This is a genomic window from Variovorax cryoconiti (assembly GCF_051216395.1).
GTDB lineage: Bacteria > Pseudomonadota > Gammaproteobacteria > Burkholderiales > Burkholderiaceae_C > Variovorax.
On the sequence record NZ_JBPJZI010000007.1, the window covers coordinates 170199 to 266713 of the forward strand.

At 68.2% G+C, this 96515-nt stretch carries 91 protein-coding genes and 1 pseudogene (1 of these 92 only partly in view); 34 read left to right on the forward strand and 58 right to left on the reverse strand.

Going from position 1 to position 96515, the window contains the following annotated elements; translation table 11 throughout:
- The 5 genes from mnmE to rpmH all read right to left on the reverse strand — a co-directional run.
- On the reverse strand, positions 1-986 hold the 5' portion of the coding sequence (mnmE, locus tag ACSFA2_RS17980) for a tRNA uridine-5-carboxymethylaminomethyl(34) synthesis GTPase MnmE (protein WP_435456682.1). Its footprint begins 421 nt before the window's first position; the window shows 986 of its 1407 coding nt (coding positions 1-986); its start codon is at positions 984-986; its stop codon lies beyond the left edge, outside the window.
- 80 nt (positions 987-1066) lie between these two features.
- A complete protein-coding gene (gene yidC / locus ACSFA2_RS17985) occupies positions 1067-2824 on the reverse strand; it encodes a membrane protein insertase YidC (protein WP_435456683.1) in 1758 nt (585 codons plus the stop codon).
- Positions 2821-3105 (reverse strand): membrane protein insertion efficiency factor YidD, encoded by a 285-nt coding sequence (gene yidD / locus ACSFA2_RS17990; RefSeq protein WP_262075690.1) that lies wholly within the window; start codon positions 3103-3105, stop codon positions 2821-2823. Before yidD ends, yidC begins: the two co-directional genes overlap by 4 nt.
- Positions 3102-3491 (reverse strand): ribonuclease P protein component, encoded by a 390-nt coding sequence (locus tag ACSFA2_RS17995; RefSeq protein WP_286647399.1) that lies wholly within the window; start codon positions 3489-3491, stop codon positions 3102-3104. The genes yidD and ACSFA2_RS17995 overlap by 4 nt, the downstream gene beginning before the upstream one ends.
- A gap of 76 nt (positions 3492-3567) precedes the next feature.
- Positions 3568-3702: a 50S ribosomal protein L34 gene (gene rpmH / locus ACSFA2_RS18000; RefSeq protein WP_007834827.1), complete on the reverse strand. Its 135-nt coding sequence runs from the start codon at positions 3700-3702 to the stop codon at positions 3568-3570.
- 281 nt (positions 3703-3983) lie between these two features.
- On the opposite strand from rpmH, the gene dnaA reads away from it, so the two are divergent.
- From dnaA to ACSFA2_RS18025, 5 genes are all read left to right on the forward strand, one after another.
- Positions 3984-5363, forward strand: coding sequence for a chromosomal replication initiator protein DnaA (dnaA, locus tag ACSFA2_RS18005; RefSeq protein ID WP_435456684.1), 1380 nt, complete (start codon positions 3984-3986; stop codon positions 5361-5363).
- Between the two features lie 69 nt (positions 5364-5432).
- Positions 5433-6539: a DNA polymerase III subunit beta gene (gene dnaN / locus ACSFA2_RS18010; protein ID WP_286647397.1), complete on the forward strand. Its 1107-nt coding sequence runs from the start codon at positions 5433-5435 to the stop codon at positions 6537-6539.
- Positions 6540-6642: 103 nt separating this feature from the next.
- On the forward strand, positions 6643-9261 hold the full coding sequence (gene gyrB / locus ACSFA2_RS18015) for a DNA topoisomerase (ATP-hydrolyzing) subunit B (RefSeq protein WP_435456685.1): 2619 nt from the start codon (positions 6643-6645) through the stop codon (positions 9259-9261).
- A gap of 25 nt (positions 9262-9286) precedes the next feature.
- Positions 9287-10177, forward strand: coding sequence for a YihY/virulence factor BrkB family protein (locus ACSFA2_RS18020; protein ID WP_435456687.1), 891 nt, complete (start codon positions 9287-9289; stop codon positions 10175-10177).
- Positions 10164-11210 carry an RNA methyltransferase gene (locus ACSFA2_RS18025; protein ID WP_435456688.1) on the forward strand — a complete coding sequence of 349 codons (1047 nt, stop codon included), beginning with the start codon at positions 10164-10166 and terminating at the stop codon, positions 11208-11210. Before ACSFA2_RS18020 ends, ACSFA2_RS18025 begins: the two co-directional genes overlap by 14 nt.
- Here the strand turns inward: ACSFA2_RS18025 and ACSFA2_RS18030 are convergent.
- From ACSFA2_RS18030 to ACSFA2_RS18045, 4 genes are read right to left on the reverse strand one after another with little or no spacing between them, the layout of a single operon-like run.
- Positions 11135-13843, reverse strand: coding sequence for an excinuclease ABC subunit UvrA (locus ACSFA2_RS18030; RefSeq protein ID WP_435456689.1), 2709 nt, complete (start codon positions 13841-13843; stop codon positions 11135-11137). The two genes, ACSFA2_RS18025 and ACSFA2_RS18030, sit on opposite strands and share 76 nt — an antisense overlap.
- Positions 13840-16122 carry a xanthine dehydrogenase family protein molybdopterin-binding subunit gene (locus ACSFA2_RS18035; protein ID WP_435456690.1) on the reverse strand — a complete coding sequence of 761 codons (2283 nt, stop codon included), beginning with the start codon at positions 16120-16122 and terminating at the stop codon, positions 13840-13842. The genes ACSFA2_RS18030 and ACSFA2_RS18035 overlap by 4 nt, the downstream gene beginning before the upstream one ends.
- Entirely contained in the window at positions 16119-17159 is a 1041-nt protein-coding gene (locus tag ACSFA2_RS18040; protein WP_435456691.1) for an FAD binding domain-containing protein, read from the reverse strand. Before ACSFA2_RS18040 ends, ACSFA2_RS18035 begins: the two co-directional genes overlap by 4 nt.
- On the reverse strand, positions 17156-17716 hold the full coding sequence (locus ACSFA2_RS18045) for a (2Fe-2S)-binding protein (protein ID WP_435456692.1): 561 nt from the start codon (positions 17714-17716) through the stop codon (positions 17156-17158). The genes ACSFA2_RS18040 and ACSFA2_RS18045 overlap by 4 nt, the downstream gene beginning before the upstream one ends.
- A 164-nt stretch (positions 17717-17880) precedes the next feature.
- Here ACSFA2_RS18045 and ACSFA2_RS18050 point away from each other — a divergent pair, with 164 nt between their 5' ends.
- The 3 genes from ACSFA2_RS18050 to ACSFA2_RS18060 all read left to right on the forward strand — a co-directional run bounded on the left by ACSFA2_RS18050 (position 17881) and on the right by ACSFA2_RS18060 (position 21178).
- Positions 17881-19215, forward strand: coding sequence for a phospholipase D-like domain-containing protein (locus ACSFA2_RS18050; protein WP_435456693.1), 1335 nt, complete (start codon positions 17881-17883; stop codon positions 19213-19215).
- Positions 19216-19341: 126 nt separating this feature from the next.
- Positions 19342-19848: a hypothetical protein gene (locus tag ACSFA2_RS18055; protein WP_435456694.1), complete on the forward strand. Its 507-nt coding sequence runs from the start codon at positions 19342-19344 to the stop codon at positions 19846-19848.
- Between the two features lie 148 nt (positions 19849-19996).
- Positions 19997-21178, forward strand: coding sequence for a metallophosphoesterase (locus ACSFA2_RS18060; RefSeq protein ID WP_435456695.1), 1182 nt, complete (start codon positions 19997-19999; stop codon positions 21176-21178).
- Here the strand turns inward: ACSFA2_RS18060 and ACSFA2_RS18065 are convergent, their stop codons facing one another.
- On the reverse strand, positions 21179-21637 hold the full coding sequence (locus ACSFA2_RS18065; protein ID WP_435456696.1) for a polyhydroxyalkanoate granule-associated phasin: 459 nt from the start codon (positions 21635-21637) through the stop codon (positions 21179-21181).
- 213 nt (positions 21638-21850) lie between these two features.
- Here ACSFA2_RS18065 and ACSFA2_RS18070 point away from each other — a divergent pair, with 213 nt between their 5' ends.
- Complete coding sequence (locus tag ACSFA2_RS18070; RefSeq protein WP_435456697.1) at positions 21851-22420, forward strand: acyloxyacyl hydrolase; 570 nt, start codon at positions 21851-21853, stop codon at positions 22418-22420.
- Positions 22421-22445: 25 nt separating this feature from the next.
- On the opposite strand, the gene ACSFA2_RS18075 is transcribed toward ACSFA2_RS18070, so the two are convergent.
- Genes ACSFA2_RS18075 through ACSFA2_RS18095 form a run of 5 tightly spaced genes read right to left on the reverse strand, consistent with a single transcriptional unit; the run spans position 22446 to position 28340 of the window.
- Positions 22446-23993 (reverse strand): UdgX family uracil-DNA binding protein, encoded by a 1548-nt coding sequence (locus tag ACSFA2_RS18075; protein WP_435456698.1) that lies wholly within the window; start codon positions 23991-23993, stop codon positions 22446-22448.
- 42 nt (positions 23994-24035) lie between these two features.
- Entirely contained in the window at positions 24036-25322 is a 1287-nt protein-coding gene (locus ACSFA2_RS18080) for a putative DNA modification/repair radical SAM protein (protein ID WP_435456699.1), read from the reverse strand.
- 59 nt (positions 25323-25381) lie between these two features.
- A complete protein-coding gene (locus ACSFA2_RS18085) occupies positions 25382-26377 on the reverse strand; it encodes a lysylphosphatidylglycerol synthase domain-containing protein (protein WP_435456700.1) in 996 nt (331 codons plus the stop codon).
- The gene (gene clsB / locus ACSFA2_RS18090; protein ID WP_435456701.1) at positions 26377-27615 is read right to left on the reverse strand and encodes a cardiolipin synthase ClsB; all 1239 of its coding nucleotides are present in this window, start codon (positions 27613-27615) and stop codon (positions 26377-26379) included. Before clsB ends, ACSFA2_RS18085 begins: the two co-directional genes overlap by 1 nt.
- Positions 27612-28340 carry an endonuclease/exonuclease/phosphatase family protein gene (locus tag ACSFA2_RS18095; RefSeq protein WP_435456768.1) on the reverse strand — a complete coding sequence of 243 codons (729 nt, stop codon included), beginning with the start codon at positions 28338-28340 and terminating at the stop codon, positions 27612-27614. Before ACSFA2_RS18095 ends, clsB begins: the two co-directional genes overlap by 4 nt.
- A gap of 273 nt (positions 28341-28613) precedes the next feature.
- Here ACSFA2_RS18095 and ACSFA2_RS18100 point away from each other — a divergent pair, with 273 nt between their 5' ends.
- A complete protein-coding gene (locus ACSFA2_RS18100) occupies positions 28614-29033 on the forward strand; it encodes a serine/threonine protein kinase (RefSeq protein ID WP_435456702.1) in 420 nt (139 codons plus the stop codon).
- Positions 29034-29119: 86 nt separating this feature from the next.
- Here the strand turns inward: ACSFA2_RS18100 and ACSFA2_RS18105 are convergent, their stop codons facing one another.
- From ACSFA2_RS18105 to ACSFA2_RS18135, 7 genes are all read right to left on the reverse strand, one after another.
- A complete protein-coding gene (locus ACSFA2_RS18105) occupies positions 29120-29686 on the reverse strand; it encodes a Spy/CpxP family protein refolding chaperone (RefSeq protein ID WP_435456703.1) in 567 nt (188 codons plus the stop codon).
- 205 nt (positions 29687-29891) lie between these two features.
- A complete protein-coding gene (locus ACSFA2_RS18110; RefSeq protein WP_435456704.1) occupies positions 29892-30218 on the reverse strand; it encodes a thioredoxin family protein in 327 nt (108 codons plus the stop codon).
- An 82-nt stretch (positions 30219-30300) separates the two neighbouring features.
- Complete coding sequence (locus ACSFA2_RS18115; RefSeq protein WP_435456705.1) at positions 30301-31035, reverse strand: aspartate/glutamate racemase family protein; 735 nt, start codon at positions 31033-31035, stop codon at positions 30301-30303.
- 9 nt (positions 31036-31044) lie between these two features.
- Positions 31045-31935, reverse strand: a complete 891-nt coding sequence (locus tag ACSFA2_RS18120) for an ABC transporter permease (RefSeq protein WP_435456706.1) — start codon at positions 31933-31935, stop codon at positions 31045-31047.
- Between the two features lies 1 nt (position 31936).
- Positions 31937-32854 carry an ABC transporter permease gene (locus ACSFA2_RS18125; protein WP_435456707.1) on the reverse strand — a complete coding sequence of 306 codons (918 nt, stop codon included), beginning with the start codon at positions 32852-32854 and terminating at the stop codon, positions 31937-31939.
- 15 nt (positions 32855-32869) lie between these two features.
- The gene (locus ACSFA2_RS18130; protein WP_435456708.1) at positions 32870-34150 is read right to left on the reverse strand and encodes an ABC transporter substrate-binding protein; all 1281 of its coding nucleotides are present in this window, start codon (positions 34148-34150) and stop codon (positions 32870-32872) included.
- Positions 34151-34198: 48 nt separating this feature from the next.
- On the reverse strand, positions 34199-35314 hold the full coding sequence (locus ACSFA2_RS18135) for an ABC transporter ATP-binding protein (protein ID WP_435456709.1): 1116 nt from the start codon (positions 35312-35314) through the stop codon (positions 34199-34201).
- A gap of 144 nt (positions 35315-35458) precedes the next feature.
- Between ACSFA2_RS18135 and ACSFA2_RS18140 the strand changes: the two genes are divergently transcribed.
- Positions 35459-35611 carry a hypothetical protein gene (locus ACSFA2_RS18140; protein WP_435456710.1) on the forward strand — a complete coding sequence of 51 codons (153 nt, stop codon included), beginning with the start codon at positions 35459-35461 and terminating at the stop codon, positions 35609-35611.
- Between the two features lie 23 nt (positions 35612-35634).
- Here the strand turns inward: ACSFA2_RS18140 and ACSFA2_RS18145 are convergent, their stop codons facing one another.
- From ACSFA2_RS18145 to ACSFA2_RS18155, 3 genes are read right to left on the reverse strand one after another with little or no spacing between them, the layout of a single operon-like run.
- Positions 35635-36891, reverse strand: coding sequence for a biosynthetic peptidoglycan transglycosylase (locus tag ACSFA2_RS18145; protein ID WP_435456711.1), 1257 nt, complete (start codon positions 36889-36891; stop codon positions 35635-35637).
- A gap of 10 nt (positions 36892-36901) precedes the next feature.
- A complete protein-coding gene (gene xrtQ / locus ACSFA2_RS18150) occupies positions 36902-38338 on the reverse strand; it encodes an exosortase Q (protein ID WP_435456712.1) in 1437 nt (478 codons plus the stop codon).
- A gap of 21 nt (positions 38339-38359) precedes the next feature.
- On the reverse strand, positions 38360-40447 hold the full coding sequence (locus ACSFA2_RS18155; protein WP_435456713.1) for a VIT and vWA domain-containing protein: 2088 nt from the start codon (positions 40445-40447) through the stop codon (positions 38360-38362).
- 219 nt (positions 40448-40666) lie between these two features.
- On the opposite strand from ACSFA2_RS18155, the gene creD reads away from it, so the two are divergent.
- Positions 40667-42169 (forward strand): cell envelope integrity protein CreD, encoded by a 1503-nt coding sequence (gene creD, locus ACSFA2_RS18160; RefSeq protein ID WP_435456714.1) that lies wholly within the window; start codon positions 40667-40669, stop codon positions 42167-42169.
- A gap of 6 nt (positions 42170-42175) precedes the next feature.
- Complete coding sequence (locus ACSFA2_RS18165; protein WP_435456715.1) at positions 42176-44545, forward strand: penicillin-binding protein 1A; 2370 nt, start codon at positions 42176-42178, stop codon at positions 44543-44545.
- Between the two features lie 4 nt (positions 44546-44549).
- Here ACSFA2_RS18165 and creC read toward each other — a convergent pair whose 3' ends face one another.
- Both creC and creB read right to left on the reverse strand, forming a co-directional pair.
- Positions 44550-45986: a two-component system sensor histidine kinase CreC gene (creC, locus tag ACSFA2_RS18170; RefSeq protein WP_435456716.1), complete on the reverse strand. Its 1437-nt coding sequence runs from the start codon at positions 45984-45986 to the stop codon at positions 44550-44552.
- A 1-nt stretch (position 45987) separates the two neighbouring features.
- Positions 45988-46740: a two-component system response regulator CreB gene (gene creB / locus ACSFA2_RS18175; RefSeq protein ID WP_435456717.1), complete on the reverse strand. Its 753-nt coding sequence runs from the start codon at positions 46738-46740 to the stop codon at positions 45988-45990.
- Positions 46741-47328: 588 nt separating this feature from the next.
- Here creB and ACSFA2_RS18180 point away from each other — a divergent pair.
- Entirely contained in the window at positions 47329-48291 is a 963-nt protein-coding gene (locus ACSFA2_RS18180) for a YcjF family protein (RefSeq protein ID WP_435456718.1), read from the forward strand.
- Between the two features lie 6 nt (positions 48292-48297).
- Here ACSFA2_RS18180 and cueR read toward each other — a convergent pair whose 3' ends face one another.
- Positions 48298-48726 carry a Cu(I)-responsive transcriptional regulator gene (gene cueR, locus ACSFA2_RS18185; RefSeq protein WP_435456719.1) on the reverse strand — a complete coding sequence of 143 codons (429 nt, stop codon included), beginning with the start codon at positions 48724-48726 and terminating at the stop codon, positions 48298-48300.
- A 1-nt stretch (position 48727) separates the two neighbouring features.
- Positions 48728-48922 carry a heavy-metal-associated domain-containing protein gene (locus tag ACSFA2_RS18190; RefSeq protein ID WP_435456720.1) on the reverse strand — a complete coding sequence of 65 codons (195 nt, stop codon included), beginning with the start codon at positions 48920-48922 and terminating at the stop codon, positions 48728-48730.
- A gap of 121 nt (positions 48923-49043) precedes the next feature.
- Here ACSFA2_RS18190 and ACSFA2_RS18195 point away from each other — a divergent pair, with 121 nt between their 5' ends.
- The 3 genes from ACSFA2_RS18195 to ACSFA2_RS18205 are packed head-to-tail and all read left to right on the forward strand — an operon-like array spanning position 49044 to position 53382.
- Positions 49044-51269 (forward strand): heavy metal translocating P-type ATPase, encoded by a 2226-nt coding sequence (locus ACSFA2_RS18195; protein ID WP_435456721.1) that lies wholly within the window; start codon positions 49044-49046, stop codon positions 51267-51269.
- Positions 51270-51310: 41 nt separating this feature from the next.
- The gene (locus ACSFA2_RS18200; RefSeq protein WP_435456722.1) at positions 51311-52000 is read left to right on the forward strand and encodes a response regulator transcription factor; all 690 of its coding nucleotides are present in this window, start codon (positions 51311-51313) and stop codon (positions 51998-52000) included.
- Positions 51997-53382 carry a sensor histidine kinase gene (locus ACSFA2_RS18205; RefSeq protein WP_435456723.1) on the forward strand — a complete coding sequence of 462 codons (1386 nt, stop codon included), beginning with the start codon at positions 51997-51999 and terminating at the stop codon, positions 53380-53382. The genes ACSFA2_RS18200 and ACSFA2_RS18205 overlap by 4 nt, the downstream gene beginning before the upstream one ends.
- Here the strand turns inward: ACSFA2_RS18205 and ACSFA2_RS18210 are convergent.
- A complete protein-coding gene (locus tag ACSFA2_RS18210; RefSeq protein WP_435456724.1) occupies positions 53364-54467 on the reverse strand; it encodes an alkene reductase in 1104 nt (367 codons plus the stop codon). The genes ACSFA2_RS18205 and ACSFA2_RS18210 overlap by 19 nt on opposite strands.
- Positions 54468-54600: 133 nt before the next feature.
- Between ACSFA2_RS18210 and ACSFA2_RS18215 the strand changes: the two genes are divergently transcribed.
- Positions 54601-56142, forward strand: a complete 1542-nt coding sequence (locus ACSFA2_RS18215; protein ID WP_435456725.1) for a cryptochrome/photolyase family protein — start codon at positions 54601-54603, stop codon at positions 56140-56142.
- 17 nt (positions 56143-56159) lie between these two features.
- Here ACSFA2_RS18215 and gstA read toward each other — a convergent pair whose 3' ends face one another.
- Complete coding sequence (gstA, locus tag ACSFA2_RS18220) at positions 56160-56768, reverse strand: glutathione transferase GstA (protein ID WP_435456726.1); 609 nt, start codon at positions 56766-56768, stop codon at positions 56160-56162.
- Positions 56769-56951: 183 nt separating this feature from the next.
- On the opposite strand from gstA, the gene ACSFA2_RS18225 reads away from it, so the two are divergent.
- The 8 genes from ACSFA2_RS18225 (at position 56952) to ACSFA2_RS18260 (ending at position 63915) form a co-directional block, all read left to right on the forward strand.
- Positions 56952-57137 (forward strand): DUF1328 family protein, encoded by a 186-nt coding sequence (locus ACSFA2_RS18225; RefSeq protein WP_435456727.1) that lies wholly within the window; start codon positions 56952-56954, stop codon positions 57135-57137.
- 2 nt (positions 57138-57139) lie between these two features.
- Positions 57140-58063: a transglutaminase-like domain-containing protein gene (locus tag ACSFA2_RS18230; RefSeq protein ID WP_435456728.1), complete on the forward strand. Its 924-nt coding sequence runs from the start codon at positions 57140-57142 to the stop codon at positions 58061-58063.
- Positions 58064-58229: 166 nt separating this feature from the next.
- Positions 58230-60182 (forward strand): tRNA uridine-5-carboxymethylaminomethyl(34) synthesis enzyme MnmG, encoded by a 1953-nt coding sequence (gene mnmG, locus ACSFA2_RS18235; protein WP_435456729.1) that lies wholly within the window; start codon positions 58230-58232, stop codon positions 60180-60182.
- Positions 60179-60817, forward strand: a complete 639-nt coding sequence (gene rsmG, locus ACSFA2_RS18240; protein WP_435456730.1) for a 16S rRNA (guanine(527)-N(7))-methyltransferase RsmG — start codon at positions 60179-60181, stop codon at positions 60815-60817. The genes mnmG and rsmG overlap by 4 nt, the downstream gene beginning before the upstream one ends.
- An 81-nt stretch (positions 60818-60898) precedes the next feature.
- Entirely contained in the window at positions 60899-61513 is a 615-nt protein-coding gene (locus ACSFA2_RS18245) for a LysE family transporter (RefSeq protein ID WP_435456731.1), read from the forward strand.
- Positions 61514-61526: 13 nt separating this feature from the next.
- A complete protein-coding gene (locus ACSFA2_RS18250) occupies positions 61527-62384 on the forward strand; it encodes a ParA family protein (RefSeq protein WP_435456732.1) in 858 nt (285 codons plus the stop codon).
- A complete protein-coding gene (locus ACSFA2_RS18255; protein ID WP_435456733.1) occupies positions 62381-62944 on the forward strand; it encodes an RBBP9/YdeN family alpha/beta hydrolase in 564 nt (187 codons plus the stop codon). The genes ACSFA2_RS18250 and ACSFA2_RS18255 overlap by 4 nt, the downstream gene beginning before the upstream one ends.
- A 5-nt stretch (positions 62945-62949) precedes the next feature.
- Positions 62950-63915 carry a ParB/RepB/Spo0J family partition protein gene (locus tag ACSFA2_RS18260; protein ID WP_435456734.1) on the forward strand — a complete coding sequence of 322 codons (966 nt, stop codon included), beginning with the start codon at positions 62950-62952 and terminating at the stop codon, positions 63913-63915.
- A gap of 12 nt (positions 63916-63927) precedes the next feature.
- On the opposite strand, the gene ACSFA2_RS18265 is transcribed toward ACSFA2_RS18260, so the two are convergent.
- Positions 63928-65352 carry an FAD-binding oxidoreductase gene (locus ACSFA2_RS18265; RefSeq protein WP_435456735.1) on the reverse strand — a complete coding sequence of 475 codons (1425 nt, stop codon included), beginning with the start codon at positions 65350-65352 and terminating at the stop codon, positions 63928-63930.
- Positions 65353-65410: 58 nt separating this feature from the next.
- On the opposite strand from ACSFA2_RS18265, the gene ACSFA2_RS18270 reads away from it, so the two are divergent.
- From ACSFA2_RS18270 to ACSFA2_RS18280, 3 genes are all read left to right on the forward strand, one after another.
- A complete protein-coding gene (locus ACSFA2_RS18270) occupies positions 65411-66019 on the forward strand; it encodes a cob(I)yrinic acid a,c-diamide adenosyltransferase (RefSeq protein WP_435456736.1) in 609 nt (202 codons plus the stop codon).
- Positions 66020-66035: 16 nt separating this feature from the next.
- Complete coding sequence (locus ACSFA2_RS18275) at positions 66036-66368, forward strand: hypothetical protein (RefSeq protein WP_435456737.1); 333 nt, start codon at positions 66036-66038, stop codon at positions 66366-66368.
- A gap of 130 nt (positions 66369-66498) precedes the next feature.
- Positions 66499-66924 (forward strand): RcnB family protein, encoded by a 426-nt coding sequence (locus ACSFA2_RS18280; RefSeq protein ID WP_435456738.1) that lies wholly within the window; start codon positions 66499-66501, stop codon positions 66922-66924.
- 57 nt (positions 66925-66981) lie between these two features.
- Here the strand turns inward: ACSFA2_RS18280 and ACSFA2_RS18285 are convergent, their stop codons facing one another.
- The 13 genes from ACSFA2_RS18285 to ACSFA2_RS18345 form a co-directional block, all read right to left on the reverse strand.
- Positions 66982-67230 (reverse strand): hypothetical protein, encoded by a 249-nt coding sequence (locus ACSFA2_RS18285; RefSeq protein ID WP_262077655.1) that lies wholly within the window; start codon positions 67228-67230, stop codon positions 66982-66984.
- 81 nt (positions 67231-67311) lie between these two features.
- Positions 67312-68124, reverse strand: a complete 813-nt coding sequence (locus ACSFA2_RS18290; protein ID WP_435456739.1) for an ABC transporter permease — start codon at positions 68122-68124, stop codon at positions 67312-67314.
- Positions 68121-69026, reverse strand: a complete 906-nt coding sequence (locus tag ACSFA2_RS18295) for an ABC transporter permease (protein ID WP_435456740.1) — start codon at positions 69024-69026, stop codon at positions 68121-68123. Before ACSFA2_RS18295 ends, ACSFA2_RS18290 begins: the two co-directional genes overlap by 4 nt.
- A complete protein-coding gene (locus ACSFA2_RS18300; RefSeq protein ID WP_435456741.1) occupies positions 69023-70135 on the reverse strand; it encodes an ABC transporter ATP-binding protein in 1113 nt (370 codons plus the stop codon). Before ACSFA2_RS18300 ends, ACSFA2_RS18295 begins: the two co-directional genes overlap by 4 nt.
- Positions 70132-71178 carry an ABC transporter substrate-binding protein gene (locus tag ACSFA2_RS18305; RefSeq protein WP_435456742.1) on the reverse strand — a complete coding sequence of 349 codons (1047 nt, stop codon included), beginning with the start codon at positions 71176-71178 and terminating at the stop codon, positions 70132-70134. Before ACSFA2_RS18305 ends, ACSFA2_RS18300 begins: the two co-directional genes overlap by 4 nt.
- A 59-nt stretch (positions 71179-71237) precedes the next feature.
- On the reverse strand, positions 71238-72269 hold the full coding sequence (locus ACSFA2_RS18310; RefSeq protein WP_435456743.1) for an isopenicillin N synthase family dioxygenase: 1032 nt from the start codon (positions 72267-72269) through the stop codon (positions 71238-71240).
- A complete protein-coding gene (locus ACSFA2_RS18315; protein ID WP_435456744.1) occupies positions 72230-72931 on the reverse strand; it encodes a cysteine hydrolase family protein in 702 nt (233 codons plus the stop codon). The genes ACSFA2_RS18310 and ACSFA2_RS18315 overlap by 40 nt, the downstream gene beginning before the upstream one ends.
- On the reverse strand, positions 72931-73875 hold the full coding sequence (locus ACSFA2_RS18320) for an ABC transporter permease (protein WP_435456745.1): 945 nt from the start codon (positions 73873-73875) through the stop codon (positions 72931-72933). The genes ACSFA2_RS18315 and ACSFA2_RS18320 overlap by 1 nt, the downstream gene beginning before the upstream one ends.
- Positions 73876-73879: 4 nt before the next feature.
- Positions 73880-74989 carry an ABC transporter permease gene (locus ACSFA2_RS18325; protein WP_435456746.1) on the reverse strand — a complete coding sequence of 370 codons (1110 nt, stop codon included), beginning with the start codon at positions 74987-74989 and terminating at the stop codon, positions 73880-73882.
- Between the two features lie 7 nt (positions 74990-74996).
- Positions 74997-76517: an ABC transporter ATP-binding protein gene (locus ACSFA2_RS18330; protein WP_435456747.1), complete on the reverse strand. Its 1521-nt coding sequence runs from the start codon at positions 76515-76517 to the stop codon at positions 74997-74999.
- 16 nt (positions 76518-76533) lie between these two features.
- Positions 76534-77625: a BMP family ABC transporter substrate-binding protein gene (locus ACSFA2_RS18335; protein ID WP_435456748.1), complete on the reverse strand. Its 1092-nt coding sequence runs from the start codon at positions 77623-77625 to the stop codon at positions 76534-76536.
- A gap of 46 nt (positions 77626-77671) precedes the next feature.
- Positions 77672-78058 (reverse strand): VOC family protein, encoded by a 387-nt coding sequence (locus ACSFA2_RS18340; RefSeq protein WP_435456749.1) that lies wholly within the window; start codon positions 78056-78058, stop codon positions 77672-77674.
- A gap of 334 nt (positions 78059-78392) precedes the next feature.
- Positions 78393-79394 (reverse strand): isopenicillin N synthase family dioxygenase, encoded by a 1002-nt coding sequence (locus tag ACSFA2_RS18345; RefSeq protein ID WP_435456750.1) that lies wholly within the window; start codon positions 79392-79394, stop codon positions 78393-78395.
- Between the two features lie 177 nt (positions 79395-79571).
- On the opposite strand from ACSFA2_RS18345, the gene rutR reads away from it, so the two are divergent.
- On the forward strand, positions 79572-80297 hold the full coding sequence (rutR, locus tag ACSFA2_RS18350; RefSeq protein WP_435456751.1) for an HTH-type transcriptional regulator RutR: 726 nt from the start codon (positions 79572-79574) through the stop codon (positions 80295-80297).
- Between the two features lie 26 nt (positions 80298-80323).
- On the opposite strand, the gene rutF is transcribed toward rutR, so the two are convergent.
- The 6 genes from rutF to rutA are packed head-to-tail and all read right to left on the reverse strand — an operon-like array spanning position 80324 to position 84580.
- Complete coding sequence (rutF, locus tag ACSFA2_RS18355) at positions 80324-80809, reverse strand: NADH-dependent FMN reductase RutF (protein WP_435456752.1); 486 nt, start codon at positions 80807-80809, stop codon at positions 80324-80326.
- 26 nt (positions 80810-80835) lie between these two features.
- On the reverse strand, positions 80836-81426 hold the full coding sequence (locus ACSFA2_RS18360) for a malonic semialdehyde reductase (RefSeq protein WP_435456753.1): 591 nt from the start codon (positions 81424-81426) through the stop codon (positions 80836-80838).
- A 6-nt stretch (positions 81427-81432) separates the two neighbouring features.
- Entirely contained in the window at positions 81433-82227 is a 795-nt protein-coding gene (rutD, locus tag ACSFA2_RS18365; protein WP_435456754.1) for a pyrimidine utilization protein D, read from the reverse strand.
- Positions 82227-82616: a pyrimidine utilization protein C gene (rutC, locus tag ACSFA2_RS18370; RefSeq protein WP_262077673.1), complete on the reverse strand. Its 390-nt coding sequence runs from the start codon at positions 82614-82616 to the stop codon at positions 82227-82229. The genes rutD and rutC overlap by 1 nt, the downstream gene beginning before the upstream one ends.
- 39 nt (positions 82617-82655) lie before the next feature.
- On the reverse strand, positions 82656-83447 hold the full coding sequence (gene rutB, locus ACSFA2_RS18375; protein ID WP_435456755.1) for a pyrimidine utilization protein B: 792 nt from the start codon (positions 83445-83447) through the stop codon (positions 82656-82658).
- Between the two features lie 20 nt (positions 83448-83467).
- Positions 83468-84580, reverse strand: a complete 1113-nt coding sequence (gene rutA / locus ACSFA2_RS18380) for a pyrimidine utilization protein A (protein WP_435456756.1) — start codon at positions 84578-84580, stop codon at positions 83468-83470.
- A 333-nt stretch (positions 84581-84913) separates the two neighbouring features.
- Here rutA and ACSFA2_RS18385 point away from each other — a divergent pair, with 333 nt between their 5' ends.
- Positions 84914-85288 carry a hypothetical protein gene (locus tag ACSFA2_RS18385; RefSeq protein WP_435456757.1) on the forward strand — a complete coding sequence of 125 codons (375 nt, stop codon included), beginning with the start codon at positions 84914-84916 and terminating at the stop codon, positions 85286-85288.
- Between the two features lie 46 nt (positions 85289-85334).
- Here the strand turns inward: ACSFA2_RS18385 and ACSFA2_RS18390 are convergent, their stop codons facing one another.
- The 4 genes from ACSFA2_RS18390 to minC all read right to left on the reverse strand — a co-directional run bounded on the left by ACSFA2_RS18390 (position 85335) and on the right by minC (position 89867).
- Entirely contained in the window at positions 85335-87221 is a 1887-nt protein-coding gene (locus ACSFA2_RS18390; protein WP_435456769.1) for a GspE/PulE family protein, read from the reverse strand.
- A gap of 745 nt (positions 87222-87966) precedes the next feature.
- On the reverse strand, positions 87967-88245 hold the full coding sequence (gene minE, locus ACSFA2_RS18395; RefSeq protein WP_435456758.1) for a cell division topological specificity factor MinE: 279 nt from the start codon (positions 88243-88245) through the stop codon (positions 87967-87969).
- A gap of 3 nt (positions 88246-88248) precedes the next feature.
- Positions 88249-89064 carry a septum site-determining protein MinD gene (gene minD / locus ACSFA2_RS18400; RefSeq protein ID WP_435456759.1) on the reverse strand — a complete coding sequence of 272 codons (816 nt, stop codon included), beginning with the start codon at positions 89062-89064 and terminating at the stop codon, positions 88249-88251.
- Positions 89065-89111: 47 nt separating this feature from the next.
- Complete coding sequence (gene minC / locus ACSFA2_RS18405; RefSeq protein ID WP_435456760.1) at positions 89112-89867, reverse strand: septum site-determining protein MinC; 756 nt, start codon at positions 89865-89867, stop codon at positions 89112-89114.
- A gap of 186 nt (positions 89868-90053) precedes the next feature.
- Here minC and ACSFA2_RS18410 point away from each other — a divergent pair, with 186 nt between their 5' ends.
- On the forward strand, positions 90054-91121 hold the full coding sequence (locus ACSFA2_RS18410) for an acyltransferase family protein (protein ID WP_435456761.1): 1068 nt from the start codon (positions 90054-90056) through the stop codon (positions 91119-91121).
- A 9-nt stretch (positions 91122-91130) separates the two neighbouring features.
- On the opposite strand, the gene ACSFA2_RS18415 is transcribed toward ACSFA2_RS18410, so the two are convergent.
- On the reverse strand, positions 91131-92417 hold the full coding sequence (locus tag ACSFA2_RS18415; protein ID WP_435456762.1) for a solute carrier family 23 protein: 1287 nt from the start codon (positions 92415-92417) through the stop codon (positions 91131-91133).
- 20 nt (positions 92418-92437) lie between these two features.
- Positions 92438-92890 carry a hotdog fold thioesterase gene (locus ACSFA2_RS18420; protein ID WP_435456763.1) on the reverse strand — a complete coding sequence of 151 codons (453 nt, stop codon included), beginning with the start codon at positions 92888-92890 and terminating at the stop codon, positions 92438-92440.
- A gap of 97 nt (positions 92891-92987) precedes the next feature.
- Here ACSFA2_RS18420 and ACSFA2_RS18425 point away from each other — a divergent pair, with 97 nt between their 5' ends.
- Together ACSFA2_RS18425 and ACSFA2_RS18430 are read left to right on the forward strand one after the other, a co-directional pair.
- Positions 92988-94283, forward strand: a complete 1296-nt coding sequence (locus ACSFA2_RS18425; protein WP_435456764.1) for a hypothetical protein — start codon at positions 92988-92990, stop codon at positions 94281-94283.
- An 89-nt stretch (positions 94284-94372) separates the two neighbouring features.
- Positions 94373-96382 (forward strand): acetoacetate--CoA ligase, encoded by a 2010-nt coding sequence (locus tag ACSFA2_RS18430; protein WP_435456765.1) that lies wholly within the window; start codon positions 94373-94375, stop codon positions 96380-96382.
- Positions 96383-96397: 15 nt separating this feature from the next.
- Here the strand turns inward: ACSFA2_RS18430 and ACSFA2_RS18435 are convergent.
- Positions 96398-96515 (reverse strand): annotated as a pseudogene (locus ACSFA2_RS18435) (outer membrane protein assembly factor BamD); the annotation flags it as partial.

The following is a 96515-nucleotide window of genomic DNA, read 5'->3' on the forward strand; positions in this document are numbered from 1 at the left end:
GCGTAGGCCGGCGCCTCGGCGCGGGTCAGGTCGTGCAGGAACAGCACCGCGTCGGCGCTGTCGATCTGGCCCCAGGCGCGGGCCACGCCGATCTGCTCGACCTCGTCGCTGCTGTCGCGCAACCCGGCGGTGTCGGCCACATGCAGCGGCACGCCCTGGATCTGGATGGTCTGCGACACCACATCGCGCGTGGTGCCGGCCACGGCGCTCACGATGGCCAGTTCGGCGCCGGCGAGCGCGTTGAGCAACGAGCTCTTGCCCGCGTTGGGCTGGCCGGCGATCACGACCTTGATGCCTTCGCGCAGCAGCGCGCCCTGGCGCGCGCGCAGGCCGACTGCGGCGAGCTGTGCCTGCAGCGCCGCGAGCTGCCCCGCGGCGTCGGCCTTCTGGAGGAAGTCGATGTCCTCCTCGGGGAAGTCCAGCGTCGCCTCGACCAGCATGCGCAGGTGCACCAGCGCGTCGCGCAGCCCATGCACCTCGCGCGAGAAGGCGCCCGACAGCGAACGGCCGGCGCTGCGGGCCGCGGCCTCGGTGCTGGCGTCGATCAGGTCGGCGATCGCCTCGGCCTGGGCGAGGTCGATCTTGCCGTTGAGGAAGGCGCGCTGGCTGAACTCGCCCGGCTCGGCCACGCGCAGGCCGCGCAGCCGCGGCTTGCCGCTGGGCACGTCGACATAGGCGGCTGCCTCGAGGCAGCGCGCGAGCAACAGCTGCAGCACGACCGCACCGCCGTGCGCCTGCAGTTCGAGCACGTCTTCGCCGGTGAAGGAATGCGGCGCCGGGAAATGCAGTGCCAGCCCGCGGTCGATGGCCTCGCCATCGGCATCGAGAAAAGGCAGGTAGGTGGCCTCGCGCGGCTTGAGCGAGCGCCCGCACATGGCGTCGATCAGCGGACCGAGCGCGCGGCCCGAAACGCGCACGATGCCGACCGCACCGCGGCCGGGCGCGGTGGCGATGGCGACGATCGGGTCGGTGGAACGGGCCAGCATGGAAGACCTATTGTTTCGCAGTTGGCATGGAAAAGGGCCGCTTGCGCGGCCCTCGGAGCGGATGGGTGTCGGGCCCGAGCCTACTTGCCCAGGACGCCCAGCCGTTTGTTGATGAACCACTGCTGCGCGATCGACAGCGTGTTGTTCGTGATCCAGTACAGCACCAGGCCGGCCGGGAAGAAGATGAACATCACGCTGAAGGCCAGCGGCATGATCCACATCAGCTTGGCCTGCATCGGGTCCGGCGGCGTCGGGTTGAGCCAGGTCTGGAACAGCGAGGTGGCGGTCATGATGACCGGCAGGATGAACCACGGATCGGGTGCCGAGAGGTCATGGATCCAGCCGATCCACGGCGCGTGGCGCATCTCGACCGACGACAGCAGCACCCAGTACAGCGCGATGAACACCGGAATCTGGATCACGATGGGGAAGCAGCCGCCCATCGGGTTGACCTTTTCGGACTTGTAGATGCGCATCATCTCCTGCTGCATCTCCTGCGGCTTGTCCTTGAGCCGCTCGCGCATTTCCGTGATCTTCGGATTGATGGCCTTCATCTTGGCCATGCTGGCGTACGCCTTCGCGTTGAGCCAGTAGAAGGCGCCCTTGAGCAGCACCACCAGCGCGACGATCGACCAGCCCCAGTTGCCCAGGATGTTGTGCAACTCATTGAGCAGCCAGTACAGCGGCTTCGAGATGATCGCGAAGATGCCGTAGTCCTTGACCAGGTCGAGACCGGGCGCGAGGGCTTCGAGCTTCTTTTCTTCCTGCGGTCCTGCGAACAGGCTGCTGTCGATGGTCTGCGACGCGCCGGGCGCGAGCTTTGGCAGCGGCAACACCATGGCGATCGAGAACTGGTTGTTGCCCAGGTCGGCCACGCGGAACTCGCGCTTGTAGGCGTCGCTGCCCGGGGTGTTGAGCAGCCAGGCCGACGCAAAATAATGCTGGACCATCGCAATCCAGCCATTGTTGGCAGGCGGCGGAAGTTCGACCTTCTTCTTGGCGATGTCGGTGAAGGCCAGCTTGTGGAACTTCTTTTCTTCCGTATACGCAGCCGGACCGGCGAAGGTGTTGGTGCCGAACATCGTGGTCGACGCCACCGTGCCGTGGCGCACCAGTTGCAGGTAGAGCTGCGCGTCGCGCGGCTGGTCGCTCACGTTGACGATCTGGTGCTTGACGTGGATCGAGTAGTCGCCGCGCAGGAAGCGGTAGGTCTTGATGTACTTCAGACCGCCCACGGGCTGCGATTCAAAGGCGACTTCCAATGCGTTCTGGCCGTCAGCCAGTTCACGCGGCCCGGCCGTCGGCGTCATCAGGCTCAGGTGGTTGGGGAAACGCTCGCCCGCGTCCACCGTGTTGACCAGGCCGGTCTGCGCCACGGAAATGGTGGCTGGCGAACCATCTTCCATCAGTGTCACCGGAACGACGAGGTTCGGCGGCGTCGGGCGGCCGATGAGCTTGTTGAACCATTCGACCAGGCCGTGGTGGTTGGTCTGGTCGTCGAACTGGCGCAGTTGCAGGCCCGACAGTGTGCCGCCCTGGCCGTCGATGGTCGCCTTGAACACGTCGGTGGTGATGGTCACCTTTTCGCCAACGGCCGTGGTGGCCGGCTGCGTGGGCACCGCAGTGGATGCACCCGCCACGCCGGCAGCGGCAGGCACGCCACCGGCCGCGCCGCTGGCCGCACCCGCCGGCGCGCCGGCGCCGGGCGCACTTGCTGCCGTCTTCGACGAAGGCAGGAAGGTCGGCTTGTTGCCGTTGTGGACCTGCCACTGGTCCCACAGCATCACCAGCGAGAAACCAAAGATCACCAGCAGGATGGTGCGGCGAATATCGTTCATGAAGAAGACTTCTTGTCGGAGGAGAGAAAGGCGAACAGCGATCGCGAAGCGTCGCGCTCGGCCTTCGTGGGAGGCACCGGATCGTGGCCGCCCTGGCACCAGGGCTGGCAGCGCGCAATGCGGTGCAGGGTGAGATAGCTGCCCTTGGCAGCGCCATGGCGCTCGAGCGCCTCGATGGCATAGACGGAACAGGTCGGCTCGAACCGGCACGACTGCCCGAGCCAGGGACTCAGGAGCAACCGGTAGGCCTTGACCAGGCCGATCAGCGCGCGCCGGATCATGGACGCGCCGCTTGGGCCCGCTGCAGCAGTTGCTGGAGTTCCGCGCGCACGGCCGCCTTGAGCTTGTCCGAGGTGGCGCTCACGAATTGCTTGCGGTCGAAACCGGCGCGCAGACGCACCACGTGCGCAGCAGGCGGCAGCGAAGCTTCGGCCAAGGCGCTCACGGTATAGATCTGTCGCTTGATGGCATTGCGCGTGACCGCGCGGCGAGCCCAGCGTTTGGGCACCATGGCACCCACCCACACGTCGCGCGCGCTGCCGAACAGCGACTCAGCCCCGGCTGGCGCGTCGAGCGTACAGCGGTGCAATGCGAAATGGGCGGTGCGCGCCACGGTGGCACCAGCGAGGACGGCCTGGAACTGCGCGCGGGTCTGGAGCCGCTGCATGGAACCCGCCCGCAGTGCGCCACGCGGGGCTGCGGACGGAAGCGGCGAATCCTGCAAGGGTGCCGTCGGTCGGGCCTTAGACGGCCAGACGCTTGCGGCCCTTGGCGCGGCGAGCGTTGATGACGGCACGGCCGCCGCGGGTCTTCATGCGGACCAGGAAGCCGTGGGTACGGGCGCGGCGGACTTTGGAGGCTTGGTAAGTGCGTTTCATGATGCTTTTTCCTAGGAACCCGCCGATGATCGATTGCGCCGGCGAGGATTGACGCCCCGAAACACACAAGAGGTTTTCAGGGAAACCCGCGATTATCACAAACATTTGCCGAACCAACAAATCCGGCCCTCGACGAGGGTATGGATGCGTTGCCGAATCGACCGCCGATCAGGGTGTGGATAAGGTTTTGACAAGTTAGAATGCCCGACGCCCTGACGAGGCAACTATCCACAACACGACAACCAGAAAAATGACCGAGGGACGCCCCTTTCTCACTGCCCATGCCGAACGACGGCGCGGGTGACAGCCTCTGGCAGGCCTGCGTCGACCAGCTCGCGCAGGAGCTGTCCGAGCAACAGTTCAACACCTGGATCAAGCCGCTGACCGCACAGGTCACGGACGACCTGTCGCGCATGACCGTGTTCGTCGCGAACCGCTTCAAGCTCGACTGGATCCGGGCCCAGTACGCCAGCAAGATCGCGGCCATGGCCGAGAAGATCTACGGCCAGTCGGTGCATGTCGAGTTAGCGCTTGCTCCGCGGGAAGCGCCCGTGCGCAGTGCACCCATGGCCGTCATGGCCGAAACGGATGTACCGCGTGACGTGGCCGGCCTGGGCGAGGATGCGGCCTCGGCTGCCTTCAAGAATCGCCTGAATTCCGGCCTCACCTTCGACACCCTGGTCGAGGGCACCGCCAACCGCATGGCGCGCGCGGCGGCCATGCACGTGTCGGGCATGCCGGGCCATCTGTACAACCCGTTGTTCATCTACGGCGGCGTCGGCCTGGGCAAGACCCACCTGATGCACGCGGTGGGCAACCGGCTGCTGGCTGACCGGCCCGATTCCAAAGTTCTCTACATCCACGCCGAACAGTTTGTGTCGGATGTGGTCAAGGCCTACCAGCGCAAGACTTTCGACGAGTTCAAGGAGCGCTACCACTCGCTCGACCTGCTGCTGATCGACGACGTGCAGTTCTTCGCCAACAAGGACCGCACGCAGGAAGAGTTCTTCAACGCGTTCGAGGCGCTGCTGGCCAAGAAGTCGCACATCGTGATGACCAGCGACACCTACCCCAAGGGTCTCGCCGACATCCACGAGCGGCTGGTGTCGCGCTTCGATTCGGGGCTCACGGTGGCCATCGAGCCGCCCGAGCTCGAGATGCGCGTGGCCATCCTGATCAACAAGGCGCGCGCCGAGTCGGCCGAGATGCCCGAAGAGGTCGCCTTCTTCGTCGCGAAGAACGTGCGCTCGAACGTGCGCGAGCTCGAAGGCGCGTTGCGCAAGATCCTCGCGTATTCGCGCTTCAACCAGAAAGAGATCTCGATCGCCCTGGCGCGCGAGGCGCTGCGCGACCTGCTGTCGATCCAGAACCGGCAGATCTCGGTGGAAAACATCCAGAAGACGGTGGCCGACTACTACAAGATCAAGGTCGCCGACATGTACAGCAAGAAGCGCCCGGCCAGCATCGCGCGGCCGCGGCAGATCGCGATGTACCTGGCCAAGGAGCTGACCCAGAAGAGCCTGCCGGAAATCGGCGAGCTCTTCGGTGGCCGCGACCACACGACGGTGTTGCACGCGGTGCGCAAGATCTCGGGCGAGCGCCAGCAGCTCACCGAGCTCAACCAGCAGCTCCACGTGCTCGAACAGACCCTCAAGGGCTAGTCACCGGCACCCGCTAATCTCGGCACTGCACGAATCAACGAATCGAACGAAACGAGGAAGAGGTAAGAGATGATCGTCCTGAAGGCAACACAAGACAAAGTTCTCGCCGCGCTGCAGTCGGTGGCGGGCATCGTGGAGCGGCGGCACACGCTGCCGATCCTGGCCAACGTGCTGATCCGCAAGACCGGCGGCCAGCTGCAGCTCACGACCAGCGACCTGGAAATTCAGATCCGCACGACGGCCGAGCTGGGTGGGGACGAAGGCAACTTCACCACGACCATCGGCGCACGCAAGCTGATCGACATCCTGCGCACCATGCCGACCGACCAGACCGTGAGCCTCGAATCGAGCGCGAGCAAGCTGGTGCTCAAGGGCGGCAAGAGCCGCTTCACGCTGCAATCGCTGCCGGCGGAAGACTTCCCGCTGGTGCAGGAAGCCGCCAATTTCGGCCCGGTGTTCAGCGTGCCGCAGAAGACGCTGAAGGATTTGCTGCAGCAGGTGTCGTTCGCGATGGCCGTGCACGACATCCGCTACTACCTCAACGGCATCCTGTTCGTGGCCGAAGGCAAGCAGCTGAGCCTGGTGGCCACCGACGGCCACCGCCTGGCCTTCGCCTCGGCGACGCTCGAGGTCGAGGTACCGCGCCAGGAAGTGATCCTGCCGCGCAAGACCGTGATCGAGATGCAGCGCCTGCTGTCCGACGCCGAAGGCGCCATCGAAATGCAGTTCGCCAACAACCAGGCGAAGTTCAGCTTCGGCGGCATGGAGTTCGTTACCAAGCTGGTCGAGGGCAAGTTCCCCGACTACAACCGCGTGATCCCGAAGGCGCACAAGAACAGCGTCACGCTGGGCCGCGCCACGCTGCTGGCCAGCCTGCAGCGCACCGCCATCCTGACCAGCGACAAGTTCAAGGGCGTGCGCCTGAACCTGGAGCCGGGCACGTTGCGCATCGCCTCGAACAACGCCGAACAGGAAGAGGCCCAGGACGAACTCGACATCGATTACGGCGGCGACGCCATCGAGATCGGCTTCAACGTGACCTACCTGATCGACGCGCTGTCGAACATGAGCCAGGACATGGTCAAGCTCGACCTGGCCGACTCCAACAGCTCCGCGCTGCTGACGATTCCCGAGAACGCGAACTTCAAGTACGTCGTGATGCCGATGCGCATTTGACGCGTTCCCGTCGACAGCCCTTGCACCCACAACCCGCGGCCGCCGCGGGTTGGGTCTTTCAAGAGACCCCAGAACCTGTTTCCCCAGAGAGGATGTGTCCCCAATGAGCGAAGAAAACAAGCCGGAAACACCGCACACCGAACCGGTCTACACGCCTGAGATCGAGAGCGCGATCCCGATCGAGATCACGCCGCCCGACACCTCGTACGGCGAAGGCTCGATCACCATCCTCGAAGGCCTGGAAGCCGTGCGGAAGCGCCCCGGCATGTACATCGGCGACACCTCCGACGGCACCGGCCTGCACCACCTGGTGTTCGAGGTCGTCGACAACTCGATCGACGAGGCGCTGGCCGGCTACTGCGACGACATCGTCGTCACCATCCACACCGACAACTCGATCTCCGTCACCGACAACGGCCGCGGCATCCCGACCGGCGTGAAGATGGACGACAAGCACGAGCCCAAGCGCTCGGCCGCGGAGATCGCGCTGACCGAACTGCACGCCGGCGGCAAGTTCAACCAGAACAGCTACAAGGTCTCGGGCGGCCTGCACGGCGTGGGCGTGTCCTGCGTGAACGCGCTGAGCGTGATGCTTCGCCTGGTGGTGCGCCGCGAAGGCAAGATCCACGAGCTGGAATTCAGCCGCGGCTTCGTGCAGAACCGGATCATCGAGAAGGTGAACGGCGTCGAAGTCTCGCCGATGAAGATCGTCGGCGACACCGACAAGCGCGGCACCGAAGTGCACTTTTTGCCCGACACCACGATCTTCATCGAGAACTCGGACTTCCACTACGAGATCCTTTCCAAGCGCCTGCGCGAACTGAGCTTCCTGAACAACGGCGTGCGCATCCGCCTGAAGGACGAACGCAGCGGCAAGGAAGACGACTTCTCCGGCGCCGGCGGCGTCAAGGGCTTCGTCGAGTTCATCAACAAGGGCAAGACCGTCCTGCACCCCAACGTGTTCTACGCGGAGGGCCGGCGCCCGGCCGAAACCTATGGCGGCATCCCGGGGACGGAGATCGGCGTCGAAGTCGCGATGCAGTGGAACAGCGGCTACAACGAGCAGGTGCTGTGCTTCACCAACAACATCCCGCAGCGTGACGGCGGCACCCACCTGACCGGCCTGCGCGCCGCGATGACGCGCGTCATCAACAAGTACATCGAAGAGAACGAGTTCGCCAAGAAGGCGAAGGTCGAGGTCACCGGCGACGACATGCGCGAAGGCCTGTGCTGCGTGCTGAGCGTGAAGGTGCCCGAGCCGAAGTTCTCGAGCCAGACCAAGGACAAGCTGGTGTCCAGCGAGGTGCGCGCGCCGGTGGAAGACATCGTCGGCAAGCTCCTGACCGACTACCTGCAGGAACGCCCGGCCGACGCCAAGATCATCTGCGGCAAGATCGTCGAAGCCGCCCGTGCCCGCGAGGCCGCCCGCAAGGCCCGCGAAATGACGCGCCGCAAGGGCGTGCTCGACGGCATGGGTCTGCCCGGCAAGCTGGCCGACTGCCAGGAGAAGGACCCGGCGCTGTGCGAGGTCTACCTGGTGGAGGGCGACTCCGCCGGCGGCTCCGCCAAGCAGGGCCGCGACCGGAAGTTCCAGGCCATCCTCCCGCTGCGCGGCAAGATCCTGAACGTCGAGAAGGCACGCTACGAGAAGCTGCTGACCAGCAACGAAATCCTGGTGATGATCACCGCGCTGGGCACCGGCATCGGCCGTGCCGGCGCCACGACGAACGGCGGCGGCGCCGACGACTTCAACGTCGCCAAGCTGCGCTACCACCGCATCATCATCATGACCGACGCCGACGTCGACGGCGCCCACATCCGCACGCTGCTGCTGACCTTCTTCTACCGGCAGATGCCGGAGCTGGTCGAGCGCGGCCACATCTATATCGCGCAGCCGCCGCTCTACAAGGTGAAGGTCGGCAAGGAAGAGCAATACCTCAAGGACGGCCCGGCGCTCGACGCCTTCCTGCTGAAGGTGGCGCTGCAGAACGCGAGCATCGAGACCGGCGGCCCGACCCCGACCACGCTCGCCGGCGACACGCTGGCCGAGCTGGCGCGCAAGCACCAGCTGGCACAGGCCGTGATCGCGCGCCTCGGCGTATTCATGGACGCGGCCGCGCTGCGCGCCATCGCCGACGGCGTGTCGCTCGACCTCGACACCCCGGCCAGCGCCGAAGCCTCGGCCATCGCGCTGCAGGCCAAGCTGCGCGAACTCAACGAAACCGGCGTGCCCGCCGAAGTCGCGAGCGAGTTCGACGTGCGCACCGACAAGCCGATTCTGCGCATCAGCCGCCGCCACCACGGCAACATCAAGAGCAGCGTGATCACGCAGGACTTCGTCCACGGCGCCGACTACGCCGCACTCGCCACCGCGGCCAACACCTTCCGCGACCTGCTGGGCGAAGGCGCCATCGTGAAGCGGGGCGAGGGCGAGCGCGCGAAGGAAGAGAAGGTCTCCGACTTCCGCATCGCGATGAAGTGGCTGATCGGCGAAGCCGAGCGCACCACCTCACGCCAGCGCTACAAGGGCCTGGGCGAAATGAACCCCGAGCAGCTCTGGGAAACCACGATGGACCCGACCGTGCGCCGCCTGCTGCGCGTGCAGATCGACGACGCCATCGAAGCCGACCGCGTGTTCACCATGCTGATGGGCGACGAAGTGGAGCCGCGCCGCGAGTTCATCGAGCAGAACGCGCTGCGGGCGTCGAATATCGACGTGTGATGATGATGGCCGGGCACCAGCGCCCATGAGCTGGCTCGGCGACACGGCACAACGCGTGCAACGCACGGTCCTGGCCACGCCGGGACTGGGCGTGATCGTGAGGGCGATCCGCAACTACATCGTCCACCAGAGCGCCAACCAGGCGGGCAGCCTCGCGTTCTCGTCGGTGCTGGCGATGTTTCCATTGCTGATCCTGCTGTCGGCCGCGGCCGGTTTCGTCGGGCAGCCGGGCGATGCGGCGGCCCTGGTCGAGCGCGTGATCGGCTATGCGCCGCAGGTGGTGCGCGACGCCATGCAGCCCGTCATCCGGCAGGTGCTGGCGCAGCGCAACCAGGCGCTGCTGACGATCGGCGTGCTCGCCACGCTGTGGACCGCCTCGTCGGGCATGCAGGCGGTGCGCTCGGCACTGAACCGGGCCTACGGCATCGAGCGGGGCCTGCCGTTCTGGAAGGCGCGCATCAAGTCGACCCTGTTCACGGTGGTCGTGGGCGCCGGCGTGCTGGCCGCGTTCAGCTCGGTGGTGGTCATGCCCTACGTGTGGGCGTTGCTCGAGCAAAGCGTGGGTGCGGGGCAGGACACCCTCTGGCTGCGCAACAGCGTGCGCTACGGTTCGGCGTACCTGGTGCTGACGGTGCTGTACGCGCTGCTCTACGGCTGGCTGCCCGACATCCGCCAGCGCCTCTACACCGTGATGCCGGGCGCCCTGATGGGCGCGGCGCTGTGGGTGGGCGCCGCTGCGACGCTGTCGTACACCCTGCGCACCGCCGGCAAGCTCGCCTTGCTCTACGGCAGCTTCGCGGGCGTGGTGGCCACGCTGGTTTTTCTCTACATCAGCGCGACCACGCTGATCTTCGGCGCGGAGATCAACGGGGTGCTGCGCGAGAAGGTGGCGGGGCCTTCGCATGCGGATCCTTGAACTCAAGCAGCGCTTGCGCGCGGCCGGCGCGGGCCCCAGCCATGAGCAGCGCATCCTGCGGCTGTGGTCGCATGCGCTGCCCCGGAACAGCGGCCGGCGGCTGCCTGCGAGCTTCTTCCCGTCATCGCTAATGGCGGCCCTGCCGGCCATCGAGGCCGAGCTGGCCGGGCTCGCACGCGTCCAGTCGGTGCACCCGGGCGACGACGGGGCCGAGCGGCTGCTCGTCGCGCTGGCGGACGGGCAGACGGTGGAAAGCGTGCTGCTGCCCGGCGGCGGCCTGTGCGTCTCGTCGCAGGTGGGGTGCGCCGTTGGCTGCCGCTTCTGCATGACGGGGCGCGACGGCTTGCTGCGCCAGGTCGGCAGTGCCGAAATCATCGCCCAGGTCGCGCTCGCGCGGCTGCGCCGGCCGGTGCGCAAGGTCGTGTTCATGGGCATGGGCGAACCGGCCCACAACCTCGACAACGTGATGGAGGCCATCGAACTGCTGGGCACAGTGGGCAACGTCGGCCACAAGAACCTGGTGTTCTCCACCGTCGGCGACCCGCGCGTGTTCGAGCGGCTGGATCGGGAGCGCGTCAAGCCGGCGCTGGCGCTGTCGCTGCACACGACCCGGGCCGACCTCCGGAAAGAGCTGCTGCCGCGCGCGCCGGCCATGACGCCCGAAGAACTGGTCGATGCCGGCGAGCGCTACGCCCGCGCCACCGGCTACCCGATCCAGTACCAGTGGACGCTGCTCGAAGGCATCAACGACGGCGACGACGAGATCGAGGGCATCGTGCGGCTGCTGTCGGGCAAGTACGGCGTACTGAACATGATCCCGTTCAACGCCGTCGATGGCGTCGCCTTCAGCCGCCCCACACTGGCGCGCTGCGAGGCGATGGCGCGCACGCTGCACGCCCGCGGCATCCTCACAAAGCTGCGGCACTCGGCCGGCCAGGACATCGACGGTGGCTGCGGTCAGCTGCGCGCGCGGGCCCGTGAGGTGCCGGTCGTCTTCCGCAAGGACGCTGCTGCCCCACCCATCGCACGCTGAAGGTAGGGCGCGGTTCGGCTGGTCGTCGACAGCGCCACTTCCTGCGGCGTGCCGCACGCCACCAGTTGGCCGCCACGGTCGCCCGCGCCCGGCCCGAGATCGATCACCCAATCGCTGCCCGCGACCACGCGCATTTCGTGCTCGATCACGACGACGGTGTTGCCCGCATCGACCAACGCGTGCAGCTGCACCATCAGCTTGTCGACATCGGACGGATGCAGGCCGGTGGTCGGCTCGTCCAGCACGTACAGGGTCTGGCCGCGCTGTGCGCGCTGTAGCTCGGTGGCCAGCTTGATGCGCTGCGCTTCGCCACCCGACAGCTCCGTCGCCGGCTGCCCCAGTCGCAGGTAGCCCAGCCCGATCAGGCGCAACAGGGCGAGCGGGCGCTGCACCGTCGGTTCGTCGGCGAAGAAGTCGTGCGCTTCGTCGACCGTCATGCCGAGCACGTCGGCGATGCTGCGGCCGTTCCACTGCACCGCGAGCGTTTCTTCGTTGTACCGCGCGCCGTGGCAGGTCGGGCAGGGCGCGTACACGCTGGGCATGAAGAGCAGCTCCACGCTGACGAAGCCTTCGCCCTCGCAGGTCGGGCAGCGGCCCTTCGCCACGTTGAACGAGAAGCGGCCGGCGTCGTAGCGCCGCGCATTCGCCGCCGGCGTGGCGGCGAAGAGCTTGCGCACCGGATCGAACAGCCCGGTGTAGGTCGCGAGGTTCGATCGCGGCGTGCGGCCGATGGGCTTCTGATCGACGCGCACCAGGCGGCGCACGCGCGCGATGTCGCCGCCGAGCCGACCGGCGGTCGCCGATGCGAGTGTGGCGCTCGGCATGTCGTCACCGGTGGCCTCGTCGTCGGCTGCCGGCGGCTCGTGACCCAGATGCGCCGACACCAGATCGATCAGCGCCTGGCTCACCAGGCTCGACTTGCCCGAGCCCGACACGCCGGTCACGGCCGTCAGCACCCCCAGCGGAACGTCGGCGTCGACGTCCCGCAGGTTGTTGCGCGTGACACCTTCCAGCCGCAGCCACCCCGTCGGTGCGCGTGGCTGCCGCGCGGTGGCAAGGGCCGGGTCGGCGAACAGGTAGCGCGCCGTGTGGGATGCGGCCACCGATTGAAGTCCAGCAGGCGGCCCGCTGTACAGCACCCGGCCGCCTTGTTCGCCGGCATCGGGGCCGACGTCGACCAGCCAGTCGGCCTGGCGCATCACGTCGAGGTCGTGTTCGACCACGAAGAGCGAGTTGCCCGCACGCTTGAGTGCATGCAGCGCGTCGAGCAGCGCCTCGGCATCGGCCGGATGCAGGCCCGCCGAAGGCTCGTCGAGCACATACACCACGCCGAAGAGGTTGGAGCGGATCTGCGTGGCCAGGCGCAGCCGCTGCAACTCGCCCGGCGACAGCGTCGGTGCGCTGCGGTCGAGCGACAGGTAGCCCAGGCCCAGGGCGCGCAGCGTCTCCACGCGCGCCAGCACCTCCTGCGTGATGCGCTGGGCGGCGATGCGTTTTTCTTCCGAGAGTTCGGGCGTGCGGCGCACGTCGGGCGATGCGGCGTGCGCCGCGCCCCCGGCGGCCACGCGCTGCGTCGCATCGCGGCGCGAGGCCTCGCGGCTGCGCACCGACGACCGGCCCGAGGCCTCCAGCGAGCCCGCGGCGGCCGGCGCCAGCACCGCCGCCAGCCGGTCGAGCGGCAGGCGGCCCAGCGCCCCGATGTCGTGGCCCGCGAAGGTCACGCTCAGCGCTTCGGGCTTCAGGCGCTTGCCGTCGCAGGTCGGGCACACGCTGCCGACCATGTAGCGCGCCGCGCGCTTCTTCATCAGGGCACTCTGGGTGGTGGCGAAGGTGTGCAGCACGTAGCGGCGCGCACCCATGAAGGTGCCCTGGTAGCTCGGCTCCATCTTGCGGCGCAGCGCCGCGCGGGTCTCCGCCGGCGTGAAGCCGGCGTACACCGGCACGGTCGGCTGCTCGTCGGTGAAGAGGATCCAGTCGCGGTCCTTGCGCGACAGGTCGCGCCAGGGGGTGTCGACGTCATAGCCCAACGTGACCAGGATGTCGCGCAGGTTCTGCCCCTGCCACGCGGGCGGCCAGGCGGCGATGGCACGATCGCGGATGCTCAGCGAATCGTCGGGCACCATCGATCGCTCGGTCACCTCGTACACATGGCCCAGGCCATGGCAGGTCGGGCAGGCGCCCTGCGCGGTGTTGGGCGAAAAGTCTTCCGCGAACAGCATCGGTTGCTGTGGCGGGTAGTGGCCGGCGCGCGAGTACAGCATGCGCAGCAGGCTCGACAGCGTGGTCACGCTGCCGACCGACGAGCGCGTGCCCGGCGTGCCGCGCTGCTGCTGCAGCGCCACGGCCGGTGGCAGGCCGTCGATGGCATCCACCGCGGGCACGCCGACCTGGTCGATCAGGCGCCGCGCGTAGGGCGCGACCGATTCGAAGTAACGGCGCTGCGCTTCGGCGTAGAGCGTGCCGAAGGCGAGCGACGACTTGCCCGAGCCCGACACGCCGGTGAAGACGACCAGCGCATCGCGCGGGATGTCGACATCCACGTCCTTGAGGTTGTGCTCGCGCGCACCGCGCACCCGCACGAAGGCGCTCAGGTCGCGCTCGTCGCGCCCGTGTTGCCCATCCCGCGCGTTCACGGCAGCATGACCTTGTCGGGCGTCATGGGCGTGCTGCGCACACGCCGCCCCGTGGCGTGGAAGATCGCGTTGGAGATGGCCGCCGAAACGCCGACGATCCCGATCTCGCCCACGCCCTTGGCGCCCAGGCTGCTCACGACGCGGTCGTCCTCGTCAACGAAGACGACGTCGATGTCATGGATGTCGGCATTCACCGCCACATGGTATTCGCTCAGGTTGTGATTCATGAAGCGGCCGAGCCGGTGGTCGGCGTGCGTCTCCTCATGGAGCGCCTGGCTGATGCCCCACACCACCGAACCCGTGACCTGGCTGCGCGCCGTCTTGGCATTGATGATGCGGCCGGCGGCGATGGCGCTGACGACGCGCGTCACGCGCACGGTGCCAAGCAATTCGTCGACCTTCACCTCACAGAACACGGCCGAGTGCGTAGCGCGCACGTACTTCTTCTGCTGGAGCACATGCGGCAGCATCAGGTACTTCTCTTCGATGCGGACCTCGCCGGAAGCCGCGAGGATGTCGACCAGCCGGATGGCGTGCGAAGGCGTGGCACGCAGGCGCACCGTCCCGTCGGCGAAGTCGACCTCGTTCAGCCTGGCCCGTCGCAGCGGCGAGCCCTCCATCGCACGTGCCATCTTGAGCAGCCGCTTCTGCAGCTTCCTGCAGACGCCTTCGACCGCCGAGCCGACCGTCGTCACGTGCGACGACCCCCCTTCGATGGGCGCGACCGGCAGGGTCGAATCACCCAGCTGGAACTGCACCTGTTCCATCGGCAGGCCCATCGCCGCGGCCGCGATCTGCGCCATGACGGTGTAGGTGCCGGTGCCGATGTCGGTGGCCGCGCAGCTCACCACCAGGTGACCGTCGGCATGCAACACGGCGCTGGCGCGAGCGAACATCTGCATCGCGTCCCAGGTGCCGGTCGCCATGCCCCAGCCGACAAGTTCGGTGCCTTCGCGCATCGTGCGTGGCTGCAGCGGGCGCAGGGCCCAGCCGAAACGCGCCGCGCCCTGTTCGTAGCAGGCCCGCAGTGCCTTGGTGGAGTAGGGCAGGTCGTCCATCGGGTTGCGCTCGGCGTAGTTCTTCAGGCGCAGTGCCAGCGGGTCCATGCCGAGCGCGTACGACAGCTCGTCCATCGCCACCTCCAGCGCGTGCACGCCGTGCGCCGCGCCGGGGGCGCGCATGTCGATGGGGCTGTGCTGGTCGAGCTCGACGACCTGGTAACCCAGCTTGATGTTGTCGCAGGCGTAGAGCTGGCCCGACCAGTTCACCACCACCTCGACATAGTCCTCGAAACGCGAGGTCTCGGCGATGGCGTGGTGCACGATCGCGCGCAGCGTGCCGTCGCCATCGGCGGCCAGCTTCACGCGCTGCAGCGTCTCGGGACGATGGCCGAAGGTGAACATCTGCTGGCGCGTGAGCACCACGCGCACCGAGCGGTCGAGGTGCAACGAGGCCATCACCGCCAGCGGCAACTGGTGCTGCGGGCGCAGGCCCGAACCGAAGGCGCCCCCGACATACGGATTGCGCACCGTCACCTTGTCCTTCGACAGGCCGAACACATGCGACACGTACCAGCGGCTGTTCTGCGAGCTCTGCGTCTTGTCGTAGATCGTCAGGTGGCCGTCGGCGCCGCGGATCACGGTCGACGCAAACAGCTCCATCGGGTTGTGGTGCTCGACGCCGCTGTGGTACTCGGCCTCGACCTTCACCGGCGCGGCGGCGAAGGCGCTTTCGGCGTCGCCCTTCTCGTCGGGCGGCGGCGAGTAGCCGGCCTTCAGGCGGCTGGGTTGGCGGCCGCGCGCGAGGTTGGCCATCAGGTTCGTGTCGTGCGGCTCTTCCTCGTACTGCACGCGCACCAGTGCGGCGGCATGGCGTGCGGCCTCGAAGGTCTCGGCCACGACCAGCGCGATCGGCTGGCCGCTGTAGAGGATCTTGTCGTCGTGCAGCGGCTTGAAGGGCGAGCCGCCCGGGGCGGTCATGTCCTTGTAGAAGAGGCCGAAGCTGCGCATCTTCGGGCGGTTGTCGTGCGTGAGCACATCCAGCACGCCGGGCACTGCACGCGCGGCAGCCAGGTCGAAGCCGACGATGCGGCCTTTCGCGATGGTGCTGTTGACCACCACGCCGTAGGCCAGGTCGGCCGCCGGGTGCTCGGCCGCGTAGCGCGCCGTGCCGGTCACCTTGGCGCGGCCGTCGACGCGCGAGACGGGCATGCCGATTTGCACGGCACCGGTGCCGGCTTCGGCCGAGGGCACCTGGAGGGCTTCGATGAGATCGGTCATGCGCGCGTTCCTTCGCTCGAATCCGGAGCGCTCTCGCCCACGTTGGTCACGGTGCCCGCCGCGGCGACTTCGAGCGCACGCACGACGGCGCGGCGCGCCAGCGGGATCTTGAAATCGTTGTCGCCCTGGCCGCGTGCGTCGCGCAGCAGCGCATCGGCCAGCTGCGCGAAGGTCTCCGCAGTGGCCGGCGCGCCGACCAGCAGCGATTCGGCCTGCGGCAGCCGCCACGGCTTGTGCGCGACACCGCCGAGCGCGACGCGCACCTCGCGCACCGTGCCGTCGGGCGCGAGGTCGAGCGCCGCCGCCACCGACACCAGCGCGAAGGCATACGACGCGCGGTCGCGCAGCTTCAGGTACGCGCTGTGGGCGGCGAACTGCGCAGCGGCCGGCAAATGGATGTGCGTGATCAGTTCGTCGGCCGCCAGCGTGGTGTCGTCTTCCGGCCGGTCGGCGGGCAGGCGATGGAAGTCGGTGAAGGGAATGTGCCGCACGCCACGGGTCGACTGCACCTGCACCGTGGCGTCGAGCGCGGCCAGCGCCACGCACATGTCCGACGGGTGCGTCGCGATGCACTGCTCGCTCGCGCCCAGGATCGCATGGATGCGGTTCAGCCCACCGATCGCTGGACAGCCGCTGCCGGGCACGCGCTTGTTGCACGGCACGCCGGCATCGTAGAAGTAGTAGCAGCGGGTGCGCTGCAGCAGGTTGCCGCCGTTGGTCGCCATGTTGCGGATCTGCGGCGACGCGCCCGCCAGGATGGCCGATACCAGCAGCGGGTAGCGCTCGCGCACCAGGGGGTGGTAGGCGGTGTCGGCGTTGCGGGCGAGGGCGCCCAGGCGCAGTCCGCCTTCCTCGGCTTCTTCGATGCCGTCGAGCGCGAGGCGGCTGATGTCGACCAGACGCACCGGGTGCATCAGGTTTTCCTTCATCAGGTCGAGCAGATTGGTGCCACCGGCGATGAACTTCGCCTGGCCCGTCGCGATGTCGGCAACCGCTGCATCGGCATCGGCCGGGACGGCGTAGGTGAACGGGTTCATGCCGGCACCGTCCCGATCACGATGCGGCGGCGCCTGTCGTCGGTCTGCCCCACCGGCACGCCCATGACCTCGCCGATCGCCTGCACGATCTGCGGGTAGGCGCCGCAGCGGCAGATGTTGCCGCTCATCAGTTCGCGCAGGTCGGCCTCGGTGCGCGCCTGGCCTTCGTTCATCAGGCCCATTGCGGAGCACAACTGGCCGGGCGTGCAGTAGCCGCACTGGAAAGCGTCGTGCGCGATGAAGGCCTGCTGCAGCGGGTGCAGTTCTGCACCGTCCGCGATGCCCTCGACGGTCACGATGTCGCGGCCGTCCTGCATCACGGCCAGCGTGAGGCAAGCGTTGATGCGCTTGCCGTCGACCAGCACCGTGCAGGCGCCGCACTGGCCGTGGTCGCAGCCTTTCTTGGTGCCGGTGAGGTTCAGGCGATCGCGCAGCAGATCGAGCAAGCTCACCCAGGGCTGCAGCGCGAGTTCGTGGTGTTGCCCGTTGACGCGCAGCGACACGGCGTGGCCAGCGGCTTCAAGGTCGGTGGGTGTTGAAAGGGTGGGGCGGTCCACGGCATGTCCTTCAAATGGGCTGGTGGTTTTTGCATCGGGAATTTGCACGGTCACCGACGCACGCCGTGCCGCGTGTAAGACAAGGGAGGGAAAGCGCCGTGATGGCGCGACGGCCTCGCGCTGCGTGCTAGCGTCGCGCCTTTCAAGAATCTCCCGTTTCAGCCATGCGCCAGACTGACAAGAAAAGCCACAAGAGCCGCCTGACCCCCATCGTGCTGACGGCCGTGCTGACCCTCGCGGCCACCCTGCTGGTCCTGAACTTCACCGGCGGCGAGAAGAAGATCGACGAGCAGGTCACGCGCGAATATGCGCTGCACGACCCGCAGTTCCAGCGCGCGCTGGGCGTGCTGCTGGGCCCGCCGATCACCGAGGGCAACCGCTTCGAAGCGCTGCACAACGGCGACAGGATCTTCCCGCCCATGCTGGACGCGATCCGCGGTGCAACGCAGAGCGTGACCTTCGAGACCTACATCTACTGGTCCGGCGACATCGGCCGTGCCTTCGCCGACGCGCTGAGCGAGCGGGCACGCGCAGGCGTCAAGGTGCACGTGCTGCTCGACTGGGTGGGCAGCGCGAAGATCGACGACGACTTTCTCAAGGAAATGGAAGCGTCGGGCGTGGTCATCCGCAAGTTCCACAAGCCGAGCTGGTACGACATCGCGCGGATGAACAACCGCACCCACCGCAAGCTGCTGGTGGTCGACGGGCGCGTCGGCTTCACCGGCGGCGTGGGCATCGCACCCGAATGGACCGGCAACGCGCAGGACCCCGAGCACTGGCGCGATTCGCACTACCGCGTCGAAGGGCCGGTGGTCGCGCAGATGCAGTCGGTCTTCATGGACAACTGGATCAAGACCTCGGGCGAGGTGCTGCACGGTGAACGTTACTTCCCGAAGATCACGCCCGTCGAGGCGGCAGCGCGTGCCGTCGCCGACGGCGCACAGAGCGGCGGGCGCGCCCAGATGTTCAGCAGCTCGCCCACCGGCGGCAGCGAGAGCATGCACCTGATGTACCTCCTGGCCATCGCGGCGGCCACCCGGACCATCGACCTGTCGAGCGCGTACTTCGTGCCCGACGCGCTCACCGTCGATGCGCTGGTCGCGGCGATGAAGCGTGGCGTGCGGGTGCGCATCATCACGCCCGGCCCGCTGATCGACGCCAGCACGGTGCGCCGCGCGTCGCGCGCCACCTGGGGGCCGCTGCTCGCGGCCGGCGCGCAGATCAGCGAGTTCCAGCCGACCATGTTCCATTGCAAGGTGTTCACCGTCGACGGCCTGCTGGTGTCGGTCGGCTCCACCAACTTCGACAACCGTTCGTTCCGCCTCAACGACGAGGCCAACCTCAACATCTACGACGAGGCCTTCGCCGCGCAGGAGACGCGCGTGTTCGAGGAAGACCTGAAGCGCGCCACACGGCTGACCTACGACGCCTGGCGCGCCCGGCCCTGGCACGAAAAGGCGATGGAACATCTGTCGTCGCTGCTCGCCACGCAGCTCTGAACGAACTGCCGCCCTCGAAGCGCCAGCGACGGTTGTCACGCCATCTACGCGTAAACGCTGTACCGTGCCCGATTGTTGCTAGGGAAGAATTCCCGACGCACCGTCGCACTGGAATTCCGGTACAGCATGACCCCCTTTCGCGTTACATCTGCCGTCGCACGCACCGTGGTGACCGCCGCCCTGGCCTGGGGCACCCTCGTCGCCGCGCAGGCCGCAGCGAATCCGCCGATCCGCATGGCCGACGGTGTCGAGTACATGTGCGGCGGCGCGGACAAGACCGAGGCGCAGTTCCTCCAGATGGTGTCGCCGCGCTGGGCTGCCACGCTCGAATTCGCCCTGGGGCAAGGCGCGCGCGGCGCGGCGCCGTCCGATGTGCGGGTTCTGGTGCGCGACAAGTACAACGGCAAGCTGGTGATGGAAACCACCGCCACCGGCCCGCTGATGCTGACGCGGCTCGAGCCCGGCTCGTACGACGTTGAAGCGACCCTGGGCGGCATCACGCTGACCCAGCAGGTGAACGTGTTCAACGGCATGCCGGTCAAGGCCCGCTTCGTCTGGCCGTCGAACATCGACGTGCCGCCGCTGGCCGGCAGCACCATGGTGACGCAGGACGCGTCTGCCGCGCGCCGCTGACGCACCGAAGGGCGCCTGAAGCGCCCCGCGCGCGGGCGCACCGCCTGCGCTTTTCTCCTGGCACGGGGCTTGAATGCGTCCTGGGCGCCTCGCACATGCGGTCGGGGCGCTTCTTCTGCCTCTCACCCGTCCCGCTCGCTCTCTCCGCATGCCGCTCCGCCCGCTTTCCCTCCTGACGGCCCTGCTGCACGTCTACATCGCCCTGCGCCTGTTGCCCGCGTTGTTCGCACTGACACCCGCCGGTGCGCTGCTGTTGCTGGCCGTGCTCGTCGTCTCCGCCGCGACCATTCCGCTGCCTTTCGTGGGCATGCGCACCGAGCGGCCCCCATTGCCCGACGCCTGGCGCTGGATCGGCCTGATCAGCATGGGCTGGTTCTCTTCGATGTTCGTCCTCACCCTGGCGCGCGATGCGGGGCTCGCGCTCACCTGGGGGGCCCAGTGGGCGGCCGGCGCGCAGGTCGAGGGGCCGGGCACCCAGCGGTGGAGCGCCGTCGCCGTGGCGCTGCTGGCGACGCTGGTCACGACCATCGGCTTCTTCAACGCGCGCCGCACCGCGCGGGTGCAGACGGTCGAGGTACCCATCGCCGGCCTGCCGCCGGCCCTCATCGGCTTCACGATCGCCCAACTCAGCGACATCCACGTCGGGCCGACCATCCGGCGCGGCTACATCCAGCGCATCGTCGACGTGGTCAACCGGCTGGAAGCCGACGCCATCGCCATCACCGGCGACCTGGTGGACGGCAGCGTGGCCGAGCTGCGCGACCACATCGCCCCGTTGGCCGACCTGCGCGCACGGCACGGCACCTTCGTGGTGACCGGCAACCACGAGTACTACGCCGGTGCGCACGCCTGGATCGACGAACTGCGCCGGCTCGGCCTGACGGTGTTGCTCAACGAGCATGTGCTGCTGGCGGCGCGGCGCGCCAAGGGCGCACAGACCGACGAGGAGGTCGGCGCGATGACGCTGCTGCTGGCCGGCGTGACCGACTACACCGCGGTGCACTTTGATGCCACGCATGCCAGCGACCCGCAGGCCGCCTTGGCCGGGGCACCCGAAGCGGTGACCACGCGGGTGCTGCTGGCGCACCAGCCACGCAGCGCCCCGGCGGCGGTGGAAGCGGGCTTCCAGTTGCAGATTTCCGGCCACACCCACGGTGGCCAGTTCTTCCCGTGGAACCTGTTCGTGCCGCTTCAACAGCCCTTCACGGCCGGCCTGAATCGCCTGGAGGGCATGTGGGTTTACACCAGCCGGGGCACCGGGTACTGGGGGCCGCCGAAGCGCTTCGGCGCACCGTCGGAGATCACCCTGCTCCGGCTGGTCGCGCGCTGATCAGGCCTCGGGCTGGGCGCCGAGGCGTCGCGCGTTGGCGGTGGCCTTGGCGTGGATCGGCTTGAGCCCGCGTTGCACCACCCGCGCGCTGGCGCTGCCCATTTGCGTGGCGGTCGCCACCGCACGATTCCCTGCGTTGAGCAGCTCATGGCTGTGCGCCGCCGCCTGCGCCGGCGTGAGGCTGGTGGCCAGGCCCATCAACGCCGTGACACCGCTGAGCCAGTCGCGCACCGAGCGGTTCATCAGCGAATAGCTCGCGGTGTGCAGCTGGTTGACGATGGCCGTGCTGGACTCGCTGGCTGCCGCCAACTTTTCATGGCTCATCAACTGGAACTCGGCCAGATCCGCCGCGCTCGGCGCGAGGCCCGCCTTGGCCATGCGCTCGGTTCGGATCTGGATGACCGAGCCGGACGACAGAAGCATCTCCTGGGTCTTGAGTGCGACGTCGGTCCACAGCATGAGGGGATTGAAAAAACGCGAGGAGAACGAGGAAGACATGGGCGCTTTTTTTCAGAGACGGAGGGGATCACTATAGGCCGATGGGGATGTTTTTGTTGCGCTGCAGCATTTCACGCGGGCGTGTCCTACCGATCGGCGAGCGAATTGCCAACTTATGCGCCTTTCCCCCGAGGCAATCATTCAGTTCGGCACAACAACTCCTGCGCGAATCCCATGAAAAGCCTGTCTCGCAACACCCGTTCGGCGGTCGCCACCGGCCTCCTGCTTCTCTGCGCCGGCACGGCCAGTGCCTTTGGCGACGCGACGCCGGGGATGTACCTCGAAGGCGGCAGCACCTTCCACGGCGGCACGGACGCCGATGCCTGGGCGATCGGCGCGGTGCTTCCCTGGTCGTGGCACGGGCGAGGCGCCGAGGACGGCACTTCGTTCGCATGGGATGTGTTCGCCAGCCAGTGGCGCGCACCCGAAGCCGTCGACGGCCGGCGTACCTATGCGCAGATCGGCGTCATCGCCACCTGGCGCTATCGCTTCGACCGCGGCACATCGCCCTGGTTCGTGGAAGGCGGTCTGGGCGGGACGGTGATGAACCACGTCTACCGCACCGCCGACGAGCCCTTCAGCACCGCCTTCCAGTTCACCGAGGTGGTGGGCATCGGCCGCAGCTTCGGTGCACGGGGCGAGCACGAACTGTCGGTGCGTGCGCAGCATGTGTCCAACGCGAGCATCAAGACACCCAACCCGGGTGCCAACTTCATGCGCTTGCGCTACCTCTACCGCTTCTGATGCGGCAGGTCGACGCGCGCCGCCGTCAGCGCGGCACGGCTTCGTGCATGTCGCCCTGCACCAGCAGGGTGGCCTTGGACAGATCCTCCAGCCACGCCGCATAGGCTTCGTCGCGCTGCGCCGGGTCGCCGCGCAGCAGTGCCGACGGATGCAACGCGACCAGCACCTGCTCGCCACGCGGCCCGGTCTGCCATTGCCCACGTTCCTGCATGACAGCCACGGGTCGCCCCAACACGGAACGTGCGGCGGTGGCACCCAGTGCCAGCACCGCGCGTGGCCGGACCTGCGCCATCTCGCTCTCGAGCCAGTGCAGGCAGGCCGCCGCCTCGCGCTGCGTCGGTGTCTTGTGGATGCGGCGCTTGCCGCGCAATTCGTACTTGAAGTGCTTCACCGCATTGGTCACATACAGCGCATCGCGCGGCCAGCCCAGGTCCGCGATGGCGCGGTCGAACAGCTGGCCTGCCGGGCCGACGAAGGGACGGCCGCGCAGGTCCTCCTGATCACCGGGTTGTTCGCCGACCACCATGAGCACCGCACCGATCGGCCCTTCGCCGAAGACCGACTGCGTGGCGTGCTCGCCGATCGGACACTCGCGGCAGCGGTCGGTGGCCCGTTTCAACTGCGTCAGCGCGTCGGCCGGGTCGGCCGACAAGCGCACGGCGGATGAACCCACGGCGTGCCCGTCATCGACGGCCTCCGGCCCGACCATCGGCTGCAGCGGCACGATCCGCCGCGCCGGCGCGGTGGGCGCCGCATCGATCATCCGGCCGCTTCGCGCCATCGCCTGGGCCGCGAGCGGCGAGATCAGCGCTGCCTCGGGCAGGTTCTGCCAGTAACGCCGCGGCATCTCTTTCTGCATCATCGCCAGCTTCAGCCGCGCAGGGTTGAAGATGTGCTCGTAGTAGGTGAGCCATAGGGCCTCGCCCGCATCGGCCGGTGGTGCATCCTCGCGGCGCGCGCCGGGGCCGATGTCGAGACGACCGCCAGCGAGATCCTCGACGCCATCGTCCGACGGGAACCAGCGCGCCGACCGTTGCGGTGTGAGGATGGCCCAGTGCATCTGCGTGAAGCGGCGCACGAAGAAGGGCGCCACCGCTTCGACGATGTGGTGCTCGGGGTCGAACCATGCGACATGCAGCGGCGGCAGACCGTCCCCTTGCGCGATCGGGCGAAAGCGGACGAAGGCCTTCATCTTGTGCATCTCGCGGCGCACCGCCTGGGCCATGTGCTGCACGCGCACACGCTCGGCATCCAGCGGGTCGTTCCGCAGGCCAGGCTCGTGCACCAGACGCCACAAGAGACGATAGAGCATGTCAAAACGGGCCGGGTCCGCGTGCAGCACCACGGTCTCGCAGAGCCGCACGAAAGCCGGTGGCACGACCGCGGAAGCACTGCCATGGCCAACGACGGTGCGCTGCGTCTCGAGCGAGGCGAAGAGGTCGCCCGCTGCGCTGGCCCGCGTGTGCCACACGACCTCTTCGGGCGGCACCTGTCGCGCCAGCAAGGCCCGCGCCTCGCTGCGGAAGCCGGGCCAGTCGGTGTCGCTTGCGAGCGTGACGGTCTGCGTGGTCATGCAGGCAATCTCGCGTGCAGACCCCGCGCGCCTTGTAGGCGCTCAGGTGGAAAAGAGCGAGGCCTGCACCGGCGCGGCGCGGAAGCGCGATGCGAGGTCGGCGGCATCGAGCGCGCGGCCCGGCCGGTGGTCGACCAGTTGCACGAAGGGCAGCACCTTCTTGAGCGGCACATGCAGTCGCGCGAGGTCGTCGCTGCGCACGCGTCGCACGCGCCGTGCGACGAGCAGGCGTTCCACCGCCTTCACGCCGAGGCCGGGCACACGCAGCAGCATCTCGCGCGGCGCGGTGTCCAGGTCGACCGGGAAGCGCTCGCGGTGCGCCAGCGCCCAGGCGAGCTTCGGGTCGACGTCGAGCGAGAGCATGCCGGCCGATCCGTCGGTGGCCGCGGGCACGATCTCGTCGTGCGCGAAGCCATAGAAGCGCATGAGCCAGTCGGCCTGGTAGAGCCGGTGCTCGCGCACCATCGACGGCGCGGCGAGTGGCAGCGACGACGAGGCGTCGGGGATCGGGCTGAAGGCCGAGTAGTAGACGCGGCGCAGGCGATAGGCACCGTAGAGCTGCGCGCTGGCCGAGAGGATGGTGCGGTCGTCGGTGGCATCGGCGCCGACGATCATCTGCGTGCTCTGGCCGGCCGGCGCGAAGACCGGTGCCGGTGCGCGGCGCGCGGTGGCCTGGGGCATCGACACCACGCGGCTCTTCGCCGCTTCGCGCTGCGCGTCCTTCGCATCGTCGATGTGCACCCGCAGCCGCGCCATCGAGCGCCGGATGGCCGCACCGTCCTTCTCGGGCGCGAGCGACGCCAGGCTCTGCTCGGTCGGCAGCTCGACGTTGATGCTCAGGCGGTCGGCATAGCGGCCGGCCTTCTGCAGCAGCTCGGGCGATGCGTCGGGGATGGTCTTGAGGTGGATGTAGCCGCGGAAGTCGTGCACCTCGCGCAGCACGCGCGCCACCTCGACGACCTGCTCCATCGTGTAGTCGGGGCTCTGGATGATGCCGCTGGACAGGAACAGGCCCTCGATGCAGTTGCGGCGGTAGAAGTCGAGCGTGAGCTGCACCACCTCGTCCACCGTGAAGCGCGCCCGCGGCACGTTGCTGGTCACGCGGTTCACGCAATAGAGGCAGTCGTACTGGCAGAAGTTGGTCAGCAGGATCTTCAGCAGCGAGATGCAGCGGCCGTCGGGCGCGTAGCTGTGGCAGATGCCCGAGCCTTCGGTCGACCCGATGCCGCGCCCACCCACCGAGTTGCGCGACCGCGTGCCGCTGGAGGCGCAGGAGGCGTCGTACTTGGCCGCGTCGGCGAGGATGGCGAGCTTGCGTTGCGTGTTCACTGGATGAATATACAGTGATGCAGCAACCCTCCGCGCAGGGCGGGTACGGGGGTGTACGGTCAGGTGCCGCGTGCCGCCAACCGGCGGGCACGCACTTCCATCACGAGGTAGCTCACCGTCGCGATGGCCAGGGGCAGCAGGTAGTACAGCACCCGGTAGCCGATCAGCGCGGCAAGGATCTGGCCCTGCGGCAGGCGATGCGAGAGCAGCGCGACGAACACCGCCTCGAGCACGCCCAGACCCGCCGGCACATGGGTGATGACGCCCGCGACCGCACCGACCAGCAGCACCGCCACCACTTCCGGATACGGCACCGTTCGTTGCAGCAGCAGCCACACCACGCCGCCCATCAGGCACCAGTTGGTGCACGACATGAGCATCTGCAGCAGCGCCATCCGAAGGGGCGGCGGCTGGAAGGCGTGGCCGCGGATGTGCCAGGTCTTGTCGCTCGCCAACGCGCACAGGGCGAGATAGCCCGCGGCCAGCACCAGCAGCACGGCACCGAGCAAGCGCAGTCCGCCGTTGTCGATCTTCCAGTCGGCCGGCAACTCGAGCGGCCAGAAGCAGAAGGCGGTACCGGCGACGACCAGGTAGCCGAACCAGTTGGTGAGCATGCTGAAGCCGAGCACGCGCGTGATGGTCGGGTTGTCCAGCCCCAGCCGCGAATAGAGCCGGTAGCGGAAGGCGACGCCGCCGACCAGCGAGCCGAGGTTGAGGTTGAAGGCGTAGCTCACGAAGGTCACGCCCATCACCGTGCTGATGCCGAGCGGGTGGCCGGTGATGCGGCGGCCCAGCAGGTCGAAGGTGCTGTACAGCAGAAAGCTCGCCGCCGCCAGGCCGGCCGCCATGGCGAGCGTGGTGGCCGGCAGCTTCGAGAACGCGTCGAGCACGTCGTCCCAGTCGATGCCGCGCGCCTGCTTCACCAGCAGCCACGCGATCAGCGCAAAGAACACCCAGGTACCGATGCGCTTGACCCACGGCCACCAAGGCCGCTGGGTGGGCGACGTCGCGGCCGGCGTCGCGTCGTTGGCGGCAGCGACCGGGGCCGCCGCCATCACGCCGCCGTTTCGGTGTGCGTCGCGCCGGCCGGAGGCGTCGGCGCCGGGTCGAGCGGCTTGAGTCGCGGCGCATGACGCGGCAACCAGCCGGTGAGCGACGGGTACCAGCGCAACACGTGGAAGATCAGAAAGCTGCGCACCAGCCGCCAGCCGCTCCACTCGGTGAGGTCTTCCACCTGGATCTGCTTGCAGCTGTGGGCCATCAGGTGTTCGAGCCGTTCCGCCAGCACCTGGTTGAAGGCGCGGTCGCGCACGATCACGTTGGCCTCGAGGTTGAGCGACAGGCTCAGCGGGTCGAGGTTGCTCGACCCCACCGTGCTCCACTGGTCGTCCATCAGCGCGACCTTGCCATGCAACGGGCGCTCGCAGTACTCGTAGACGCGCACCCCCGCATTCAGCAGGTGGTGGTAGAGCAGGCTGGCCGCCGTCTTGACGATCGGCATGTCGGGCTCGCCCTGCAGGATCAGGCGCACGTCGACGCCGCGGCGGGCGGCGCGCCGCATCTCCTTGATGAGCCGGTAGCCGGGGAAGAAGTAGGCGTTGGCGATCACGATGCGATCACGCGCGGTGCGAATGGCCGCGCGGTAGTGGCGCTCGATGTCGTTGGTGTGGCGCCGGTTGTCACGCGTGACCAGCTGCACCTCGGCGTCGCCGACCGGTGCGTTGAGCTCTTCGTGGCGGGCGGCTTTCAGGCGCCGACGGAACCAGCCCGAGCCCTTGCCGCCGACGGCGATCGCATGCAGCACGAAGCGGTGGATCTCGGTCACGACCGGACCGCGCAGTTCCACGGCGTAGTCCTGCTTGGCCTTCGGTCCGAAGTCCATCAGGTGGTCGGCCGAGTAGTTGATGCCGCCGACGAAGGCGCGCTGCCCGTCGACGACCACGATCTTGCGGTGCATGCGGCGGAACACGTTGAGGCGCTGGCCGAAGAACTGCCGGCCCGGGTCGAACACGCGCACCTTCACGCCCACGGACGTGAGCCCGCCGATGAATTCGGGCGACAGGTCGGGCGAGCCGAAGCCGTCGATCATCAGGTCGACCTTCACGCCGCGCTGCGCCGCCGAGCGCAGCGCCGCATGCAGGCCTTGACCGACCTTGTCGTCGAACAGGATGAAGGTCTCGACGATCACCTCGCGCTGCGCATCGCGGATCGCCTCGAAGACACGCGGGAAGAACTGCTCCCCGTTCTCGAGCAGCTCGATCGCGTTGCCCTTGAGCCAGCGACGCCCGTTCACAGCTCGATCTCCGCCACCAGCGGCGCATGGTCGGACAGATGTGACCAGGGCTTGCGCGGCAGCACGATCGGCGAGTGCACGCCGGCATTGCGCACATAGATGCGGTCCAGCGGCAGCAGCGGGAAGCGCGCCGGAAAGGTCTTGGCCGCCGCGCCGTTGGCATGCACGAAGACTTCGCGCAGGCTCGCGCCTTCGGCCAGGATGTCGTGCGCCCGGCCGCGCCAGTCGTTGAAGTCACCGGCGACCACCAGCGGCGCATCCGCCGGCACCTCGTCGCGCACGATGTGGCAGAGCAGTTCGAGCTGCTGCTGACGGTGCGATTCGGCCAGGCCGAGGTGCGCGCAGATCACATGCACCTCGCCCACACGCCCCGGCACGCGCAGCGCGCAATGCAGCAGGCCGCGCTTCTCGGGCCCGGCGATCGACACATCGTGGTTCGTGAAGCTCGAGATCGGAAATTTCGAGAGCACCGCATTGCCATGGTGCCCCTTCGGATAGACCGCATTGCGCCCGTAGGCGAACTGCGGCCACATGGTGTCGGCCAGGAATTCGTAATGCGGCGCCTCAGGCCAGTTGTCGTGCTTGCGGGCGTGGCGGGCATGTGTGCCCTGCACCTCTTGCAGGAAGACCACGTCGGCACCGACCGTCCGCACCGCCTCGCGCAGCTCCGGCAGGATGAACTTGCGGTTGAGCGCCGTGAATCCCTTGTGGGTGTTCACGGTCATGACCTTGAGCGACACGGGGGTTCGCTGATCGGATGGCGGGGTGACGTCGCTCACAGCGGCAGGGTGAAAAAGAACATGCCTCGTTTGTAGGCGGGCGCCCTCTTTCCGGCTGTAGGACGCTCCAGCGTCTTCGCCGGCCCGCTGCCGCGTCCTACAGGCCCACGCCCCGACGCCCCACAGCGTCGCCCATCCCCGGCTTCTACGGTGAACTTCAACAGCACGAAGAAGCTGTCGATGCCCACCCTTTTCACCACCCTCCCAAGGAAGACAACCATGACCAAGACCCTCACCCCTGCCATCGCCTTCGCCGCTCTGCTCGGCGCAGGCGCTGCCTTCGCCCAGACGCCCGCGCCGGTGATGCCGCCGTCGACCGCCGGCCAGGCCAGCACCGAGTCGCGTGCCGGTGTGCCCAACCCCACCCAGCGTCCCGATGGCAGCATGCCTGCCTCGCGCGATGCCGTGAAGTCCGAAGCCCGCGCGAACAACCGCAACCCGGCCAACACGACGACGCCCGGCGGTGAGGCGAGCACGCGCACGAACAACCAGCCCAACGCCACGCCGCAGGTGATGAGCGGCACGACGCGCGCCGAAGTGCGCCAGGACGCCATCAAGCCCACGCCGCAGTTCGGCCAGAAGGGCGAGCGCCCGGACGTGCCGACGAATCCGAAGAACTCGACCGGCACGCCCAAGTAAGCACGACACGCCCATGAAAAAGCCCGCGGCATCGCTGCCGCGGGCTTTTTTTGTGGGCGCCACCGGCCCGCAGGCCGGCGTGTCGATCAACCCTTCGCGGGCGCAGGACGATGGCCGTGCGGGCCTTGGTGCGGGCCGTGCTCGCCATGGGCGCCGCGCGGGCCGAAGCGCATGCCTTCCACGTCGAAGGTCTTCTGCTGCGCCGGGGTGAGCGCGGCGTAGAAGGTCCGCGTCGCGTCGGCACGCTGTGCGAAGCGTGCGGCGCGTTCGCTCTGGCGAGCCTGCATGCGGTCCAGACGTTGCGGCGTGGTCATCTTCTCGAACTCGGCGCGCATGGCGGTGCGGTCCGGGCGTTGCGCCGGTGGTGCCGGCGGCTGGATGGCACTGGTGAACGACGACCAGGCGCTTTCCTGCGAAGCCTCGATCTTCAGCTTGGCCTTGAGTTCGGCCAGGTGCTTGGCGCGGCGTTCCTGCATGCGCTCGAAGCCCTTGCCGTCACGCGGCTTGTGGGCGCGCTGGTCGGCCTGGGCCGGCGAGGCGGCCTGCGTGATGGCCGTCGGCACATTGGAAGGCGGCGGCGTCTGGGCCGATGCGGCGAAGGTGGCCGAGGCCAGCAGGCTGGCCCACAGGATGCGTTGACGTGCGGAGATCATGAGAGCGTTTCCTTTCAGAGTGAGGACGCTGGCCTGCCGCGGGATCGTTCATCGAGGCTGCGGTGCCGGGGTCCTGCCTGTGGCCTTTCGGCAGCAGGTGAAGGGAAGTGTGCAATCGGGATGTTTCGCCGGCTTGCCGCTGCGGTCAACCGTCGGTGAGCGGGCGTAAAGATCCGTGAACGGCGATCCGACGCCGCGCCCGCCCTCAGCCCGGCATCGCGATGCGCGCGAGCGCGTCGCGGAGGGCGGCCGGGTCGGTGGGCCGCACCAGCCGCTCGACCTCCTGCCCATCGCGAAGGAAGACCAGCGTGGGCCACAGTTTGACCCGGAAGCTCCGACCCAGCGGCCGGCCGCTGCCGTCTTCGACCTTCATGTGGCGCACCGCGGGTTGCGCGGCGAAAGCGGCATCGACCAGCGGCTGCGCCGCCTGGCAATGGCCGCACCAGTTGGTGCCGAACTCGACCACGGCGGGGCCGCGCCACCGGTCGATGTCGGCGCGGGTCTCGGTTTCGGGGGTGTAGGGGGTGCTCATTCGCGGTCCTTTTCTGCCGCGATGGTGGCATGCGCGGCGCGATCACGTCGTCGGCCAAGGCCTGAACGCCGTGGCGGCGCGGTCATTCGAGCGCGGTCATTTCCCACGACACGTTCTGCCAGGCCACGCCGAAGCGCTCGTCGGCGGACGCGGTCGTCTTGCGGCGCAAGGCATCGAGCGCCCATTCCGCCCCGGCCTGCACGCTGTCGATCAGCGGCACCGGCACCTGCGACGCGATGTCGGCCGCCATGCCGGCCAGCCCGGCGCCGCCGAGGATCACGGCCTGCGCCTTGAAGCGCTCGGCCGCCTGGCAGCAGGCGTCGGCCAGCAGCTGGCGCGCGCCGGCCGGGTCGGCCATCAGCTGCGCACCGGTCGGTGCGACCGTGTGGATGCCCGCCAGCGTCTGCGTGTGGCCCAGCGCGCCGGCCAGGCGCGACAGCATCGGGCGCCAGCGCTCGCCGCCGGTCACGATGGCGAAGCGGCCATGCCACGCGGCCGCCGAGAAGGCCGCCTCGGCCAGCCCGCCCACCGGCACGCCGGCGCCTTCGCGCAGCGCGAACAGGCCCGGGTCGCCGAAGCAGCCGATCAGCACCGCGTCGGGCTTGCAGCCGTCCTTGGCGACGGTGGCCGCCCAGGCATCAAGCACCGAATGATTCGCCACCGCGTAGGTGGCTTCGGACGAGATGTACGGCGCGCCGAAGCGGGCCGTGACGCTCTGCACATCCATCGCTTCGGCGACCGCCTTCTGCACATGCTGCTGCAGCAGGGCGGTGACGGTCGTCGACGTGTTCGGGTTGATGACGAGCAGGCGCGGCAAAAGGACTCCTCAGCGACGACGGGTCGCGCGGCGGCGCAGCAGCGAGGCCGCGCCGAGCGCGATCCCCATCACGCCCAGCGAAACGATGGTGGTGACCGTGCCCAGCGCGTAGATCGACGGCGTGGTCACGGTGGAGGTGAGGCCCTGCAGCTCGAGTGGCAGCGTGTTGACGTCGCCGATGGCCTGCGAGGTGCGGGCGATCTCGTCCCAGCTCAGCGTGAAGCCGAACATGCCGATGCCGACGATCGACGGGCCGATCAGCGGCAGCACCACGTGGCGGAAGGTCTGCCAGGGCGTGGCGCCGAGGTCGCGTGCCGCTTCCTCGTAGGCGGGATTGAAGCGGTTGAACACGGCGAACATGATGAGCAGGCCGAAAGGCAGCGTCCACGTCAGGTGCGCGCCGAGCGCCGAGGTGAACAAGCCGAGCGCGGTGCCGTAGGTCTCGAGCGCGCTGGTCGCATCGATCGCGGTCAGCGCTTCCTTGATGCCGGTGTCGAGCAGCCGGAACTGCAGGCCGATGCCCAGCGAGATGATGATCGACGGCATGATCAGGCTGGCCACCGTGACGAAGAAGAGCAGGTTGCTGCCCGCCAGCTTCTTGCGGAAGGCCAGGCCTGCCAGCACCGACAGCACGACGGTGAAGGCCATCACCACCGCGCCCAGCGCCAGCGAGCGACGGAAGGCCGCCCCGATGTCGACCGTGCCCAGGCCCTCGGCCAGCTTGTAGAACCAGTGCAGCGACACGCCGCGCAGCGGGAAGGTGAGGCCGCCTTCGGGGCCCTGAAAGCTCAGCACGAAGATCGTGATCATCGGGCCGTAGAGGAACAGCACGAAGAGCGCGAACACAATGGCTAGAGGCCAGAAGCCGGCCGCGCGTTTTTCGCCGATGCGGTTGCTCATGTCAGAGCTCCTTCCGAATGTCGACGAGCCGCGTCAGGCCCCAGATGATCATCAGCACCACCGCCAGCAGAATCATCGCGTTGGCCGCCGCCAGCGGGAACTGCAGGTAGGACGTCTGTACCTGGATGATCTTGCCGATGGACGCGATCTGCTGGCCGCCCATCACGCCGATGGTGACGAAGTCGCCCATGACGATGGTGATGACGAAGATCGAGCCGATCAGGATGCCCGTGCGCGACAGCGGGACGATCACGTTCCACAGCGTCTGCCAGCCGGTAGCGCCCGAGTCGTTGGCGGCTTCGAGCAGCGAACGGTCGATACGCATCATCGAGTTGAAGATCGGCACGATCATGAACATCGTGTAGAGGTGCACGAAGGCGAGCACCACCGAGAAATCGGAGAACAGCAGCCACTCGACCGGCTCGTTCACCAGGCCGATGCCCATCAACCCCTGGTTGACCAGCCCGTTGCGGCCGAGCAGCGGCACCCACGAGATCATGCGGATGACGTTGGACGTCCAGAAGGGCACGGTGCACAGCACGAAGAGCACCGTCTGCATGGTCGACGAGCGCACGTGGAAGGCCAGGAAGTACGCGACCGAAAAACCGATGAGCAGTGTGATGCACCACACCAGCAGGCAGAACTTGAGCGTGCTGATGTAGGTGCTGAGCGTGACGCAGAAATCGCCGTTGTCGGTGAGCTGAGAGCAGCCTTCGAACAGGCTCAGGTAGTTGCGCAGCGTGACGGCCGGGATCAGCTCGTACTCGTTGAAATTCCACAGGCTGACCATCGCGATCAGCGCCAGCGGAATCAGGAAGAACAGCAGGAACACCAGCGCGAACGGCGCCGCCTGCCACCACGCCTTGACGGCATGGACAGACGGGCTGGGCGCGTGCGCGCTGGTGGTGGGGGCGCTCACAGGGTCAGGCCGCGATCATGCCGCGACAAACTCGTTCCACTTGCGGACCATGTACTCGTTCTCGTCCATCACCGCGTTCCAGCAGGCGATGCCGCCCATGCGCGCTTCGTAGCTGCCGCCATCGCGCACCGAACCGGTCTTGGCCAGCACGTCGCCGTTCGGGCTCTTGATGTCCTGCGACGCGGCCTTGCCTTCCATCCAGTAGGCCCACTCGTAGCCTTCCATCTTGGCCTTGGCGGTGTCGAGCACGGCGCTGTAGTAGCCCTGGCGGTTGAGGTAGGCACCGGCCCAGCCGTCGAGGAACCAGTTGATGAATTCATAGGCACCGTCGAGCTTCTTGCCGCTCAGCGTGGCCGGCAGGCCAAAGCCGGCGGCCCAGGCCCGATACCCTTCCTTCAACGGCTGGAAGGTGCAGGCGATGCCCTTGGTGCGCACGGCGGTCACGGCCGGCGACCACATCGACTGGATCACCACTTCGCCGCTTGCCATCAGGTTGACCGACTCGTTGAAGTCCTTCCACAGCGCGCGGAACTGGCCGGCCTTCTTGGCCTCGATCAGGGTCTTGATCGTGAGGTCGATCTCGGCCTTGCTCATGTTGCCCTTGTCCTTGTACTTGTGGATGCCCTTGGCCTCCACCACCATCGCCGCGTCCATGATGCCGATCGACGGGATGTTCAGGATCGCGGCCTTGCCCTTGAATTCGGGGTTGAGCAGCTCGGCCCACGAGGAGATCGGGCGCTTGATCAGGTCGGGGCGAATGCCCAGCGTGTCGGCGTTGTAGACCGTCGGGATGAGCGACATGTACTGCGTGGGCGTGGTCGAGAACTTCTTGCTCTTCTCACCCTCGAGGTAGATCACCTTCTTGGGTGCCGTGCCCTGGTCGCCCACGGCCTTGCCGGCCACCATGCCCTGCGTGAACAGCGGCGTGATCTTGTCGGCGTTCTTGATCTTCTTGGTGTCGATGCCCTTCAGGTTGCCGGTCGGCACGATCTTCTTGAGCGAGAAGAACTCGGTGTCGATCAGGTCGAAGCTGTTGGGTGCGGTGACGGCGCGCTTGGTCACGTCGTCGGTGGTCACGGCCACGTACTGGATCTCGATGCCGGTGTCGGCCTTGAACTTCTCGGCGATCGCCTTGTCCTGGTTCACCGCGGTGCCGAGGTAGCGCAGCACGATCTTCTCCTGCGCGTGGACGAAGGGCGCCATGCCGCTGGCCAGGATGCCGGCCAGGCCGGCGCTGCCCTGGATGAGGGTGCGGCGCTGCAGGCCGCTGCTGGACGTGTCGATGGGTTCGGACATGGAAGGTCTCCGGTTGCTGGTTTGAGAAGAAGGGCAGGCCGGGCGGGCTCAGGCCACGAAGGCGGCGATGGCCGCGGTGTCGTCGCGCTCGGCCGGGGCCGCAGCGGCAGGGTCCGCCGGACGCTGGGCACCGGGGCCGAGCACGCGCGCATCGGCCTCGGCCCAGGTCAGCCGCACCGCGTCGCCCGACGCATAGGGCCGCGCCAGGAAGGCGGCTTCGCCGAGCAGCACCGAGACCGTCTGGCGTTCCTTGGCCACACCATCGAGGGCCAGGCCGAGCAGCACGTAGGTGCCCTGGTATTCGACGTCGGTCACGTGCGCGTCAAGGCCTGGGCCGGCGCCGCCGGTGTCCGCATCGGCGGCAGGTGCGATCTGCATGTGGTCGTTGCGCACGGCGATCGGGCCGGCCGGCGTGTCGAGCACGTTGTGGCCGCCCATGAAGCGCGCGACGAACTCGCTGGCCGGATGGTTGTAGACCTCGTGCGGCGAGCCGACCTGTTCGATCAGGCCATGGTTCATGACGACCATGGTGTCGGCCAGCGCCATCGCTTCTTCCTGCGAGTGCGTGACGTGAATGAAGGTCAGGCCCAGTTCCTTCTGCCAGCGACGCAGCTCGGCGCGCATCTGGATGCGGAGGAATGGGTCGAGCGCCGACAGCGGCTCGTCGAGCAACAGCACGCGCGGTTCGGTGATGAGGGCCCGCGCCAGTGCCACGCGCTGCTGCTGGCCGCCGGAGAGTTCGCCGGGCTTGCGCTCGGCCAGGTGGCCCATGGCCACCCGCTCGAGCAGGTCGCCGGCGCGCTTCTGGCGCTCGGCCTTGCCAACGCCCTTCATCTTCAGGCTGAAGGCCACGTTGTCGAGGGCCGAGAGGTGCGGGAACAACGCAAAGCTCTGGAACATCATGGCCGTGCCGCGCGCTGCGGCGGGCAGGTCGGTGATGTTGCGGTTGTCGAGCAGGATGTCGCCGCTGCTGACCGATTCGTGGCCCGCGATCATGCGCAGCGTGGTGCTCTTGCCGCAGCCCGAGGGGCCGAGCAGGCAGCAGTAGCTGCCGCTGGCGATGCGCAGGTCGATCTGGTCGACCGCGGCGGGCGTTCCGGCCGCGTAGCGCTTGGTCAGCGCGATCACTTCGACGGCGGCGGGAGGCGGTGTGGCAACGTCCATGCACGCACTTTCGCAAGACATGTGCCAATGGTGGGTGCACCAATTCCGTGCGCAAGCCTCCGGTCATCTCGGGTCGTTACCATCTGTGTCCTTTCACACGCGGTCGACTCCTGGCATTTGCAAGACTGCCGCACAGCGCACACCATGGACCTTCAAGCGATGATCGGCCTCGGCCTGCTGACGCTCGTGCTCGGGACCATCGCCATCATGGGGACGCACCCCGAGAACCGCGTGCCGTATGCGTTCCACATCACGCTGGTCACCAGCCTTGCCTACATCGTCTCGCGGCTGACGTGAGCGTTCAGCGGCAGCCGCCGCGCTCAGGACGGCGCCGCGAACCGCGCCGCAGCCACTCCCCGCAGCAGCGCCTCGCGCTGCGCCCGGCTGATGCCGCGGACGCCTTCGGCCACACGCTTGAAGCGCGCTGCATCGATGCTGCCCGTCGCCTGCCATTGCGACAGCTCGGCCGAGGGCTTGTGCAACATCGCCGCCATCCAGGCCGCCTGCGCCGGCTCCAGCGTGCGGGCGCTGCGGCCGAAGTAACGCCTGGCGGCCGCTTCGGCGCCACACAGGGTGCCGCCCCAGGGCGCGTTGTCGAGGTACAGCTGCAGGATGCGCGCCTTGCCCAGCGTCTGCTCCATCTCGACCGCGTACAGCATCTCGCGCAGCTTGCGCTCGCCGCTGCGTTCCGAGCCGGTGATGGCCAGCTTGGCCAGTTGCTGCGTCAGCGTGCTGCCGCCGCGTTCCACGCCGCCGCTCTTCTGGTTGGCCGCCAGCGCGGCGCCGAGTTCCTCCAGGTCATAGCCCGGGTGCTGGAAGAAGCGCTGGTCTTCGGCGGAGATGACCGCCCGCGCGAGCCAGCTGTCGGCGGTCAGCTTCGCGGACGGTCCGCAGCTGCTGCGCGCACCGAGCAGCGCCTCGGAGCCCAGGCCTTCGACGGTGAAGGCCGCGATGCGTGGCCGCAGCGCGACCGCGCCTTCGGGCAGGCCGAGTTCCGCATGCAGGCCGAGCGTGCCGCCGATGCGCGCCTGCTTCAGCTCGGGCAGCGACGGCGCGATGACCCGGTACCAGCGGGCGATCGGTGCGTCGTCGGCGTCGAAGGCCAGCTGCAAGCCCTTCTGCGACAGGCGCCCGTCCCAGCGGCCCGCGAGCGGCGGCTCGGCGTCGCCGGCCGGCGTGGCGTCGAAGCGGCCGTTGAGCAGGTGGCCGTCGCGCCGCACGGTGGCGCTCAACTGCGCGACGCGGATCGGCTGCGCGCCCAGCGCGGGCACGTCGACGACGCAGGGGCCACAGCGCAGCGCCAGGCTCTGCGTCGCCTCGTCCCAGTCGAAATGCAGGGTGCCGTGGGCGGTGGCGATCGAATGGCCGGCAAGGTGCGGTGCGAACCAGGGCGACGTCGCCAGCCGGACCGTCGTCGGCACGCCGACCGTGAGGCGCAGCACGGGCGGCCCCACCTCGGCGGCCCACTCGCCGGTGGACGGCGCCAGCACCAGTTTCACGATCAGCGCGAGCGCGATGCCGGTGGTCACCACCAGGGCCAGCAGGCTCAACAACAACAGGCGCAATGCTCTTTTCACGGCGAATGACTCACAGATCTCCCATCGAACGTGCCACGGTCACGGCCTGCCACGGGCCTTGGGATTGCCCGGCCGCGGCGGCCCAGTACCAGGCTGAAGTGTCGGTGAAAGCGCGGCCCTTGGCGTCGACGATGCGCTCGCACACGCGCAGGGTTTCTCCGCGCTTGCGTGTCGCCGAGAAGCAGCGCCACAACCTCGCCTGTTCATCGTTCTCCAGCCGGACCTGCGCCACACGGTAGCCCAGCGCGCGGTAGCAGTCGGCTGCGGGGTGGAGCATGCGTGTCGGCGCTGCGACATGGCGCAGCACGAAGACGCCTTGCCCGTCGGTCATGCGCGCGATGGCGCCCGGGAAGCGTTGTGCGAAGCGATGTTCGACCTCGCTGAGCGCCAGCGGCCGCAGCGGCGCACCGTCCCAGGTCGACGGCCATTCGTGGAAGGCCTGCGCCGGCAACGACGTCGGGGCTTGCCACGCCTGCGCCACCGACGCGACTGCGCACACCGCCATCGCGACGCCGAACAGCGCCTTGTGCGCGATGCGGTGGACGAAGCGGTTGGCCAGCCAGCGTTCGAGCCAAGGCATCGACAGCCCGGCCTGCGAGGCCGACGCGTCGGCCGGCGTGGCTCGCCCCATCGCCCGTGCGATGCCGGCACACACCACCGCCAGCACGAGCAAGCCCAGCGCATCGTGCACCCCCGGCGCCGGGGCCTGGCCCGCGCCTTCCAGCGCCACCAGCACGCTGTTGCGCACCACATTGCCGGCCAGCACCAGCAGCCCGACGACCGGCAGGCGCGCCGCAAAGCTGCGGTCGCTGCGGCGTGCCCACAGCGCCACCGCGCAGGCGGTGAAGTAACCCAGCCACACCATCTGCACGCCGGAGCAGGGCGCGTCGACGATGACGAGCCGCCCTTCGACCCACAGCGTGCTGCCTTCGCGCGACACCTCGAAGCCGGGCATCAGCAGCCAGCGGCTGGCCTCCGCGGTCAGCACGCGCAGCGGATAGCCCGCATAGAACTGCAGCGACGACAACAGCGGCAACGCCAGCACGGCCAGGCCCGCCACGGGCAACGCTGCCACACGGCGCGGCAGGAAGGCCAGCAGGCCGCAGGCCCAGGCCAACACCGCGACGAGCCCGGACAGCAAGGGCGGCAGTGCGCCATGCAGTGCCGTGGCCGCCAGCGTGCCGAGCGATGCCAGCAGCAGCCAGCCCAGCCGCGGCGCCGCGCGCAGCTCGCCGCGCAGCGACGCGACCAGCGCCACGAGCGCGGCGATGGCCAGCAGGCCCAGCGGGTCGTCCGACCCGTCTCCGACCCGGCGAGCCATCCAGGTCCAGGTGGGCCACAGGGCAACGGTCTGCAGGGCCAGCCAGGCGGCAGCGGGGACGCGGTCGAGGCGGATGCCGCCGTCGATGACGCGCGGGTGGGCGGAAGCGATGGTGGCGAGGTTCATGTCGAGGACTCCCGATCGCGCTCAGGCGGTGAAGCGACGCACGTTCTGCCGACGCGCCCGGCGGCGCAGCATGGCCAGCATCGACAGCACCACGGCCACCGCACCGAGCATCTCGGGTTCGGGCGTACTCGGCACTTCTGCGCCCAATGCCTGCCCGACGGCCAGTTCGCTCACGCCCTTGGGCAGTGGCAAGGGCTGGTCGACGCTCGTCGCGTTCTGCGGTGCGACATTGCGCACCACCTTGTCGACCGCGATGAAGCTGGTGTACTGCGTCAGCAGGCTGTACTTCAGGCCGAGTTCGGTGATGGCCTTCGCGAAGCTGTCGCCGCCTTCCAATGCCTCCTGATCGCTCAGCGCGGCGATGCGATGGCGTGCCCACAGTGCGCGCAACGCGGCGGCGTTCTGCGGCGTGCGGCCATCGATGGCGATCTCCTCGCGGTACGGGCCGCTCGCGCTCTGGCCTTCGATCACGACGCGGCCCTGGGCCAATCCCTCCGAGTTCGGGCGCCACTTGCCGAACACGATCACCGGGCGCTCGCCCAGCACGTCGGGCAGCACGGTCGGCTCGACGTCGTACACGTCGAGGCCGCCGAAGGTCGCACGCACGTCGGTCAGCACCGGCGACTCGACCATGCGGCGGAAGCGCGCGGCCTGCTCGGGCGCCTGGATCGGGTCGGTGATGATGAAGGGCTCGCCCATGCCGGCACGGGCCAGGCCTTCCATCAGGTGGCGGTTGACCGAGGAGCCGATGCCGAAGGCGAACAGGTTGGCCTTCGACAGGTTCTTGCGCACCAGCTCGAAGGCCTCGCGCTCGACCGTGACGTAGCCGTCGGTCACCACCACCACCGTGCGCGACAGGTTGGGTGCCTTGGGTTCGGCGTAGACGCGCTTCAACGCCGGGATCAGCTCGGTGCTGCCACCGCCGCTGTAGTTCTGGATCGTCGCCAGCGCCTGGTCGATGTTGGCGCGCGTGGCCGGCACCGACTGCGGCGACAGCATCTTGTTGCTGCCCGAGAACAGCAGCACGTTGAAGGTGTCGCTCGGGCGAAGCCCGCCGATCAGGCGCTCCAGCACGGTCTTCGCGGTGTCCAGCGGAAAGCCGTGCATCGAGCCCGAGATGTCGACCACGAAGATGTAGTCCCGCGGCGAAATGGCGCTGGCCGCCACCGACTTCGGCGGTTCGACCATTGCGAGGAAGAAGTTTTCTGCCCCCTCGCCCTGGCCTTTGTAGAGCATCAGGCCCGATTCGATCTTCTCGCCGGCCAGGCGGTAGTCGAGCACGAAGTCGCGGTTGGCCGCGGGCTCCGGCGTGGGCGTGAGGGCGACGCTCGCATGGCGGTCCTCGTCGCTCTTCTTCACGTCGATCGCATGGGTGGCCGAGCGCACTTCCTTCAGGCCCATCGGCGTGTCGAGGGCGACCTTCAGCTGGAAACCGGCGTTGGACGGGACGCCGGCCCGCAGCACCGGCTGCGCCACCCACTTCGCGTCGCGCTGCGCCGACTGCGGGCTGTTGTAGCGCGGCCCGACCACCGTCGGAAACACGAACTGGTAGTTGCCGGCATTCGGCACCAGCAGCTCGGTGTAGCGCAGCTCGACCTTCACCTCGTCGTTCGGCAGGATGTTCGCGACGTTCATCTGGAACACGTTGGGCAGGTGCTGCTCGAGCAGCGCGGCGGTCTTGCCTTCCTTCTTGGCCGTGTCGTACTCGATGCGCGCCTGCTGCTTCTCGCGGATCTGCGCCGTGATCAGCCGGTCGGCCAGCCGCACGTTGAGCCCGCCGACAGCCGCCTTGGTGGAGCCCGGAAACACGTACTTCGCCTCGATGGCGCGCTGGCCCTCGTTGCGGTAGGTCTGGGTCACCGTCACGTCGGCGATGACGCCGGAGATCTTCACGTCGACCGCGGTGTTCTTCAGCGGCAGCGCATCGACGCCGGGCGCGTCGCTCTTCACGAAGAAGTACGGGCTCTCGGTCTTCAGGCGCGGGCCCGTGGCCTCCTGCGCATGGAGCGGCCTCGCGGTGAGGGCCATGAAGGCGGTGGTGGCCAAGGCCAGAGTGCCGGCCCAGAGCCATCGGCTCCAGCAGCCCGGCTGCGCGGTGGTGTGTTGCATGGCGTTCGTCCTTTTGTTCCCGTTGCCCCGCGAGATGCGGAGGGCACGGAAGGACTGTCGAAGCGCCACGCGAAGCCGATGAGAAGGGAGTTCGCGCTGTGTGAAGTCTGTGTGAAGTCGGCGTGCGCAAAGCCGTCGCTCGACTTCATCGGGCCTTCGAACGGGCCCGCGAGCATCGGGGCTTCGCCACACGGCCCACACCCTCCAGGGACCACAACAATGCTTCAGACGCTTCGCAACTCCATCGTCATCAAGGTGCTCGGCCTCATCTTGCTCACCTTGCTGCTGTGCATACCGCTCGAGCGCATCGACGCGCTCAACCGCGAGCGTGGCGAGAGCCAGCGCGAAGCCGCGGCCGAACTGGCCAGCACCTACACCGGTGCGCAGACCGTGATCGGCCCGGTGCTCGCGGTGCCCTATGTCGAGCGCTGGATGGAGACGCAGCGCAACAGCAAGGGCGAAGTCACCGGTGTCGAGCAGCGCAGCGAGGAAGGCGTGCACCTGGTGTTCCCCGACACGCTGAACATCGACGGGTCGCTCGCGCCGCAACACCGCTACCGCGGCATCTTCCGCATTCCCTTCTACACGCTCGACGCGACGCTCAACGGTGGCTTCGCGGCCTTCGACCCGGCCACGGTGGCGCGCAGCGTGAGCGGCTCGAAACTGGAGTTCCGCACGCCCTATGTCGTGTTCAACCTGAGCGACCTGCGCGGGCTCGACGGTTCGCCTGCGCTCACTGTCGGCGGCGCGACGCTGCGCTTCGCCCAGCGCATCCCGGGCCTGTCGGAACAGGCCTTCGGCAGCGGCATCCATGCGCCGCTCGAAGGCGCGGCGCTGGCCACCTGGCTGGCCGGCAAGCCGATGCCCTTCGACATGAAGCTGGCCTTGGTCGGGCAGGAGACGCTGTCGATCGCGCCCATCGCCGACGAGACCACCGCGCACTTGCAGTCGCCCTGGGCGCATCCCAGTTTCGGCGGCCGCTTTCTCGCGTCGGAGCGTCGTGTCGATGCCCAGGGCTTCGATGCACGCTGGCGCGTCTCGTCGCTGGTGACGTCGGCGCGCGACCAGGTACGTGCGGGGTTGCTCGATCCTGCTGCCACGGCCTCGGCGTCCGCCAGCGCGGCGACACGGGTCGATGCCGTGCGGCCGGCTTCCACCCGCCGTCAGGCCGCGGCCGATGGCCCGCTGCAGACCTTCGACGTGTCGCTGGCCCAGCCGCTCAACGTGTATTCGATGTCCACGCGTGCCGGCAAGTACGGCGCGCTCTTCATCGCGCTGGTGCTGATGGCCGCCTTCATGTTCGAGCTGTTCCGCACGCTGCGCCTGCACCCGGTGCAGTACGGCCTGGTGGGCCTGTCGATCGCGCTCTTCTTCCTGCTGCTGCTCGCGCTGTCGGAGAAGATGGCCTTCGGCGCGGCCTATGCGACGGCCGCGGGGGCCAGCGTGGCGCTGCTGGGTGTGTACTTCAGCGCGGTGCTCGGCGGATGGCGACGCGGCCTGTCGTTCGCGGCTTTCGTCGCCGTGCTGTACGGTGCGCTCTACGGCCTGCTCGCTTCGGAGAGCAATGCGCTGCTGCTGGGCGCGCTGCTGGTCTTCGGCATGCTGGCCGTGCTGATGCTCGCCACGCGCAAGGTCGACTGGTATGCGCTCTCGACCTCGTCGACGCCCGTTGCGGAACCGATGCCCGCCATGATGGCTCCTACCCCCTCGAACGTCCGCTGATCCCCTATGTCCTCCTTCCCTCGCTTTTCTCGACTCTCGCCACGTGCGCGCCGCATCGTGCGCATCGGCCTTCTCTCGGGCACCGCCCTGGCCGCCGTGCTGCTGTGCGCCGGCGGCGTGGCCGTGGCGGTGATCTCCGCCCGCCTGCCCGACGTGTCGGCCCTGTCGGACTACCGCCCCAAGCTGCCGCTGCGCGTCTACACCGCCGACGGCGCGCTGATCGGGGAATTCGGCGAGGAGCGACGCCAGCTCGTGCCGATCGACCAAGTGCCCAAGGTGCTCAAGGACGCGGTGCTGGCCGTCGAAGACACGCGCTTCTACGAGCACGGCGGCGTCGACGCGAAGGGCATCGCACGCGCCATGCTGTCGAACCTGCAGCACGGCACGCGGCAGGGCGCGTCGACCATCACGCAGCAGGTGGCGCGCAACGTGTACCTGAGCTCGGAGCAGACCTACTCGCGCAAGCTGTACGAGGCCTTGCTGGCGCTGCGGCTGGAAAGCCGGCTGACGAAGGACCAAATCCTCGAGATCTACATGAACCAGATCTACCTGGGCAATCGGTCGTACGGCTTCGCAGCCGCGTCGGAGGCGTATTTCGGCAAGCCGCTGAAGGACCTCAGCATCGCCGAGGCCGCGATGCTCGCGGGACTGCCGAAGGCCCCGCGCACCGGCAACCCGGTGAGCAACCCGCGGCGTGCCCGCGCACGTCAGCTGCACGTGATCGAGCGCATGCGCGAGACCGGCGCCATCACCGTCGCGCAAGCCGACGAAGCGAAGGCCGAAGCCCTGCACCTGCGCGATCCCGCCGACCCGAAGCAACTGCATGCGGAGCACGTCGCCGAGACGGTGCGCCAGACGATGGTGGCGCAATACGGCGAGAGTGCCTACACGCGCGGCTTCAAGGTCTACACCTCGCTGATCGCGACCGACCAGGCGGCAGCCTACCGCGCGCTGCGGCGCGGCATCATGGACTACGAACAACGCCAGCCCTACCGCGGTCCGGAACGCTTCGTGAGCCTGCCCGACGACGCTGCGGCGCTCGACGAGGCGGTCGACGATGTGCTGGCCGATCTGCCGGACAACGGCGACCTGATGTCCGCCGTGGTGCTGTCGGCCACGCCGCGCGAGGTCGTGGTGGTGCGTGGCGACGGCGATCCGATCACGATCGCCGGTGCCGGCCTCCAGATCGCGCGCGTCGCGCTGTCCGACAAGGCCGCCCCGAACGTGAAGCTGCGGCGCGGCGCAGTGATCCGCATCGTGAAGGGTGCCCGCGACAGCTGGACGATCACGCAGCTGCCCGAGGTCGAAGGTGCCTTCGTCGCGCTCGACCCGCGCGATGGCGCGGTCCGCGCATTGGTGGGCGGTTTCGATTTCGGGAAGAACAAGTTCAACCACGTGACGCAGGCCTGGCGGCAGCCGGGCTCCAGCTTCAAGCCCTTCATCTATTCCGCCGCGCTGGAGAAGGGCTTCACGCCCGCCACCGTCGTGGACGACGCGCCGCTCTTCTTCGACGCCGCCACCACCGGCAGCCAGCCGTGGGAACCGAAGAACTACGACGGCACCTTCGAAGGCCCGATGAGCCTGCGCAGCGCGCTGATGGCGTCGAAGAACATGGTCTCGGTCCGGGTGCTGCAATCCATCGGGGCGCCATATGCGCAAGACTGGATCACGCACTTCGGCTTCGACCGCGACAAGCACCCGGCGGTTCTGCCGATGGCGCTCGGCGCGGGTTCGGTCACGCCGATGCAGATGGCATCCGCCTATGCCGTGTTCGCCAACGGCGGCTTCCGGGTGAGCCCGCAGCTCATCACCCGCGTGACCGACCACCGCGACCAGGTGCTGACCGAGTACGCCGCGCCGGCGCTCGACGACAGCATGCGCGCCATCCCGGCCCGCAATGCCTTCGTGATGAACACGCTGCTCAACAGCGTGATGAAGGGCGGCACCGGCACCAAGGCCTGGCAGGCGTTGAAGCGCGACGACCTCTATGGCAAGACCGGCACCACCAACGATTCGCTCGACACCTGGTTCGCCGGCTTCCAGCCGACGATGGTCGGCATCGCCTGGATCGGCTACGACACGCCGCGCCGCCTGGGCGTGCGCGGCGAAACCGGCGGCAGCCTCAGCCTGCCGGTGTGGACCGACTTCATGCGCACGGCCCTGCAGGGCGTGCCGGTGACCGCGCCGACAGCGCCCGAGGGCGTGGTGCAGGTGGAAGGCACCTGGTACTTCGACGACTATGCGCCGGGGCGCGGCATCGCGTCGCTGGGCCTGGAGAACGGCGAGATGCCCGCTGCTGAAGGGCTGGCCGCACCGGCTATCGGAACGATGCCGACCGTCGAAGAGCGCAAGAGCATCCTCGACATGTTCCGTTGAGGCGCTATCGCGGGGCGAGCGGCAGCGCGAGCGTCGCCAGCGCCCCGCCGCCTTTCGCGTTGACGAGCTCGATGCGCCCGTGGTGCTGTGAAGCGATCTCCTTCACGAAGGCCAGGCCGAGCCCGGTGCTCTTGCGCTTGCTGTGCGGGCGCGCGAGCGAATAGAACTTCTCGAAGACCTTGTCGCGCGCGTAGTCGGGAATGCCGGGCCCGTGGTCGCGCACGACGATGCGTGCATGCCGCGTATCGGCCTCGAGCCTCAAGTGCACCTCGCTGCCCGACGGGGCGAAGTCGATCGCGTTGTCGAGCAGGTTGCTCACCGCGCGCCGCAGCAGGAAGGGGTCGCCCTCGACCGTCGGTTGCGCGCGCAGGTCGAGCGTCACGCGTACCTCGCGCGCAGAGGCCGCGGCCTGCGCGCCCGCCGCCACATCGTCGAGCAGCGTGGCCAGCGCCACCGGCTGCGTGCGCTGCAGCACCCGCCGCGTCTCGAGCGCGGTGAGCTCCATCATGCGGTCGACGATCTCCTGGATGCGCTGCGTCTCGCTCGCGATGTTGGCGAGAAAACGTTCGCGCTCCGCCTGCGGCATCGACGGTTCCTGCAGCAGCTCGGCTGCACCGCGAATGGCCGACAGCGGACTTTTCACTTCATGCGTGAAGGTCTGCACATAGTCCGAGACGTAGTTGCGGCCGGTGAGCGCATCTCGCATCTCGCTGAAGCCGCCACGCAATGCATCGAGCATGCGCCGGGCCATGCGGCCGATGCTTAAGCGTTTCTGCGCGCGGACCCAGCCGACATAGTCGGAGATCAACCCGAAGGGCCGCACCAGCCACACCGACACGATGATCGCCAGCACCAGCAGCGCGAAGGCCGAGCCCACCCCCACCCACAGCGTGCGCGCCCGTGCGTCCTCGACGAACTGGCCGAAGCTCTGCACCGGTTTACCGACACTGACCATGCCGACGATCTCGTTGTTCCAGCGAATCGGCGCGCCCACGTACATGACGGAGGTGCGCGGGTCGACCTCCACGTCGCGCGAGGTGCGCGCGCCGTACAGGCCGGCGAGCGAGCGGCTGACGTCGGTCCACGCCGAATAGTCGGCCCCGGTGGCACGGCCGAGCGAATCGAACATCACCCGTCCACTGCGGTCGGTCACATACACGCGCAACTCGACCCGGTTCTTGTGCAGGTTGTAGATCTGCGCGGAGAACTGACGCGCATAGACCGAGCGGAACAGCGGATCGAGCCGCGCCGTGTTGATGGCGCCGGCGATCACGTCCTGCTCGACCAGGCTGGCCATCAGCTGCGAGCTCTCGACCAGCGATTCCTCGGCCGATTCGCGGTAGCGCGGGTCGATGTCGCTCACGACGCGGTACAGCAGGAAGGCGATGCCCGCCGTGTAGATCAGCAGGATGCCGAGAAAGATGCGCGAGCGCTTGGTCACGTCACACGGCGGTCGGCAGGTCTTCGTTCAGCGCATAGCCGGTGCCGCGCAGCGTGCGGATCGGCTCCACGTCAGGCGCCACGGCCTTGAGCTTGGCGCGCAATGTCTTGATGTGGGCGTCGACCGTGCGGTCGAAGCTCTCGCCAGGATCGTCCCACACCATTTCCAGCAGCTCGTCGCGGGTGTAGACCCGGCCCGGCCGCTGCACGAAGAGGCACAGCAGGCCGTATTCGTAGCGCGAGAGTTCCAGCGCCCGGCCGTAGTAGCGGATCTGGCGCCGCTCGCCATCGATCAGGAAGGGCTGTGGCGGCGTGGCGACCATCGGGGCAGGGGGGGTCACGGGAATGGCCGCTGCAGCCCGCACGCTGCGTCTGAGCACCGTCCTGACCCGTGCGACGAGCTCCCGGGGAGAAAAAGGTTTGGCGATGTAGTCGTCGGCGCCGAGCTCCAGGCCGACCACCCGGTCGATCTCGTCGCTGCGGGCCGTCAGAAAGATCATCGGCACGTCGGCGCCGCCCGGCAGCGCATGCAGCCGCTTGAACAGCTCGAAGCCGTTGAGGTCGGGCAGGCCGACGTCCAGGATGGCCAGCGCCGGCGGTTCTTGCGCGAACTGAGCAATCGCCTCCTGGGCCGTGGCACACCACACGGGCGTGAAGCCGTCGCTGCGCAGCACGTACTGCAGGGTGTCGGCGATGCCGGATTCGTCTTCCGCGATGAGGATGCGGGGGTTGGGGACCGGGGCTGGAACGCTCATGCGGGAATGGTAGCGATGCGCAAGCGAGCCGATTCGGCCTTTTATGCCGGGGCCGGTTGTCGGGCGGACAGGGCCTGACGGCCGCACCCGGAAAAGATTTCTGCGAAACGCGCGGCGTCTCTATCTTCTTCTTATCTCTCTTATTCAAATTAGTAGTAGTAGATAGGGGTCGCCCCTTTCTGTGGACAGGGCACTATTTCACTGGTGTGACAAGGACTTGCCGCACCCCGACCCATGTGCGCACCCCTGCTTTTCTGCTGTCGCGCCAAAAGGGACAACTTCTCGCCGTGGCACCGCCCTGTGGACAACCCCCTGCTTGTGCCGGAACTCTCCCCAGAGTTGTCCTTTGACAGGGTCGGAAAAATAGGCGAAAGGAGGGGTGGCGACGAAAGACATCCACTGATGAATTTTTAGGCAGTCTGTTCTTTTCCCTTTGAAAACAAGGAGTTGCGAAGCCTTTACAAGAAACTGCTTGAGTTATGCACAGAGTTACCCAAGGTTTGTGGGGAGAAGGTCCAGGGTCGAGCGCTTCGGCCTCACCATCGGCCGAATCGCTTCTAAAAACCCAAGATACGAAAAGGAACGTCTGTGAGCCCCACCGAAACCCGTGCCATCGTGACCCTGAGCCTGCTGGCCGCCTTCGTCGACGGCGACAAGCACGAGCGTGAACGCGCCGAGATCAAGCGCATCGCCGAAGGGCTGTCGCAGGCCGATGGCGTGCACCTGCCCTCGCTCTACCAGGACGTGCTGATGAAGCGCGTGTCGCTGGCCGACGTGAGCGCGGCGCTCGTCAGCACCGAATCGCGCCAACTCGGCTACGAGATGGCGGTGTGTGTGTGCGACGCCGACGGCGCCCAGTCCGAGGCCGAGCGCCACTTCCTGGCCGATGTGCGCACCTCGCTCGGGCTGGACGCGCCGTCCGCCGCGCAGTTCGCCGAGCAGGCCGAGGCGATCGCGACGACACCGCTGGCCACCGGTACGGCCGTGGCGGTCGCTGCCGGTGCGGCCACCGCGACTGCAGCAGCGCCCGCCGTCGACAACGGCGAACTCGACCAATCCATCCTGAACGCCGCCATCCTCAACGGCGCGCTCGAACTGCTGCCCGAGACCCTGTCGACCATGGCGATCATTCCGCTGCAGATGAAGCTGGTCTACCGCATCGGCAAGGCGCACGGCTACGAGCTCGACAGCGGCCACGTGAAGGACTTCATCGCCACCGTCGGTGTGGGCCTGACCTCGCAGTACCTCGAGCAGGCCGGTCGCAAGCTCCTGGGTGGCTTGCTCGGCAAGGTGGGCGGTGGCCTGCTGCGCGGGCTGGGCAACCAGGCAGTGAGTTCGGGCATGAGCTTCGCCACCACCTATGCGCTGGGCCATGTGGCCAAGCGCTACTACGCAGGTGGCCGCACGCTGTCCACGCAGATGCTCAAGGAAGCGTACGCCAGCGTGACGAAGGAAGGGCAGGGGCTGCAGACGCGCTACCTGCCGGCGATCCAGGAGAAGGCGCGCACCTTGAACCCGTCGCAGATCCTCTCGATGGTTCGAGGCGCCTGATTCCCGTCAGGGCGTTGTCGATGCGCCTGCCAGGTCCTCGAGGATCGGGCAGTCCGGCCGGGCGTCGCCGTGGCAGCAATGCACCAGATGCGACAGCGTGCGCTGCATCGCCTGCATGTCGGCGATGCGCTGCTCCAGTTCGCCCAGGTGCTTCTGCGCGATGCGCTTGACGCTCGCGCTGGTGCGCCGTCGGTTGTGCCAGAGGCCGACCAGCTCGGCGATCTCCTCCATCGAGAAGCCGAGGTCGCGCGATCGCTTGACGAAACGCAGCGTGTGGATGTCGGCCTCGGCATATTGCCGGTAGCCGCTGTCGGTGCGCGCCACCGCCGGCAGCAGGCCCAGCCCTTCGTAGTGGCGCACCATGCGCGCCGACACGCCGGAGCGGCGTGCGGCCTCGCCGATGTTCCAGGGACCGGCGCCTGGGGGCGAGGTCATGTCACTGGACCTTGTAGCCGGCGTTCTCGATGGCCGCCACGATGTCCTGGCGCGGCTGTTCGCTCAGCACATCGACATGGCCGGTCGGCAGGTCGACCGTGACCTGCGCCTCGGGGTCGACCGCCTGCACCGCATTCTGGACGGCGCTCGCGCAGTGGCCGCAGGTCATGCCGGCGACTTCGAATTTCTGGCTCATGGTCTGGCTCCTTGCAGATGAAGAGTGGGAAAGATCCTTCAGTGTGAACCTTGACGCCATGGCAAGGTCAAGCAATCCATCGCTTGACCTTGCCACGATGTGAGGCTTTAGGCTTGCGCCCATGAACGATGTCCACACCCTGTCCCCGCACACGCTCGACCTGTCCGTCGGCGGCATGACCTGCGCGTCCTGCGTGGCCCGTGTCGAGCGTGCGCTGCAGCAGGTGCCCGGGGTGCGCGAGGCGAGCGTGAACCTGGCGACCGAGAGCGCCCGCGTCGTGGTCGATGCGAGCGACGACGAGGCGATCGATGCGCATCTTCGCCGTGCGGTGCGCAGCGCGGGCTACGAGCCTCGAAGCGCTGAAGCCGCGCAGGCCGCGGCCGATGCATCGCCCTGGGAAGGCTTTTGGCCCGTGGCCGCCGGCCTGGCCCTGTCGGCGCCCCTGCTCGCGCCGATGCTGCTGCAGCCCTTCGGTGTGCACGCGATGTTGTCGCCATGGTGGCAGCTGCTGCTGGCCGCGCCGGTGCAGTTCTGGCTGGGGGCACGCTTCTACCGGGCGGGCTGGCATGCGGCGCGCGCGCTCACCGGCAACATGGACCTGTTGGTGGCCCTGGGCACCAGTGCGGCCTTCGGCCTGTCGCTGTGGCTCTGGTGGCGTGCGGCGCCGGGCGACATGCCGCATCTCTACTTCGAAGCCTCGGCGGTCGTGATCTCGCTGGTGCTGCTGGGCAAGTGGCTGGAAGCGCGGGCCAAGCGGCAGGCCACGTCGGCGATCCGCGCGCTGCAGCAACTGCGGCCCGAGCTGGCGCACCTGGTCGGGCCACGCAAGGAAACCGACGTGCCGCTGGCCGAGGTGCTGAAGGGCGACACGCTCGCCGTGCGCCCCGGCGAGCGCGTGCCCGCGGATGCGCGCGTGCTCGAAGGCCGCTCGGAGGTCGACGAGTCGATGCTCACCGGTGAGCCGTTGCCGGTGGCCAAGGGACCGGGCGATGTGCTCACTGGCGGCTCGGTGAACGGTGCCGGCCGGTTGGTGGTCGAGGTGCGTGCGGTCGGGGCCGAAAGCGTGTTGGCCCGCATCATCCGGCTGGTCGAAGACGCGCAGGCAGCGAAGGCGCCGATCCAGCGCCTGGTCGACAAGGTGGCCGCGGTCTTCGTGCCGGTGGTGCTGGGCATCGCATTGCTCACGCTCATCGGTTGGTTGATGGCCGGCGCGGGCAGCGAGGTCGCGCTGGTGCATGCGGTTGCGGTACTGGTGATCGCCTGTCCCTGTGCGCTCGGGCTGGCCACGCCGGTGGCGGTGATGGCCGGCACCGGCGTGGCGGCGAAGCACGGCATCCTCATCAAGGACGCGCGTTCGCTCGAGCTGGCGCACAAGGTCGACACCGTGGCCTTCGACAAGACCGGCACGTTGACGCTGGGCACGCCGTCGTTGACCGAGTTGGTGCCGAACGCCGGTGAAACGACGAACGATCTGCTTGCCGTCGCAGCGAGCCTGCAGCGCGGCAGCACGCATCCGTTGGCCAAGGCGGTGCTCGATGCGGCGGCCAAGGCCGGGCTCGACGCTGCTGCAGCGCGCGACCTGCGCTCAGAGTCGGGGCGGGGCGTGCGCGGCACCGTCGGCCCTTCCGAATGGGCGATTGCCAGCCTGCGCTGGTGCGATGAACTCGGCGCGGTGCCCGACGCGTCAACCGTGCGGCGCCTGCAGCAGCGCGGTGCCACGGTGTCGGCGCTGCTCGCATTCGCAGCCGATGACACGTCGCAGGTGAAGGCCCTGCTGGCCTTCAGCGACGAGCCGAAGCCGCAGGCCGCGCAAGCCGTCGCGGCGCTGCAGGCGCGTGGGTTGCGCGTGGTCATGATCTCCGGCGACAACCTGCATGCCGCACAGGCCATGGCCGCACGCGTGGGCATCGCACCCGGCGACGTGCGCGCCGACGTGCTGCCGGCCGACAAGGCGGCGCAGGTCGCGGCGCTGCGCGAGGGCGGCCACGTCGTGGCGATGGTGGGCGACGGCGCCAACGACGCGCCGGCGCTGGCTGCGGCCGATGTCGGCATCGCCATGGCCAACGGCACCGACGTCGCGATGGAAGCGGCCGGCATCACGCTGATGCGCGGCGACCTGTCGCTGGTGGCCGATGCGTTTGACCTGTCGGCGCGCACGGTGGCGAAGATCCGCCAGAACCTGTTCTGGGCCTTCGCGTACAACGTGGTCGGCATTCCTTTCGCGGCTTTCGGTCTGCTCAGTCCGGTGGTGGCCGGCGCGGCCATGGCAGCGTCGAGCGTGAGCGTGATGGCCAACGCGCTGCTGCTGCGGCGCTGGCGGCCGCAGGGTACCCGGCGCATGCCCTGAGCTGGTGTAGAAACACAGACCTCCTGCCGCACTTTCCTTCCATGCGAATCCTGTTGATCGAAGACGACGCCGTGCTGCACGACGTGATGCTGCGCAGCCTGCGCGATGCCGGCCACCGCGTGGACCTGGCGACCAATGTCGAGGACGCCGACCACCTCTGGCGCGTGCAGACCTTCGATGCCGTGCTGCTCGACCTCAACCTGCCGGCCACGTCCAGCCCCACCAGCGGGCTGGCCAGCGGCCTGCAGGTGCTGCGCCTGGCGCGCGGCCGGGGCGACCGCACGCCGGTGCTGGTGCTGACCGCGCGCGACCGCACCGACGAGCGCATCGCGGGCCTCGACGCGGGCGCCGACGACTACCTCGGCAAGCCCTTCGACCTGGCCGAGGTCGAGGCGCGACTGCGGGCCCTGGTGCGGCGCGCACAGGGCACCGACGATGTCTCGACGCTCGGCCAGTTGCGGCTGGACCGCAAGGCGCGACGCTTCGGCGTGGCCGGCGTTCCGCTCGACCTGCCGGCGCGCGAGTTCGAAGTGCTGTGGGAGCTGATGAGCCCGCCCGGCCGCACGGTGAGCAAGCGCGAGCTGTCCGACAAGCTGTCGACCTTCGACGAATCGCTGGGCGACAACGCGCTCGAGGCCTTCATCTCGCGCCTGCGCAAGAAGCTGGCCGGCAGCGGCGCGAGCATCCGCACACTGCGCGGCATCGGCTATCTGCTGGAAGCCGAGGCGTGAGCGCGGCGCCGTCGCTCACGCGACGCGTGCTGCGCGGCGTGCTGCTGCCGCTGGCGCTCACCTGGCTGGTCGGCACCGGGGTGGCACTGGTGGTGGCCAACAGCTTCACCGAACAGGCCTTCGACCGGACCTTGCTCGACGATGCCTATGCGATGTCGTCCAACGTGCGCGCCATCAATGGCGGCATCGAGTTGCTGTTGACGCCGCGCGAAGTCACCGCGGTGCTGTTCGACCAGACGGAGACGGTGCATTTCGCCGTGCTGCAGCGGGATGGCCATCGCCTCGCCGGCGAAGCCGGGCTGGCGGCGCCGGTGCCCGAGGGCGATGCATCGCACCGCTTCTCCGACATCGTGTTTCAGGGCCAGACCCTGCGGGCGGTCGTGCTCAACCATGCCGAACCCAACCCGTACCGCGTGGTGGTGGCGCAGACCACGCGGGCGCGCTCGGCCCTGGTGGAGCGCCTGCTGGTCTATGCGCTGGTGCCGCAGATCCTGCTGCTCGCCGTGCTGGCGATCTGGCTGTGGCGCCGCATCAACCGTGCGCTGCGGCCCCTGGGCGAGCTCGAAGCCACGCTCGACCGTCGCGATGCCAACGACCTGTCGCCCGTGCCGGTGGCGCGCAGTTCGCGCGAACTGGAGCGCCTGGGCGACGCGATGAATGCCTTGTTCGCGCGGGTTACGCACAGCGTGCGCGCGCAGCGCGAGTTCGCCGGCAATGTGGCGCACGAGCTGCGCACGCCGCTGGCCGGCATCCGCGCGCTGGCCGACTACGGCCTGGCGCAGAAGGATTCGGCGGTGTGGCGCGAGCAGCTCGAACGCATCGCCGCGAGCCAGGCGCGGGCCAGCCATCTGGTCGACCAGCTGCTGGGCCTCGCCCTGGCGGACGAGGGCCGCACCGCGCTGCAACGCGCGCCGGTGCGCCTGGACCTGTTGGCGGAAGAAGCGGTGATGCGGCACCTGGCGCGGGCCGATGCGCAGGGCGTCGACCTGGGCGCGCACGGCCTGGACGCCGGGCCCGTGACAGTGCAGGCGAACGCGGCCCTGGTCGAGGGCATCCTCGACAACCTGCTGGACAACGCGCTGCGCTACGGCGGCCGCACGCTCACGGTCGCGCTCGACGGCACGGTGCTGAGCGTGGTGGACGACGGTCCGGGCATCCCCGCCGCATCGCGCCAGGCGCTGATGCAGCGCTGGGCTCAGGGGGCCGACGGGCAGCGGCTGGGGCAGGGGGCCGGGCTCGGGCTGTCGATCGTCGCGCGCTATGCGCAACTGCTCGACGCCCGCCTCACGCTGGAAGATGCCGATGCGCGCGGCGGGCTGCGCGTGAGCCTCGCTTTTCCGCCGAGGTCAGCGCCAGGGGCCGATCAGCCGAGCGTCGGGTAGTCGGTGTAGCCCTTCTCGCCGCCGCCGTACATGGTGACCTTGTCGAGCTCGTTCAACGGTGCGTTCTCGCGCAGGCGGCGCACCAGGTCCGGGTTCGAGATGAAGGGCTTGCCGAAGGCCACGAGGTCGTCGCCTTCCTTCACGGCCGTCTCGGCCAGGGCCTTGTCGTAGCCGTTGTTCACCATCCAGGCGCCCTTGCCGCCGGCCTGGCGGTAGGCGGCCTTGAGCGCCTCGTAGTCGAAGGGCCGGTCGTCGATCTCGCGCGGGCCGCCGGTGGCGCCCTCGATGACGTGGATGTAGGCCAGGTTCATCGTGGCGAGCTGCTTCACGACGTAGTCGAAGAGCGGCTGCGGGTCGGCGTCGTAGGCGTCGTTGGCCGGTGTCACGGGTGACAGGCGAATGCCGGTCTTGCCGCCGCCGATGGCGTCGACCACCGCACGCGTGGCTTCGAGCAGCAGGCGGGCGCGGTTCTCGATGCTGCCGCCGTAGTCGTCGGTGCGCAGGTTGCTGCCGCTCTTCAAAAACTGGTCGAGCAGGTAGCCGTTGGCGCCGTGCATCTCGACACCGTCGAAGCCGGCGGTTTCCACGGCATTGCGCGCGGCGACCGCGTAGGCGTGCACGATGCCGGGCAGTTCTTCGGCGTCGAGTGCGCGCGGCTCGGAGGTTTCGACGAAGCTGGGAACGCCGTCCTTGATCAGCACCGTCTTGCTCTTGGCCGTGATGGCCGAAGGCGCGACCGGTTGGCCGTTGTCGGGCTGCAGGTCGGTGTGCGAGATGCGGCCGACGTGCCACAGCTGCACCACGATCTTGCCGCCCTTGGCATGCACCGCATCGGTCACGCGCTTCCAGCCGTCGAGCTGCTCGGTGGCGTAGAGGCCCGGCACGTCGGCATAGCCCTGCGCCTGGTGGCTGATGGCGGTCGCTTCGGTGATGAGCAGGCCGGCGCTGGCGCGCTGTTCGTAGTAGGTCGCCGTGATGGGCTTGGGGATCGCGTCGGGGGAACGGTTGCGCGTCAGCGGCGCCATGACGATGCGGTTGGCGAGGTGCAGGTCACCGGCCTGGACGGGGTCGAAGAGGGTTGGCATGTTGTTGTTGGGTTGCGGTTGGGTTGCGAATTGGCAACCGGTCGAGCCTAAGCCGGCCCGCCGATCCGTGCTGTGGCGGGGTTGTCGTCTTTGCTGTAGGCGCCGTACGCGGGCGGCCCGCAGAATGCGGCGCATGAGACTGCGACACCTGGTGCTGGTGCTCGGCGATCAGCTGAGCCTGCGAAGCGGCGCCTTCGATCGATTCGACCCGGCATGCGACCGGGTGCTGATGGTCGAGGCGCCGGCCGAATCGACGCATGTGCCGAGCACCAAGATGCGCAGCGCGCTGTTCCTGTCGGCGATGCGGCACTTCGCCGAAGACCTGCGGGCGCAGGCCTGGCCGCTCGACTACCTGCAGCTGGGCAGCCACGCCTTCGACACCATCGCCGATGCCCTGGCCGACGCGCTGGCACGCCATGCGCCCGAGGCGCTGGTGCTGGTCGAACCCGGCGAGTGGCGGCTCGAGCAGGCGGTGCGGGCCACCTGCAAAGCTGCAGCCGTGCGGGTCGACTTGCGCGACGACCTGCACTTCCTGTGTGCGCGGCGCGACTTCATCGACGACGCGCGCGGCAAGTCGCGGCTGGTGATGGAGACGTTCTACCGCCGCATGCGCGTGCGGCACCAAGTGCTGATGCAGCCCGACGGCGAGCCGGTCGGCGGGCAGTGGAACTTCGACGCCGAGAACCGCGGCACTTTCGGCCGACAGGGGCCGGGCCTGCTGCCGCGGCCACCGTCGTTTCCGCCGGATGCCATCACGCGGTCCGCCATCGCCGACGTGGAACGGCACTTCGGCGACCACTACGGCAGCGTCGATGGCTTCGACTGGCCGGTCACCCGAGCCCAGGCGATGGAGGCGCTGGCGGACTTCGTCACGCACCGTCTGCAGGACTTCGGCCGCTTCCAGGACGCGATGTGGCAAGACGAGCCTTTTCTGTACCACGCGCTGATCTCGTCGTCGCTGAACCTCAAGCTGCTTGATCCGCGCGAGGTCATCGACGCGGCGGTCGCGCGCCACGACGAGGGCGCCGCGCCGATCGAGGCCGTCGAGGGCTTCGTGCGCCAGATCCTCGGCTGGCGGGAGTTCATCCGTGGCGTGTACTGGTGGCGCATGCCGGGCCTGCTCGAGGCCAATGCGCTCAAGCACACGGCGCCGCTGCCCGACTGGTACTGGACCGGCCAAGTGCAGATGAATTGCATGAAGCACGCCATCGGCCAGACGCTCGCGACCGGCTACGCGCACCACATCCAGCGGCTGATGGTGACGGGCAACTTCGCGCTCACCTTCGGCATGGCACCGGCGCAGGTGCATGCGTGGTACCTGTCGGTCTACGTCGATGCGGTGGAGTGGGTCGAGGCACCCAACACGCTGGGCATGGCGCTCTACGCCGACGGCGCGCGCTTCGTGACCAAGCCGTATGCAGCCGGCGGTGCCTACATCCACCGCATGAGCAACTACTGCACGGGCTGCCGCTACAAGCCGACCTCGCGCCGCGGCGACGATGCCTGCCCGATGACGGTGATGTACTGGGACTTCGTCGCGCGCCACGCGCCGATGCTGGAACGCAACCCGCGCACCATGATGATGGTGAAGAACCTCGCGCGCTTTGGCACCGACGAGGTGGCGACCATCCGCGCGACGGCCGAGCGCATGCGCGCGCTGCCGGACGCACTCTGAGCGCCGGTGCCGCTGCGTTACTTCGCTTGGCTCTCGGCCTTCTGCGCCGCCTGCACCGCCGGACGCGCACCAATGCGCGCATGCCATGCCAGCAAGTTGGCGAAGGGCGCGAGATCCACACCGGTCGGCTTGGCCCAGTTGAGCACCGTGAAGAGGTAGCCGTCGGCCACGCTGAAGTGCTCGCCCATGAGGAATTCCTTGCCGTCGACTTCCTTGTCGAGCCAGGCGAAGCGCGTCTTCAGGCGTTCCTTGGCGATGGTCTTCGCTTCCTCGGGCATCGCCGGGTTGAACAGCGGGCTGAAGCCCTTGTGGACCTCGGTGCCGATGAAGGTGAGCCATTCCTGCAGGCGGTAGCGCTGCATCGTGCCGGCGGCGGGTGCGAGGTTCTTCAGGGGCGCCTGGTCGGCGATGTACTGCACGATGGCCGGGCCTTCGCGCAGGCGCGTGCCGTCGTCGAGTTCGAGCATCGGCACGTAGCCCAGCGGGTTGATGCCGTAGTAGTCGGTGCCGTCCTGGAGCTTGTGGCTCTTGGTGCTGGCCAGCACCGGTTCGAAGGCGATGCCGGCTTCGTGCAGCGCGATGAGGGGCGAGAGCGAACAGGTGCCGGGCGAGTGATACAGCTTCATGGAATGTTCCGGAAGAAGGGTGGGAAGGCTGGAGCGGAGGTCGATCGTAGCGGGTTGATCAGCGCCCGGTGCGCGCTGCGTTTTTGTCCTACGGTGCCTTGCGCGGCACGACTATCCGGCGTGCATGGGCGATTTTTTAAGCTTCATCCATGGGCGGCGTGGTGCTGCCGATGAGGAAATCACATGTTGAAGTACGCCATCATTTTCGCGATCGTTTCGCTGATCGCCGGTGCGCTTGGCTTCGGCGGCGTGGCGGCCGGCGCGGCCGGGATCGCCAAGGTGCTGTTCGGGCTGTTCCTGGTGCTGGCGGTCGTGTTCCTGGTGCTCGCAGCGCTGGGCGTGGGCGCCGTCCGAAAAGTGATCGACTGAGCGTGCACTTCTCTCACATCGAGACCGTCCTCGACTACGAGGTGGCGGCTCCGTCGCACTTGCTGCTCAACATCGAGGCGGTGCGCTCCGGCGGCCAGGTGGTGTTGCGCGAGAACCTGGTGGTGGAGCCGGCGGTCGAGATGCAGGCCTTCTGCGACGAAGGCAGCGGCAACCGCTTCATCCGTTTCGATGCGGTGCCGGGGCCGCTGAAGATCCGTTACACCGCCAGCGTCCAGCGGTCCTTCGTCGAAGTGCCCGTCGATCTCGAGGAAGTGCCCGTCAATCAAGTGCCCCATGAATTGGTGCACTACCTGATGTCCTCGCGGTACTGCGAGTCCGACGTGATGGCGCGCGCCGCGCAACAGCTGTTCGGCGATTTGCCGCAGGGCATCGGCCGCGTGCAGGCCATCGCCGACTGGATCCACGACAGCATTCGCTACGAGCCAGGCAGCAGCGAGTCGACGACCACGGCACGCGATGTCTTCGTGCAGCGTGCCGGCGTCTGCCGCGATTTCGCGCACCTGGGCATCACCTTTTGCCGTGCGCTGAACATTCCGGCTCGATTGGTCGTCGGCTATGTTTACTTCGACGAGCCGCCGCAGGATTTCCACGCGATCTTCGAAGCGTGGATTGGTGGGCAGTGGGTGTTGTTCGACCCGACGCGCATGGCGCCTGTCGATCGCCTGGTGCGCGTGGGCACCGGCCGCGACGCCAAGGACGTGGCCTTCTGCACGATCTTCGGGCCGGTCAGCATGACCAACAAGATGCTCACGGTGCGCGAGTACCAGGACGAGAGCGCGCCGCCCTCCGTGGCCCCGGCGCCCACGGGCACCGTCGTCGGCATCGAAAAGCCGGTGCCGGTGACGCCGGTCGCGTCGAACGATCCGGCCTTGAGCGCGGCCCACGCTCTGTCTGCGCTCGACTGACGCTACAAAAATAGTAGCATCGGAGCCCGCCGTGGCAAGGGCCGCGGCGTGGTGTGGATGGAACGCGCGGGTGTCCCCACAGGCGGCATTGACGGGGGTTGGCGCTTAAAATCACCGCCCCTCCCTCGCAGAGTTCCGCAGCGCATGCGTGCGCTGGCCACCCACCATGTTGTATCCCGAAGAATTCGATGTGATCGTCGTCGGCGGCGGCCATGCCGGCACCGAAGCCGCGCTCGCGGCCGCCCGCATGGGCGCGAAGACGCTGCTGCTCACCCACAACATCGAGACGCTCGGCCAGATGAGCTGCAACCCGTCGATCGGCGGGATCGGCAAGGGGCATCTGGTGAAAGAGGTGGATGCGCTGGGCGGCGCGATGGCGCTGGCCACCGACGAGGCGGGCATTCAGTTCCGCATCCTGAACTCGAGCAAAGGCCCGGCTGTGCGTGCCACCCGCGCGCAGGCCGATCGCGTGCTCTACAAGGCGGCCATCCGCAGCAGGCTGGAGAACCAGCCGAACCTGAGCCTGTTCCAGCAGGCCGTCGACGACCTGATGGTGGAGGGCGACCGCGTGGTCGGCGCCGTGACGCAGGTGGGCATCCGCTTCCGGGCGCGCACGGTCGTGCTCACGGCCGGCACCTTCCTGGACGGCCGCATCCACGTCGGGCTCGACAACTACCAGGCCGGACGCGCCGGCGATCCGCCGGCCATCAGCCTGTCGGCACGGCTCAAGGAGCTGAAGCTGCCGCAAGGCCGCCTCAAGACCGGCACACCGCCGCGGCTCGATGGGCGCAGCATCGACTTCTCCAAGTGCGCCGAACAGCCGGGCGACGGCATGCCCGGCGGTGCGACCGACGTGATGCCGGTGTTCAGCACCATGGGCCGCGCCGACATGCATCCGCGGCAGATGGCCTGCTGGGTCACCCACACCAACGCGCGCACGCACGACATCATCCGGTCCGGCTTCGACCGCAGTCCGATGTTCACCGGGAAGATCGAAGGGGTGGGGCCGCGCTACTGCCCGAGCGTCGAGGACAAGATCAACCGCTTCGCCGACAAGGACAGCCACCAGATCTTCCTGGAGCCCGAAGGCCTGACCACGAACGAGTACTACCCGAACGGCATTTCGACCAGCCTGCCTTTCGACATCCAGTACCAGCTGGTGCGCTCGATGGCGGGCCTGGAAAACGCGCACATCCTGCGGCCGGGCTACGCCATCGAATACGACTACTTCGACCCGCGCGAACTCAAGAGCAGTTTCGAGACGCGGGCCATCCAGGGGCTGTTCTTCGCGGGGCAGATCAACGGCACCACCGGCTACGAAGAGGCGGCGGCCCAGGGGCTGTTCGCGGGGATCAACGCAGCGTTGCAATGCCGTGGTGAGGATGCCTGGCTGCCGCGGCGCGATGAGGCTTACCTGGGTGTGCTGGTCGACGACCTGATCACCAAGGGCGTGACCGAGCCGTATCGCATGTTCACCAGCCGCGCCGAGTTCCGGCTGCAGCTGCGTGAGGACAACGCCGACATGCGCTTGACCGAAGCAGGGCGGAAGCTCGGGCTGGTCGACGATGCACGTTGGGAGGCGTTCTCGCGCAAGCGCGATGCTGTTTCACGTGAAACACAGCGCTTGAAGTCGACGTGGGTGAATCCCCGCAATCTGCCGGCCGTCGAGTCGGCCCGGGTGCTGGGCAAGGCCATCGAGCACGAATACAACCTGGGTGACCTGCTGCGCCGGCCGGATGTCGACTACGCGTCGCTCATGTCGCTGGACGGCGGCAAATACGCACCGCGCGAGCCGCTCGACGCGACCGAGGTCGAGCAGGTGGAAATCTCCGCCAAGTACTCTGGCTACATCGACCGCCAGCACGACGAGGTGGAACGGGCGTCGCATTTCGAGAACCTCAAGCTGCCGGCGGACTTCGACTACGGTCAGGTGCCCGCGCTGAGCTTCGAGGTTCGGCAGACGCTGGCGCGCCAGCGCCCGGAAACGCTGGGCCTGGCATCGCGCATGTCCGGTGTGACGCCGGCGGCGATCTCGTTGCTGATGGTGCATCTGCGCAAGGGCGGTCATCGGGCGTTCGCCAAGACCGCCGATGTCTCGACGGCGCCCACGGCCGAATGAGCGGCGAGGCGACCCTGCGCGCGGGCGCAGCACAGCTCGGCCTGGCGCTGGACGATCAGCAGTGCGAGCGATTGCTGGCCTACGGCGCATTGATCCTGAAGTGGAACAAGGTCTACAACCTGACGGCGCTGCGCGACCCGGCGACGGTGATGACGCACCATCTGCTGGACAGCCTCTCGGTCATCGCGCCGCTGCAGCGTGAGCGAGCGGCCGCGACGCGCTTGCTGGACGTCGGTGCCGGCGCCGGTTTACCTGGCGTCGTGATCGCCATCATGCGGTCCGATGTCGATGTCACCTGCCTCGATGCGGTGGCCAAGAAGACGGCGTTCGTCCAGCAGGTGGCGGCGGAACTCAAGCTGCCCAACCTCCGGGGCTTGCACGCCCGGGTCGAAACACTGACCGGCGCGTACGACGTCATCAGCAGCCGCGCCTTCGCCTCGCTGCCGGATTTCTACAGCGGCTCGGTGCAGCTGCTGGCGGAGGAGGGTGTCTGGCTCGCCATGAAGGGCAAGGTGCCGGCGGAGGAATTGGCTGCACTGCCACCCGGCGTGGATGTGTTTCACGTGGAACAACTGACCGTGCCCGGCCTCGATGCCGAGCGCTGCATCGTCTGGGCGCGAAAAGCCGCGCACTGAAGCCTCAACGAGTGCTGGAAGAGGGCGTTGCGGCGCCGGGGCTGACTTAGACTCGACGCTCCCTTTCTTCAGGCACCTCCCATGTTCGGCATCGCTGATTACGGCGCTTTCGTTGCAGCCATCGTTCTGTTCCTCGCGATCCCGGGCCCCGGCAATCTGGCGCTGATCACCTCGACGGGGAAGGGTGGCATCCGCGGCGGCCTGGCCGCCACGCTGGGACTGATCGCCGGCGATCAGGTGCTCATGTGGATGGCAGTCGCCGGCGTGGCCGCGCTGCTGGCCGCCTACCCGGCCGCCTTCCACGCAGTGCGTTGGCTGGGCGCCGCCTACCTGGCCTGGCTGGGCTTCAGGATGCTGTTGGCCAAGTCCGGCGCTGCGCCCATCCTGAACATCCGACCGCGACAGTTCGCGCGGCAGGCCTTTTTCATCACGTTGCTCAATCCCAAGGCCATCGTGTTCTACATGGCCTTCTTCCCGCTCTTCGTCGACCCGGTGCGCCATCAGGGTGTGGTGACCTTCGGCGCGATGGCGCTCACGATCGCGGTGCTCACCTTCGCCTATGGCCTGGCAGCGACGCTGCTCACGCACTTTCTGGCCGAACGCATGCGCGCCAACCCGCGCATCTCCAGGACGCTCGAGAAGCTGGCCGGTGTCTTCCTGATCGGCTTCGGCGTCAAGCTCGCCGTGTCGCGCTGAAAGGGGCCGGACCATGGCCAAGATTTTCTGCATCGCCAACCAGAAGGGTGGCGTCGGCAAGACCACCACCACGGTGAATCTCGCCGCCGGACTGGCCAAGGTCGGGCAGCGGGTGCTGATGATCGACCTGGACCCGCAGGGCAATGCCACCATGGGGTCGGGCATCGACAAGCGCCAGCTCGAGACGACGGTGTACGACGTGCTGCTGGAGTCGTCCTCGGTCGCCGAGGCGCGGGTCAAGTCCGAGTCCTGCGGCTACGACGTGCTGGGCGCCAACCGCGAACTGGCCGGCGCCGAGGTCGAGATGGTGGCGCTGGACCGCCGCGAGAAGCGCCTGCGCACCGCGCTGGCCGCCGTCGGTGCCGAGTACGACTTCATCCTGATCGATTGCCCGCCCAGCCTCAGCCTGCTGACGCTCAACGGGCTGTGCGCCGCCCATGGCGTGATCGTGCCAATGCAGTGCGAGTACTTCGCGCTCGAGGGCCTGACCGACCTGGTCAACACCATCAAGCAGGTGCACGCCAACCTCAACAAGAACCTGCAGATCATTGGCCTGCTGCGCGTCATGTTCGACCCGCGCATCACCCTGCAGCAGCAGGTGAGCGAGCAACTCAAGGCGCACTTCGGCGACAAGGTGTTCGACACCGTGATCCCGCGCAACGTGCGGCTGGCCGAAGCGCCGAGCTACGGGCTGCCGGGTGTCATCTTCGACCCGGCGGCTCGTGGCAGCCAGGCCTTCATCGCCTTCGCGCAGGAATTGGTCGCCAAGATGCCGCCGGCCAGCGCTTTCGCGCCGTCGGCCCCCGCCGCCCCTGCGCCGATCGACCTGCCTGCAACCCTGCAGAGCGCGGCCGGCGGCCCCGAGCCATGACCGCCGCCGTCACGCCCGCCATCACCACGCTGTTGCTGCCCGGCTGGCAGAACAGCGATGCGGCCCACTGGCAGAGCCGGTGGGAAGCCGTGCACGGCGACCACCGCGTCGAGCAGCACGACTGGATACGCCCGAAGCGGGGCGACTGGTCGGCCCGCCTCGACGAAGCGGTGCTGGCCGCACCCGGCCCGGTCGTGCTTGTCGCGCACAGCCTCGGCTGCATCCTCGTCGCGGCCTGGGCGGCGCACTCTCGCCAGACGGCCAAGGTGCGTGCGGCCTTGCTGGTGGCCCCTGGCGACCTCGAACGCGACGACCTGCGCCAGATGATTCCCGGCTGGGCGCCGATCGTGCGGCAGCCGCTGCCTTTCCCGGCGCTGATGGTCGCCGCCAACGACGACCCGTACTGCGACGCGGCCCGCGCGCGCGGCATGGCGGCCGACTGGGCCGCCCGCTTCGTCGACCGCGGCCCCGGCGGCCACCTCAACGGCGACTCCGGCCTGGGCGACTGGCCCGAAGGCCGGGCGCTCCTGAACGACTTTCTGAACGACAACGAAGACTGACCTCGATGGCCACCAAGAAACCCAAGGGCCTCGGCCGCGGACTCGAAGCCCTGCTGGGCCCCACCTACAACGGCGGTAGCGACGCTGGCAGCAACGATGCCGGCACCGCTGCCGGCGGCGCCTCCGCCGCGAACCCGACCGTCCTGAAGCTCGACCAGATGGTCGCCGGCGTCTACCAGCCGCGCACCCGCATGGACGAGGGTGCGCTGTACGAGCTGGCCGAGAGCATCAAGGTGCAGGGCATCATGCAGCCCATCCTCGTGCGCCGGCTCGATGCCGAATCGGCTGCCGCGAAGGACGCCGAATTCGAGATCATCGCCGGCGAGCGCCGCTTCCGCGCCGCCAAGCTGGCGGGGCTGGACAGCGTGCCGGTGCTGGTGCGCGACGTGCCGAACGAGGCCGCCGCTGCGATGTCGCTCATCGAGAACATCCAGCGCGAAGACCTGAATCCGCTGGAAGAGGCCCAAGGCCTGCAACGCCTGGTCGCAGAGTTTGGGCTCACTCACGAAATGGCGGCGCAGGCCGTAGGGCGGTCGCGCAGCGCGGCCAGCAACCTGCTGCGCCTGCTGAACCTGGCCGAGCCGGCGCAGGCCATGCTGATGGCCGGCGACATCGACATGGGTCACGCCCGCGCGCTGCTGTCGCTGGACCGCGGCACGCAGATCACCGCGGCCAACCAGATCGCCGCCAGGAAAATGTCGGTCCGGGAAGCCGAGGCGCTGGTGAAGAAACTGGCCGCCGAGTTCAGCCTGACGCCGTCGCCGCGCCGCGGCAATGCCGAGAAGTCGCGTGATCTGCAGCGCGTCGAGGAAGAGCTGGCCGACCTGCTCACCGCCGAGGTCGAGGTGCGCATCAAGAAGCGCAGCAAGCGTGGCGGCAAGGTGGAGGAGAGCGGCGAGCTCGCCATCCATTTCGGCTCGCTCGAAGCGCTCAATGGCCTGATCGACCGCCTGCGCGGTACCGCCTCTTAGGGCGCGGGCGCGTCAAAGCGAGAAGATCTTCCCGGGGTTCATGATGTTCTTCGGGTCGAGCGCGCGCTTGATGGTGCGCATCATGTCGACCGCGCCCACGCCGGCCTCGTCGACCAGGAAGCCCATCTTGTGCAGCCCGATGCCGTGCTCGCCGCTGCAGGTGCCTTCCAGCGCGATGGCGCGCGACACCAGGGCGTGGTTGAGCACCTCGGCCTTGGCGCGCTCCTCGGCGTCGTCGGGGTCGATCAGGTAGCCGAAGTGGAAGTTGCCGTCGCCCACGTGGCCGACGAGGAAGTAGGGGATGCCGCTGGCGTCGGCCTCGGCCACCGATTCGAGCAGGCAGTCGGCCAGCCGCGAGATCGGCACGCAGGTGTCGGTCGAGATGGCGCGGCAGCCCGGGCGTGACTGGATCGCCGCGAAATAGGCGTTGTGCCGCGCCGTCCACAGGCGCGTGCGCTCTTCCGGGGTGGTGGCCCATTCGAAGGCGTTGCCGCCGTGGCCGCTCGCCAGCTCCTGCACCGTCTCGGCCTGCTCCTTCACGCCGGCGGGCGAGCCGTGGAATTCCATCAGCAGCAGCGGCTCTTCGCGCAGGCCGAGCTTGGCGTAGGCGTTGACCATGCGCACGGTGTTCACGTCGATCAGCTCCACGCGTGCGATCGGCACGCCCAGCTGGATGGTTTCGATGGTGGTGCGCACGGCCGCTTCGATGCTCGGGAAGGAGCAGATCGCGGCCGACACGGCCTCCGGCAGCGGGTAGATGCGCAGCGTGATCTCGGTGATGACGCCCAGCGTGCCTTCGCTGCCCACCATCAGCCGCGTGAGGTCGTAGCCGGCCGAGGACTTGCGCGCCCGTGTGCCGGTGCGGATCGTCTCGCCGCTGGCCGTCACCACCTCGAGGCCCAGCACGTTCTCGCGCATGGTGCCGTAGCGCACCGCGTTCGTGCCGCTGGCGCGCGTGGCCGCCATGCCGCCGATGGAGGCATCGGCACCGGGGTCGATGGGGAAGAACAGGCCGGTGCTCTTGATCTCGTCGTTGAGCTGCTTGCGCGTCACGCCGGGTTGCACCGTCACGGTGAGGTCGTCGTCGTTGATGGACAGCACGCGGTTCATGCGCGACAGGTCGATGCTGATGCCGCCCTGCACCGCCAGCAGGTGGCCTTCGAGCGACGAGCCGACGCCGAAGGGAATCACAGGAACGTCGTGGTCACTGGCCAGCTTGACCGCATCGGCCACGTCCTGCGTGCTCTCGGCGAAGACCACGGCGGCGGGCGGCGGCGCCTCGAAGGACGACTCGTCGCGGCCGTGCTGCGTGCGCACGGCCAGCGCGGTCGAGCAGCGCTCGGCGAAGCGGGCCTTGAGCGCGTCGAGCAGTGCGGCGGGCACTTCGCGCAGATGGAGTTCGGGCAGCAGTTGGCCTGCGGTGGTCGGCGCATTCATCGGTTGTCTCCTGAGGCGGTCTACCATTCTAAGAACCGCATCCACGAAAGTCTTCGCCATGGGCAATCGCCTCACCCAGATCGCCACCCGCACCGGGGACGACGGCACCACCGGCCTCGGTGACAACAGTCGCGTGCCCAAGGACCATCAACGGGTCCAGGCCATGGGCGACGTCGACGAGCTGAACTCGCACATCGGTTTGCTGCTGTGCGAGCCGATGCCTGCGCCGGTGCGCGAGCTGTTGGTCGACGTGCAGCACCAGCTCTTCAACCTCGGTGGCGAGCTGTCGATGCCGGGCTACACGCTGCTCAAGGCCGAGGCGCTGCTGCAACTCGACCAGGCCCTGGCCACGCACAACGCGACACTGCCGCGGCTGGCCGAATTCATCCTGCCCGCCGGCACGCGTGCGGCCTCAGAGGCGCACGTCTGCCGCACCGTGGCGCGCCGGGCCGAGCGTGCCGTGGTCGCGCTGGGTGCCGACGAGGCGCTCAACGACGCGCCGCGTCAGTACCTCAACCGCCTGAGCGATCTGCTCTTCGTGCTGGCACGGGTGCTCAACCGCGTGGACGGGGGCGATGATGTTTACTGGAAAAGCGAGCGTCTGACGCGCGCAGCGGCGGAGCAGACGCAGCATCCCGATACCGCATCGACCGATACCGATGCATGAAGCAAGGAGCCTTCGAATGACCCGAACCTATCTCTCCAAAGGCTGCGCGGCTGCAGCGCTCTGTATGGCGATGGCCCTGTCCTTCGCCGCCATGGCGCAGCACACCGACAGCCCGCCGCCGCGCAAAGGCACGGTCATGAACGGCGCGGAACGTGGCAGCCATGCAGCCGGCCGTGGCGTGACCCGCGCGGACAACGCCACGCGCCGCGGCGTGGCGAACGTGTCCGAACGCGCGAGCCGCCCGGTTCGCAATGTTGGCGAGTCGATCGGCCGCAAGCTCCCCGGCGGCTCGCGTCACCCGGCACCGCCGCCGGTCGGCCCACAAAGCACCACGCCATCGCCGGGCTAGAGCGGCGCGCGGGCGAATGGCCCACGGATACCTGCGCTTACGGCCTTCACCCGATGCGCATCTGCGCTGTGGTGTGGCGACACATGCCGCACCCACACTGGAACCCTCATCCACGCAGAAGGAGTTTCAGATGAACAACAAATCCAGGGGCATGACCCTCGTCGCAGCCGCGCTCGCCCTGTGCATGGCGGGCGGCGCCTTCGCGCAGGATCGCCGGGGCGACGACCGCGGTCCCCGCGGCAACGACCAGCGCCATGAACAACACGATCGGCGCGACGACCGCCGCGATGCCCGCAATGACGCGCGTCACGACCGCCAGGACTTCCGCGATGGCCGCCAGGCCGATCGCCGCGGCTATCCGCAGCCGCATGCGGACTGGCGTCGCGGTGGACGCGTTCCGCAGGAATACCGTGGCCGCAACTATGTGGTCGAAGACTGGCGCGGCTATCGCCTGCAGCAGCCGCCGCGCGGCTACCAGTGGGTAGGCGTCGGCGGGGACTTCGTGCTGGCCGCCATCGCCACCGGCGTGATCGCGCAGATCATCTCGTCGCAATAAGCGCAGGCGAAGAAAAAGGCGCTGTCCGTGAGGGCAGCGCCTTTTTTCGTCGTCGACTCAGACGGCAGAGGGCGTGGTCAGCTGAGCGCACACGTTGCGCCCGGTGATGGTGAGGCGCAAGCCGCCCCCATGCCATTCCAGCCAGTTGAGGGCGACGAAGCCCTCGATGTCCTGATCGTCGATCAGGTCCGCTTGGCGATGGTTCAGCCGCTCGACGGTGAGCGGCAATGCCTGCCGCAATCGCTCGCGCAATGCAGCCGCTGCGGCTGCCTTCACTTCGATGCGCGTCTGCTGGGTCGATGCCATGGCGGATCCGTTTCGCAAGCTGAGGATGTCTTCCACTGTAACCTTTGATAGCTACAGTGGATTGGACTATTTACCCCGCCGTCAGCCGAAGCGCAAGGAGCGCAGGCCGACCGTGCGATCGATCACGATCACGACCGCCAGCGTGAGCAGGATGCTCACCGTCGACACCGCCGCTGCGGTCGGATCGAAATCCCAGCGCAGGTAGTCGAACAGCTGCAGCGGCAGCGTCGTCATGCCGATGCCCTTGAGCAGCAGCGACATGTTGAACAGGTCGAAGGAAATCACGAAGGCGAACAGCGCGCCGGTGATGATCCCCGACTTGATCAGCGGCAGCGTCACGCGCAGGAAGGCGCGCACCGGCGAGGCGCCCAGGCTGCGCGCCGCCTGCTCGAGCGATGCGTCCTGGTTGTAGAGCGTCGACGCCACGTTGGTGAACACGTAGGGCAGTGTCACCAGCACATGGCCGACGACGAGGCCGAACATGGTCTTGGTGCCGATGCCACTCGCATACAGGAAGAACAGCAGCGCGATGGCCGTCAGGATCTCCGGCAGCATGAGCGGCAGCATCAGCAGCATGCGCAGGCCCTCGCGAAAGCGCGTCGAATAGCGCACCACGTACAGCGCGCCGCTGACGCCGATCAGCGTGGAGCACACGGTGGCGATGGCCGCCACCTTCAACGACGTGCCGATGGCGCGCATGAAGGCTTCGTTGGCGAACAGCGTGCCGAACCAGCGCAGCGACATGCCCTGCGGCGGGAAGGTCAGGAACTCGCCGGCGTTGAGCGACATCAGCACGATGATCACGATCGGCAGCAGCAGGAACACGTACACCGCGCCGACGTAGGCCAGGCCCAGGCCGTCGGCCACGCGGCTGCCCATGGGGTTGCGCTTCACTGGATGCCTTTCGTGAAGAGGCCGCTGATGCGGGCGTAGACGAAGACCGCCGCCATGCCGCAGAAGGCCAGCACCAGCGCCTGCGCGGCGCCGACCGGCCACTGGAAATTGTCGATCAGGTTCTGTACCACCAGCACCGACATCGTCTTGACCTGCGCGCCGCCCAGCATCACCGGCGTGACGTACGCGCTCAGCGTCAGCACGAAGACCAGGATGGTGCCGGCCTGGATGCCCGGCCACGACAGCGGCAGGATGACCCGCCAGAACACCTTGAGCCGCGAAGCGCCCAGCGAGCGCGCGGCCTGCTCCAGCGTCGGGTCGATGGCCTGGATCACGCCCACCAGCGGCAGGATCATGAAGGGCAGGAACACGTGCACCAGCGCGATGGTCACGCCCAGGCGGTTGTTCATCAGCTGCAGGCCGGTCTCGATCAGGCCCATGTCGATCAATGCGCGATTGATCACGCCGTTGCCCGACAGCAGGATCAGCCAGCCGAAGCTGCGCACCACCACGCCGACGAGCAGCGGCGACAGCACCAGCACGTAGAGCAGGCTGCCCCAGCCCGACTTGGTTCGTGCCAGATGGAACGCGACGGGGTAGCCCAGCAGCAGGCAGATGGGCACCGTCGTGAGGCCGAGCAGCAGCGTGTCGGCCAGCACGCCCAGCACGTAGCCGTCGCCCAGTTGCGCCGCGTAGTTCGACAGCGTGAAGCCCTTGCCGTAGGGCGCGCCGACGGCGGGCGGGCGCAGGCTCATGCTCACGATGTTGAGGTAGGGCAGCACCAGGAAGACGCCGATCAGCACCAGCGCCGGCACGATCAGCCAGAAGGCGCGACGGCCCAGTGGCTGCGGGCGGCGCACGGTGGCGAGGGCAGGCGCCGTGGCCGTCATCGTCGCGCTCATGCGGCCGCGACGATCCAGGCATGGCCCGGATCGAAGGCGAAGGCGGCCGTCGCGCCGGCGTCCACGCGCTGGCTCGGTGCGGTCTGCACCAGCAGGCTCTGGCCACCGGCGCACTGCACCGTGTGCTCGACCGTGCTGCCCAGGAAGTAGGTGGCCTGCACGTTGCCCGTGTAGGGCCCGTCGTTCTGGAAGCGGATCGCCTCGGGGCGGATGGTCACGTGCACCGCCTGCCCGCTCGCGAGCGGTTGGTCGTAGCAGGCCGGCACGTCGCCGAGGGGTGTGCCGATGCGGTAGGTGGGGTAGGGCCCCGGAGCATCGGTCAGGCCTTCGACGCGACCTTCGATCAGGTTCGAGCGGCCGATGAAGCGCGCGACCTCGATGCTGCGCGGGCGCAGGTAGATCGCCTCGGGCACGTCGAACTGCAGCAGCCGGCCGCCGAGCATCACGGCCACGCGGTCGGACATCACCATCGCCTCGGCCTGGTCGTGCGTGACGTAGAGCGTGGTGATGCCCACGCGCTTTTGCAGCTCGCGAATGAACACGCGCATGTCCTCGCGCAGCACCGCGTCGAGGTTGGCCAGCGGCTCGTCGAGCAGCAGCAGGCGCGGCTCGATGACGAGCGCTCGCGCCAGCGCCACGCGCTGCTGCTGACCGCCCGAGAGCTGGCGCGGGTAACGCTCGGCCATGGCGGTGAGCTGCACCATCGCCAGCACGGCGTCGATGCGGCGCTTGCATTCCACCTTGCCCACGCCGCGCATTTCCAGCCCGAAGGCCAGGTTGCGTGCGACGGTGAGGTGCGGGAACAGCGCGTAGTTCTGGAACACCATGCCGATGTCGCGCTTCTCGGGTGGCAGGTCGGTGATGTCCTCGTCGTTCAGCCGCACGCGGCCCTGGTCGGGAAACTCGAAGCCCGCCACGCAACGCAGCGTGGTGGTCTTGCCGCAGCCGCTGGGCCCCAGCAGCGAGATGAACTCGCCCTCGACCGTGTTCAGGTCGAGGTGCTGGATGGCCGGCGTGGCGCTGCCGGCGAAGGTCTTGCGCAGGCCGTCGAGCGACACGCGCGTGGTGCGTCGCCCGAGGGCGGGCGACGCGTCGGTCGCCACGCTCACTTCATCTCCCGGTTCCAGCGGTCGGTGATCGCTGCGACCTGCGGATTGACCTTGCTCCAGTCGAACTGGAAGATCTTCTTCATGCCCTCTCCAGACACCGGCACGTCTTTGGCGAGCGCCGCGTCGAGTTTGGACTTCGTGTTGGTCGGCGATGTGAAGAACTCCTTGGCCATCATCTCCTGCACATCGGGGCGCAGGATGAAGTCGAGGTACTTGTAGGCCTCTTCCTTGGCGGGTGCGTTCTTCAGCACGTTGAAGGACTGCTCGAAGGCCAGCACGCCTTCGGTGGGCACCACCATCTCGACCGGCACGCCCTTCTTCTGCAGCGCGACGATCTCGGGGAAGTCGATGACCGCCACCGTGACGTCGCCGCGCGTGAGCATGGTCGACAGCGTGCCGCTCCAGTCGGCCTGCGTGAAGGGCAACAGCTTCTTGATCTCGACGAAGGCGCGGTCGATCGCGTCCTGCGAGCCGCCGTAGAGCTTGGCCGTCATCAGGAGGAACAGCATCGCGGCCGTGTTGCCGATCTGGTAGAGACCGATCTTGCCCTTGAATTCGGGGTTGCTCCACAGGTCGCTCCACGACTTGGGCGGCGTCTTCACCAGGTCCTTGCGGTAGCCGATGCCGATGGTCGACACGATGCCGCGCACGCCGTTGTCGCCCGGATTGCGCAGGAACGGGTAGGCGTTGGCCAGGTTCGGCACCTTGGCCGCGGGAATGGCCTCGAAGTAGCCTTCGGCGCGCACCATGCTCGCGATGTTCTCGTTGAGCATGAGGATGCTGTAGGGCGGCTTCTCGATGCCCGCCGCGCGCAGGTTGGCGACGAAGTTCTTGCCCAGGCCCACGTCGAGCGTGGTCTCGACGCCGGCGGACTTCTGGAACATCGGCATCAGGTCGGAACGCCAGAACTTCTCCCAGCGGCCGCCGTAGGTGTTGACGACCAGGTTCTGCGCGGCGGCCGAGATGCCGGGGATGGCCAGCGCCGACATGCCCGCGGCTGCGGCCATGGCCTGGAGGTAGTCGCGGCGGGAAAAGTTTTTCATGGGTGTCCTTGAAGAAGAAAAAGGAAAAAGAGGAACAGAGGGGGCGTGAGGAAAGGGCGTCAGGCCGAGGCCTTCGACGTGTCTCGCCGGTAGTCGTAGTTCTTGTTGAGCCGCTCCATCAGGTACTCGCCGTAGGGCACTGGTGGATAGAGGGGCGGGTGCTCGGCGTCGGTGCAGGTCGGCAGGCATTCGATCAGCGCATCCATCGACGGGTCGAGGAAGTAGGGCAGCGAATAGCGGTCGCCGCCCGAGCGGTTGATGACACGGTGCGGCGTCGACACGAAGCGGCCGTTGGTCCAGCGCGCCAGCATGTCGCCGACGTTGAGCACGTAGGTGTTGGCGATGGGCGGTGCTTCGATCCAGTCGCCGCCACGCGGGCGCACCTGCAGGCCGCCCGAGTCGTCCTGCGCCAGCAGCGTGATGATCCCGTAGTCGGTGTGCGGCGCCGAGCCCATCTGGTCGTCGGCCAGCGGCGGCTGCGGCGGGTAGTGCAGCGCGCGCAGGAAGGTGGTCGGGTGGTCGAAGTGATGGTCGAGCGCGGTGGCCGGCAGGCCGAGGCTGATCGCGATCAACCGCACGATGTAGCGGCCCAGCACGTCGACCTCGCGCACGTACTGTTCCATCGCCGGCTTGAAGTCGGGCAGCCACGTCGGCCACTGGTTCGGGCCCTGCATCGGCAGCCCGGCGAGCAGGCCGGGGTCGTCCGGCGGCAGCTCGTGCATCAGCATCAACGACTCGCTCATGTTGGGCTTGGTGACCTTGGCGACGGACGAGGTGACGATGGTCGACGTGGCCATGCCCATGTAGCCGCGGTGCGCCGCGTTGATGGCGAGCGACTGCTTGCGTTCGAGCGGTGATTCGTGGAAGCGCCTTGACGCCGCGAAGGCCGCGGTGCGCGTGGCGGGCGACACGGTGTGGCCGCCGATGTAGGCGAAGCCGAGGGTGCTCAGCGCGTCGTGCAGTTCGACGGCACTGGCCTGCGCCGCGGCGCTCTGCGGGTCGACGTTGCCGCCGAGATCGATGAGGGGAATGGACGTCAGCATCGGGTCGTTCAGGTGGAAGAAGGGGAGGGCCGCGAGGCGCCGCGCCACTGGGTCAGCAGGTCCTGCGATTCCATGACGAGGCCCAGGTGCAGCGACACCATCGTGAGCGCCGCGGCTTCCAGCTGCGGGTCGGTGCCGCGCACCAGGTCGCGCAGCACGATCACGCGGTAGTTGTGGTTGTTGGCGTCGAAGGCGGTGTTGAGCACGCAGCAGTCGGTGAAGCCGCCATCCAGCACCACGGTCGTGATGCGCTGGTTGCGCAAGAGGAAGTCGAGGTCGGTCGGGTAGAAGGCCGAGAGCCGCCGCTTGTTCTCCACGCGCATGTCGCCGGGCTCGACGCGTGTGACCCACTCGGTCCACGGCGAGCCCTCGATCGCATGCGCATCGGCGTTCGGGATGGGGCCGACATGCAGCGGGAAGGTGCGGCGCCAGGCCGACGGGATGCCGCGGATGTCGTCCACGCCATCGGGCCGCAGCGTCGACTTCACGTGCACGATGCGACCGCCGAGCGCGCGCACTTCGTCGTGGAATGCGTCGATGGGCGCCACGATGTCGCGCGCGCGCGGGGCCGGGCAAGGGCACTCGGGCGAGTCGTCCAGGTGGCCGCGGTGCATGTCGATGGAGATCACCGCGGTGGTGGTCGGGTCGAGGTAGTCGGCGAACTGGCTCGGGTCCAGCTCGCGTTCTTCTTCGTAGACGAATGCGCGCACTATCTTCTCTCCTCTCGCACATAGGGTTGACCCAGCGCGCCGGGTTCGTCATGGCCATTGCTGCCGCCACGGCCCCCGACCGCCACCCACACCATCACGGCCAGCGTGATCGCATAGGGCGTCATCAGCACGAAGTACTGCGGCAACTGCACGCCGGCCGCAGCGAGCTGGGGGATCAAGGCTTCGACGCAGCCGAACAGCACCGCGCCGGCCAGCGCCTTCCACGGCGACCAGCGCGCGAAGATCACCAGGCCGACCGCGATCCAGCCGCGGCCGCCGGTCATGCCGGCGATCCACAGCTTGGTACTCACCACCGAGATGTAGGCACCTGCGAGGCCGACCAGCGCCGAGCCCGCGAGCACCGCCGCAAAGCGCCAGGCCGTCACGCTGATGCCGGCCGCGTCGGCGGCCTGCGGGTTCTCGCCGACCGCACGCAGGCGCAGGCCCGCGGTGGTGCGCGTGAGGACCCACACCACCGCGACGAAGATCGGCAGCGTGAGGTACACGACGATGTTCTGGTTGAACAGCCGGCCCACCAAAGGCAGGGCGGACAGCGGCCACAGCGCGATGGCGCCGATGCTGCTGACCGCCACGTTCGTCCAGCCGAACAGCGTGCCCGCGAGGCTGGTGAGCCCCTGGCAGAAGAAGACCAGTGCAAGCCCCGCGATGACCTGATTCACGCGCAGCAGGATCGTCATCACCGCGAACAGCACCGACACCGCACTGGCCGCGAACATCGCGAGGACCAGCGACACGCCCGGTTGCCCGAAGGCGATCTGCGCGCCGATGCCGGCCAGCGCGCCGACCAGCATCAACCCTTCGGCGCCCAGCGACAGCACGCCCGAGCGCTCGCACACGATCAGCCCCAGCGCGGCCAGCGCGTAGGGCACGGCGAAGTCGGGGGCGTTGCCCAGCCAGTTGGTGGCGATCGCGAAGGCGTCCATGGCTTCAGGTCTTGCTCGCCACGGCGCGGAGGCGGTGGCGGATGAAGAAGTCCGACGACGCGACGCAGATCACGACGATGGCCTGGATCAGCTGCACCATCGAGAACGGGATTTGGTAGAAGACCTGCAGGTTGCGCCCGGCCACGAAGAGCGCCGCGACCAGCACCGCCACCACCGTGGCGGCCAGCGGGTTGTTGCGCGCCAGGAAGGCGATCAGGATGCCCGAGAAGCCGTAGCCCGCGAAGAAGCCCTGCGTGAGCCGGCCTTCCTGCCCCGCGACGACGACGAAGCCCGCGATGCCCGACAGCGCGCCCGACAGCAACACGGCCGCCAGGATCATGCGGCGCACCGGCACGCCCACCGCATCGGCCATGCGCGGGTTGGCGTCGACGAAGCGCAGGTACAGGCCAGCGCGGCTGATGCCGACGAACCACCACGCGAGCAACGCGACGACGAGGGCCAGGCCGATGGCCGCCGTGCTCACGTTGCCGAACCACTCGGGCAGCCGCTCGAAGGCGCGGAACTGCGGCGAGTAGGGGAAGGCGTCCTTCGGGTCCTTCCACGCGCCGTACACCAGGTGCAGCAGGAAGTTGCTGGCGATGTAGTTGAGCATCAGCGACGAGATGATCTCGTTGACGGCCAGCTTCAGCTTGAGCAGCGCGGGTGCCAGGGCCCACAGCAGGCCGAGCGCCATCGCCATCACGAGCATCAGCGGCAGGCGCAGTGCGGCGGGGCCCACATCGAAGAACGAGATGGCCGTCGCACCGATCGCGCCCCAGATCATCTGGCCTTCGAGCCCGAGGTTCCAGAAGCGCGCGCGAAAGGCCATCGACGCCGCGATGCCCACGAGGATCATCGGCGCGGCCTGGAACAGCACCGCCTGCAGGCTCTGCATGTCGAACAGCGTCTGCAGCACGAACTCGTTGAGCAGCTCGTGGGCCGGCACGCCGGCTGCCACGAGGATCGCGGCGGAGACGCCCATGCCGATGGCCAGCGACACGCCGAGGATCAGCGCCTGCGTGTGCCATGCCATCTGCTGGCGCAGTTCGAGCGCGAAGCGGCGGCTGGCAAGCGGTCGCTTTGCCCTCGCGGGCACGGTGGAGGAAACCGTCACCGCAGCCTCAGCCATGGTCCGTCATCGCCTGGCCGACCGCCTGGCGGTCCGCGGGTTGATCGAACTCGGCCACGATGCGGCCGCGCGTCATCACGCCGACGCGGTCGGCCAGCGCCAGCACCTCGTCGAGGTCTTCGCTGATCAGCAGCACGGCCGCGCCCGCGTCGCGCGCGGCCAGCAGGCGCGCGTGCACCTCGGCACCCGCGCGCACGTCGAGCCCGCGGCTCGGGCTGTGCGCCAGCACGATGCGCGGCGCGCGGCCGAACTCTCGCGCCAGCACCAGCTTCTGCGCGTTGCCGCCCGAGAGCAGTGCGGCTTTCTGGCCGAGGCTGCGCACGCCCTGCACATCGAACTGTTCGACCGCGGCCTGTGCATCGGCTTCGAGCGTGCGCGTGTCGAGCCGCCAGGGCGACCCGTAGCGGCCCGCGTGCACCTGGCCGATGCCGAAGTTCTCGGCCACGGTCAGCGCGCCGGCCAGCGCGAGGCCGTAGCGATCGGCCGGGATGGCGGCGAACTGCAGGCTGCGCCGCTGTGCGTTCGACAGGCGCTTCAGGTCACCGACATCCTGCAGCGTGATGTCGCCCTCGACTGCGTCGTCCAGGCCCATCAGCGCAGCGGCCAGCTCGCCCTGGCCGTTGCCGCCGACGCCGGCCAGCCCGTAGATTTCGCCGGCCTTCAGCTGCAGGTCGACGCCGTCGAGCGCGGGCCTTCCGCGAGCCGCTGCACTGCGCAGCCCGCGCACCGTGAGCCGCGGCGCACCGGCGGTGATGCCATCGCGGCGTCGCTGCGGCGCCGCGACCGAATCGCCGACGGTGAGCTGCACCAGGTCGGCGACGGCCACCTGCTTCGGGTCGACCGTCTTCACCGTGCGGCCGCCGCGCATCACGGTCACGCGGTCGGCCCAGGTCTTCACGTCGGTCATCTTGTGCGTGACCAGCACCACCGCCGCGCCGCTGCGCGCGAGCGCCTGCACGGTCGACAGCAGGCGCTCGGCTTCTGCATCGGTCAGCACGGCGGTCGGTTCGTCGAGGATCAGGATGCGCGCGCCCGCCAGCAGCACCTTGAGGATTTCCACGCGCTGCTGCTCGGCGATCGACAGGTGCGCGACGCGCTGCCGCGGGTCGATGTCGAAGCCCAGCTCGGCGGCCTTGGCGCGGATCTGTGCTTCCAGCTGGCCGAGCCGCTTGCGATGGCTGCCTTCGCCCGACGCCAAAGGATGGCCCAGCAGGATGTTCTCGGCCACGGTGAACGGCTTCACCAGCTTGAAGTGCTGGTGCACCATGCCGATGCGATGCCGTGCCGCATCGCGCGGGCCGCCCAGTTGCACCGGGTTGTCGTCGACCCACATCCGGCCGGCCTCGGGGGCGTAGAGGCCGGCCGCAATGTTCATCAGCGACGACTTGCCCGCGCCGTTCTCGCCCAGCAGTGCATGCACTTCCCCCCAGCGCGCGTCGAAGTCCGCGTCGGTCAGCGCCTGGAAGCCGTCGAAGGACTTGCCGATGCCGGTGAGTTGAAGGGCGGTTGCCATGCCGAGTGCCAGGGCCTTACTTCTGCGTCACCACGCCCTTGACGTACCAGTCCATCTTCCAGAGGTCGGCGTCCGACAGCACGGCGCCGGCGGCGACGCGTTCCTTGCCGTCGCGGTCCTTCAGCGGCCCGGCGTAGATCTGCTTGCCCTTCATCAAGGCGTCGCGCTCGGCCGTGATGAGCGCGGCCTTGTCCTTGGGCACGCCTGCGCCGAAGCCGGCGATGTCGGTGCCGCCGTCCTTCATCGCGATGAAGGCGCCGTAGGGCGCCGGCTTCCAGCCGCCGGCCATGATCTTCTTCAGCTCGGGCGTCAAGAACTTGTCCCACACCCACACCGACGAACACAGCGTGGCCTTGGGCGCGAACTGGCGCAGGTCGCGGTGGTGGCCGGTGCCGTACACGCCGCGCTCCTGCGCGACGATCTGCGGCGTGGGCGAATCGACGTGCTGGCCGATCACGTCGGCGCCCTGGTCGATCAATGCCATCGCGGCGGCGCGCTCCTTCACCGGGTCGTTCCAGGCGCCGGTATAGATCACGTTGACCGTGGCGTTCGGGTTGATCTTCTGCGCCCCGAGCGCGAAGGCGTTGACCGTCCAGTTCACCACGCCGAAGGGGTTGGCCGCGACGAAGCCGAGCTTGCCGCTTTTCGATGCCGCGCCGGCCGCCATGCCGCACAGGTACTGACTCTCGTAGGTGCGGCCGTAGAACGATTCCAGGTTGGTGCCGTTGGTGGTGCCCGAGCCGTTGAGGAAGGCCACGTCGGGGTACTTGGCGGCCAGTTCCTTGAAGGCGTCGGAGTAGCCGAAGGCGGTGCCGATCACGATGTTGGCGCCGCGCGAGATGAAGCGCTCGGCCGCCGGCTTGATGGCCGAGGCGTCTTCCGGCACGTTCTCGACGAACTGGATCTTCTTGCCGATGGCGGCCTCGACTTTCAGCCGCGCCTCGTCGAAGGCCTGCGTCCAGCCGCCGTCGTTCTTCGGGCCGAAATAGATCATCGCGATCTTCGGCTCGCCCTTGAGGGTGAAGCCGTCGGCAGCCACGGCGGCCCCCGGCAGCGCTGCACATGCCACCAGCGCCGCAACGGCGCAAGAAATCGATCGACGCAACATCACTCTGACCTTTCAGGCTTGGGAAAAGGGGATCGTGGCAGCGCGTCTACATCATGAAGTTGATGCGGAACACGTTGCCTTCGGGATCGAGCAGCACCGACTGGTACCAGTGGTAGTAGGTCTCGTAGGGCGCCTTGATGAGCTTGGCGCCCGCGTCGACGGCGATGGGCACCCTGCGGTCGACCTCGTCCTTCGAATCGACGTCGATGTTCAGCAGGAACTTCACGCCGCGCGTGTCGGAGAACTCGGCCAGGTGCAGCAGCGCGTAGGCATCGAGCGCGTTGAAACCCAGGCTCGACTTGCCGGTGTCGAGCCCGCGGAAGATCGGCGAGCGGATCGCCTCGATCTCGGGGAAGCCGAACACGCGCTGGTAGAAGCCGCTGAGCGCGACCACGTCTTTCGCGAAGACGTTGACGTAGGAGAGGTGGGGCATGTCAGTTTGCCTTTGCGATGTGCCGGCCGTCTTGTTCTGGACGCTCTTGTCCGGGGCGCGTGCGCAGGCCACCGGGTCCTCCCCTTCGCGAATGTCCCCCGCCTTCGGCTCCTCCTTTATTTCGCTGCGGGGAGCACCCGGCACCCTTCGCACGTGGGCACGCTGTGGGCATACGCGCGATCACCCACAGCGCCTCCGGATCTCGTCGATGGGGTGCCTTGCGCAGCGAAATAAAGGAGGAGGCCGCAGGCCGGGGGACATTCGCGGAGCAAGGTACGCCGTCGGCGTGATCGCTCCCCGAACAAGGCGTGCCAGGCGAAAACCAGTGCGTCATTTATGCGGTCGCCTTGGTCCCACCGAAGGTCGTCTGCTTCACGAACTTCGAGGTCAGGTGATCACCCGAGGAAATCGGCGCGTATTTGGGCTGCTCACCCGGTGCCAGGCAGCTCGGCAGGCACTCGACCATCGCGTCGTAGTTGGGCTGATGGAAGAACACCAGCGACTGCCGCCGGTTGCTGCTCGCCACCTCGAAGGGCGGGTTGACCACGCGGTGCAGCGTCGAGACCCACTGGTCGTTGGTCCACTGCATCATCAGGTCGGCGATGTTCACCACCAGGCCACCGTCGACCTGCGGCACATCGACCCACTGGCCGGCCTTGTTGAAGACCTGCAACCCCTTGTCGTCGGGCAGCACGATGGTGAGGCTGCCGTAGTCGCTGTGCGCACCGGCGCGCAGCTGGCCCGGCAACGGTGCCTCGGTCTGCGGCGGGTAGCTCAGCACGCGGAACATGCTGATGTGCTTGTCGATCTTGTCGTCGAAGAAGGTCTCGGGCAGTTTCAGGCCGAGCGCGAAGATGCGCATGAGCGAGCGCGACAAATCGCTCATCGCTTCGAAGTAATCCTCGTAGGCCTCGCGGAAGCCGGGGATCGGCGGCCAGCTGTTGGGCTCGAAGTGCGGGCCGGCGGCCGGGCCGCGGTGGTAGTCGTCGTCGGGCACGCCCGAGGGACCGATCGAGAACGACTCCTTCAGGTCGCCCGGCGCGGCTTCCTCCAGGCTGTACGACAGGCCTTCTTCGCCGACCGCGCTGTAGCCGCGCACCGCGTCTTCGCGGGGCCGGTCGACCCTGCGCTTGTCGGCCAGCGGCAGCGCGAAGAACTGGCGCGACAGCGCCGACACGCGCGCGATCAGCGCGGGGTCGATGCCGTGGTTCGTGATGACCAGGAAGCCGATGCTGCGGCAGGCCTCGTCGACCTGCTGCGCCAGCGCAGCGCGCGCGTCCGGTGTGCCTTCGAAGTAGGGCGCGAGGTCGATGATCGGTACGGACAGCAGCGTCATGTCGTCATTCCTTGATGCAACGCGAGGACGGTCGCGGCACGGTGTGGCATGCAACGTCTGTGCCAGTTGGACCAAATGGACAAATGCGTTACCGTCGCCGCCGCCGCACCAAGCGGGTACGGCTCGTGCAAGCAGATGTGCACGTTTGAAGAGCAATGCACAAGAAAGCACCAGGACATGGCAAAGATGACAGGGAGCACCACGGGGACGCCCACAACGAAGCCAGTCGCCAAGCCGTCGCAGCGGGTGCTGGCCAAGCGGGCGCCGGCCGCGCGCGGGCCCGCCGCGATCAACCGGCGCCTGCGGCAGATCGAGGACAAGCGCAGCGTCATCCTGGCCGCGGCGCTCGGCCTTTTCTCGCGCTACGGGCTGCACGGCACCAGCGTCGACCAGGTGGCCGCGCGCGCCGATGTCTCCAAGAGCAACCTGCTCTATTACTTCGCCAACAAGGAAGAGCTCTACGTCTGCGTGCTGCGCGACCTGCTCACCGTGTGGCTCGAGCCGCTGCGTGGCTTCAGCGTGGAACAGGACCCGCGGGAGGCCATCGCCGACTACATCCGCCGCAAGCTGGTGATCTCGCGCGACCGGCCCGATGCGTCGCGGCTGTTCTGCCTGGAGATGATCCAGGGCGCACCGCTGCTGCGCGACGAACTCAGCCGCGAGCTGCGCGACCTGGTCGAGCGAAAGTCGGACGTCATCCGCGCGTGGGTTGCGGCCGGCAAGCTCGGGCCGGTCGACCCGCACCACCTGATCTTCGCGCTGTGGGCCACCACGCAGCACTACGCCGACTTCGGCGTGCAGGTGCAGGCCATCACCGGGCGCACGCTCGACGACCCGGCCTTCTTTGAGCAGACGGTGGAAAACGTGCAGCGCATCGTGCTGCAGGGCATCGCGGCAAACTGACCGGCTGTCGGGCCCGGGGCGCCGGCTTACTCCGCCGTCGTCACGAGGCCGTGATAGCGCCGGTCGAAATAGACGAGCCCGTGGGCCGTGTCGCCGAGGGTGATCGCAGCCACCTCGCAGAACAGCACGTCGTGCGTGCCGACGGCGGTGCTGCGCACCACGCGGCAATCGAAGGACACGGCGGCACCGTCGAGCATCGGCGAACCGGTGACGCCCGCGTGCCAGCGGCCGGCTGCGAAGCGCTCGTCCATCGGCGTCTTGCCGCCGAACACGCCGGAGAGTTCCTGGTGGTCCGGCGCCAGCACGTTCACGCACAGCACGCCGTTGGCCTCGAAGGCCGGGTACACCGAGGCCGTGCGGTTCAGGCAGATCAGCAGCGTGGGCGGCTCGTCGGTCACGCTGCACACGGCTGAGGCGGTGAAGCCGGCGCGGCCAGCGGGGCCGTCGGTGGTGATGATGTTGACGGCCGCGCCCAGGCGCGACATCGCGTTGCGGTAGTCGGCCTTCTGCATGGGCGTGTCCCGGTCCTGGTTCTGGCTCAGGCGAGCGTGCAGGCCTCGGCGAAGTCCAGCCGCGGCAGGCGGCCGAAGACCTTCGACACGTCGCCGTGGCCGAGGTTGATGAGGAAGTTGACGGTCCAGGTCGTGCCGCCGAAGAAGGCGGCGTTGACCTTGGCCTTGTCGAAGCCCGACATCGGGCCGGCGTCCAGGCCCAGCGAGCGGGCCGCGAGGATCAGGTAGGCCGCTTGCAGCGTGCCATTGCGAAAGGCGGATTCGTGCGCCAGCTCCGGGGTGCCGGCCACCCAGGGGCGTGCGTCGGCATGCGGGAACAGCTTGGGCAGCTTGTCGTAGAAGGCCGTGTCCCAGGCCGCGATCACCGTGACGGGGGCCGTCATCGTCTTGTCGACGTTGCTGGGCGACAGGGCCGGCTTCAGGCGTTCCTTGCCCTCGGCGGTGCGCACGAAGACGAAGCGGGCCGGCGAGCAGTTGACCGAGGTCGGGCCCATGCGGGCGAGTTCGTAGACCTGCTGGAGCAGGTCGTCGGACACGGGTTCGGCCGTCCAGCCGTTCTGGCTGCGAGCTTCGGTGAAAAGGGTCGCCAGGGCGGCGGTGTCGAGGGCTTGGGTCATGGGATGTCAGTGAGCGCCCGTCTTGGCGAGGAAGGCGAGCAGGGTGGCGTTGAAGGTGTCCGCGTCCGTCACGCTGTGGGCGTGTCCGCCATGCGGTACGCGGTCGAGTATCGCGCGGGGCAGGGCGTCGGCCAGGCGCTGCGACATCGTCCAGGGCACGAGCACGTCGTCCATCGCGGCGGCGACCAGCGTCGGCACCGCGATGCTGGCCAGGCGTGCATCGACATCGAAGGCGCGCAATGCACCGATGCGCGCCCGCATGTTGGCTTCGCCGGGAAAGTGCGCGAAGGCGTGGTCGACCTCGGCCTGCACCTCGTCGGCATGCGCGGCGCACCAGTCGGCCGGGTACAGGAAGATCGGCTGTGCCTCGACATAGGCCCGCGGGCCGACCGCGCCCAGCAGTGCCAGCCGCGCGTCGAAGCAGCGCGCCGAGTGCGGGTTGGGCCTGGACCAGGCGTTGACCAGCACCAGACTGGCCACGCGATCCGGCGTGTCGAGCGCCAGCTGCAGGCCGACCAGGCCGCCCAGCGCATGGCCGATCACGATGCACTGCGCGGTGTCGGTCGCGTCGAGCACCTCGACCGCGTCGCGCGCCATGTCGTCGATCGCGTAGTCGGCCTTCAGCGCTTCGGGGCTGCGGCCGGTGCCGCGCTGGTCGTAGGCGAGCACGCGCCAGCCCGCGGCGACCAGCGCCGGGATCTGTGGCTTCCAGAAGCCGGCCGAGCCGCCCAGGCCGGACGACAGCAGCAGGCTCGGCGCGCCGGGCCTGGCCTGGCCGTGGACCTCGTGGTACAGCGGCATCAGGGCTTGCCGACGTGGGCGATGGAGGCGATTTCCACGAGTGCGTCTGGCTTCACCAGGCCACACTGGATGCAGTAGCGCGCGGGCTTCACGCCCGGGAAGTACTCGGCGTAGACGGCGTTGACCTTCGCGTAGTCGGCCCAGTCCTTGATCATGATCATGTTGAAGGTCACGTCGTCCATCGTGCCGCCTGCGGTGGTGATCACGCTCTTGATGGTCTCCAGCACATGGCGCGTCTGCAGCGTCGCGTCGCCCACGTGGACCACGTTGTTGTCCTTGTCGAAGGGCAGCGTGCCCGACACGTAGACGATGCCGTCGGCCATGGTGCCGGGCACGAAGGGGGCGATGGGCGTGGTGGTGCCGGGCGGGATGATGGCTTGCTTGGGCATGGACGAGGTTCCTGAAGAAACGAGGGGTGGAGGAAAGGGTCAGGCCGCGGTGGTCTCGCGTGCGGTCATCGCGGCAGGCGTGCTCGGCGCAGCCACGGTGCGGCAGAAGTCGTCGACGGTCGAGACCCAGCCGAAGAAGGTCTCGACGTTGTAGACGGCGGCCTTCTGGATCGCGGCGCCGCCGAGTTCGTGCGTCGCGTCTTCCAGCATCACGGCGAAGTACTCGAGGTGGAAGGCGTCGCGCAGCGTCGACTCGACGCACACGTTGGTCGCGATGCCGGTGAACACCAGGTTGCGGATGCCGCGGGCGCGCAGGGTGCTGTCGAGCGTGCTGTTGAAGAAGCCGCTGTAGCGCGTCTTGGGGATCACGATGTCGCCGGCCTGCGGCTTCATCACGTCGAGCAGTTCGTAGTCCCACCCACCCTTGGCCAGGAACTTGCCGGCCAGCTCCTGCTTCTTGCGCATGGTCTTGAGCGCGTTCGACTTGTACCAGTTGGGCGAGCCGGGCCCGCCTGCGTCGACGTACGCGGCATCCCAGCCGTTCTGCAAGAAGATGACCAGCATGCCCGCGGCACGTGCCGCCTCGACGGTGCGCACGATGTTGGCGATGGTGCCCTGCGCGCCCGAAATGTCGAAGCCCGCCGAATCGACGTAGCCGCCCACCGACGCGTAGGCGTTCTGCATGTCGACCACGATCAGCGCCGAGTTGGCCACGTGCAGCGCCACCGGTTCGGGCCGTGCCGGCAGCACCAGCGGGGCCGGGGCACCGGGTGCGTTCGGCACGCCGACCGGCACGGTCGAGGTGAGGGTGGTGTTCTTCGGTGTTGTCATGGCGGGTTTCTTTCGAGCGATCAGGCGGCCAGCGCCTGCGGTTCGACCTGCGACGGCACCGGCGTGTCGGCACCTACGCGGCTCTTCATCAGCGGCTGGATGCGTTCGCCGAAGGCCTCGACGCCTTGCACGAAGTCGTCGAAGGTCAGCAGCACGCCTTCGGTGCCCGGCACCTCGGCCACTTCGTCGAGCATGCGCGCCACGTTGGCATAGGAGCCGATCAGTGTGCCCATGTTGATGTTCACGGCGGAGGTGGGGTCGGCCATCTGGCGCACGTTGGTGTCGGCGCCCGACTTGGTGTCAGCCGCGCCCTGCACGCCCAGCCAGGCGATCGCTTCCTGGTCGGCGCCGGCCTTGTAGTGCTCCCACTTGGCGCGCGCGGCCTCATCGGTCTCGTCGGCGATCACCATCATCAGCACGTAGGTCGTCACATGGCGGCCGGTCTTGGCGGTGGCCGCGATCAGCTTCTGCGCCGAGGGCGCGAAGGCCTGGGGCGTGTTCACACCCTTGCCGAAGCAAAAGTTGTAGTCGGCGTATTGGGCCGAGAAGTCCATGCCCGCGTCGCTCGCGCCAGCGCAGATCACCTTCATGTCGGCCTGCGGCTGCGGGCTCAGACGGCAGTCTTCCATCTGGAAATGCGCGCCCTTGAAGTCCGAATGGCCCTGGCCCCACAGGTCGCGCAGCACCTGGACGTACTCCGAGAGGTACTGGTAGCGTGTGCTGAAGAATTCGTCGCCCGGCCACATCCCCATCTGCGAATACTCGGGCCGCTGCCAGCCGGTGACCAGGTTCACGCCGAAGCGCCCGCCCGAGATCGAATCGATGGTCGACGCCATGCGCGCGACGATGGCCGGCGGCATCACCAGCGAGGCGGCCGTGGCGAAGAGCTTGATCTTGGTGGTCACGGCGGCCAGGCCGGCCATGAGGGTGAAGGACTCGAGGTTGTGGTCCCAGAACTCGGTCTTGCCGCCGAAGCCGCGCAGCTTGATCATCGACAGCACGAAGTCCAGGCCGTAGTGCTCGGCCTGGAGCGTGATCTCCTTGTTGAGCGCGAAGCTCGGCTTGTACTGGGGCGCGTTCTCCGACAGCAGCCAGCCGTTGTTGCCGATGGGGATGAAGATGCCGATGTTCATGGCGGACCATTCCAGGAGTGGACGAGGGCCGAGGCCGAGCCTGCGGAGCGATGGGAATCGCTTTGCATGCTTCGTGCCATCTTGAAAAGTCCTTGTGCATCAAAGACTTGTTCGGATCGACGCGTCAGGTTTTGACCAAATGGTCCAAAGTGGATCGTTCGGCCGGGCCGCGCCGGTGCGCAGTGCGCGCCGGTGGTGCGCCGCGGGGCCTGCACCGCCAGTTGGGCACATCGAAGCGAAGCGCGCCGCGACTTCCGGCATCACCGGTCAAACGACATATTGCAAGCACGCGGCGCACTTTCAGAATGGGTGGTCCACCACCGGAGAGTTGTCATGAAAGCCGTCCGTGCAGCGCTTGCCGCGTGTCTCCCGCTCTTCGCAGTCGCGCAGACGGCGCAGATGTGGGACGGTAAATGGCAGGTCGCCTTCAAGACCGAACGCGGCATCGACCGGGATGGCACCATCATCGTGGCGGGCAACGCAGGCACCTGGGACCTGAATGTGGCCCAACGCAACGACCCCTGCGCCGGCCGCGCCTATCCGATCGAGGTGCAACGCGCGACAGCGGAAGAGCTTGTCTTCAAGGTGGCACGCTCGACGACGTTGGCGGGCTGCCAGGACAACACGATGCGAATGAAGGCGACTGACGCGAACACGCTGGAGGGCACCTTCATGGGAAGGCCGTTCAAAATGACAAAGGCGAACTAGCGGCCATGAAAGCAAGCGCGCTCGCCGCCTGCCTGCGTGTGGGCGTTCAGACGTTGCTGGTCGCGCGCACTTCGTCGATCGTCGTCGTGCCCGCCAGCACCTTCTCGATGCCGTCCTGGCGCAGCGTGCGCATGCCCTCGCGCAGGGCGGTGGCCTGCAGGGCCTCGGCGCGTGCGCCGGTCTGGATCAGGTGGCGCAGTTCGCGCGAGATCATCATCAGCTCGTGCAGGCCGGCGCGGCCCTTGAAGCCGCTCTGGTCGCAGGCGGCGCAGCCGGGGCTCGTGTGCATCTGCAGCCGCCCGTCCTGGCCGTGCTGCGACGCCCAGCGCGCCAGCACCGCGTCGCGCGGCTCGGGCAGGTCGGCGTCACCGAAGGCGTGCAGGTAGTCGGCCAGCAGTTCCTCGATCTCCACCGGCTCGGCATCGCGGCTGGTGCGGCACTGCGTGCAGAGCCGGCGCACCAGGCGCTGGGCCAGCACGCCGAGCAGCGAGTCGGCGAAGTTGAAGGGGTCCATGCCCATGTCGAGCAGGCGCGTCACCGTCTCGGGGGCGCTGTTGGTGTGCAGCGTGGAGAGCACGAGGTGGCCCGTCAGCGAGGCTTCCACCGCGGTCTTGGCGGTTTCCTCGTCGCGGATTTCGCCGACCATGATCACGTCCGGGTCGGCGCGCAGGAAGGCGCGCAGCGCCTTCGCGAAGGTCCAGTCGATGCGCGGGTTCACCTGCACCTGGCGCAGGCCGGGCTGGGTGATCTCGATCGGGTCCTCGGCCGTCCAGATCTTGCGTTCCGGCACGTTGATGTGGCTGAGCGCGGAGTGCAGCGTGGTGGTCTTGCCCGAGCCCGTCGGGCCCACGCACAGCACCATGCCGTAGGGCCGCTCGATGGCGTCGCGCAGGCGCTCGAGGTTTGGCGCCGACAGGCCGAGCCGGTCGAGCGCGATCGGCTTGGCCGACGCCAGGATCCGCATCACCACGTCTTCCAGGCCGCTGTTGGTCGGGATGGTGGCCACGCGCAGCTCGATGCGGTGCTGTGGCGAGAATTTGGCGAAGTTGATCTTGCCGTCTTGCGGCTTGCGGCGCTCGCTGATGTCGAGGTCGCACATGATCTTGATGCGCGCGATCATCGCGTTGCGGTAGTTCGGCGGCAGCTCGAGGTAGGTGCGCAGCTGGCCGTCCTTGCGGAAGCGGATGCGGATCTTCTCGCGGCCGGGATAGCTCTCGATGTGGATGTCGGAGACGCCGGCGCCATGGGCTTCCAGGATCATCCGGTTGATCATGCGCACCAGCGAGTTGTCCGACTGCTCGATCGGCGTGTCGTCGTCGGGGCGGTCCTGCTTGCCCTCTTTCTCGAGGGTCTCGAGCAGTTCGCTGGTGTCGTCCGGCACGAACTCGATGGGCTGCAGCGCCACGCTGCCCGGCCGGCTGTCGGCCGCCGCGCCGATCTTGTCGTAGGCGGTGAACATCATGCGTTCCATGTCGCGGCACTGGGCCAGCACCGGCACGGCCTTCATCTGGGCGATGAACTCCACCTCGTCGACCGCGCTGCGCCGGTTGGCCGGGTCGTCGAGTGCGACGATCAGGCGGCCGTCGCGCACCAGCAGCGGCATCACCTGCAGGCGCTGCGCGGCGCCATAGCTGATCTTGCGCAACGCTTCGGCCTCGGCCGGGAAGGTGTCGAGGTCGACCAGCGGGTAGCCCATCTTGCGGGCCAGCGCGACCTGCAGGTCGGCACGCGACACGGCGTTCTGCCGCACCAGCAGCTCGCCCAGCGGCACGCGGCGCTCGTTCTTCTGGGCGCCAAGTGCCTCTTGCAGCTGCTCGGTGGTGATCATGCCCAGCGAGATCAGCGCCTCGCCGATGCGCACCATCGGCATGCGGGTCTGCTGCGCGATCGCCTCCAGCAGCTGGTCGTGCGTGGTCACCACGCGTGACAGCATCATCTCGGCGGCGGCGCTCGGGGGTGCGGCGACGCTGGTGTCCAGCTCGAACTTCACGTAGGCGCTGCGCGGGATGAACAGGCGCTGCACGCTGCCGTCGTCGCTCGCCGGCGGAAAGAGGAAGAGGCCGACGCCGTTCTCGACATGGCCGACCGTCTCACCCGCGAGCTGACTGCCGCTGGTGAAGCGCAGCTTGAAGCGGCTCTGGCCCGGCTGGCGCAGCGCGCCCGATTGCGGGTCGAGCACCGGCGGGTTCAGCGGCGCGATCGGCGCGGTGAGGGTGATGGCGCGGATCTGGTCGAAGCGCAGCGCCAGGGTGGTGCGGGCGCGCGGCAGTTGCACGTGCAGCACCCGCTCTTCCGGCACGAAGAAGGTCATCCGCCCGGCCACGCGCTGGTCGTTCAGGCTGTGGATCTCGCACGGCAGCGGCTCGGTCTGCGGCTTGGCCGCCGGGTAGCCGCCCTGGGGCGGGTTGGGCCACAGGAAGCCCTCGCGCTTGCTCGCACGTCCTCCGGGGACCTCCTTGGGGGGGTCCCAGTCGATCGGCTTCAATGTGACTGTCATTCGCGAACTCCAGGGTCCTGGCCCGTTCAACGGCCCCGCAGCCGCTTCGGGTCGGCTTGTCGCGGGCACTTCTCCCATTTCGACATCACTCTACAGGGGTCGAGCCGGCGGTGAAGGGTCGATGAATGCAGGGAAACCCCCTCGCTTCGCGCAATGGCGAAGCCGAAAGTTCGCGTCTGCGTCAGCGCGCCGGGGTGGGCGTCGCGTCGGGCAGCTCGATCTTGATGTCGAGCACCTCGAGGTCGTCCTGGCGTTCCAGGTGCACCTTGATGTCGTCCGGGTTGATGGAGACGTACTTCGAGATCACCGCCACCAGCTCGCGCTGCAGGTCGGGCAGGTAGTCGGGGCGGCGCTTGCCGCTCAGGCTCGAGCGCTCGTGGGCGAGGATGATCTGCAGCCGCTCCTTGGCGACGCTGGCCGTCTTCTTCTTTTCGCCGAGCAGGAAAGAGAGGAAGGACATGGCTTACTTCCCCCCGAAGATGCGCTTGAAGAAGCCCGGCTTTTCCGCTTCGATGAAACGCATGGGGCGGTCTTCGCCCAGGAAGCGCGCGACCACGTCGGTGTACGCCTCCGACACGTCGGTGCCCTTGTCGTGGATGGCCGGCACGCCCTGGTTGGAGGCGTTGAGCACCGTCTCCGATTCCGGGATCACGCCGATCAGCTTGATGCGCAGGATGTCCTGGATGTCTTCCAGCGACAGCATCTGGCCGCCGGCCACGCGGTGCGGGTTGTAGCGCGTGATCAGCAGATGTTCCTTGATCGGGTCGCCGCCGTCCTTGGCGCGCTTGGTCTTGCTGCCGAGCATGCCCAGGATGCGGTCGGAATCGCGCACCGAAGAGACTTCCGGATTGGTCACGATCAGCGCCTCGTCGGCGAAGTACATGGCCATCATCGCGCCGGTCTCGATGCCCGCGGGTGAGTCGCAGACGATGTAGTCGAAGTCCATCGCCGACAGGTCGTTCAGCACCTTCTCGACGCCCTCCTGCGTCAGCGCTTCCTTGTCGCGCGTCTGCGAGGCAGCCAGCACGAACAGGTTGTCGCACTGCTTGTCCTTGATGAGCGCCTGGTTCAGGTTGGCCTCGCCCTGGATCACGTTGATGAGGTCGTACACCACGCGGCGTTCGCAGCCCATGATCAGGTCCAGGTTGCGCAGGCCCACGTCGAAGTCGATCACCGCCGTCTTCTTGCCGGCGAGCGCCAGGCCCGTCGCGAAGCTGGCGCTCGTGGTCGTCTTGCCGACGCCGCCCTTGCCCGAGGTCACCACCACAATTTTGGCCATTGCCGTTCCTTCTTCGTTTTTCGGTTGTTCAGGGTGCGGAGCGGCGATCAGAGGATCGGCTCCATCAGAAGCTTCTTGTCGTCCAGATGGATCTGGACGGCCTTGCCCGCGATGTCGGCCGGCAGCGCGACTTCGGAGGTGCGGTAGATGCCGGCGATCGCCACCAGCTGCGCTTCCATGCAGGTGGTGAAGATGCGGGCTTCGGTGTTGCCGCGCGCGCCGGCGATCGCCTTGCCGCGCAGCGGCGCATACACGTGGATGTTGCCGTCGGCGATCACTTCGGCGCCGAAGTTCACGACCGCCATCACGATCACGTCGCCACCGCGGGCATAGACCTGCTGGCCCGAGCGCAGCGGCTTGTCGATGACCAGCGTGCCGGCCGCGGGCACCGGCACTTCGCGCACGATCTGCGGTGCTTCGCTGACCGGCGCGGGCGCCGGAGCGCGGGGCGTGGGTGTGGGGGCGACAGGCATTGCCGCGATGGACAGCCCGGCGTTGCGCGCTGCGGCGTTCTGCGCATCGCTGCCGCCGCGCACCGCGATCGGTTGCGTCTGGTGGCGCGCCAGCAGGTTGCGCAGCGCCGTGAAGTCGATGTCGGCGGCCTCGCCTTCGTCCTGCAGCAGCGACAGGTCGATCACCACCGGTTCCTGCTCGAAGAAGTCGGGGGAGTCGGCCAGCTGCGCGTCCAGCGCGTCGGCCAGCACGTCCAGCTTCGCCGTCTTGAGGATCACCGCCACCAGCGGCAGCGTGGCGCTCTTGAATTCGAATACCGCCTTGTTGCGCGCGGCGGAAGCATCGGCCATGGGAAAAGGTCGTCCGAAAAGCGTTGAAGTCTAACGGCTGGGCCCACCCGAAAAGGCGTTCCGGGCGGCATAGGGTGGGTTCCGCACAGTTTCTTGCATCGCGTTTCAACTCGCTGCCCGTATAGTCGCGGCGCCTGTCGACGAGAGACGACGGCGCATCGCCACTCGAAAAGGTACGGCTCGCGGATGGTTTCCAAGAAGTTTGCAGTGCTCGACGGGATGCGAGGCCTGGCCGCGCTCCTCGTCCTGACACGGCATACCGAGGCCTATTGGGCGGCGCCGTGGCTGTCTCTCAACCACAGCTACCTCGCGGTCGATCTCTTCTTCGTGCTGAGCGGTTTCGTGATCAGCCACGCGTACGCACAGCAGCTGCGGGAGGGCCGGCTGTCCGCCGGCCGGTTCATGCTGATCCGCTGGATTCGCCTGTGGCCGCTGCATGCGCTGGGGGCCGCGCTGGGGGCGGCGCTGGTGGTCGCGAAAGACCTGTATGCGCCGGGTGTGTGGGTGCTGCCCCTGGTCCTGATGCTGCTCTTTCTGCCATCGCGCATGCCCGAAGCCGGGGACGGCCTCTTCGAACTGAACCCCCCGGGCTGGTCGCTGTTCTACGAAATGGCGGTGAACCTTCTCTACGCGCTGACGCATCGCTGGTTGACGCACCGGGTGTTGGTGGCCGTGCTCGTCGTGAGCGGCGCCGGCCTGGTCGCGACCGGTCTGTACAACGACAGTCTGGATATCGGCTTCACGTGGAGCATGCGCTCGCTGGCGGGTGGCACGCTGCGGGCCGTCTTCGGCATCTTCCTGGGCATCGGGCTGCACCGGCTGTACCTGGCACGCCAGCGGCGTCCGCAGAGGGCCGGTCCGGGGCCGTGGGCGCTTTGCGCGGCGGTGGTGGCGCTGCTGATGGTGCCGCGCATCGAGGGCCTGGGAAGCACGATCGATCTTCTGGCCGTCTTCCTCGTGTTTCCGGTGTGCGTGTACCTCGGCGCGCTGGCGTCCGTCGGCGCGTCCTCCGTGAAGCTGCTCGCGCTCCTCGGCCTGCTGAGCTACCCGGTCTACGTGCTCCACATGCCGTTGGGGAACTGGTTCGAAGGCGCCCTGGCCGCGCCGCTGGCGCGGTATGCGCCGTTGGCCGGCGTGCTGTTCGCTGCCGCACTGGTGGGGCTGGCCTGGGCGCTCGACCGTTGGTTCGACCAGCCGCTGCGGCGCTTCCTCACCCGCGTGACCGCCGCTCGAAAAGCGTCGCGCCCGGCCTGAGAGGCTGGATCAGGCGTTGCGCGCGCGACCGAGCAGCGCCCACAGCAGGATCGCGCCGAAGGTCGCGGTGCCGATGCCGCCGAGCGCGAACTGGCCGAACTTCAGCGTGAAGTCGCCGGTGCCGATGATCAGCGTGATGGCCGCGACGATCAGGTTGCGGTTCTGCGAGAAGTCAACCCGGTTGTCGACCCAGATCTTGGCGCCGGCCACCGCGATCAGCCCGAACACCACAATGCTCACGCCGCCCATCACCGGCAGCGGGATGGCCTGAATGAGCGCGCCGAACTTGGGCGAGAAGCCCAGCACCAGCGCGATGACCGCGGCCACCACGAACACCGCCGTCGAATAGATGCGCGTGGCCGCCATCACGCCGATGTTCTCGGCATAGGTCGTCACGCCCGTGCCGCCGGCGGCACCGCTCACCACCGTGGCCACACCGTCGGCGATGAAGGCCCGGCCAATCAGCGGGTCGAGGTTGCGGCCGGTCATGGCGGTCACGGCCTTCAGGTGGCCCAGGTTCTCGGCCACCAGGATGATCGCCACCGGTGCGATCAGCAGCATCGCGCTGCCCGTGAACACCGGCGCGGTGAAGGCCGGCAGGCCGAACCAGGCCGCGTTGGCGATGCCGCTCAGGTCGACCGGCTTGCCCAGGCCCAGGCCGTTGGTGAGCAGCGCGTAGACGACCGTGGCGAGGATCAGCCCGACCAGGATCAGCAGCCGCTGCACCATGCCACGCGCGAACACCGCGACCAGGCCGACGCACAGGAAGGTCACGGCCTGCATCCACGCGTCGAAGTTGCCCGCCTGCATGTTCTTGATCGGCACGCTCGCCAGGTTGAGCCCGATGACCGCCACCACCGCGCCGGTGACCACCGGCGGCATGAAGCGCTCGATCCATCCGGTGCCGATGGCCTGCACCAGCGCGCCGATCGCGATGTAGAGCACGCCGCAGGCGACGATGCCGCCCAGCGCGACGGCCAGATTGCCGTTGGGCCCCGAGCCCGAATAGCCGCTGGCCGCGATCACCACGCCGATGAAGGCGAAGCTCGAGCCCAGGTAGCTCGGCACGCGCCCGCCGGTGATGAAGAAGAAGAGCAGCGTGCCCACGCCGCTCATGAGGATCGCGATGTTGGGGTTGAAGCCCATCAGGATCGGCGCCAGCACGGTGGCGCCGAACATCGCGATCACGTGCTGCACGCCCATCGCCGCGGTCTGCGGCCAGGGCAGGCGCTCGTCGGGCGCGACGACGGCGGCCTCGGTGGCCTGCACCTCGCGCCACTGGAAAATCTTGCTCATGGTGGTCTCCTCGTTGGAATTTATGGGGTGTGTGCGCGGGTGTTTGGCTGGCCGCGCGGCAGCAGCATCGACATCGTGAGGCGTGACACGCAGGTCAGATCGCCGGCCTCGTTCACCAGGTCGATCTGCCAGACCTGGACCGTCCGGCCGCGGTGCACCGGCCGCGCGGTGCCGGTCACCCAGCCGCTGCGCGCCGAGCGCAGGTGGTTGGCATTGATGTCGAGCCCGACGGCGCCGTGGCCTTCGGGCGACGAGTAGTAGGCGCCGCTGGAGCCGAGCGTTTCGGCCAGCACCACCGACACGCCGCCATGCAGCAGCCCGAAGGGCTGCACCGTGCGTTCGTCCACCGGCACGCGGCCTCGCAGGAAGTCGTCGCCGATCTCGGTGAACTCGATGCCGAGCCGACCGGCGGCGGTCTTCTCGTTGGCGGCAGCGAGCAGTTCGAGCGAGATCGGTTTTTGCCAGATGGCCATGGAAGCTCCGAAGAAGAAATGGTCAAAACTATAGCGAGCGCCCAACTCGGGTCGCCGGCCGACAGGCCGGCTGCGACCCTGCGACTAAGCTTCCGGCATGACACGCACAGGTCGATGGCTGGTAAGAGGCGCGGCAGGACTGGTCGCGCTGGGCGTCGTCGGCGCGGCGCTGGTCGCGTGGTGGGTGCCGAGCGACGCCGAGCTCGCTGCCCGCGTGAGTTCCGAGTTCGAACAGCGCACCGGCATCGGCCTGCAGGTGGGCGGATTGCATTGGGCGCTGTTCCCCGTGCCTCGCGTGGTGCTGGAAGACGTTGCGACCGCGCAGCAAAAACCCATCCGTATTCGCCGGCTGGAAGTGAACCCGCAACTGCGGCCCTTGCTCTCGCGCGAACTGCATGTCGACAGCGTCTCGGTCGATGGCGTCGCGCTGCCGCGCGAGTCGGTCCGTGCCTTCCGCGGCAAGGTGGTGGCGCCCGGCCCCGCAGGCGGCGAATGGACCCTGGCGCCGGTGCCGGTCGACCAGGTCCGCTTCACGGACGTCACGTGGGTCGACCGTAGCGACATCCCGCTGGCCTACGACGGCCACATCGATTTCGACCCGCAATGGCGGCCCCGCATCGCCGAGGTCGGCCGCCACGGCGTGACGCCGCCGGCGCGGCTGCGCCTCGAACGCGAAGGCGATGCCGACCGCTGGAAGACGCTGATCGACATCGCCGGCGGCACCTGGAACGGCGTCAGCGAGCTCGCCACCCAGAAGGATGGCACGCTGCTGTTCACGGCGCAGCTGGAGGCACGCCATGTTGATATCGAGCAGCTGATGCAGACCTTCGACCGGCGTGCCCCGCTGGCCGGCAAGGCCAACGGCCGGACCGAGATTCGTGCCGCTGGCGACAGCCCGGGCGAACTCTGGCGCCATGCGACGACGCGCACCCGCTTCTCGGTGCAGCCCGCCACGCTCACCCGCTTCGACCTGGCCAAGGCGATCCAGACCGCCGGCACCAGCCGGGGTGGCCGCACGCCGCTGGACGAACTCACCGGCACCCTCGACACCGAAGGCACGGACGACGGCGTGCGCTTTCGCTACACCGGCCTGAAGGCGCGCTCCGGCGTGCTCACCGCCAGCGGCAGTGCGCGCATCTACCACCGCGCGATCGACGGCGAGCTGGCGGTCGACCTGGTCGACGGCGTGGTCGGGGTGCCGCTCAAGGTCGGCGGCACGCTCGACGACCCGACGCTGTCGCTGACGGGCGGTGCGCTCGCCGGCGCCGCTGTCGGCACCGCCGTGCTGCCGGGCGTGGGCACGGCCATCGGCGCGCGCATCGGGCAGCAGGTCGAACGCCTCTTCGGCGACGACGCCAAGAAGCCGCCGCCGAAAGGCCCGCGGGCGCCCTGATTCGCGTCGCGCGCGGGACATCGCACGACCGCCCATGGGACATTCCCCGGGGCCGCGCGCGGCCTGCGCGCCGTAAGCTCCCGGGCGACATGACCGCTCCCAACGTCCCCCAACTCCGCCTCTATCAAGATTGGTTGCGCGACACGCGCGGCCTCGTCTTCGACCGCTACGACGACCTCTGGCGCTGGTCGACCACCGACCTCGACGGCTTCTGGCAGAGCATCTGGGACTACCACGGCATGCAATCGCCGACGCCGCACAGCGCCGTGGTCGCCGATCGCAAGATGCCCGGTGCCGTGTGGTTCCCCGGCGCGCAGGTCAACTACGCGCGCGAGGTGCTGCGCCATGCCGACGCAGCGCACGCCGCAGGCATGCCCGCCATCGTGAGCGACAACGAACGCGGCGACGTGCGGGAGCTGTCGTGGCCCGAGCTGCGCCGCCAGGTGGCCTCGGTCGCGCTCACGCTGAAATCGCACGGCGTGCAGCGCGGCGACCGCGTCGCGGCCTACCTGCCCAACGTGCCCGAGACCATCGTCGCCTGCCTGGCCTGCCTCTGCATCGGCGCTGTGTGGAGCGTGTGCGCGCCCGACATGGGCACCGCCGCCGTGGCCGACCGCTTTCGCCAGATCGAACCCAAGGTGCTCATTGCCGCCGACGGCGTGCACTACGGCGGCAAGGCGATCGACCGCAGCGCCGTCGTGCGGGAATTGCGCGGGCAGCTGCCCAGCGTCGAGACGCTGCTGCTGCTGCGCACGCCCCACGCGACGGGCCCACTCGATGCCGAGATCGACTGGACCGACGCCATCGCGCGCGACGACGCCGCCGTCGCGGCCTTCGCGCCCGAGTGGCTGCCCTTCGACCACCCGATCTGGATCGTCTATTCGAGCGGCACCACCGGCCTGCCCAAGCCCATCGTCCACGGGCACGGCGGCATCGTCATGACGATGTATGCCTGCGGCCTGCACAACGACATCGGCGCCAGCTACGGGGCCAACAACCTCGGCGAGCGCTTCCATTGGTACAGCTCCACCGGCTGGGTCATGTGGAACTGCCAGATGGCGGGCCTGGCCCAGGGCGCGACCATCGTGCTGTACGACGGCCACCCGGCCGGCAGCAAGGACAAGCCCGACTGGGCCGTGCTGTGGCGCTTCGTCGCGAAGCACCGCGTCACCTTCTTCGGCGCGGGCGCGGCCTACTTCACGAACTGCATGAAGGCCGGCGTGACCACGGCCGACTGCGGCGACCTGTCGCGCGTGCGCGCTCTGGGCAGCACCGGCTCGCCGCTGTCGGAAGAGGTGCAGCGTTGGGGCAGCGCGCAGTTCCGCGCGGCCGGCTCGACGGACATTTGGTGGTGCAACATTTCGGGGGGAACGGATTTTTGCGGCGCCTTCGTCGGCGGGCACCGCGAGCTGCCTGAGGTGCCCGGCCAGATGCAGTGCCGCCAGCTCGGCCATGCGGTCGAGGCCTGGAACGCGCAGGGCGAGCCGGTGATCGGCGAAGTGGGGGAGCTGGTCTGCGTGCAGCCCATCCCGTCGATGCCGCTCTACCTGTGGAACGACGAGGGCAACGCGCGCTACCTGTCGAGCTACTTCGATACGTACCCCGGGGTCTGGCGCCACGGCGACTGGCTGAAGATCGGCGCCGACGGCGGCTGCGTCATCTATGGCCGAAGCGACGCCACCATCAACCGCCAGGGCCTGCGCATGGGCACCAGCGAGATCTACAGCGCGGTCGAGGCGCTGCCCGAGGTGCTCGACTCGATGGTGGTCGACCTCGAATACCTGGGGCGCGAAAGCTACATGCCGCTCTTCGTCGTGCTGCGCCCCGGCGTCGCACTCGACGATGCGGTGCGCGCCAAGATCGAGAGCGCGATCAAGACCTCGCTGTCGCCGCGCTTCCTGCCCAACGACATCTTCGAGGTGCCCGAGATCCCGCGCACGCTGTCGGGCAAGAAGCAGGAGCTGCCGATCAAGAAGCTGCTGCTGGGCCTGCCGATCGAGAAGGTGGTCAACAAGGAGGCGATGGCCAACCCGGCGAGCCTCGACTGGTTCGTGGCGCTGGCGGCGCGGCGTGCGGAGCGCGCCGCCGCGGTCCTGTAGGTTCCCTCGCTCGACCTACCAGACCTTCCACCACGGGTCGTCCTTGCCGCGGAAGCCGCGCGTGAGGTACTCGCTCTGCGGGTAGTTGGTGGTCAGTACGCGCCTGGCGTCGTCGCGCAGGTCGTTCAGGCCC

Bases quoted from the DNA above. Each gene is read 5' to 3' on its own strand.
- yidC (WP_435456683.1), bottom strand. From the start codon at position 2,824: ATGAACGATATTCGCCGCACCATCCTGCTGGTGATCTTTGGTTTCTCG.
- yidD (WP_262075690.1), bottom strand. From the start codon at position 3,105: ATGATCCGGCGCGCGCTGATCGGCCTGGTCAAGGCCTACCGGTTGCTC.
- ACSFA2_RS17995 (WP_286647399.1), bottom strand. From the start codon at position 3,491: ATGCAGCGGCTCCAGACCCGCGCGCAGTTCCAGGCCGTCCTCGCTGGT.
- rpmH (WP_007834827.1), bottom strand. From the start codon at position 3,702: ATGAAACGCACTTACCAAGCCTCCAAAGTCCGCCGCGCCCGTACCCAC.
- dnaA (WP_435456684.1), top strand. From the start codon at position 3,984: ATGCCGAACGACGGCGCGGGTGACAGCCTCTGGCAGGCCTGCGTCGAC.
- dnaN (WP_286647397.1), top strand. From the start codon at position 5,433: ATGATCGTCCTGAAGGCAACACAAGACAAAGTTCTCGCCGCGCTGCAG.
- gyrB (WP_435456685.1), top strand. From the start codon at position 6,643: ATGAGCGAAGAAAACAAGCCGGAAACACCGCACACCGAACCGGTCTAC.
- ACSFA2_RS18020 (WP_435456687.1), top strand. From the start codon at position 9,287: ATGAGCTGGCTCGGCGACACGGCACAACGCGTGCAACGCACGGTCCTG.
- ACSFA2_RS18025 (WP_435456688.1), top strand. From the start codon at position 10,164: ATGCGGATCCTTGAACTCAAGCAGCGCTTGCGCGCGGCCGGCGCGGGC.
- ACSFA2_RS18035 (WP_435456690.1), bottom strand. From the start codon at position 16,122: ATGACCGATCTCATCGAAGCCCTCCAGGTGCCCTCGGCCGAAGCCGGC.
- ACSFA2_RS18040 (WP_435456691.1), bottom strand. From the start codon at position 17,159: ATGAACCCGTTCACCTACGCCGTCCCGGCCGATGCCGATGCAGCGGTT.
- ACSFA2_RS18050 (WP_435456693.1), top strand. From the start codon at position 17,881: ATGCGCCAGACTGACAAGAAAAGCCACAAGAGCCGCCTGACCCCCATC.
- ACSFA2_RS18055 (WP_435456694.1), top strand. From the start codon at position 19,342: ATGACCCCCTTTCGCGTTACATCTGCCGTCGCACGCACCGTGGTGACC.
- ACSFA2_RS18060 (WP_435456695.1), top strand. From the start codon at position 19,997: ATGCCGCTCCGCCCGCTTTCCCTCCTGACGGCCCTGCTGCACGTCTAC.
- ACSFA2_RS18065 (WP_435456696.1), bottom strand. From the start codon at position 21,637: ATGCTGTGGACCGACGTCGCACTCAAGACCCAGGAGATGCTTCTGTCG.
- ACSFA2_RS18070 (WP_435456697.1), top strand. From the start codon at position 21,851: ATGAAAAGCCTGTCTCGCAACACCCGTTCGGCGGTCGCCACCGGCCTC.
- ACSFA2_RS18075 (WP_435456698.1), bottom strand. From the start codon at position 23,993: ATGACCACGCAGACCGTCACGCTCGCAAGCGACACCGACTGGCCCGGC.
- ACSFA2_RS18085 (WP_435456700.1), bottom strand. From the start codon at position 26,377: ATGGCGGCGGCCCCGGTCGCTGCCGCCAACGACGCGACGCCGGCCGCG.
- ACSFA2_RS18095 (WP_435456768.1), bottom strand. From the start codon at position 28,340: ATGACCGTGAACACCCACAAGGGATTCACGGCGCTCAACCGCAAGTTC.
- ACSFA2_RS18100 (WP_435456702.1), top strand. From the start codon at position 28,614: ATGACCAAGACCCTCACCCCTGCCATCGCCTTCGCCGCTCTGCTCGGC.
- ACSFA2_RS18105 (WP_435456703.1), bottom strand. From the start codon at position 29,686: ATGATCTCCGCACGTCAACGCATCCTGTGGGCCAGCCTGCTGGCCTCG.
- ACSFA2_RS18110 (WP_435456704.1), bottom strand. From the start codon at position 30,218: ATGAGCACCCCCTACACCCCCGAAACCGAGACCCGCGCCGACATCGAC.
- ACSFA2_RS18120 (WP_435456706.1), bottom strand. From the start codon at position 31,935: ATGAGCAACCGCATCGGCGAAAAACGCGCGGCCGGCTTCTGGCCTCTA.
- ACSFA2_RS18130 (WP_435456708.1), bottom strand. From the start codon at position 34,150: ATGTCCGAACCCATCGACACGTCCAGCAGCGGCCTGCAGCGCCGCACC.
- ACSFA2_RS18135 (WP_435456709.1), bottom strand. From the start codon at position 35,314: ATGGACGTTGCCACACCGCCTCCCGCCGCCGTCGAAGTGATCGCGCTG.
- ACSFA2_RS18140 (WP_435456710.1), top strand. From the start codon at position 35,459: ATGGACCTTCAAGCGATGATCGGCCTCGGCCTGCTGACGCTCGTGCTC.
- xrtQ (WP_435456712.1), bottom strand. From the start codon at position 38,338: ATGAACCTCGCCACCATCGCTTCCGCCCACCCGCGCGTCATCGACGGC.
- ACSFA2_RS18155 (WP_435456713.1), bottom strand. From the start codon at position 40,447: ATGCAACACACCACCGCGCAGCCGGGCTGCTGGAGCCGATGGCTCTGG.
- creD (WP_435456714.1), top strand. From the start codon at position 40,667: ATGCTTCAGACGCTTCGCAACTCCATCGTCATCAAGGTGCTCGGCCTC.
- ACSFA2_RS18165 (WP_435456715.1), top strand. From the start codon at position 42,176: ATGTCCTCCTTCCCTCGCTTTTCTCGACTCTCGCCACGTGCGCGCCGC.
- creB (WP_435456717.1), bottom strand. From the start codon at position 46,740: ATGAGCGTTCCAGCCCCGGTCCCCAACCCCCGCATCCTCATCGCGGAA.
- cueR (WP_435456719.1), bottom strand. From the start codon at position 48,726: ATGACCTCGCCCCCAGGCGCCGGTCCCTGGAACATCGGCGAGGCCGCA.
- ACSFA2_RS18190 (WP_435456720.1), bottom strand. From the start codon at position 48,922: ATGAGCCAGAAATTCGAAGTCGCCGGCATGACCTGCGGCCACTGCGCG.
- ACSFA2_RS18195 (WP_435456721.1), top strand. From the start codon at position 49,044: ATGAACGATGTCCACACCCTGTCCCCGCACACGCTCGACCTGTCCGTC.
- ACSFA2_RS18200 (WP_435456722.1), top strand. From the start codon at position 51,311: ATGCGAATCCTGTTGATCGAAGACGACGCCGTGCTGCACGACGTGATG.
- ACSFA2_RS18210 (WP_435456724.1), bottom strand. From the start codon at position 54,467: ATGCCAACCCTCTTCGACCCCGTCCAGGCCGGTGACCTGCACCTCGCC.
- ACSFA2_RS18215 (WP_435456725.1), top strand. From the start codon at position 54,601: ATGAGACTGCGACACCTGGTGCTGGTGCTCGGCGATCAGCTGAGCCTG.
- gstA (WP_435456726.1), bottom strand. From the start codon at position 56,768: ATGAAGCTGTATCACTCGCCCGGCACCTGTTCGCTCTCGCCCCTCATC.
- ACSFA2_RS18225 (WP_435456727.1), top strand. From the start codon at position 56,952: ATGTTGAAGTACGCCATCATTTTCGCGATCGTTTCGCTGATCGCCGGT.
- mnmG (WP_435456729.1), top strand. From the start codon at position 58,230: ATGTTGTATCCCGAAGAATTCGATGTGATCGTCGTCGGCGGCGGCCAT.
- rsmG (WP_435456730.1), top strand. From the start codon at position 60,179: ATGAGCGGCGAGGCGACCCTGCGCGCGGGCGCAGCACAGCTCGGCCTG.
- ACSFA2_RS18245 (WP_435456731.1), top strand. From the start codon at position 60,899: ATGTTCGGCATCGCTGATTACGGCGCTTTCGTTGCAGCCATCGTTCTG.
- ACSFA2_RS18250 (WP_435456732.1), top strand. From the start codon at position 61,527: ATGGCCAAGATTTTCTGCATCGCCAACCAGAAGGGTGGCGTCGGCAAG.
- ACSFA2_RS18255 (WP_435456733.1), top strand. From the start codon at position 62,381: ATGACCGCCGCCGTCACGCCCGCCATCACCACGCTGTTGCTGCCCGGC.
- ACSFA2_RS18260 (WP_435456734.1), top strand. From the start codon at position 62,950: ATGGCCACCAAGAAACCCAAGGGCCTCGGCCGCGGACTCGAAGCCCTG.
- ACSFA2_RS18265 (WP_435456735.1), bottom strand. From the start codon at position 65,352: ATGAATGCGCCGACCACCGCAGGCCAACTGCTGCCCGAACTCCATCTG.
- ACSFA2_RS18270 (WP_435456736.1), top strand. From the start codon at position 65,411: ATGGGCAATCGCCTCACCCAGATCGCCACCCGCACCGGGGACGACGGC.
- ACSFA2_RS18275 (WP_435456737.1), top strand. From the start codon at position 66,036: ATGACCCGAACCTATCTCTCCAAAGGCTGCGCGGCTGCAGCGCTCTGT.
- ACSFA2_RS18280 (WP_435456738.1), top strand. From the start codon at position 66,499: ATGAACAACAAATCCAGGGGCATGACCCTCGTCGCAGCCGCGCTCGCC.
- ACSFA2_RS18285 (WP_262077655.1), bottom strand. From the start codon at position 67,230: ATGGCATCGACCCAGCAGACGCGCATCGAAGTGAAGGCAGCCGCAGCG.
- ACSFA2_RS18295 (WP_435456740.1), bottom strand. From the start codon at position 69,026: ATGAGCGCGACGATGACGGCCACGGCGCCTGCCCTCGCCACCGTGCGC.
- ACSFA2_RS18305 (WP_435456742.1), bottom strand. From the start codon at position 71,178: ATGAAAAACTTTTCCCGCCGCGACTACCTCCAGGCCATGGCCGCAGCC.
- ACSFA2_RS18320 (WP_435456745.1), bottom strand. From the start codon at position 73,875: ATGGACGCCTTCGCGATCGCCACCAACTGGCTGGGCAACGCCCCCGAC.
- ACSFA2_RS18330 (WP_435456747.1), bottom strand. From the start codon at position 76,517: ATGGCAACCGCCCTTCAACTCACCGGCATCGGCAAGTCCTTCGACGGC.
- ACSFA2_RS18335 (WP_435456748.1), bottom strand. From the start codon at position 77,625: ATGTTGCGTCGATCGATTTCTTGCGCCGTTGCGGCGCTGGTGGCATGT.
- ACSFA2_RS18340 (WP_435456749.1), bottom strand. From the start codon at position 78,058: ATGCCCCACCTCTCCTACGTCAACGTCTTCGCGAAAGACGTGGTCGCG.
- ACSFA2_RS18345 (WP_435456750.1), bottom strand. From the start codon at position 79,394: ATGACGCTGCTGTCCGTACCGATCATCGACCTCGCGCCCTACTTCGAA.
- rutR (WP_435456751.1), top strand. From the start codon at position 79,572: ATGGCAAAGATGACAGGGAGCACCACGGGGACGCCCACAACGAAGCCA.
- rutF (WP_435456752.1), bottom strand. From the start codon at position 80,809: ATGCAGAAGGCCGACTACCGCAACGCGATGTCGCGCCTGGGCGCGGCC.
- ACSFA2_RS18360 (WP_435456753.1), bottom strand. From the start codon at position 81,426: ATGACCCAAGCCCTCGACACCGCCGCCCTGGCGACCCTTTTCACCGAA.
- rutD (WP_435456754.1), bottom strand. From the start codon at position 82,227: ATGCCGCTGTACCACGAGGTCCACGGCCAGGCCAGGCCCGGCGCGCCG.
- rutC (WP_262077673.1), bottom strand. From the start codon at position 82,616: ATGCCCAAGCAAGCCATCATCCCGCCCGGCACCACCACGCCCATCGCC.
- rutB (WP_435456755.1), bottom strand. From the start codon at position 83,447: ATGACAACACCGAAGAACACCACCCTCACCTCGACCGTGCCGGTCGGC.
- rutA (WP_435456756.1), bottom strand. From the start codon at position 84,580: ATGAACATCGGCATCTTCATCCCCATCGGCAACAACGGCTGGCTGCTG.
- ACSFA2_RS18385 (WP_435456757.1), top strand. From the start codon at position 84,914: ATGAAAGCCGTCCGTGCAGCGCTTGCCGCGTGTCTCCCGCTCTTCGCA.
- ACSFA2_RS18390 (WP_435456769.1), bottom strand. From the start codon at position 87,221: ATGCTGTCACGCGTGGTGACCACGCACGACCAGCTGCTGGAGGCGATC.
- minE (WP_435456758.1), bottom strand. From the start codon at position 88,245: ATGTCCTTCCTCTCTTTCCTGCTCGGCGAAAAGAAGAAGACGGCCAGC.
- minD (WP_435456759.1), bottom strand. From the start codon at position 89,064: ATGGCCAAAATTGTGGTGGTGACCTCGGGCAAGGGCGGCGTCGGCAAG.
- minC (WP_435456760.1), bottom strand. From the start codon at position 89,867: ATGGCCGATGCTTCCGCCGCGCGCAACAAGGCGGTATTCGAATTCAAG.
- ACSFA2_RS18410 (WP_435456761.1), top strand. From the start codon at position 90,054: ATGGTTTCCAAGAAGTTTGCAGTGCTCGACGGGATGCGAGGCCTGGCC.
- ACSFA2_RS18415 (WP_435456762.1), bottom strand. From the start codon at position 92,417: ATGAGCAAGATTTTCCAGTGGCGCGAGGTGCAGGCCACCGAGGCCGCC.
- ACSFA2_RS18420 (WP_435456763.1), bottom strand. From the start codon at position 92,890: ATGGCCATCTGGCAAAAACCGATCTCGCTCGAACTGCTCGCTGCCGCC.
- ACSFA2_RS18425 (WP_435456764.1), top strand. From the start codon at position 92,988: ATGACACGCACAGGTCGATGGCTGGTAAGAGGCGCGGCAGGACTGGTC.
- ACSFA2_RS18430 (WP_435456765.1), top strand. From the start codon at position 94,373: ATGACCGCTCCCAACGTCCCCCAACTCCGCCTCTATCAAGATTGGTTG.